The sequence below is a fragment of the Novosphingobium sp. genome (assembly GCF_020852455.1).
GTDB lineage: Bacteria > Pseudomonadota > Alphaproteobacteria > Sphingomonadales > Sphingomonadaceae > Novosphingobium.
The window spans coordinates 55,050-156,156 of record NZ_JADZAT010000024.1 but is presented as its reverse complement, the minus strand read 5'-3'; the positions used below and the strand labels follow the sequence as shown (position 1 = coordinate 156,156).

Here is a 101,107-nt window from a genome sequence, read left to right as displayed (position 1 = left end):
TGAACCCGACCGGTGAAGTGAACGAGGTCATCGCCCAGGCCAGTGCGCCATCGCCGCCCGAACCGGCAAGCGTGCCGGTGAGGTTGGCCGCATCGACATCATCGCCGGTGCCGCCGGGGTTGCCGCCGGCCTGGGCATCGTCGTCGAGCAGCACGGTGGCGTTCTGCCCGGTGATCGGGCCTGCGTCTTCGATGGTGATGGTCAGCGTTGCCACGGCGGTATCGCCGTCGCCGTCGGTGACGGTGTAGGTAAAGGTCTCGACCGCGTTCAGCGGTGCGCCGTTGTTGCGGGTATAGCTGTAGCTGCCATCGGCATTGATGGTCAGTGTGCCATACTGGCCCGCGACGGTGAGGTTACCAGAACCGTCGGCGGTGTCGTCGAAGTTGGCGGGCACATTGACGCTGTCTATCCGGGTCACGCTGCCGCCATCAGCGCCCAGGCTGTCGGCACCGGTGTCGCTGTCGCCAGCATCGCCGGGAGCGGCGTCGGTCAGGACGTTGCCAGTTGCCGGACCGGTGGCACCGGCCAGCAGCGAATCCGTGTCGTCGGCGACAACCGGGGTATCGTCGTCGATGGTGATCGAGAGCGAGCCATTGGCGATATCGCCGTCCTGGTCAGTGACGCGGTAACCCAGCGAGAAATTGGCGTTGTTTTCATCGCCCAGCGCCGAATGGTCGATCGGTGCGTTCTGGGTGACGGTGTAGGCCCCGGTCGCGGTGTCGAGAGTGATGGTCATCACCAGGGTCGAGTCCTGGCGAATTTCCAGCAGGCCCTGGTTTACCAAGGTGACATTGAACCCGATCGGCGAGGTGAACGAAGTCATCTGCCAGGTCAGCGGTCCGTCGCCGCCCGAGCCGGTCAGAGTGCCGGCAACATTGACTGCATCCGGACCGTCACCGATCCCACCGGGGTTGCCGCCAGCCTGGGCATCGTCGTCAAGCTGGACCTGGGCGTTCTGGCCGGTCAGCGGCAGCGCATCGGCGATCGCGATCGTCAGCGTGGCGGTCGCGGTGTCGCCATCGGCATCGGTAACGGTGTAGCTGAACACGTCGTTGACGCCGCCGGGCGTCCCGGCATTGCGGGTATAGCTGTACGAACCATCGGCATTCAGCGTCAGCACGCCGTAAGTGCCATTGGTGGTGCCGCCGATCGTGCCGGCAGCCGCGCCGGTCACCGCAGTGACATGGAGCCCGCCGTCAGCGCCGGGGCTGTCCGCGCCGGCGGCGTTGCCGTCGCTGCCCACGCCGGTGATGACGTTGCCGGCAACCGGGCCATAGGTGCCCGAAGCGACCGCGTCAGTGTCATCCGAGGCGATCGGGGTATCGTCGTCAACATTGATCGACAACGTGCCGTTGGCAGTGTCACCGTCCTGGTCGCGAACCGAAAAGCTGACCGAGAAGGTCTGGTTGTTTTCGTCGCTGCCTTCGGCATGCAGGATCGGCGCAACCTGGGTGACGGTGTAGGCGCCGGTCGCGGTGTTGAGCGTGATCTGCATCACCAGGGTGGTGCCCTGAAACACGTTGAGCCCGGTGCCATTGGCAACATAGCTGAAGCCAGCCGGAGCGCCAGTGGTTGCCAGCGACCAGGCCAGCGGGCCATCGCCGCCCGAAGCGGCCAGCGTGCCGCTGGTGTTGGCGGCATCGGTATCATCGCCGGTACCACCCGCATTGCCACCCGCCAGCGCATCGTCGTCAAGGCGAACGGTTGCATTTTCGCCGGTCAGCGGCTGCGCATCAGCAATGTTGATGGTCAGCGTCGCGGTGGTGGAATCGCCGTCGCGGTCGGTGATGGTATAGGTGAAGGTATCGGCCACGCCGCCGGGGGTCCCGGCATTGCGGACATAGCTGTAGGTGCCGTCCGCGTTGAGCGTGAGCGTGCCGTACTGGCCGGCGGTCGTCCCGCCGATTGAACCGGCAGCGGTGCCGGTAACGGCGGTCACCGCACCGCCGACGGCCGCGCCGTCAGCGCCGACCCGGTCGGCGCCGGCAGCGCCGCTGGTGGTTCCGGCGCCGGTCAGGACATTGCCGGTTTCGGGGCCGTAAGTGCCAGCAGCGACAGAATCGGTATCGTTCGCCGCAACCGGGCTGTCGTCGTCCACGTCGATGTTGATGGTGCCAGGCGCAACATCGCCATCGATGTCGGTGACGGTGTAGTTCAGCGTGAACACCGCATTGTTTTCATTGCTGCCGGCCGCATGCTGGATCGGCGCAACCTGGGTTACCGTATAGGCCCCAGTGGCGGTGTTGAGGGTAACCTGAAGCACCAGCGTGGCGCCCTGGAACACGTTGAGCCCGGTGCCGTTGGCGACGTAGCTGAAGCCGGCCGGAGCGCCGGCGGTCGAAAGTGCCCAGGTCAACGCACCATCACCATTGGTGCCCGACAGGGTGCCCGTAACTTGGATCGAATCCGGATCGTCACCGGTACCGCCGGCATTGCCGCCAGCCAGCGCGTCGTCGTCAAGCCTCACATCGGGGTTGGGCGTGGTGATCGGCTTGCGATCGATGATCGGGAAAAGCTGGCGCTGGTTCGGTTCGGGGAAGGCCAGTTCGGTGTACGGCAGCAGATCGCCCAGATTGTAGGCATTCTGGAGCGGATCGACCGGAACTTCGAAATTGCCGCCAGAGCTGCGGACCGGACCTGCCGCAGGCTCCGGCTCGTTGCCGATCAGCAGCGCGGCAAGGTTGAGCGGCGGAACCACGACACCCTGCGAGACAATCTGGGGAACGAACACCGCACCATCAGGGATGATCAGCGTGCGACCGTCGTCGAGCGTGACCACCAGATCGCGCCCGCGCACGGTGATATCGTCAAGCGTGACGCCCTCTGGCAGGACTACCGTATTGTTGGCGTCAGGGATGAGCGTGCTGCCGGAAATGCCGGAGCCGGCCTGCGCCATTCCCATGAGGTCACCAGCCGGCCGGTCGAGGGCAGCTTCGCCCTGCGCGTGGTCGGTTGCGGTCTCAATCTTGCCTTCGTAGTCCATGTCCCGTCACTTTCAACGTCTAGCCATCCATGCGGACGGCACAGCGCCAAGAAGGGTCGCAGGCACACGTGTCTCAGCCCCGCCAATCGACGGAATTGATACAAAATGTGTTCTGCGGCCCTGATTGAAAGGTCGGCTTCTTGCTTCCTGCCAGTCTTCAGCGACTCGCTCGAAAGTTTCCAACCATCGCGGTCACTAGATCACGCACGTAAGCAAGCTGCAAGCTTGTTAACTCAATCCGACAACCATCAAATGCCGGTTGGGGAACGATTCTCAGCGACATTTGCCTAGCCTGAGACCCCGGAATTGCCAGCATTTGACCCCGATTTCCGCGACTAGAGCCGCCAGTTTGGCAATTTCCTGCACAATGCCAGATGCTTGGCCTATTAACCATACTGCGGCTGCCATGTTAACCAAACGAGGCAACCGGCGATGGTGCAGGCGTCTCAAATTTGGTCAGATTGGACACGGCCTGACGAAAGCGGATTTCGGCAGAGCTGCTGGAAACGCAAATAAGCATAAAAAATCAGAATCTTGATCTGGCAGGGCGGAATTGCCTCTGGTCCGGCCAGAGCGGCGATCGCCCGCTTCAGAGCGCGGAGCGACCGAACAGGCCAATCGCAAGGTCAGGTGCACGCGTAATCCGGCCCGCCCCAAACCGGGGAAAGCCATTGCCTGCCTGCGCTGGGCAGATTAGGCGCGGCGCGTAACCTGAAAGCGCTGCTGCCACCATGATCCGAACCCTGTGTACCGCGATTCCCTGCCTGGCTCTGGCGGCCCCCTGCCTGGCGCAGGAGTCTGCCGGTGGCGGATCGACAGACATTGTTGTCACCGGCACGGCCCTGGCCCCGCCACCTGCTGCGCCGGCCTATGACACGACCACGCTCGATGCCGCGCGGCTGTCGGCCAGTGCTTCGGGACGGATCGAGGACGCATTGGCCGGCGTGGCGGGGTTCCAGCAGTTCCGCCGCAGCGACAGCCGCAGCGCCAATCCTTCGGCACAGGGGGTCACCCTGCGCGCGCTGGGCGGCAATGCCACCAGCCGCAGCCTGGTGCTGCTCGATGGCGTGCCGATGGCCGATCCGTTCTTTGGCTACATTCCCCTTTCCGCGATCGCGCCCGAACGGCTCGCCCAGGCGCGGGTGACGCGCGGCGGCGGGTCGGGTGCGTTCGGCAGCGGCGCGGTAGCGGGTACGATCGAGCTGGAAAGCGCCGGGCCCGATCGGCTCGACCTGCTTTCAGCCGAGGCGCTGATCGACGACCGCGGTGAGAGCAGCCTTTCGGGCACGCTAGCGCCGCGGCTGGGCGCGGGCTTTGCAGTGGCCAGCGCACGCTGGGATCGCGGGCAGGGGTTCTGGACCACACCTGCCAGCCAGCGCGTACCGGCCAGCGCCCGCGCGGCCTATGACGGGTGGTCGGTATCGCTGCGCGGGGTTGCCCCGCTTGCGCCCGATGTTGAACTGCAGGCGCGCGGATTGCTGTTCGGTGATGCCCGCACCTTGCGCTTCAAGGGCGCGGATTCGACCAGCAGCGGTCAGGATGCCAGTCTGCGGCTGGTCGGCAAGGGGCGCTGGCAGTTCGATCTCTTGGCCTATCTGCAAGCGCGCAATTTCTCGAACAAGGTGATCAGTTCGACCAGCTTCCGCAAGACGCTGGACCAGCGCGCCACCCCCTCGACCGGCTGGGGCGGCAAGGCCGAACTGCGCCCGCCGCTGGGCGAAGACCATGTCCAGCGGATCGGGTTTGACTGGCGGATCGCCGAAGGGACGATGTACGAAGACGCCTATTCGGGTGTCACCGGCCTGGTCACCGCGCGGAGGCGCGCCGGCGGGCGCAATGCCGATCTGGGGGTCTATGCCGAACATGACTGGACCCTGGGTGCCCTGACGCTGACCGGCGGGGCGCGGGCGGATCGCTGGTCGATTGCGGGTGGCTATTTCCACGAGGCCAATGCTGCCGGCACCACCACGATCGACAACCGGTTTGCGAAGCGTTCGGGCTGGGCCTGGTCGGGCCGGGGCGGGGCGGTGCTGAAGGCGGCCAGCACGCTGACGCTGCGCGGCTCAATTTACACCGGTCTGCGCCAGCCGACGCTAAACGAGCTCTATCGGCCTTTCACGGTCTTCCCGATCACCACCCGCGCCAATGCCGCTCTGGTCAACGAACGCCTGTTCGGCTTCGAAGCCGGGCTGGACTGGACGCCGGTCGAAGCGCTGCGGCTATCGCTGACCGGGTTCGACAACAAGGTCCGCCATGCGGTGGCCAACGTCACCATCGGTACCAACCTGCGCGAGCGGCGCAATGTCGATGCGATCCATGCGCGCGGGATCGAGGCCGGGCTGGAAGCACGGCTGGGCGCGGTCAGCCTCGATGGTTCGCTGGCCTGGACGGATGCGCGAGTAGAGGCGAGCGGCACCTCCCTGGCGCTCAATCACCTGCGCCCGGCGCAGACGCCGCGCCTGTCGGCCAGCGCCACGATTGCCTGGCAACCGCGGCCGGGCTGGCGACTGGCGCTGACCGCGCGCCACACCGGGGCGCAGTACGAAGACGATCTGCAGACTGACCTGCTGCCCGCCGCAACCACCTTCGATATGTTTGCCCTGATCCCGCTGGGCCAGCGCTTCAGCCTGGTGCTGCGGGGCGAGAACCTGACCGACGAGGCGGTTGTCACCCGCAATGTGGCCGGATCGATCGACCTTGGCACGCCGCGGACGCTGTGGGCCGGATTGCGGATTTCCATCGGCCGCTAACTCGCATAAGACGAGTGGCGAAACGAAACCGGAGAGAGTGATGGCCACCCAGATGAGCGCGCACAGCCGCAATGTCGATTGCAGCGAAGAGGAATGGCAGGCCCGTCTGGAACTGGCCGCGTGCTATCGCATCTTCGATCACCTGGGCTGGTCGGAATCGGTTTACAACCATATCTCGGTCAAGGTTCCGGGTGAGGAAGGGGCGTTCCTGATCAACCCCTATGGCCTGCTGTACAACGAGGTCTGCGCGTCGAACCTGGTCAAGATCGATATCGACGGCAACACGCTGGATGGCAGCCCCTATCCGGTCAACAAGGCCGGGTTCACCCAGCACGGCCTGTTCCATCGCCACCTGCCCTGGGCGCACGCGATCTGCCATTCGCACACCACCGCGACCATGGCGGTTTGCAGCCTTGAAGGCGGGCTTCAGCCGGTCAACTTCTATGCCTGCAATTTCGCCGGGCGGCTGGCCTATCACGATTTCGAAGGGATCACCGTGCGCGCCGAGGAAGGCCAGCGCCTGATCGAGAACCTGGGTGACAAGCGGATCCTGATGCTCAAGAATCACGGGCCGGTGATCCTGGGCCGTTCGATCCCCGAAATCTTCATCATGCACTGGTCCCTGCAGCGCGCCTGCGAAGTGATGCTGGCGACGCTGGCAGCAGGCAAGCCGATCGTGGTGCCGGATGAAGTGGTGGCGGTCCATCACCGCGACCTGCACGAGGCTTCGATCCCCGGCACCATGCCCGGCGCCACCGATTTCGAGGCGTGGACCCGCCAGATCGACCGGATCGATCGCAGCTGGCGCGACTGATCGCTGGATGTCCCGCCTGACCGTCAACGGCCGCGCCGTCGAATTCAAGCTTGATCCGCAGACCCCCTTGCTGTGGGCGCTGCGCGATGCAGCCAACCTGACCGGCACCAAATATGGCTGCGGATCGGGTGATTGCGGGGCCTGCATGGTGCTGGTCGATGGCGAGGCGCTGCGCGCATGCCTGGTGACCCTGGCCGAGGTCGAAGGGCGGCAGGTGACCACGATCGAGGGGCTGTCGAACGATCGCTCGCACCCGGTGCAGCAGGCACTGGTGGCCGAACAGGCGATCCAGTGCGGGTTCTGCACGCCGGGCATCGCGATTGCCGCAGCAGCATTGCTGGCGCGCAATTCGGATCCGACGCCCGAAGACATCGCTGCCGCCGTGCCGAACCTGTGCCGCTGCGGGGTCTATCCGCGGCTGACCCGCGCGATCATGCGGGCGGGCCGGGTGATGCGGCGGCTTGAAACGATCAGCGCGGCACCCGCTCCCGGGATCACGCCGCAGGACGCGGCCCGTGCGGTGCCGGCGATGGAGGGGGACAACAAATGATCGAGAGCGAACTGACGCTGCCGTGCGGTGCGCGGCTGTCCAACCGGCTGGCCAAGGCGGCGATGACCGAGGGGCTGGCCGATCCGCTGGGCAATCCCACGCCCGAGCTTGACCGGCTGTACGACATCTGGGGCAAGGGCGGCTGCGGCTTGCTGCTTTCGGGCAATGTCCACATCGATGCCGATCATCTCGAACGGCCCGGCAACGTGATCGTCGATCGCCCGAACGATGGCGCGCTGCTGGATGGCATGCGCCGCTGGACCGCGGCGGCCAAGGCCGGCGGGGCGCAGTTCTGGGCGCAGGTCAGCCATGCCGGGCGCCAGACGATGAAACCGGTCAACCCGCACCCCAAGGCGCCATCGGCGGTCAAGCTGGGCCTGCCGGGCGGCCAGTTCGGTGAACCCGAGGCGCTGACCGGCGCGGAAATCGAAGATCTGGTTGCCCGGTTCGCGCAAGGTGCCGCGATCTGCCAGGAAGGCGGCTTTGATGGCGTGCAGGTCCATGCCGCACATGGCTATCTGATCTCGCAGTTCCTCTCGCCGCGTTCGAACCAGCGCACCGACCAGTGGGGCGGCAGCCTGGAAAACCGCGCGCGGTTCCTGCTCGAAGTGGTGCGCGCCACCCGCAAGGCGGTGAAGCCCGGCTTTGCCGTGGCGGTGAAGCTCAACAGCGCCGATTTCCAGCGCGGCGGCTTTGCCTTTGAAGACAGCCTGCAGGTTGCCCAGTGGCTTGAAGCCGAGGGAGTTGACCTGATCGAGATCTCGGGCGGCACTTACGAGCAGCCCAAGCTGCTGGGGATCGAGGGGATGGAGCCATCCGAAGCCCCCAACGTGGCGGCTTCGACCCTGGCCCGCGAGGCCTATTTCGTCGATTTCGCCAAGGCGATGAAGGATGCGGTCAAGGTGCCGCTGATGATCACCGGCGGCTTTCGCAGCTGCACGGCGATGGAAGAGGCGCTGCGCCAGGGCGCGGGCGAAGTGATCGGCCTGGGCCGCCCATTGTGTGCCCAGCCCGATGGTGCCGCGCGCCTGCTGGCCGGGGCGGATCGGCTACCCGATCCGGAAAAGGCGCTGGCGCTGATCCCCGGCTGGCTGGGCTTCCTGCGCCAGATCAAGGCGCTGCGCGCGGCAGACAGCTTTGCCGTGCAATACTGGTTCTATTGCCAGATCTATGCCCTGGGCCGGACCGGCCAGACTGAACTCGACAAGTCGGTCTTTGCTTCATTGCTGGAGGTCGAAAAGACCCACAAGGCCTGGCTCAAGGCACGGCGCGGCTAATAGGTCCTGACCCTAGAACTTCACCTTTGCAGTCAGCTTCACGTTCAGCGGGTCGCCCGGCTGGATGTTGTTATCGGTATGGGCGCTGGCGTAATAGCGGCTGTCGGCCAGGTTCTCGACATTGAGCTGCAGGCTGAAGCGGTCTGAAACGTCGTAATAGGCCGCCGCATCGATCCGGGTGAAGCCGGGCAGCCACACCGCATTGCTGATCGTGGCATACTGGCCCGACTGGTGCACCACGCCCAGCCCCAGTCCGAACTTGTCGGTGAAGTCATAACGGGTCCAGGCCGAGGCCTGGTGGCGGGGCAGCTTGTCGAGCTGGCGCCCGGCCGGGGCCGCCGAAGTGGCCGAGCGGATCTCACCTTCCTGCCAGGTATAGCCAAGGCTGACCTGCCAATCGGGAGTGATCCGCCCGGCCAGTGCCGCTTCCAGCCCATGCACACGGCTTTTGCCGGTGAGCACCCAGAACCCCGGGTTCGCCGGGTCAGCCACCCGGGAGTTTGAGCGATCGAGCTGGAAGGCGGCGAGGGTCAGGCTGAGGCGCGGCGAAATATCCCACTTGGCGCCCAGCTCAAGATTGCGGAACTGTTCGGGTTCAAGCGATTGCAGCGCCGGGTCGAGCGTCGAAAACTGGTCGCCGGTCTGCGGCAGGAAGCTTTTGGCATAGCTGGCATAGAGCGAAACGCTCTCGCGCGGCTTGAGCACCAGCCCGAACCGCGGCGACCATTTGGCATCGCTGCGCCCGGTCAGGGCATTGTTGATCAGGTTGGTCGCATCGATCGAAAAGCGATCGTGGCGCACCCCGGCGATCACCTGCAGCCATGGCGCCAGCTCGACCTGGTCCTGCAGGTAGAATGACAGGCTGTCGACCTGGCTGCGGCTGGCGCTCGCCGGGGCCGACCAGCTCAGCGCCGGCAGGGCCAACTGCGGCGCCAGCGAGACCGTGGTGGTGGTCGAAGTACCTGCGCCATTGGCGAACAGGACGTTGCGGCGCTGTGCGGTGCTAGACTGGGTGCCAGCCTCGACGCCGGCCAGCAGGGTGTGGCCGATCGGGCCGGTCTGGCCCTTCCAGACCAGGTTTGCCTGCCCGATCCAGTTGCGGCGGGTGTTGGCAGTGTCATAGCCGCTCAGTGTGACCGTGTTGGCCCCGGCCGAGGCGGGCAGGACATTGGCGTAGTATTTGTCATAGCTGGCAAACTGCCCGGCCGCGTCCAGCGTCAGACCATCAGCCAGTTCATGTTCGATCCGGATCCGTCCGAAATGGGCATCGACCGTGCCGTGGTTCAGCGTGGGGCTGCCGAACAGCGTCTGGTCGAACCCGGCGATCGGCCGCCCGCCGCGCGAAGGTAGGCCGCGATCGATCACACGGTCGTCGCGGCCATATTCATAGGCCAGCGATAGTTTGGTCGCGGCGCCCAATTCGAAACCCAGGGTCGGGGCCAGGCCGATGAAGTGCCCGCCAAAGAAATCGCGATCGTTGTCGAACTGCTCGTAAGTGGCGTTGAGCCGCAGCGCGGCGCCGGGCGCCAGCGCCAGGTTGGCGTCACCGGCCAGCGACCAGGCGCCCAGACTGTCAATCCCGCCGGCTGCTTCGCCGCGGGTCATGCCCAGTTCGGCCTGCTTCGACACCCGGTTGACCACCCCGCCGCCGCCGCCGCGGCCGAACAGCAGGGCATTGGCGCCCTTGAGCACCTCGATCCGCTGGGTGTTGAACAGCGGGCGATAGTATTGCGCATCGTCGCGCAGGCCATCGAGGAAGAAGTCCGCGGTGCTGGCCTGGCCGCGCATCACGATCTGGTCGCGGTGGCCTTCGCCCTGGCCCAGGGTGACCCCGGGGACATAGCGCAGCGCTTCGCCCAGCTGTTCGACCCCTTGGTCTTCGATCCGATCACGCTCCAGCGTGACCACGCTTTGCGGGGTATCGCGCAGCAGGGTCGGGGTCTTGGTGCCCGCAACTTCAAAGCCGTGGCTGCGTTGGCCCATCACTACTATCGCCAGGTTGGCTTCGTCGGCCATCGCGTCAGCTGCTTCGTCCGCGCGCGCCAGCGACGGCGCCAAGAGCCCGCTGGCGAGCGCGGCGAGGGCAATGCTGGAAGAACGCGCGAGGGGGAGCATGTAGAGCCTTATTGATAATAATTCGCAATAACGAGTCTGCCGCTAATGCGAATCGTTCGCATTGACAAGGGTCAAATTTGCCCGGCGCACGATTTCCCGCTAACCGCGCGCTTGCAACTCCAGCCAAAGGACCCGGCAATGAAAGCGACGATCTGGCACAACCCGGCTTGCGGCACATCGCGCAAGACACTGGCGATCCTGCAGGAAACGCCCGGCGTGGACGTGACGGTGATCGAATATCTGGTCGATGCGCCCAGCGCGGACAAGCTGGCGCAGCTTTATCGCGATGCCGGGATCACTCCGCAGCAGGGTCTGCGGCTGCGCGGCACCGATGCCGAGGAACGCGGCCTGCCCCAGGCCAGCGATGCCCAGGTGCTGGCGGCGATGGCGGCCGAACCGAAGCTGATCGAACGTCCGCTGGTTGAAACCGACAAGGGCGTGCGGCTGTGCCGTCCGCAGGACGTGGTGCTGGAGATTCTCTAGCTGCGCGCGTGCAGCAATTCGTCGTCGCGGGCCATGGCCTTGAGGCCCAGCACGATCACCGCCACGCACAGCAGTTCGATTACCGCGAAACCGATCCACGGGCTGTGACCATAGAGCCAGACCCCGATCGCCGGGGCAACGATATAGGCCGCGCCGTTGACCGAGGCGACGATCCCAGCTGACTGGCCCTGTTCGGCGCGGCTGACGCTGAGCGAGGCACCGGCGGTGAAACCGGGCCGGAACAGGCCGAACCCCAGCGAGATCAGCGCCACCGCGATGGTAATCGCGTGCAGGTTGGCGGCCACCGAAAGCAGGCCGGTCCCGCCAGCGGCAATCGCAATGCCCGACAGGCATGATGCGCGCGGACCAAGATGCAGCGTCGGGATGACCCCCCACTGGGCAAACAGCGTGGCGATCGCGCCGGCCATCAGCACGATTCCGGTTGGCCCCGCACCCGCACCGGGATCGGCCCGCAGGCCCAACCGGTCGAGCACCAGGAAGCCGACGATCCCCATCACCGCCGCCTGGGCATGCCCGCCCAGCAAGCCGGCCACCAGCCACGGCCGCATCCGCTGGTCGAACCAGGAAATCTTGGCGACCTCTCCGGGAGCTTCGGCCTCGTCGCCATCATGCGACCGGTTGCGCGGCCGCGAATCCGAATTGGCGCTGAACGGCGCAGCGACCACATCGCCGCGGGCGGCATAGGCCGGGGTATCGTCGGGCAGCCAGACCCGCAGCGCGCCCAGTACAACCACGGCGATCAGGGTAAACGCCGCAAAGGGCCCAACCAGTCCCAGCCCGGGCAGGATAAAATAGGGCGCCAGCGCCGGGCCGATCACCGTGCCCAGCCCGAAGCTGGACGAAATCAGCGACAGCGCCTGGGTGCGCTGTTCGCGGCTGGTGCGGCTGGCGACATAGGCCTGAACCGCCGGCGGCGCGGCCGATCCGAACCCGCCGTAGAGCGAGCGGCAGGCTGCGAACATCAGCAAGGTGGCAATGCTGCCCAGCCAGCCGTTGAGACCCAGCCACAGCGATAGCCCGCACAGCCCGAAGCTGAAGATGAAGCCCATCAGCCCGATCCCCATCATCGCCTTGCGCCCGCGCCGGTCGCTGCGCCGGGCCCACCAGGGCGCGCACAGCATCCACAGCAGCGCCGACCAAGTGTAGGCCAGACTGATCCAGAAATCCTGAACCTTCAGCGCCGTCCCGATCGAGGGCATCACCGATTGCATCGCGGTGTTGCCCGCCGCAGTCACCAGCATCACCGTGAACAGCAGTGCCACGCGCCAGCCGGGCAGGCTGGAGGTGGTGCCGGGTTCGGCCGGATTGGGTTGCAGATCGCTACGGGCCATCGCTTCACCGCTAGTCCCGTCGCTCTCCGCTTGCAATGGCCCAGCAAATTTGGGAAGGGCAGGCCCCTCATAGAAGAAGCAGGACTAATATCTCTCATGACCAGCACCGATCTTGCCCAACCGGGTTTGGGCCAGCGGATCAAGCGGAGGATCAGGCGGGCCATGGGGCCGTGGGGGGTATTCCTGCAGGGCTTTATCGAACATCCGGTAATGGTCGGATCGATCATCCCGTCATCGCGCTTCACGATTGCCAAGATGCTGGGGCCGGTCAAATGGGACGAATGCAAGCTGTTCGTCGAATATGGTCCGGGGGTCGGCACCTTCTGCCGCCCGGTGCTGGAACGGCTGCCGCGCGATGGCACGCTGATCGTGATCGATACCAACCCGCTCTATATCGACTATCTCAAGGCGACGATCGCTGACAGCCGGTTCGTGCCGGTGCTGGGTTCGGCTGCCGATGTCGAGGAGATCGTGCGTGCCCACGGGCACCAGCATGCCGATTATGTGCTGTCAGGCCTGCCGTTTTCGACCCTGCCCGATGGCGTTGGCCCGGCAATTGCCGCCGCCACGCACCGCGTGCTGCGGCCAGGCGGGGCCTTTCTGGTCTATCAGTTCAGCGCCAAGGCGCGCGATTTCATGGCCCGCCATTTCCGGCATATCGACGCCGGCTTCGAACTGCTGAACGTGCTGCCCTGCAAGCTGTTCTGGGGCTGGAAGGAATAGATCCCGCCAGCCCCGGAACGGGCCGCGAATCAGGAAAAGGTCTTGGTGGCGGTTTCGACCGACTTGTCAGACAGCTGACGGTGGATCGCTGCAACCAGCGTCTGCATGTAAAGGCCCACGGTCAGGCCAACCACGACCATGCCGATCACGAAACCGATAATGCCCGCCGGATTGGGCGCGCCGCCGCCCATGGCACCAACACCGATCGTCAGACCCGCCATCAGGAACATCAGGACAATGATCGCGACAATCGCGGCGCCATAGACCAGGGCGATCTTCAGGGCTGCGCCATCGGTCATCCGCCAGGACCGCGAAATCGCAGTGATCGGATTGCGCTCTTCATCGATCGCGACCACCGGGACCAGCATCGACATGCGTGCGAACAGATAGATCGCGCCAACCGCGAAGCCCAGTCCGACGATCAGGCTGATTGCCGACGAATTGGCCGTGGCGACGATGATACCAACGATCGCGCCCAGGATCAGGCCCACCACGAGCCCGACGATCCCGATGAGGATTGCCGCGCCAAACAGGGTCGGCACGCCGCGCACGCCTGCTCCGATCGCATCGCCGATCGAGGGGGCATGACGGTCAGAACACAGCCGCATCAGGGCCAGCGTCATGGCAAATTGCACGGCATAGAGCAGCACGTAGAACAGCAGCAGCGACAGGCCCATTCCGGCCATGGCCTGGCTGGGATCGCCGCCGCCGGCGCCCATCATCGCCACTTGCATCAGCGAGCCGCCGAACACGGCCATGACCGCAAACATCGCGACATAGAAGATCAACGCTGTGGCGATCAGAACGCCGAAGCGGCTTTTCAGTATCTCAAGCCCTTCGCTAAGAGCCCGGCTCCCACTGAAATTCATCGCATCCCCCTCTGGTTACTTTTCAGTGGCGGGAAGGTGCGCGCACTATTCGAACTTGTCCACTACAGATTGTGTCGAAGGGCCGGCCAGCTGCCGATGAGCGGCCGCCGAGATTGCGACGAAATAGACCGTCATCGCCGCCTGCATCAGGCTGGAAGCCAGCAGGCCCACGATATCGCCCGGGCGATCGCCGGCCAGCAAGGTAACCACCAGCCGGGTGGCACCTTCAGCCAGAACCACCACAACTCCAAAGGCGATCCCGACCAGCACATAAAAAGCCAGGAGACGCAGGGCATTGCCCTCGGTCAGCGACCACGAGCGCTTCATCGCCGCGATCGGATTGCCCAGCCGCTCGACCATCACCGCCGGCGAAATGAGCGATAGCCGGGTCCATGCCCAGATCCCCAGGCCCGCCGCGGCCAGCAGCGCCAACAGCGAAAAGCCCGGCGATTGGGCTGCGCCGCCCAGCGTGACCGGCAGCAGCACCATCGCCCCGATCCCCGCGCCCAGAATCAGCTGCGCGGCAATCACCGTCGGGGTGCGCTGAAAGCCTTGCCGGATCGCTTCCCCAACGGTCGGGCGGCGATCATCGGTGAACAGCGCCAACATGGCCAGCCCCCCGATCATGTGCAGCAGCGCCATGCCCACCAGCACCAGAATATTGCTGCGATAGTATTCGCCCATCGTCGCGAACATGGCTTCCATTGTCGCGCCGTCCTGCGGCTCTGGCGGGGGCAGCAGTGTGGCGATGGCGAACGCCGGAACCACCAGGAACACCCCGGCCAGGGCCGCCAGCACTTCGCGATTGGCGCTGACCATCGCGACGGCGTCGCTCCAGGCGCGGTTGCTGTCAAAGGGCGGACGGTTGGGGCTGGTGCTCATGCCCCCTTGATAACCACAGCATTTGTCGCCACGCAATCGTGCGATGGAATTGACCCTGCCTCAGAACATCGAACTGCGCCGCGATCTGGCGCAGGTGCCCTATCGCGTGGCGCTCGATGACATGACCGCGCGCAATGCGGCAATCGCTGAAGGGACCGCGCGCGAGCTGATCTGGCTGCTCGAACATCCGCCGGTCTATACCGCCGGAACCAGCGCGGCGGCCGACGAACTGCTCGATCCCAGGTTCGAGGTGGTCGAGGCCGGGCGCGGCGGGCGCTATACCTATCACGGGCCGGGTCAGCGGGTCGGTTATGTGCTGCTCGATCTCAAACGGCGGGCGCGCGACGTGCGCGGTTTCGTCCATGCAATGGAAGGCTGGGTGATCGCCACGCTGGCCGATTTCGGGGTCGAAAGCTGGCGCGCACCGGGCCGGGTCGGGATCTGGACCCGCGATAGTGACGGCCGCGAGGCCAAGATCGGCGCGATCGGCGTGCGGATCCGCCGCTGGGTGACCATGCACGGCTTCTCGGTCAACCTGGCGCCCGATCTGTCGCACTTCGGCGGGATCGTGCCCTGCGGGATCGAGGAATTCGGGGTAACCAGCCTTGCCCGGCTCGGCCACACCATTGATTTCGACCAGTGGGATAGGGCATTGCTGGCTCGTGCCGGCGATTTCCTTGCCGCGCTTGAGGTCCCTTGCGGAAAGGATGCCGCCTGATGAAAAGCCTGGCCCCGATCATGCTCGCGCTGCTGGCGCTGGCCGCCTGCAAGGGTGAACAGGCCAAGGAAACCGGCGGCAAGGCCCAGGGCGAAGTGCTGCCGGGATCGGTCAGCGATGCCATGCTGCCGCTCGATACCGTCAAGAGCCAGGCGCCGCTCGCGCCCAAGGCGGAAGGCGGTGACAAGGGCGATGCGAAGAAGTCCGATAAGAAGGCTGATAGTGCCGCCGAAGAATCAGCCCCGGTTGCGGCAGAAGCTCCGCCTGCTGCGGATGAGGCTGCGGGGGAATAATTCCTTGGGACGGAATGCCGGCCCCGCTTCCCCGTTCGTGCTGAGCTTGTCGAAGCACTGCCCCGGTTCTTCGTGCCTCTGCGGTTGCCGTCACAACAAAGAACGGTCCTTCGACAAGCTCAGGACGAACGGGTCTCCACTATGAGCTGACTTTGGTGGTCCATTCGAACCCTAGTTGCGCCCCTCCAGCAATCCGCGGGCAATCACCTGCGCCTGGATTTCCGCCGCGCCCTCGAAGATGTTGAGGATGCGGGCATCGCACAGCACGCGGCTGATCTCGAACTCCAAGGCATAGCCGTTGCCGCCGTGGACCTGCAGGCTGGCATCGGCGTTTGACCAGGCCGCGCGCGCGGCGAGCAGCTTGGCCATACCGGCTTCGATATCGCAGCGCTTGCCGGTATCCTTGGCGCGGGCGGCCAGATAGGTCAGCTCGCGCGCCATCACGAAGTCGGTCAGGCTGGCGGCCAGCTTGTCGGCCACGCGCGGGAACTGGATCAGCGCCTTGCCGAACTGCTTGCGCTGCAAGGCATAGTCGAGCCCCAGTTCCAGCGCGCGCTTCGCCACCCCCACCGCGCGCGCCGCAGTCTGGATCCGGGCGGCTTCGAAGGTGCGCATCAGTTGCTTGAAGCCCTGGCCTTGTTCGCCGCCCAGCAGTGCATCGCCGGGCGCGCGCAGGCCATCGAACTGCAGGGCATATTCGCGCATCCCGCGATAGCCCAGCACCTCGATCTCGCTGCCGGTCATGCCTTCGGCCGGGAACGGATCGCCCTCGGTTCCGCGCGGCTTGGGCACCAGCAGCATGGAAAGGCCGGCATAGCCCTTGGCATCGGGCAGCGTCCGGCACAGCAGCGTCATCAGATCGCTGCGGCTGGCGTGGGTGATCCAGGTCTTGGCACCGTCGATCACCCAGTTGCCGTCCTCAAGCCGGGCGCGGGTCTGGAGCGAGCCAAGGTCCGATCCGACGTCGGGTTCGGTAAACACCGCAGTCGGCAAAATTGCGCCGCTGGCAATCCGGGGCAGCCAGTGCGCCTGCTGCTCCGCCGTGCCGCCATGCGCGATCAGCTCGCCCGCGATCTCGCTGCGGGTACCCAGCGACCCCGCGCCGATCCAGCCGCGTGAAAGTTCCTCGGTGATCAGGCACATCACCAGCTTGCTGAGACCCAGCCCGCCAAACGCGCCGGGAATGGTCGCGCCGAAGGTGCCCAGCTCGGCCATCTTCGCAACGGTCGCATCGGGGATCAGCTGGTTGGCGAGGTGCCACTTGTGGGCGTGGGGCAGGATCTCGGCATCGGTGAAGCGGCGGAATTGCTCGCGGATCGTATCGAGTTCGCCGTCGTGCAGGCTTTCGCTGGGCCACTGACCTTCGGCCAGTGCCCTGGCAACTGCAGCACGCACCGGCGCAAGATCGGCTTCGACCAGCCCGGCGCAGGCCTGGGCCAGTTCGCGCGCGGTCTGGCCCAGACCCAGGTCGCCGGGGCGCAGCAGTTCGTTCTGGCCCATCGGCAGCCCGCCGGTCAGCTGGCCCAGCGTCTCGGCAAAGGCCAGCAGGGCTACCTGGCGGTCAAGCTCGGTCCCGCCGTGGTTCGATTCCAGCCAGCCGACCACCGCTTCAAGCGCGGCAACGCTGGTGGCGATCCAGGCAAAGCCGTGGTGTGCGCGCTGATGGGCCGGGTCAATCGCCCCCGCCGCAGCCCGGGCAAGGTCGCGATAGCCCTGCGCCGCGCCGAGCGCGTGGCCCAGGTCGATGTTCATGCCTTTTCGAACACCGCGGCGATCCCCTGGCCGCCGCCGATGCACATGGTCTCAAGCCCGTACTTCACGTCGCGGCGCTGCATCTCGCGGGTCAGGTTGGCAAGGATCCGGCCGCCGGTCGCCCCGATCGGATGGCCCAGCGAGATGCCCGAACCGTTGACGTTGAGCATGTCGTGGCGGCTGTCATCGTCAGACCAGCCCCAGCCCTTCAGGCAGGCCAGCACCTGCGGGGCGAAAGCCTCGTTCAGCTCGATCAGGCCGATGTCATTCCACGACAGGCCGTTCCTGGCGAACAGCCGCTCGCTCGCCGGGACCGGGCCATAGCCCATCCGGCTGGGATCGCAACCCGCCGCCGCCCACGAATGGAACCAGGCGATCGGTTCAAGGCCCAGCTCGTCGAGCTTGTCTTCGGCCACCACCAGGCAGGCTGCCGCCGCATCGTTCTGCTGGCTGGCATTGCCGGCGGTCACGACCCCGCCTTCAAGCGGACGCAGTTTGCCGAGCGTTTCCATCGAGGCATCGGCGCGATAGCCCTCGTCATGCGCGAACACGATCGGGTCACCCTTCTTCTGCGGGATTTCAACCGGAACCAGCTCGTCGGCGAACTTGCCCTCGGCCCAGGCTGCGGCGGCGCGCTGGTGGCTGCGCACGGCGTAGGCATCGCAGGCCTCACGGCTGATGTTCCAGTCCTTCGCCAGATTCTCGGCGGTTTCGATCATGCCGCTGATCACGCCATAGCGTTCGATCGGCTGGCTCATCACCCGGCCGCGGGTCAGCCGGTCGTGCAGCGTCAGGTTACCGGCGCGTACCCCTTTGCGTACGTCGGTGGTATAGTGCTCTACGTTCGACATGCTCTCGCAGCCACCCGCGACCACCACGTCGCTGTGCCCGGTCTGCACCATCATCGCCGCGTTGACGATTGCCTGCAGACCCGATCCGCAGCGCCGGTCGAGCTGGTAGCCGGGAACATGCTCGGGCAGGCCAGCCAGCAGCCACGACCAGTGCCCGATACACGGCGCCTCGCCATTGCCATAGCCCTGGCTGAAGACGACATCGTCGACCCGGTTCGGGTCGATTTTCGTGCGCTCCATCAACGCCTTGAGGATCGTTGCGCCCAGTTGTCCGGCGGTCAGCGGGGCCAGGCTGCCGCCGAACTTGCCGACAGCGGTGCGGATCGGGGCGACAATGGCAGCGCGGCGCAGTAGGGTCATTTCGTGTCCTTGTCTGAAGTGCCGACGATCCCGCGATCGATCAGGCTGGCAATCGTGCCCGAGGCCAGCCCCAGCCGTTCGGCCAGCACCTGCTCGCTGTGTTCGCCCAGATAGGGCGCGGGCCGGGGATCGCCGACGGTCTCACCGGGGATGTTCGCGAAAGAGCGGGTGGCGGGATAGCTGAACCCGCTGGGATTGGCGGGCGAGGGGCCGAACAGCGGGTTGCCCGAAACCAGCTCGGGGTCCTGCGCCATTTCGAACATGGTGCGATAGCGCTCGAAGGTCGCCCCGGCGCGGGTCAGCCGCGCGGCCAGTTCGGCATAGTCGAACTGCTCGGCCGCTTCCTGAAACAGCGCGAACAGGCGGTGGCGGTGGACGAAGCGGAAGTGATCGCTGGCGGTGAAGCTGACCCCCAGTTCGGCTTCAAGCGCGGCCACTTCGGCCAGCAGACCGAAGGCCTCGACCGTCGCCTTCCACTGCTTCGGCGTCAACGCAGCGACCATGAAGCGCTGGCCATCGCGGCTCAGGAAATCGCGCCCGAAGGCGCCCCAGATGGCATTGCCGATCCGCTCGCGATCGGCGCCGCGATAGAGCATTTCGGGCGCCGCGCCGGCGTTGAAAGCGGTGCCGATCGCGACATCGCCCAGCGGTACGCGCATTTCGGCGCCCTTGCCGGTCTGATCGCGGTGGCGAAGGCCAGCCAGCATGGCGAAGGCGCAATAGGCCCCGGTGATGAAGTCCCAGGCCGGCAGCACCTGGTTGACCGGCGGGGCTGTCGCCGGGTCCCACTCCTCGGGGCCGTTCATCAGCGGATAGCCGCTGGCGGCGTTGACCGTGAAATCCATCGCCTGGCGCCCGTCGTGCCAGCCCATGATCCGCACCGAAACCAGATCGGGCCGCCGTTCTGCCAGCTTGTCGTGCGCCAGGAAGCTGTTGACCGGCAGGTTGGTGATCATCTGTCCGGTCGCGCGGACCAGTTCGGCCAGCAGTTCGCGGCCTTCATCGCACTGCAGATCAAGCGCGACGCTCTTCTTGGCGCGGTTGAGGTTCTCCCACGATAGCGAACGGCCTTCGCGGGTCATCATGTAGCGGTCGTAATCGAGGCCCCCGGCCTTGTGATCGACCCGCACCACCTCGGCCCCCATCTGCGCGCAGTACAGCCCGGCGGTGGGCGAGGCGACGAACGAGGAGACCTCGATGATCTTCAGACCGGAGAGGAGGTCGTACATCAGTTCCTCCCCGGCACGGGGAGGGGGGCCGCCGCGTAGCGGTGGTGGAGGGGACTGGCCGCAAAGTGCAGCGCCTGGAGGAGAGTCCCCTCCGTCAGGCCTGCGGCCTGCCACCTCCCCGTTCCGGGGAGGATCACCAGACCGCCCCTTCGCGGGCGAATTCGCGCAGCAGGTGCTTGGCGATCTGCAACTGCATGATCTGGCTGGTGCCTTCGTAAATCCTCAGGATCCGGGCATCGCGGAAGAAGCGTTCGGCCGGATATTCGGCCAGATAGCCCGCCCCGCCATAGACCTGGACACAGCGATCGACCACGCGGCCGCAGGCTTCCGAGGCGAACAGTTTGGCCGCTGCCGCCTTGCGCAGGATATTCTCGCCGCGATCGGCCCGGGCGCAGGCATCGGCAACCATGCATTCGGCGGCGTAAAGCTCTGCCTCGCTGTCGGCCAGCATGGCCTGGATCAGCTGGAAATTGGCGATCGGTTCGCCAAAGGCCTTGCGTTCGCTGGCATAGCGGATCGCGGTGTCCAGCGCGCGGCGACCCATCCCAACGCTCATCCCGGCCACTGAAAGCCGCCCGTTGTCGAGGCTCTGCATCGCGATCTGGAACCCGCGCCCTTCCTCGCCGCCGACCAGTGCCGAGCCGGGAATGTGAACGTCTTCCATGATCACGTCGGCGATATGCGCGCCCGACTGGCCCATCTTCTTGTCAGGCTTGCCGATGGTGATCCCCGGCGTGGTCATATCGACGATGAAGGCTGAAACGTGCGCGTTCTTGGCCAGCGCTTCCTTCGATGTACGGGCCATGATCAGCCCGATCTTCGCATGCGGGCTGTTGGTGATGTAGCGCTTGGTGCCGTTTAGTTTGTAGCCGTTGCCATCGCGCACGGCAGAGGTCTGCATCGCCGCGCTGTCCGATCCGCTGCCCGGCTCGGTCAGCCCGAAACAGGCGATCTCGCCGCTGGCAATGCGCGGCAACCATTCGGCCTTCTGTTCGGGGGTGCCGAAATTCTTGATCGCCGATCCGGTCATCCCGATGTTGATCGAAATGGTCGATCGGTAGGCAGGCGAGGCATAGCTCAGCTGCTTCACCGTCTCGATGTACTGGCTGATGTTCATGCCAGCGCCGCCGAACTCTTCGGGGATGGTGATCCCGAACAGCCCCATGTCGCGCATTTCGGCCAGGATATCGTCGGGGATGCGGTCCTCGGCGATGACCTGCTCTTCCGCCGGGATCAACCGTTCACGCACGTAACGGCGCAGCTGGTCGATGAACTGTTCGAAGGTATCTGGATCCATTCCGGGGTTCATGGCGCTTTGCTCCTCAGATCGGATCATAGGGGAAGACGTGGGCCGAAACTTCGTCGCCGCGCGCCATGCTGGGTTTGAAACTGGGGATCAGCTCGGCAGCGATGGCTTCGGGCGTCCAGCCTTCGATCTTGGTCATCGAACGCACCGGGCGCGGCTTGTTGTAGAGCACGATCTCGTTCTTGCGGACCGAGAAGATCTGGTTCGTCACATCCTGCGAAGCATCGGAGGCAAGATAGACCACCAGCGGGGCGATCTTGTCGGCGCTCATCGTCTTGAGCCGTTCGACCCGTTCCTTCTGCTCGGGCGTTTCGGCCGGGATCGAGGCGGTCATCCGGCTCCAGGCGAAGGGCGCGATGCAGTTGGAGCGCACTCCGGCGCGGGCCATGTCGAGCGCGATCGATTGCGACAGGCCGACGATCCCCAGCTTGGCCGCGCTGTAGTTGGCCTGCCCGATGTTGCCGATCAGGCCCGAAGTGCTGGTGAAATGGATGAAGCTGCCCGATTGCTGTTCGCGGAAATAGGGCGTGGCGGCCTTCGAGACATAGAAGGCGCCGTTGAGGTGGACGTCGATCACCGCGCGCCAGTCCTCGAAGCTCAGCTTGTGCCAGATCGCATCGCGCAGGATCCCGGCGTTGTTGACCACCGCGTCGATCCGGCCAAAGCGCTGGACCGCGTCCTCGATGATCGAGGTTGCGCCAACCGGATCGGCGACCGAGGCCAGGTTGGCATGTGCCTTGCCCCCGGCGGTCACGATCTCGTTGACCACGTCCTGCGCCGGGCCGGCATCGCCGCCTTCGCCGCCGCCGCCCACGCCGGGATCGTTGACCACCACCGCCGCGCCGTGCTGCGCGCAGAGCAGCGCAATCTCGCGGCCTACCCCGCGGCCTGCCCCGGTAACCGCGACAACCTTGCCTTCCAGCATGCCCATGGCCTGACGAATCCTTCCGCTTAATCGTTCGCTTAAAACAGCCTTACGAAGCCGCGCGCGAAAATCAACCGGCGGGCTTGGTCGCGGCTGGCTGAGGGCTGGGCTGGGCAGAGGGGGCAACCGGCGGCGGGTTCTGCCCGTCGAGCATTTCCGCGGCCTGATCGAGCGCGTCAGCCTCGCCTTCGCTGACCCCGCCGGCGGTGCGATTGCCATCCGAGCAGGCCGCACAGGCCAGCAGCAACAGGGCAAGGGTGAGCGAGCGCATGGCCGACATGATAGCGCCTCCGTGCAAAAGGAAAAGGCGGGCGCGAGCCGGTGGCCGCACCCGCCTGTTCAGGCCCGAAGGCCGGCGATTACTGCTGGGCTGCGGGGCTGGCGGCCGGGCTGCTCGCCGCTTCGGCACCAGCCGCACCCGAAGCATCGGGGGCCGGGGTGGCATCGACATCCTGCACCGCTTCTTCGGCCGGCATCTCGACGTTGTCGGCCTGTGCCTCTTCCTTGGCGCTTTCCGAGCTGCCGCAAGCGGCCAGTGCCAGCGCGGCTGAGGTTGCAAAAGCCAAGGCGGCGAACTTCTTCATGGTCCAGGTCCCTTTCGATTCGGTGCGGCCCCGGCGGCCCGATTGCCGCCCATCAGCAGACAATAGACGCCCTGAAATCGGCTGCCAACCGCCCAAAATGTAACATTGCGGACATATCCACGATGCGCTGTTGATTGGATATAAAGATTTCTTTATATGATACCGCAATGCGGATCGAACCCACCCTGCGCGCACTGGCTGACCCCACCCGGCTGCGTATCATGCGCCTGCTGGCCGCGATGGAGCTGGCCGTGGGTGAATTGGCCCTGGTCCTTGGCCAAAGCCAGCCCCGCGTTTCGCGCCATGTCCGGATCCTGTGCGATGCGGGCCTGGCCGAACGCCGCAAGGAAGGCAGCTGGGTGTTCCTGCGCAGCGCGATCGGTGAACACCGCGCGCCGCCGCTGGGCGCCGCGGCCGCGCGGCTGCTGGCCCTGGCCGAAGAGGGCGATGCCCAGTTCGCGGCGCGCTGCGGCGAAGACCGCCGCCACCTGGCCGCGATCCGCGCCACCCGCGAAGCCAGTGCGGCAGCCTATTTCGCCCGCCACGCTGCCCAGTGGGATGAAATCCGCAGCCTGCACAGCGCCGACGGCCCGGTTGAGGCCGCGCTGCAGCAGGCGCTGGGCAGCGGCGGGCTGGGCGCACTGCTCGATGTCGGGACCGGCACCGGACGGATCGCCGAACTGCTCAGCCCGCGCGCGGCCAGCGTCACCGGGCTCGACAACAGCCCCGAAATGCTCCGCCTGGCGCGGGCCCGCCTGCAGAACCTGCCGGCGGAAAGCCTGGATCTGGTTCAGGGCGATTTCGCCGCCTTGCCCTTTGCCGAGGCGCGCTTCGATACGGTCGTGTTCCACCAGGTGCTGCACTATGCCCAGGCGCCCGAGCAGGTGCTGGCCGAAGCCGCGCGGGTAACGACGGCGGGCGGGACGATCGCGGTGGTCGATTTCGCTGCGCATGACCGGGAAGAGCTGCGCAGCCAGCACGCCCATGCCCGCCTGGGCTTTTCCGACGAGCAGATGCTGGCCCTGCTGGCCGGGGCAGGCTTTCGGGCCGCAGCCCCGATCGCGCTGCCGGGCAAGCCGTTGACGGTGAAGATCTGGACCGGCAGCCGCAGCGGCGCTTCGGTCCGGCACAGCGCCGCCATACAGGGAGCAGCATGATGGCCAGCGGTTACGACGCCCTTCGCGAAGCCCGCACCGCGCTCGACGGTCCGCTGTTCGCGGGGCTGCCCGGCGATATCGCGGTCTCGTTCGAATTCTTCCCGCCGCGCACCGATGCGCTGGCTGCGCAATTGTGGGAAGTGGTGCAGACGCTGGCTCCGCTTGATCCGGCCTTCGTTTCGGTTACCTATGGCGCGGGCGGATCGACCCGCGATCGCACCCACGATACCGTCGCGCGGATCATCGCGGAGGCCGGGCTGCCCGCCGCTGCGCACCTCACCTGCGTAGAGGCCAGCAAGGCCGAGATCCGCGAAGTGGCGGAAAGCTATTGGCAGGCCGGGGTGCGCCACATCGTTGCCCTGCGCGGCGATATGGGCGCACCGGGGGTGCCGTTCCGTCCGCATCCGCAGGGCTATGCCAATGCCGCCGAGCTGGTCGCGGGCCTTAAAGAGGTGGCTCCTTTCGAGATTTCGGTCGCGGCCTATCCCGAAGTCCACCCCGATGCCGCATCGGCCGAAGCCGATCTGGACAACCTCAAGCGCAAGCTTGATGCCGGGGCCAGCCGCGCGATCACCCAGTTCTTTTTCGAACCCGAAACCTTCTTCCGTTTTCGCGACCGGCTGGATGCGGCGGGCGTCACTGCGCCGGTGATCGCGGGCGTGCTGCCGGTTTCGAACTTTGCCCAGGCGCGCAAATTTGCCGCCGCCTGCGGGGCGAAGATTCCGGACTGGATGGCGGGGCTGTTCGCCGGGCTCGACACCCATCCCGCCGCGCGGCAACTCGTCGCCGCGACGGTCTGCGCCGAATTCTGCCGCCGGCTCTATGCGGGCGGCGTGCGTGATTTCCACTTCTACACCCTTAACCGGGCCGAGCTGAGCTATGCGATCTGCCACCTGCTTGGTCTGCGCCCCCAGGAGAGCGTCTGATGACCCCGCGTGAAAAATTCCTGGCCGAAGCGGCCAAGCGGATCCTGATCAATGACGGCGGCTTCGGTACCGAAATCCAGGCGCTGCGGCTGACCGAGGCGGACTATTCCGGATCGCTGGGCCTCAGCCATGACCAGAAGGGCAACAACGACATCCTGGCGCTGACCCGCCCGGACGTGCCGGCCGGGATCCACCGTGCCTATTTCGAGGCCGGGGCCGATATCGCCTCGGTCAACACCTTCTCGGCCAACCGGATCAGTCAGGCTGACTATGGCGCCGAGCATCTGGTGCGCGAGATCAACGTGGCCAGCGCGCGGCTGGCCCGCACGGTGGCCGATGAATTCGAGGCGCGCGACGGGCGCCCGCGGTTCGTCGCCGGATCGGTCGGGCCGACCAACAAGACCCTGTCGCTGTCGCCCGATGTCAACGATCCGGGTTACCGAGAGATCGACTGGGATTTCCTGGTCGATGTGTACCTCGAACAGTCGCGCGCGCTGGTCGAAGGCGGATCGGACTTCATCCTGGTCGAAACGGTGTTCGATACGCTCAACTGCAAGGCGGCGGTGATGGCGGTGCGGCTGCTGGAGCGCGAGCTGGGCCGCGAAGTGCCGGTGATGCTGTCGATGACGCTGACCGACCTGTCGGGCCGCAACCTTTCGGGCCACACGGTCGAGGCGTTCTGGTACGCGCTGCGCCACGCGAAACCACTGACGGTGGGGCTCAACTGCAGCTTTGGCGCCGCGCAGCTGCGCCCGCATGTCCGCACCCTGGCGCAGATCGCCGATTGCCCGATCATGGTCTATCCCAATGCCGGCCTGCCCAACGAGCTGGGCCAGTATGACGAACTGCCCGAACAGACCGCGGCAATGCTGCGCGAATGGGCCGAGCAGGGCCTGGTCAACGTGCTGGGCGGGTGCTGCGGATCGACCCCGGCGCATATCGCCGCGATTGCCAAGGCCGCACAGGGGCTGCCGCCGCGCGCGATTCCGACGCACCGCAGCGAAACCTGCCTTGCCGGCCTTGAACCCTTCGTGATGGCCGCCTGATGGGCATCCACGGGGCCTTGAACTGGACGATCCGCCCGACTGGCCCGGCCGATGCGGCGGCGCTGGCCATGGTGGCGCAAGCGACTTTCCTTGAAGCCTATGCTGGCCTCACCAGCGTCGAAGACATGCTGGCCCATGCCGAACGCTACAACAGCAAGGCCGGGTTCGAGGCCGCCTTCGCCCAAGGCGCGCAGGTCTGGATTGCCGAGGCCGATGGCACGCGCGCACCGCTGGGCTTTGCCATGCTGACCGTGCCTGATTTCGAAATCACCCAGCCCGGAGATATCGAATTGAAGCGGATCTACGTGCTCGACCGCTGTCAGGGCACGGGCCTTGCCCGGGCGCTGTTCGAAACGGTGCTGGCCGCCAGCAAGGGCCATGCCCGCATGCTGCTGGGCGTCAACCGCGACAACGAACGCGCGCAGGGCTTTTACCGCAAGAACGGCTTTGCCATTGCCGGCACGCGCACATTCACCGTCGGGGCGACCACCTACGACGATTTCATCTACGCCAAGGTGCTGGACCCCGCATGACTACGCAATCGACCGCCCGCTTCGTCAATGTCGGCGAACGCACCAATGTGACCGGCTCGGCCGCGTTCAAGAAGCTGATCTTGGCGGGCGACTATGCCAGGGCGGTCGAGGTCGCGCGCCAGCAGGTTGAGAACGGCGCGCAGGTTATCGACGTCAACATGGACGAAGGCCTGCTCGACGCGGTCCACGCCATGACCACCTTCTTGAAGCTGATCGCCGCCGAACCCGACATTGCCCGGGTGCCGGTAATGATCGACAGCTCGAAATGGGACGTGATCGAGGCTGGCCTCAAATGCGTGTCGGGCAAGCCGGTGGTCAACTCGATCTCGATGAAGGAAGGCGAGGAGCAGTTCCTCGAACACGCCCGCAAATGCATGGATTACGGTGCGGCGGTCGTGGTCATGGCCTTTGACGAAAAGGGCCAGGCCGATACCAGGGACCGCAAGGTCGAAATCTGCGAACGCGCCTACAAGCTGCTGACCGGGATCGGCTTTCCGCCAGAGGACATCATCTTCGATCCGAACATCTTCGCGGTGGCGACCGGGATCGAGGAGCATGACCGTTACGGCCTCGATTTCATCGAGGCGGTGGCCGAGATCAAGGCGCGCTGCCCGCATGTCCATTGCTCGGGCGGGCTGTCGAACCTGTCGTTCAGCTTCCGCGGTAACGAGCCGGTGCGCCGGGCGATGCATTCGGTGTTCCTCTACCACGCGATCCAGGCCGGGCTTGACATGGCGATCGTCAATGCCGGGCAGATCGACATCTACGATACGATCGACCCGGTGCTGCGCGATGCCTGCGAGGATGTGATCCTGTGCCGGGATCCCGGCGCGACCGAACGGCTGATCGCGATCGCCGAAAGCTTCAAGGGCACCGATGCCAAGGCCGAAAAGGAAGCCGAGGAATGGCGCGGCTGGGACGTTGTCCGGCGGCTGGAACACGCGCTGGTCAAGGGGATCGACGCGCATATCGTCGATGATACCGAAGAAGCGCGGCTGCAGCACGCCCGCCCGATCGAGGTGATCGAAGGCCCGCTGATGGCCGGGATGAACACCGTGGGTGACCTGTTCGGCGCGGGCAAGATGTTCCTGCCGCAAGTGGTCAAGAGCGCGCGGGTGATGAAGAAGGCGGTGGCGCACCTGATCCCCTTCATCGAGGCCCAGAAGGAAGCCGGCGCGAAGGCCAAGGGCAAGATCGTGATGGCCACGGTCAAGGGCGACGTTCACGATATCGGCAAGAACATCGTCGGCGTCGTGCTGCAGTGCAACGGCTACGAAGTGATTGACCTTGGGGTGATGGTCCCCTGGTCGAAGATCCTTGAGGTGGCGAAGGCCGAAGAGGCGGACATCATCGGCCTGTCCGGCCTGATCACCCCCAGCCTGGATGAGATGGTGACCGTCGCCGAGGAAATGCAGCGCGCCGGCTTTACCATCCCGCTGCTGATCGGCGGGGCAACCACCAGCAAGGTCCACACCGCGCTCAGGATCGATCCGGCCTATGACGGGCCGGTGATCCACGTGCTTGATGCCAGCCGCGCGGTTGGCGTGGCCAGCCAGCTGCTCTCGGACACCCAGGCACAGCCGTTCATTGCCGCCACGGCCAGCGAATACCAGCACATCCGCGATGTCCGCGCCGGCAAGGATCCCTCGATCCTGCTGAGCCTGGAAGACGCCCGCGCGAACATGTTCAGAGCCGATATGAGCGACAAGGCGCCCCCGCCCGAACAGCCGGGGCTGCATGTCTTTGCCGACTGGGACCTGGCCGACCTGGTCGAGACCTTCGACTGGACCCCGTTCTTCCGCGCCTGGGAACTGGCCGGCACCTATCCCGCGGTCCTGTCGGACCCGGTGGTTGGCGAAAGCGCCAGCGCGCTGCACGCCGATGCCCTGGCGATGCTCGACAGGATCGTCGGCGAGAAGTGGCTGACCGCGCGCGGTGTCGCGGGCTTCTGGCCCTGCGCCCGCGATGGCGACGATGTCGAGATCTACCTGGCCGAGGAAGAACGCCACCAGCGCATCCCGTTCCTGCGCCAGCAGATCCGCAAGAGCCGCGACCGGGCGAACTATTGCCTGGCCGATTTCATCGATCCCGATGGTGACTGGATCGGCGGTTTTGCGGTCGGGATCCACGGGATCGAACCGCACCTCGAACGCTTCCGCAGCCAGCACGATGACTATTCGGATATCCTGCTCAAGGCGCTGGCTGACCGCTTTGCCGAAGCCTTCGCCGAACGCCTGCACCAGCATGTACGGACCACGCTGTGGGGCTATGCCCCAGGCGAACAGCTGACCAACGCGGCGCTGATCAAGGAAGAGTACCGCGGCATCCGCCCCGCGCCGGGCTATCCGGCCTGCCCCGACCACAGCCTCAAGCCGATCCTGTTCGACCTGCTGAAGGCGGGCGAGAATGCAGGAATCACGCTGACCGAAAGCCAGGCCATGCTGCCCACCGCGGCAGTCTCAGGCTTCTACTTCGCTCACCCCGAAAGCGCGTACTTCGGCGTCGCCCGGATCGGCCGCGATCAGCTGGAAGACTATGCAGCGCGGTGCGCGGTGGATGTGGCGACGGCGGAACGCTGGCTGCGGCCAAACCTCGATTGATCAGTCGGTCGAACGGGGCCAGGTGACGATCAGCACGTTCAGATCGCCCTTGGGTTCGAAATTGGTCTTGCGCACTTCGAACTGGGTGGGGGAGATCTTCTTCACCCCGTCCATGCAGAAGCTGACCATGTTGTCGGGCTTGCCCTTGTCCACCACCAGGCGGAACTGCTTGATCGGCCCGCGCCAGTTGCGCCCCGATGAGAGGACATAGCCGATCCAGGTTTCGCTGTAGGCCATCACCGCGTCCGGATCGTTCTGGCGGGCTGCCCACTTGCGGTCGAATGCGGCCAGGAAGCTCTTGTCGACGCAGTATTCTTTGACATGCCCCGGATATTGGGCGCGCAGCGAGGGTTCGAGCCCGCCCGCCACCGATCCGCCGATCAAGGGGGCATAGCGGTGCGTCACTTCCACCGTCTTGCCAGCCGGGAAGACTTGCTTGCGGGTGACGTGGGTGACCACGTCCCAGGTCGGGAACCAGTCGCCATTCGCGGTCTTGCGCAGCAGCCCTTCGGCCAGGCGGGCCTGGCGTTCGGCCATGGGGAGCTTCCTGACGAAGGCCGGAGTTTCACCGGTGCCGGTGATCCATTCGAGCGGCCAGCCGAGTTGGGCCAGGCGCTGGGTGACGTCCTTGCCCTTCAGTTCGGCGCGCTTCAGCACCTGGAACTTGACCGGCTTGCCATCAACCGCGGTATGGAATTCCAGCGTGCTGAAATCGCGCACGGATTCGTCGCCATAGACCGCCTCGTCATCGGCCTTCAGCGCGGGCAGCGGGAACGAGACGGTCAGCTCAAGGTCTTTGGCCGAATGATTGGTATAGCGATAGCGGACCCGCACCTCGTCCTTGGAGATGTAGAGGTCTTCCGAATCCATGCTGATCGCGCTGTTGGCGACCAGTTCGATCCCGCCCAGACTGACCGCGGCCTCGCTGTCGTTGCCCAGCGCCGGGGCGGCGAGCGTGAGGGACAGGGCGGCGAGCAGGGCGGTCTTGCGCATGGCTCGACAAGTATCAGCAGGCGCGGCACTGTGCTTGCATGAAATCGACTTTCATCGCCCTCGCCGCGCTTGGCGCCAGCGCCGCGCAGGCCGCGCCGCCGGCTACGGTCGCGGTTGCCTTTGACCGGCACCAGATCCGCCCGATGCTGGCCGAGGGTGAGGCGGACCGGGCCACGCACCGCCTTGTAACCGCCGACGATCCGGTGCGGATCGCCTCGATCAGCAAGCTGGTCACCGCCATGGGGGTGATGCGGCTGCTGGATCAGGGCAAGCTCAGTCTCGATCGCGACGTTTCGGACTATCTGGGCTGGCCCCTGCGCAATCCGGCCTTCCCGGACCGGGTGATCACGCTGCGGCTGCTGATGTCGCACCAGTCGAGCCTGATCGACGGCGATGACCTCTACCTGATCCCGCTGGGTACAAGCCTGCAGCAGCGGCTGGCCGATCCGCGCGTGTGGGACGCGGCGCATGCCCCCGGTTCGGGCTGGTTCCATTACACCAATCTCAACTTCCCGGTGGTGGCCAGCGTAATCGAGCGGGTCACCGGCGAACGCTTCGATGTGGCGATGAGCCGCCTGGTGCTGAAACCGCTGAAGCTGGACGCCTGTTTCAACTGGGGTGCAGGCTGTTCGGCCGGGGCCTATCGCCGCGCGGTGGTGCTTTACCGGGCCAGCGGCGAAGTGGCGCGCGATGACCTGCATGGCAGCCCGCCCGCCTGCATGGTGCTGACCCAGCCCGGCCAAGGCTGCGAGCTTGGTTCCTATCGCCCGGGTGACAACGGCGCGCTGTTCAGTCCGCAGGGCGGCCTCAGGATCTCGATGCGCGACCTGGCCCGGATCGGGCAGCTGCTGGCGCGCGAGGGGCGGGGGTTCATCTCGACCCGTGCCTATGCCGAACTGACCCATGCGCGCTGGCGCTTCGATGGCCGCAACGGCGTGGGCGAGGACGGCGCGGCCAGCGGGTTCTTCTGCGCCTATGGCCTGGCCGTGCAGCGGATCGGCAGCCTGGGCGAGCATTGCCGCGACGACCTGTTCGGCGATGGCTTTGCCCGGATCGGCCACGCGGGCGATGCCTATGGCCTCAAGGCCGGGCTGTGGTGGGATCCGGTGACCGGCAAGGGGCTGGCCTATTTCACCACTGCGGTGGCGGCCGATGCGCCAACTGGGAGAAGCGCCTTCACCCGGGCCGAAGAAAGCCTGGTCGAAAGGGTCAAAACGGCGCGATAGCATTTCCTACTCCGGCAGCTTCTGCCATAGCTGACGCAACGCGGAAGTCTGACCGCCTTTTCTTGTTTTTGGACCCTGTCAACTTTGTCAAGTTCCGCGCCCGAACTGCTTCATACCCTGCACGCCACTTTCGGCTTTTCCGCCTTTCGCGGGGTGCAGGACCGTGTGGTCGATCGGGTGCTGGCGGGGCAGGGCACGCTGGCGGTGATGCCGACCGGCGCGGGCAAGAGCCTGACCTATCAGTTGCCGGCGGTGATGCTGCCCGGCACCTGCGTGGTGATCAGCCCGCTGATCGCGCTGATGCACGATCAGTTGCGCGGGGCCACGGCCAACGGGATCCGCGCCGCCAGCCTGACCAGCGCCGATGGTGAGGAAGCCCGCGAGGCGGCGATCGATGCCTTCCGCGCGGGCGAGCTTGACCTGCTCTATGTCGCACCCGAACGTGCCAGCCAGCCGCATTTCCGCGAGCTGCTGTCAAAAGCGCCGGTCAGCCTATTCGCGATCGACGAGGCCCATTGTGTTTCCGAATGGGGCCACGATTTCCGCCCGGACTATCGCCTGCTGCGGCCCTTGATGGACAGCTTCCCGGCGGTGCCCCGGCTGGCGCTGACCGCCACTGCCGATGCGCACACCCGTGCCGATATCCTGACCCAGCTGGGCATTGCCGAGGACGGGCTGATCGTTGCCGGGTTTGACCGGCCCAACATCCGCTATCAGGTCCGCCACCGCGACAATCCGGTGCGCCAGCTAACCACCCTGATGGCCGAACAGCCCGGGCCGGGGATCGTCTATGCCCCCACCCGCAAGAAGGTGGAGGATCTGGCCGAAAAGCTGGCGGCGGCGACCGGGCGGCGGGTGCTGCCCTATCACGCCGGGCTCGATCCACAGGTGCGGCAGGCTAACCAGGCCGCCTTCGTGGCCAGCGAAGACATGGTGATGGTTGCCACCGTCGCCTTCGGCATGGGGATCGACAAGCCCGACGTGCGCTTCGTTGCCCATGCCGGAGTGCCCAAGTCGATCGAGGCCTATTATCAGGAAACCGGCCGCGCCGGGCGCGATGGCGATGCTTCGGTGGCGCTGATGCTGTGGGCGGCGGACGATTTCGCCCGCGCCCGGCACCGGCTGACCGAGGTTGAGGAAGGGCGCCGCGAGGGTGAACGCAAGCGGCTCGATGCGCTGGCCATGCTGGTCGAAACCGCCGGGTGCCGCCGCGCACTGCTGCTGCGGCACTTCGGTGAGGACCCACCGCAGACTTGCGGCAATTGCGACAACTGCCTTGATGCCCCCGGCGTGGTCGATGCCAGCACCCTGGCGCAAAAGCTGCTTTCGGCGGTCTATCGCACCGGGCAGAGCTATGGCTTTGGCCATATCGAAAAGGTGCTGATCGGCGCGGCGGACGAACGGGTGCGGCAGCGCGGGCACGATCAGCTGTCGGTCTTCGGGATCGTGGCCGGCGAGGAAGCGCACCTGCTGCGCCCGCTGGTCCGCGCTCTGCAGGCGCGCGGCAGCCTGGTGCCGACCGAGCACGGCGGGCTGGCGCTGGGGCACGATGCCAAGGACATCCTGCGGGGCGAGGCGGCGGTGCTTATCGCACTCGCCCCGCGCAAGGAGCCGCGCCGCAAGCGCGACCGGGCGGGCGGCACCAACCCCCTGGGCGATCCCTTGTTCGAGGCGCTGCGTGAACTGCGCCGCGAGATCGCCAGCGAGGCCGGAGTGCCGCCCTATGTGGTGTTCCACGATTCAACCCTGCGCGAAATGGCCCAGCTGCGCCCGCAAAGCCTGTCCGCGCTGGGGGAGATCACCGGGGTCGGAGCCCGCAAGCTCGAAGCTCACGGGCAGGCCTTCCTCAATGTGATCCGCCAGCACTGACCGCGCCGTCCCGGGTCTTCCACAGCGAATAGCCGACCCCGGCCGCGATCAGTGCGAAGGTCACCCCCAGGCTTGCCACCGGCGGGAACTTGGCCCCGCCCAGCAGGAAGTCGGCGATGAAGATCTTCGAACCGATGAACACCAGCACCGCCGCCAGCGCGTACTTGAGGTAGTGGAACCGATGGATCATCGCCGAAAGCGCGAAGTACAATGCGCGCAGGCCCAGGATCGCCATGATGTTGCTGGTATAGACGATGAAGGTATCGGTGGTGATCGCGAAGATCGCCGGCACGCTGTCCACCGCAAAGACCAGGTCGGCCAGATTGATCACCACCAGCGCCAGCAGCAGCGGGGTGGCTGCGGTCAACAGCTTGCCGGTCTTCTCGTCGGGGACCTTCACCCAGAAGCGCTGGCCGTGCAGTTCCTTGGTCACGCGCATGTGGCTGGAGATCCATTTGACCACCGGGTTCTTGGAAATGTCGGGATCATGGTCGCTGGCCCAGAGCATCCGCACCCCGGTGTAGATCAGGAAGGCGGCGAAGATGTAGAGCACCCAATAGGCCTGCTCGACCAGCGCGGCACCCGCCGCGATCATCGCCCCGCGCAGCACGATCACCGCCAGGATACCCCAGACCAGCGCACGATACTGGAATCTGGGCGGGATCGCGAAGAAGGTGAAGATCAGGCTGATCACGAAGACATTGTCGATCGACAGCGCCTTTTCGATGAAGAAGCCGGTGTAGTATTTCATGCCCAGGTCGGCGCCCTTGGCCACCCAGACCCAGGCCCCGAAGGCCATGGCGATCGCGATGTAGAAGGCGGTCAGCCGCAGCGATTCGCCGATCCCCATTTCGCGCGCTTCCTTGTTGAGCACGCCAAGATCGAAGGCGGTAAGCACCAGCACCAGCCCCGCGAACGAGAGCCAGAACCAGACCGGAGTGCCGAGCCAGTCAGCAAGCAGAAATTCCATCGAATGTTCCCTGTTCTGAAAATGCGGTCACCGGCGCCCCCGCAAAGGAGGCGCCGGCTCGCTGTTCACGCCTGGTCAGGCGTGGAACTTGCGCGGCATGGCCGCCAGCCGCGCGAGGCGGTCCTTGGCGGCGAGCTTGAGCTTCTTGAGGCGGGCGATCTCGAACGGATCGGGCCAGCGCAGCGCCTGCAGCAGGCGCAGGCGGGCGTCGAGCTTCTGGTGGCGTTCGAGAAGGCGATAGGCCTGGTCGGACATGGTCGGTACATCCCTTGCAACGTGGTTGGCGTTGATCGGATGTGCCGAGCCGGGGGGGGCTTCGCTTGGGAGGGGGTAAAGCGTCGGCCCTCCGGCATCGGCAACATCCGATGCGGTCCGACATCACGAGGCGTACTGCCAAATTGGCCAGTGCGCCGCGCCAGAGGGGCCCGGTCCCGCCTGACCTTAATAAGACTGATTCGCTCCGATTTCAAGCACTATTGACGCTGCAATCGAAATTGATATTAAAGTGATATCACATTTAGAGGGGATACCCATGACCGATTCGCATCCCGCCATGAACGCCAGCGCCGAAAGAAGGGCCTGGAGCACCAGCGGATACCTGATCTTCGTCGCCTTCCTGGCGCTGCTTTCGCTGACCATCTGGCGGATCATCGCCTTTGCCGGGTCCAACCCCGAAGACAGCGCGGTGTTTGGCTTCGTCGTCTCGACCGGGTTCAGCATGGTTGCGCTGATCGTGCTGGCCAGCGGCTTTTACATGATCCAGCCCAACCAGGCCGCAGCGATCACGCTGTTCGGTTCGTATCGCGGCACCGATCGCAACACCGGGCTGCGCTGGGTCTGGCCGTGGATGGGCAAGACCAAGATCTCGGTCCGCGCCAACAACCTGGTCTCGGAAAAGCTCAAGATCAACGACCTGCGCGGCAATCCGATCGAAATTGCGACCAATGTGGTGTGGCGCGTGGCCGACACTGCCCAGGCGCTCTATGACGTCGATGACTATAAGGCTTTCGTCGAAGTCCAGATCGAAGCCGCGGTGCGCTCGATCGGTTCGCGCTATCCCTACGATGACATCGAACATCACGAAGTAACACTGCGTTCGAACCACGGCGAAGTGAATGACGATCTGCGCGCTGAGCTTAACACCCGGCTCAGCCTGGCGGGCCTGACCGTGGACGAATGCGGGCTGACCCATCTGGCCTATGCTCCCGAAATCGCCGGCGCCATGCTGCGCCGCCAGCAGGCCGAAGCCGTGATCGCGGCCCGCACCAAGCTGGTCGAAGGCGCGGTGACCATGGTCGAAATGGCGCTGAAGCAGCTGGGCGAGAAGGACGTTGTCCACCTTGACGATGAACGCAAGGCGGCGATGGTTTCGAACCTCATGGTGGTGCTGTGCGGCGAGCGTGACACCCAGCCGGTGGTCAACACGGGCACGCTGTACCAATAGGCTGAACCATGGCGTCGCCCGGCAAGAAGTCGTTCGCTCTCCGTCTCGATCCGGCGCTCTATCAGGCGCTGGAGCGAGCGGCGGCGAGCGACTTCCGCTCGGTCAACGCCCAGGTCGAAGTGCTGCTGCGCGAAGCCCTGGCCAAGCGCGGGGTAAAGGTCGAAGCAAGCGAGCCGGCCCGGCGCGGGCGGCCCGTGAAGGAGAGTGACAATGGCTGACAGCGACAAGCCCTACATCTGCTACAAGAGCGGGCTCAGTATGAAGATCACCCCGCGCAATGCGGCCGGCTGGCGGGGCCTGATCGCCTGGCTGGCAGGGCTGACCATCCCGACCGGGCTGTTCGTCTGGCTGATGGCCAGCAACCCCACCGCCGGGCAGGCGACTGCGGCGACCACCGGCTATGTCCTGGCCACGCTGGGCTGGGCTGCCGCCATGGCGCGCTGGATGTATGTTCGCAGCGAAGTGGTGGACATGAACGAACTGCTGCGGCTGCGCGAAGAGTTGCAGCGGGACAGGCGCGGGCGGCGCTGATCGCGGCCGGCCGGGCACATGATCCGGCCAGCCGCAACCGGGCGATCCGGCCTACTTCAGCGGCAGATACAGGTCCGTCACCGCTTCATGCTCGGCCACATCCGGGAAGAAGCTGATCCGCTGGGCGAACGGCGGGGCATCGCGGGCTTCCTCGCCGCTTTGGGGCCACCATTCGCCGTAGAGAAAGGCAAAGCCGGCGCGCAGGTCGTCGCCCGAGCCGATCTGGCGCAGCACGGCACAGCGACCGGCCGGGATCTCACCGGCCAGCATGCCCGGGCCCGGTTCGCGTGTGGTCGCCACGGCCAGATCCAGCCGGTAGGCTTCGGGCAGAACCTCTTCAGGATCGTCGTGGAAGATGTTGAAAGTGGCTGCGCGTGATGGCGGCAAGTGTTCGGCACGGCGCCATTCGATCAGCTTGCGGATCGATTCGCCCAGCCGGGCCGGACTGCCGCGATGCGGCTGGATCACCACCGGCGTGGCGGGAAATTCGACAATCCGAACGTCGTCCAATGAAAAGGTCTTGGTCATGTGGGCTCTCCTGATTTGAACCAGCGGCACGATTGCCGCCTGCCAGGATTCCCAGTCGGGTCTGCGTCTTAGTTCGCTGGGACTTTGCGCCAGCCATTTGCGCAAGGCGCGGGCGAAGGCCTCGTTGCCTTCGTAACCGGCATCAAGCGCGATCGCGGTTACCGTTTCGTCGCGACGAAAGGCCAACTGTGATCCGGCACGCTTCAGGCGCAGCAGCCGGATGTAGTTGCCGACGCTGAGGCCAAAGAGGGCTGAGAACTGGCGCTGGAAATGGAACGGCGAGAAAGCCGAAACCGCAGCCAGGCCTGCTACATCAAGCGGCTGGTCCAGGTGTCGGTCGATATGATCGAGCACCCTTTGCATGCGCTGGAGATAGGCTTCTTTGCGGTTCGGCTTCATCAGTTCCTCCTGACGAGCGCCATCTAGGCTGGCCCAAACTGGTCCGCCTGACCGCAAATGCGCATCTGCGCAGCACCGGGATTACTCCTCGATCCCCAGTACCCGCAGCGCCAGCTTGTAATGCGGCATGTCGATCATTCGCCGGTCAATCTGCAGCGTGCCCGAACCGGGGTTGGCCTTGAACGCCTCGACGATCGCGCGCGCCTCGGCCACTTCCTCGTCGCTGGGGGTGAAGGCCTGGTTGATCACCTCGATCTGCGCCGGATGGATTGCCAGCATGCCCGAGAAACCGTCCGCGCGCGCTTCTTCGGCGGCGCGTTTCAGGCCCTTCATGTCGGCGAAATCGGCGTGGAGCGTGTCGATCGCCATCGCGCCGCGCGCGTGTGCGGCCAGCAGCGTCTGGGTGCGGGCAAAGCGGAAGGTGTCGGTCCAGCGGCCCTGGACATCGCGCTTGCGGGTGGCGCCGATCGCGGCGGACAGGTCTTCCGCGCCCCAGGTTAGTCCGGCCAGACGCGGCATCGATGCGGTGGCATAGGCCGAAATCGTGATCGCGGCGGCGGCCGTCTCGCTGACCAGCGGCATGATCTTGACCGAGTTCGGCCCCAGCCCGCTGCGGCTTTCCAGCTCATAGATCTCCGCCGAAAGCTGCTGGACCGATTCCGGCCCCGCGCTTTTGGGCAGCATGATTCCGTCCGGCGCACCGGGCATCACCGCCATCAGATCTTCGCGCCACATCCGGCTGTCGAGCGCGTTGATCCGCACCCAGCGGCCCGGGCGCTTGCCGCCCGCCACCTGCTGGCGGTGCGCGGCCAGCCATTCGCCGGTCATTTGCCGGGCGCGGGCCTTGTTTTCGTGCGCCACCGAATCCTCAAGATCGAGGATCAGCACATCGGCTCCGGTGCCCATGGCTTTCGACAGCTTCTTTTCGCTGTCGCCCGGCACGAACAGCCACGAACGAACTGACATGGCGACCCTTTTCCTTTCCTGCTCAGGCCGGCTGCAGCGCCGGATAGTCGATGTATCCTTCCGGTCCTGGCAGATACCAGCTTTTCGGGACGTTAACATTGGGCGCCCATTCGGCCCCCAGCCTGATCCGTTCGGCCAGATCGGGGTTCGAAATGTAGGGGCGGCCAAAGCTGATCGCCTCGCAGCGGCCCGAGGCGACATCGGCTGCGGCCTCAACGGCGGTATAGTCCGAATTGAGCACCAGCGGGCCCTGGTAGATCGCGCGGATCAGCCCGTCCTGCTTGGGCACTTCGGTCGCACCAAAGGTCCCGTTCGGCCCCGGCTGGCGCAGTTCGAGCCATGACACCTTGAGCTCCTGCAGCACCTGCGCGGCTGCGCCAAAGATGCTGGCCGGATCGGTATCGTCGCAGCCCTGCGAATCGCCGTTGGGCGAGAGGCGGATGCCGACATGATCGGCGCCCCACACGGCGATGATCGCTTCCAGCACTTCGCGCATGAAGCGGGTGCGGTTTTGCGGGGATCCGCCATATTCGTCGGTGCGCAGGTTGGTGCTGGTACGCAGGAACTGGTCAACCAGGTAACCGTTGGCGCCGTGCAGCTGCACCCCGTCGAACCCGGCCAGTTTGGCGTTCTGCGCGGCGCGGGCATAGTCCTCGACGATCCGCACAATATCAGCCTTGGTTGCGGCGCGGGCCTGTTCGTGCGGCTTCCGTCCGGTGGGGGTGTGGGCATGATCGGGCGCGGTGGTGGCGCTGGCCGAAACGCCGGGTTCGCCGCCCAGGAAATCGGGATGGACGATCCGGCCCATGTGCCACAGCTGCATCACGATCTTGCCGCCCTCGGCATGGACAGCGCTGGTCACGCTCTTCCAGCCTTCGGTCTGCGCTTCGTTCCAGGCGCCCGGCGCGGCGGGCCAGCCCAGCCCTTCGACGCTGATCCCGGTCGCTTCGCTGATGATCAGCCCGGCCCCGCTGCGCTGGCGATAGTATTCGGTGATCATCGCATTGGGGACCGAGCCCGGATCGGAGCGCCCGCGCGTCAGCGGGGCCATCAGGATCCGGTTCCTGATTTCGATCGCGCCAAGGTTCAGCGGCTGGAACAGGACATCGTGCAAGGCGCTCTCCATCGATTTCGTTTTGCAATTGGTTTTGGTTCGCTAAGGCAAGGCCATGACGAATGCAACGGGGGGAGCAAGTCAGACTGTGCGGCGCTTCAGCGCGCTGCATTTCGCCGCGCTGATGGGCGGCAACGTGGCGCTGGCGGTGGGGCCGTGGTTCGTGCGCCATGCCGATAGCGGTCCGGTCAGCGCCGGGTTCTGGCGGCTGTTCCTGGCGATCCCGCTGCTGTTCGCGCTGGCGCAGTTGGGCCGCGAAAAGGTGACCGGGTTCAACCGCGCAACCTGGTGGGCGATGGCCGGAGCCGGGGTGTTCTTCGGGCTCGATATCGCCAGCTGGCACATCGGCATCGGCATGACCCGGATGGCCAATGCCACGCTGTTCGGCAATTCCGGCAGTCTGGTGGTGATCGCGGTCGGGCTCTATGCGCTGCACCGCGCCCCGCGCAGCGGTGAATGGCTGGCTTTCGCATTGGCCATCGCCGGATCGGCGATCCTGCTGGGCCGCAGCCTGGAAATCGGCCGCAGCACGCTGATCGGCGATCTGTTCTGCATCGCTGCGGGACTGCTCTATGCCGGTTACATCCTGCTGCTGCAAAAGCCGCGCGCCAGTCTGGGCAGCTGGGGCCTGGTCGCCTGGTCAAGCGTGGCCAGCGCGCCGGTGCTGCTGGCCACAGCCCTATTGCTGGGTGAGCCGGTCTGGCCCGGGGTTTGGTGGCCGCTGCTCTCGCTCGCCTTGCTGGGGCAGGTCGGCGGGCAGGGCCTGCTGATCTATGCGATGCGCCATTTTACCCCGCTGGTGTTTGGCCTGGCGCTGCTGACCCAGCCGGCGATTTCGGTCGCGCTGGGTTGGCTGGCCTTTGGCGAAGCGCTGGTGCCGGTCGATTTCCTGGGCATGGCGATGGTCGCGGCTGGACTGGCGCTTGCCCGCTCGACGCAGGACTGAGCCTGGGCTAGCCTGCCGGGTAAGCACTCGCTCCCCGGGAGGACCGCCATGTACCGCAAAGCCCTGATTGCCGCTGCGCTGCCGCTCGCCGCACTGGCGCTGCTGCCGGCCGCCGCCGCGCCGCCCGAACCCCGGGCTCCAGCCGCCTCGGCCAAGGCACCGACCGCCGATCTGAAGTTCCAGGCGATTGCCCGGCACTTTCTCAGCGAAGCGATGCGGCTCTCCCCGGTCGAGGCGACCGCGATGGGCGAGCACAAGTACGACGCGCTGCTGCCCGATATGAGCGCAGCCGGCCGGGCCGAGCGGCGGCGCACCTGGCAAGGACTGCTGGCCCGGCTTGGCGCGATCGATCCGGCCCGGCTGAGCCGCGCCAACCAGGTCGATCTGGCGCTGCTCAGGAATGAGCTTCGCTATCGTATCTGGCAGGATCAGACACTGCAGGACTGGGCCTGGAACGCGCAGATCTATAACGATATTGCCGCCGGATCGCTTTACACGCTGGCCGCGCGCGACTTTGCCCCGTGGCCGGTGCGGCTGCGCAGTGCGACTGCGCGGATGGAGGCGCTTCCGGCCTTCCTCAAGGCCAGCCGGACCCAGCTGGTCGCCGTGCGCGTGCCGCGGATTTTTGCCGAGACCGTGGCCAGGCAGAATGCCGGGATTGTCGAGATCGCCGAAGGCATGCTTGCCCCCAATGCCGGCACGCTGACCGGGGCCGAACGTGCCCGGTTCGACAAGGCGCTGGCGGGGCTGAAGGCGGCGGTGGCCGATCAGCAGAAGTGGCTCGATACGATACTGGTCCCGCAGGCCAAGGGGGACTTCCGGCTGGGCCCGGCGCTCTACGATCAGAAGATGAAGTTCGCGCTGATGAGCGACCTGACCCGGCCTGAGCTTAAGGCACGGGCGCTGGCTTCGAAAACCGCGATCCGGGCCGAGATGTATGAACTTTCGCGCCAGGTTCTCAAGGACCGGGCAGATCCATCCTTGCTGCCCGACAATCCGACACCTGGCCAGCAACAGGCGGTGATCGAATCCGCCCTCGCGTTGTCCTACGCCAAGCACCCGCCGCGCCAGCTGATCGAGCAGCGCGCCCGCGAAACGCTGGCCGAGGCAACCGCCTTTGTCCGCAAGCAGGGTTTCATCCGCATGCCCGACGGGCCGGTGAAGGTGATCACCATGCCCAAGTTCCAGCAGGGCAACGCGGTGGCCTACAACGATCCGCCGGGGGTGTTCGAAAAGAATGGCGAGAATTTCTATGCGGTCAGCCCGATCCCCGATGACTGGAGCGAGGACCAGGCCAAGTCGTACCTCAGCGAATACAACGACTACATGATCCACGACCTGTCGATCCACGAGGCGATGCCCGGGCATTACCTCCAGCTCGACCATTCGAACCGCACCGACGATGTGCTGCGCGCCTATCTGGGCTCGGGGCCCTTCGTCGAAGGTTGGGCAGTCTATGCCGAAGGGGTGATGAAGGACGAAGGGTACCTGAACGGCGATCCGCTGTTCAAGCTGACCGTGCTCAAGATGCGGCTGCGTTCGGTCACAAATACCCTGCTGGACATCGGCATCCAGACCGAAGGCTTGACCCGCGATCAGGCGATGGAGCTGATGCAGAAGGGCGCCTTCCAGGCCGAGCGCGAGGCGGCTGGCAAATGGGTGCGGGCCAGCCTCTCCTCGGTCCAGCTGCTCAGCTATTTCACCGGTTATGAAGAACACCGCATGCTGCGCGCCGAAGCCGAACAGCGCTGGGGCAAGCAATTCACCCTGCGCCGCTATCACGATACGGTGCTGAGCTATGGCTCACCGCCGGTCAAATATGTGCGGGCGCTGATGTTCGGATTGCCGGTGGGGTAGGTCAGGCTGCCTTGCGCCGACGATGCGTGGCATCCCATCCCTTGCAGGCCAGCAGGATCGCCTTGGGCACTGGGCGGGTACCGTTCGAATAGTAGGCTACAGTCCGGCGTGACAGGCCAAGCTCTTCCGCTGCACGGGTCAGCGACAGTCCGTTGGCAAGCCGCCATTCCATAAACTGGCGCGCGTCGTCCCGTCCGATCGCGGTAAGCGTGGCCAGCCACAGGGAATCGGCACCCAGTTCGGTGCCATCAGGCCAGACCAGAGAATGCCCCCAATCGCCGAGTTCGGGAGCGCCCTCAGCCTTGACTGGCACAGCCAGCTCGGTCGCAGTGCCGTCAGACCACAGCAGGAACAATGCCCCGCTCTGGCGCGGCTCAACCGATTTGATCGTGCGCGTCCAGTCAGCATTCATGGATTCAACTCCCGCCATTTCCCGAGCAGATCGGCCTGATTGGACAATGCCCAGTCAAGCGCAGCAACCAGCACCTGACGCGGTACCCGCCCGACGATCACCTCCAATGTTGCAATCGCCACCGAGGCGCGAAAGCCCGGGCCCTCAATGTGAAAATGCGGAATGCCGTGCTCGGCGGCATAGACCGCGATCTTCCAGTTAGGTCCGCGGTGGAGGGTGACCATGGCTTGAGATATAGTGCAAATGGTGCACTAAGTCAAAGCCTCCGTTTCCTGTTGGATGCCTTCTCGTACAGCGACTTCCATTGCTGGAATCGAGCTGGCACTTCTTCTTTCAATGCTTGTAGCTCTGCAATGAGCCTATCGATTTCTGCTATCAGCTCAGAAGGACAATCTGTGTCCAAGTTTAGGCAAATCTCATTGCCGCCCGGCCGGTCCGGCCAACTATGGTGCCAATCAACTGCGACGTGACCGCTTGGCCATCCACTCCCCATATTCACGCAAACCAGCTTAAAGGTCCGGTCCATCACCGTGCCCCCAGATCGCCCTTGCCGACCGTGCCGCCAGCCATCTCCAGCATCCGGTCGAGACTCTTCTTCGCCTGCAACCGCAGCCCCTCTTCAATCTGGATCTGCGGCTTCAAATCCCGCAGCGCGAGGTACAGCTTTTCCAGCGTGTTGAGCGCCATGTAGGGGCAGATGTTGCAGGCGCACTGGCCGTCGGCGCCGGGGGCACCGATGAAGGTCTTGTCGGGGATCGCCAGCTGCATCTGGTGGATGATGTGCGGTTCGGTCGCGACGATCAGCGTGTCGCCGGAGAATTCCTTGGCGTATTTGAGGATGCCGCTGGTGCTGCCCACATAGTCGGCATGGTCGACGATGTGCGGCGGGCATTCGGGATGCGCGGCAACCGGGGCGCCGGGGTGCTGGGCCTTGAGCTTGAGCAGTTCGGTCTCGCTGAACGCCTCGTGGACGATGCAGACCCCCGGCCAGAGCAGCATCTCGCGCCCGAACTTGCGGCTGAGGTAGCCGCCCAGGTGGCGGTCGGGGCCGAAGATGATCTTCTGCTCGGGCGGGATCTGGGCCAGAATCGTCTCGGCGCTGGAAGAGGTGACGATCACGTCGCTCAGCGCCTTCACCTCGGTTGAGCAGTTGATGTAGGTCAGCGCGATGTGATCGGGATGTGCGCTGCGGAACTGCGCGAACTTCTCGGGCGGGCAGCTATCTTCCAGACTGCACCCGGCATCGAGATCGGGCAGGATCACGGTCTTTTCCGGCGCCAGGATCTTGGCCGTTTCGGCCATGAACTTGACCCCGCAGAACGCGATCACCTCGGCATCGGTGGCGGCCGCCTTCTTCGACAGCTCCAGACTGTCGCCGATATAGTCGGCCAGGTCCTGGATTTCCGGCTTCTGGTAATAGTGCGCCAGGATCACCGCGTTACGCTCTTTGCGCAGGCGTTCGATTTCGGCGCGGATGTCGATCCCGGCGAGGTTTTCGGTCTGGATGGTCATGCCGCCCAAATTGGCGGGTCAGCCTCCGCTGCGCAAGGGTGTTCCGGGCGGAAGCGGAAATTCCATGCCTGGGATCGTCTCGCCGGGGCTGCCTGCAACCACCGTCCGGTACAGCGCATCACCCAGCGGCGAATGGGCGATTGCCTGGGCCCCCACCAGATTAACCGCCAACGCGGCAAGCCCGTACCACCATGCTGGGTGGATCGCCCCCAGACGGCGCCGGTCGCGAAGCATGCCTGCGATCATGAACAGGCTGCAGCCCAGCCCGGCTGCTTCGAAGGCATAAGGAGTAAGCAAAGGCATGGGCAGCAGCCGGCCGATTGCCGGGCCGGTCAACAGGGCCATTGCACTGATATGCAGGCGGGCATGCCAATCGGTTTGCCGACGCCGCGCGATCGCCATTGCCGTCAGGGCAACGAAGCCAAGCAGAGTCAACGGATCAGCGAGGATAAAATGCTGCGGCTGAAAGAAGAACGGCACCGTGCCATTGCGGGCCATGGCGACGATCACGGTCATCGCTGCAATCACCATCAGCACAACCCAGCCCAGTGCCAGCCAGCCAAGCCGGCGATGCAGCGCCAGCGACCCACGCGTGGCCAGCTGGCTTTGCGCGACGAAAATCGCCACCCAGCCCATGAACAGCACCGCGTGAACATGAACCCTTAGCGGCGCGGCAAAGGTGGACCGGCTCATCAGCACTTGCAGCGAAAAGCCCGCCACCACGGTAAGCGCCATCACAATCGCCAGCCTGGCGAAGAACCCTTCACTGTGGCCGGGGCCATTGTCGCGGGACTGTCCAGGCACGTCTGATGCAAGCGAAGCCATCGCAAATTCTCCCCAATCTGCGCGACCCGTGTTGTCTGACTAATACACGCAGCCTTCTTGGGCCATCAATGCCACTGGTCAGGGCGGAGTCTGCTCTCCGTCGAATTTCACTTCTACCTGCACATTGCCATAGCCGGCAACCTCCAGCGGGATCGCCAGGTTCTGGCGCATCGCCCCGCGCGCGGCTTCGCGGGCCAGGCCCAGCAGTGCCGGATTTCGGGCCTGTTCGCCGGCCATCCGCTCGGCGGTCAGCGTGTTGTCGCGGGTCAGCTGGGCCTGGGCATCGCCAGTGATCCACACCCCTTCGCGCAGGTACTGGGCGTGCGCCTCGTCCAGGTTGGGGCGCGACAGCTGCAGCGGGGGCAGGGTGACGGTCAGCCGTTGGCCCTTCGCGTCCCAGGCCATCCGGGCCTTGTCCATCTTTTGCAGATCGATGGTGTAATCGACCCGCGCCGGGATCACCGCGACCTGGCGGCTCTTGAGCATCCCGAAAATCCGCGAATCGTCGGCGCTGACCACCGGAGCCAGCTGTGCGGTGAACACCGTCAGCCGGTCCTGTTTTTCGAAGGCGAGCAGGCTGGCGGCAACCGGATCACCATGATCGGGCGAAAGCGATTTGAGCGCGTACCATCCGCCCAGCACGGCCAATGCCAGCCCGGCCACGGCAGGCAGGGTGATCAGGGCGCGGCCAGTAAGCCGATCGGTCGTCAGGCGATTGTCCATGTGTCACCCTGGCTGGAAACGCGGCCCTGGTTCCTGAGGTCAAGCAGGTGAGCCAGCACTGAACGCCCGGCCGCCCCGGTCAGCCGCGGATCGAGCCCCTTGTACATGACCTTGACCATCGCCGGAATTTCGTGCGGGCCGTGGCCCAGCAGGCGCAGGATCTGTGCCTCGCGCTGGCGGCGGTGGCCCAGCATGCCGCGAACCAGCTGGCGCGGCTTGGTCACTGCGGGCCCGTGCGCGGGGTAATAGACCCGGTCTTCGCGGGCATAGAGCTTGTCCAGGCTGGCCATATAGGCGCTCATATCGCCATCGGGCGGGCTGACCACGCTGGTTGACCAGGCCATGACGTGATCACCGGTGAACAGCGCGCCGCTTTGGGTCAGTGCGTAGCACAGGTGGTTGCTGGTGTGGCCGGGGGTTGCGACCGCCTCGATCGTCCAGCCCTGGCCGGAAATCTGCTCGCCATCGGCCAGCACCCGGTCGGGGGCATAGTCGGGATCGAAGGCGGCATCGGCACGCGGGCCATCATCGTCCATCGCCAGCGCGGCGCAGCCTATGATCGGCGCCCCGGTCAGTGCCTTGAGCTCGGCTGCGGCGGGCGAATGGTCGCGGTGGGTATGGGTGCACAGGATTGCGGTGATCCTGGCCGATCCGACCGCCGCCAAGATCGCGCCGACATGGCCTTCGCCGCGGGTGTCGGCGTGGCCTTCAACCCCGGTGCCGGCCGGGCCGGGATCGATCACGGCCAGTTCGTCCTGATCGCCGACCAGATAGGTCTGCGTGCCGGTGTAGGTATAGTGCGAGGCGTTGGGTGCCAGCACGCGCCGCACCAGCGGTTCGCACTGTTCAGCAAGGCCAGTCGGCCAGGGTTTGGGCGGAGCATCCATACCCACGATATGGGGTTCGGTGATCCTGGTGTCGAGTAGGGATTGCCAGCAGGGCGGCTGGTGGGTCACAATCGCTGGGCATGAAGACTTTGGCTCTTGCTCCTTTCCTTTTTGCGCTGACCCTTGTTGGCTGCGTTTCGCCGCCAGTCTTTCCGCCTTCACCCGGACCCGAGCCTGTGCCCCAGGCGGTGATCCGTGTGAGCGCGCAGGGCGGTAACCCCACAGCGTTGCGCCAGGGCTTTCTCCACGGGCTTTCCAACGGGCGGATTTCGGCCCGGACAACAAGCCACCTCAACGCGTTGCGGCCTGGGGTCTGGCGAGTCAGTAATCTCTTCGGGACTCACGATTTCGTAGTTGAGCAGAACCTGCGCGCCCGCTTCGGAACCAAGGTAACCTTTAACCTGCAGGACTTGTTTTCATCCCGCTTCGGAAATCCGGTGGTGGTGGGCCCTGATTGCCTGGACAACCAACCGCAGCATTGCTTCGCCGACTATCGCTCACTGCGCCAGGAATGGAGCAGTTTTGTCGATCGCTTCATGCTGGCTGCGGCCGAGCGCAACGGGGCCGGGATAGACTATTTCGACATTTTCAGCGAACCTGGATCGACGCTCAAGGGACTGAACCTCGAGCAGATCTTCGATCTTCTTAAAGTGGCGCATGACACAATTCGGCGACACAAACCGGACGCCCTGATCGTTGCCCCGAGCATCGAACGCTTTGATGGACCGGGCCTTGACGCGTTGTTTGCGTTCCAACTGGCCAATGGTGTGCGGATTGATGCGTTGTCATGGCATGAACTGGAAGGCAGCCCACAGGATGTTCCCGCCCATATCGCTACTGCGCGTCAGTTGATCGCGCGGCGATTTATCGACCGCCCTGATCTTGCTCCACGAGAAATTCACGTCAACGAATACGGAGCGCCGCAGAATCACTTGATTCCGGGCTGGACGGTTGGCTGGCTGGCGGCATTTGAAGCTGGCGGGATCGATGCGGCCAATCGGGCCTGCTGGCCGGTTTCGGGTGGTTGGACCGACTGTGCCAACGGGCTGGACGGCCTGCTGCTGGAAGATAACGATACACCCCAACCGCTGCTTCACCTTCACCGCGCCTGGGCCGAATTACCGCGCATGCGGTTGGTGGTACAACAAGCACAGCCCGGACTGGCTGTGATTGCCGGACGCGATCAGAATCATGTCGCGCTGCTGGTGGGGCGCTATGGTTGCGGACAGAATGGGAAATGGTGCATCGGCGCGCCGCAGCCGGTCCAGGACACGCCAGCAGCGCCGATCGACCTGCGGATCGAAGTGACCGATCTGGATCGTGCCGCCAATGCCAGGGTGGCGATCGAGTGTTATCCCAATCTAGCCCTGGCGGGTGGTCTGGCTCAGCCGCAAACAAGGCCCGAAATTATCGTGCCGGTAGTGGCGGGGCGACTGAACTTGATGCTTGCATCGCTGGCGGATGGCGCAGCCTGCCTGGTCAGGATTGGCTAGCTCGAAAGGCGCGGACCCAGCCGTTCGCGCAGCGCGGCGATCGCGCTGGCCTGAGCCGGATCGCGTTCGCGCCAGCCGTTGTCGATCCGCTTGAGCCGGGCGTGGAACCGCTCGGTGGTCTGGATCAGGGCGCGGGTTTCCCCGTCGAGCAGCGCCATCCGTGCCGGGTCGCTCTCGGGAAAATCGGCCAGCTTGCCATAGCGGCGCAGCTGGAACTCGCTGAGTTCGCCGGCAAAATAGGCCCGGTGGTTGAGCAGCCAGGCCACCGAATGCATCATCCGGGTGGTGGTGCGCAGCGCCTCGCACGACAGCGCGACGCGCGCCTCGTCAGCCTCGCCTGCTGCATCCATCCGCCCCGACAGCGCAAAGGCCGCGCGCACATCGTCCGACAGGACGAGCGCTTCACAGTACAGACCTTCGATGATCCGCGGGTTGATGCTTGCCGGTTTGGCCATGGACACTGCGATAGGCAGGGAAAGGGCTGCCTGCCAACCGGGGGGCAGCGGCTTTATGCACACCAAATCGGGACTGTCCCGATTGGGGGCGTTTTTTCCGCCTCGCGGCGGTGTGGACAGGGCTTCCGCCCTGTCCTGCCATGCCACCCGCGCCCCCGGCCCGACCACCCGCAACTAGGGTACCCTATGGGTGGTCGGGCCGGGGGCGCGGGTGGCATGGCAAGCCAATCGCGGAGGCGATTGGCGCACTCAGCGGGCTACGCAATAATATCCGGGATGAGGTAATCCTCGATCATCGCGATCTGGTCCTTGAGCCTGAGCTTGCGCTTTTTCAGGCGGGCGATCTGCAGCTGGTCGGTCGATCCGGCGGCGGTCAGCGCATCGATTGCGGCGTCCAGATCGCGGTGCTCGATCCTGAGCACTTCCAGCCGCTTGCGCATTTCCTCTTCGTTCACGCCATCACCCCGTCTCGCCTGCTCGGCGCGGCGACAAATCGTCTTGTCGCAAAGCCGTACTCAGGTGCTTCGCAAGATAAACTTAATGTGCTTCCATGACAATCGCAGTGACCCGCCGGTAACCGAGTCGGGAACCGGTTGGGGAAGTGCAGCCCGAAGGGGGCTAACACAAGGAGAATCCCCTATGGAACAGTCGCATGTCAGCGCATTGCAGCTCAAACACGCCGGTCTGGAACGTCAGATCGCTCAGGAAATGAGCCGCCCGATGCCTGATCTCGCGGCCATCCAGCTGCTCAAAAAGCGAAAGCTCAGAATCAAGGAAGAGCTTGAGCATATCTAGGCCTGTTACCTGGCCAGAGCTGGAAGCGCGCAGCCCCGCCTGACCGGGCGGGGCGAAAGCGCCACAAATTCGAATGCAAGGCGCGGGCTTGCGCTTGCCGGTTTCCCGGCAGTGCCCTAGGTTTTCACCATGACCGTCACCAGCGCCGTCTCCGCCGCCCGCCAGATCCTCACCCGGCTCCACGATGTGATGGCCTCGCGCAGCAATGCCCAGGCCAAGCTAAACACCGTGGTCGATGTGATCGGCGAAGGGCTGGATAGCGAAGTCTGCTCGATCTACCTGCTGCGCGAAGGCCAGCTGGAACTGTTCGCCACCCGGGGCCTTGCCCAGGAAGCGGTTCACGTCACCCGGCTGGGGGTGGGCGAAGGGCTGGTCGGCACAATTGCCGAAAATATCGAGACGCTGAACCTGGCCGAGGCCACCGCGCACCCGGACTTTTCCTATCGGCCTGAAACCGGCGAAGACAAGTTCCACTCGTTTGCCGGGGTTCCAATCGTCCGGCGCGAGCGCGCGGTGGGCGTGCTCTGCGTCCAGCATGTCGATCCGCGCCGCTATGAAGAGGTGGAGATCGAGGCGCTGCAGACCGTGGCGATGGTGCTGTCCGAACTGATCCACAATGCCGACCTGATCGACGAGGAAGAGGCTGCGCTGGGCCCGGCCCAGACCGGGCCGGTGCGGCTGGTCGGGCTGTCGCTGGTCAAGGGGCTGGCCGCAGGCAACGCCGTGTTCCACCAACCGCGGATCACGATCGAACATGTCATGGCCGAGGATCGCGATGCCGAACTGCAGCGCGTCTACCTGGCCTTCGACAAGATGCGCGAACAGATCGACCGGATGGCCAGCCAGGCCGAATTCGGCGTGGGGGGTGAGCACGAGGAGGTGCTCGAGACCTACAAGATGTTCGCCTATGACGAAGGCTGGAGCCGCCGGATCATCGAGGCGATCGACAGCGGGCTGACCGCCGAGGCCGCGATCGAGCGGGTCCAGCAGCGCACCCGGATGCGAATGCGCCAGATCGACGATCCGCTGCTGGCTGACCGGATGCACGATCTGGAAGATCTGTCGAACCGGTTGCTGCGGATCGTTTCGGGCCAGATGGGCACTGCGGCCAGCCAGGGGCTGCGCAGCGATTCGATCCTGATCGCGCGCAACCTGGGCCCTGCCGAACTGCTTGAATATGACAAGCGCCGGTTGAAGGGCGTGGTGCTGGAGGAAGGCTCGCTTACCGCGCACGTCGTGATCGTTGCACGGGCCATGGGCATTCCGGTGCTGGGGCGGGTGCGCGGCCTCAAAGGTGCATTGCGTGATGGCGATCCGCTGCTGCTCGATGCCGATGCGGGGACCGTCAGCCTGCGGCCCAACCCGCAGATGGTCGAGGCTTTCGACGCCCGCTTCGCCAGGAACAAGGAACGCCAGGCGGCCTACGCCAAGCTGCGCGATGTTGAACCCTTCACCCGCGATGGCACCCGGATCACGGTAATGATCAATGCCGGGCTGCGCGATGACATGCCAGGATTGTCGCTGACCGGGGCCGACGGGGTGGGGCTGTTCCGCACCGAATTCCAGTTCCTGGTTTCGGCCACGCTGCCCGCGCGCGAACGCCAGACGCGGCTCTACCGTGACGTGCTGGATGCCGCGGGCGATCGGCCGGTGGTGTTCCGCACGGTCGATATCGGCGGTGACAAGGTGCTGCCCTACCTGCGTCACAACGATGGCGAGCAGGAAGAGAACCCGGCGATGGGCTGGCGCGCGCTGCGCGTGGCGCTGGAGCGTGATGGCCTGCTCAAGGTCCAGGCCCGCTCCTTGCTTGAGGCAGCGGCCGGGCGCACGCTCAACGTGATGTTCCCGATGGTCTCCGAACCGTGGGAATTCGATGCCGCGCGCGAGGTGTTCGAGAGCCAGCGCAAGTACCTCAAGTCGCTGAAGAAGAAGCTGCCCGAAGCGATCCGCTATGGCGCGATGCTCGAAGTGCCGGCGCTGGCCGAAACGCTTGATCTGCTGGCGCCGCGGCTGTCGTTCCTGTCGATCGGCACCAATGACCTGACCCAGTTCCTGTTCGCTGCCGACCGGTCGAACCCCAAGCTGGCCGAGCGCTATGACTGGCTTTCGCCCGCGATCATGCGGTTCCTGCGCCGGGTGCTGCTGGGGGTGGCCGGACACAATGTCGATGTCACGGTCTGCGGCGAAATGGGCGGGCGCCGGCTTGAAGCGCTGGCCCTGCTGGGGATCGGTATCCGCCGCCTGTCGATTACGCCCGCCAGCGTCGGCCCGACCAAGGAACTGGTCCGCAAGGTCGATCTGAACGAGATCAGTGCGGCGATGAACCAGTGGCTGTCCAGCCCGCCGCCTAGCCTGCGTGAGGCGCTGGCAAGCTGGGCTCAGGAGCGTGGAATCGATACCGATTAAGTGCCCTTCGACCAGACTTTCGCAATTCTGACACGCAAACAGGGCATCCTGCCGCACAAGCCGCGCAAGTCGCGGATTTGCGTTGACTTTGCCGGGCAAACCGGGATGTTCCGGCGCCAACCGGCAAGGTTGCAAGAATAACGCGGTTTCGGGGTCGGCATGGTTGAACAGGAAGAAGCGGCGGCAGAGGCTGAACTGCCGCTGGAAAGCGTAGGATCACGGTTGCGCCGCGCGCGCGAGGAGGCTGGGCTGAGCCTGCCCCAGCTTGCTGCAGAAACCCGGATCAGCGTCCGCCAGCTCACTGCGCTTGAAACGGGCGACTATTCCGCGCTGTCCGGTCGCACCTATGCGATCGGCTTTTCGCGAACCTATGCCAAGGCGGTTGGCCTCAACGATGCCGAGATCGCCGCCGCCGTCCGCGCCGAACTGGCCGAGCAGGCACCGGCCGAACCGCGCCGCACGATCCAGACGTTCGAACCCGGCGATCCGGGCCGGGTGCCCAGCGTTCGGCTGGCCTGGATTGCAGCCGCGCTGCTGCTTGCGGCGGTGGTAGCCGGAATCACCTTCCTGCCGGGGGTATTCGCCCCAGGCGGCAGTCTGCCTTCGATCCTGCCGGCTGATGAACCCAGCCCCACAATGAGCGCTGCCCCGGCGGCCCAGCCAGCTCCGGTGCCGTCTGGCCCGGTGGTTTTCACCGCGCTTGAACCGGCGGTCTGGGTCAAGTTCACCGATGCCGCGGGCAACCAGCTGTTCCAGAAGGAACTGGCGCAGAACGAAAGCTTCACCGTGCCGACCGACAAGGGCGAAGTATTCCTGCGCACCGCCAAGCCCAATGCCCTGGGGATCACCATCGGCGGCCAGGCCGTGACCAAGATTGCTGAAGAACAGAAGACCGTGGCCAGTGTCCCGGTCAGCGCGGCAGCACTGCTGGCACGGGGCACGGCGCAGGCTTTGCCGACACCGCAGCCCAGCGCCAGCGCGGCCGCTGCTCCGGCAGCCCGCCAGCCCGAACGTCGCCGCACCCAGCGTTCCTCGGCTCCCCAGGCGGAAACTGTGCCCAGCGCCGCGGCCAGCAGCGCTCCGTCTGTCCCGGCGCCCGCACCAGCAGCGCCGGTTCCGGCCCCCAGCGCGACCTAGCGCGCAACCTAGCCTGCGGATAGCTGCGGCTGCCTGCTCGACAGGTCGAACTGGCAGAGGATAGATAGCCGCTCTGGTTAATGGCCGGTTCGGACCGCCCCGGGCATGATCCGGCCACCATCTGGATGGACAAAGAAGACGATGAACAAGCTTACCTGGAACAAGCGCTCACTGGCCCTGGTGCTGGCTGTGGCTATTGCCTCGCCGGCCCTGGCGCAAAGCGGCGGCGATGCCGACGGCCGGCTGCGCAAGCTTGAGGCTGAAGTATCGGCGCTGCAGCGGGTGGTCTTCCCCGGCGGTGACGGACGCTTTTTCCCGCAGATGCAGCCCGGCCAAGGCGGGACTGTCGCCCCCGGCAGCCCGGCCAGCGCGCCAACCGCCGATTTGCTCGCCCGGATGGACGCGCTTGAAGGCCAGGTCGCCCGGCTGACCGCGCAGATCGAGGAAGGCCAGCACCGGATCGAAAAGCTTGAGACGCGGCTTGCGGCGCTTGAAGGCGCCAAGATCGAAGGCAAGGCCGATGGCGTCGATGCGCTGCCGGGCACTACCACTGCCAACACGGCGGCGATGACCGGCACGGCCGCCCCCGCACCCAAGCCGGCCCCGGCTCCGGTCGCGACCAAGCCCACGCCAACCAAGCCGGCGGTCGCAGCCGATCCCAGCGCCAAGCGGCTGGCGGCAGTCCGCGCAATCGAAAAGCCCAAGACCGACGATCCGGGCGATGATGAATATTCGTATGGTTTCCGTCTGTGGGAAGCGAAGTTCTATCCCGAAGCCCAGCAGCAGCTGAAGCTGTTCCTGCAAAAGTATCCCAAGCATGCGCGCACCAGCTATGCCCGCAACCTGCTGGGCCGGTCCTATCTGGATGACAAGAACGCGCATGAGGCGGCGGGCTGGTTCCTGCAGAACTACAAGACCGAACCCAAGGGTGATCGCGCGCCTGACAGCCTGCTGTATCTGGCCGAAGCGATGCGCCAGCTTGATGATACCAAGCGCGGCTGTGTGGCGCTGAAGCAGTTTGCCGGTGATTTCTCCAAGGAAGCCGCCGGGCGACTCAAGACCCAGTACGATCTCACCCGCAGTGGATTGAAGTGCAATTGATAGGTTGCCCGATCCTGAACTGACTGCGCGCTTCGCCGCCGAGCTGGCCCGGCTGTGGCCGGGCGAGGGGCGGATCGGCCTGGCGGTATCGGGCGGGCCGGACAGTCTGGCCCTGCTGCTGTTGGCGCAGGTCGCTTTCCCCGGACGGATCGCCGCCGCTACGGTCGATCACGGGCTGCGACCCGAAGCTGCCGCCGAGGCAGCCATGGTCGCCCGGCTATGCCGTCAGCTTGGCGTGCCGCATGCGACACTCAAGGTCAAAGTCGGTGCAGGTAACCTGCAATCGCGGGCGCGCGCGGCCCGTTACGCCGCGCTGGCCGACTGGATGGAGCGCGATAGGATCGCCGCGCTGCTGACCGCACACCATGCCGACGACCAGGCCGAAACGCTGCTGCTGCGGCTGGGCCGGGCCAGCGGAGTGGCGGGACTGGCCGGGGTGCGCGCGCGCGGGCTGGTGGCGGGAACCCGGCTGCCCCTGCTGCGCCCGCTGCTCGGCTGGCGGCGGTCCGAATTGGCTGGCGTTGTTGCTGCGGCCGGGATTGAACCGGTTCAGGACCCGTCCAACATCGATGATCGCTTTGATCGGGCGCGGATTCGCAAGGCGATTGCTGGAGCGGAATGGCTCGACGTACCCGCGTTGGCCGCTAGCGCCGCCAACCTGGCCGATGCCGATGTGGCGCTCGATTGGGCAGCAGCCCGCGAATGGCAGGAATGTGTCAGCCAAGCGCCGATGGGGCTGATCTATCGCCCGCAGGCCCCGCGCGCCGTGGCCTTGCGGGTGATCGCCCGGATTGTCCGCGAACTCGACGGGGAAGAGCCGCGCGGCGGCGCGGCGGCGCGGCTGTTCGACAGCCTGCTGGCCCGCCAGCCCGCCTCGATCGGTAAGCTGGCGGCCCGCGCCGGGCCCGACGGGTGGACCTTCACGAAAGCACCCCAGCGGCGCGGTTAGCGCGCCCCCATCCCCTTTTGCTGCATCCGCCAGACCAGCTGGTCATAGCGGTCCTGGCCAAAGAACGGCTCGCCGTCATAGACCATCAGCGGCACGCCATAGTGCCCCCCGGCGCGTTGGTCGGCCTCGTTCTGCTGGATCGCGGCGTTAAGCCGGTCGGCCTCTGCCTGCTGCACTGCATCCATTTCCGCCAGGTCGAGCCCGATCGCGTCAAGCGCCCTGGCTAGGTGATCACCTTCGTGCCAGCCTTCGACCTCGCCCGACCAAATCAGGTGGCTGACCGCGCGCAGCAGCGCCAGCCCGTGCCCGCGTCCGGCGGCGAGCTGGCCCAGCCGGGTCAGCCGGTGGATGTAGGGCTGCTCCTTGGGATAGGTCCGCGTCGCAAAATCCATCACCACCGGATCGGGCCGCGGCCAGCGCAGCGTCAGCCCGGCGAATTCGGCGCTGCGCGCGCAGTCGCGCATCAGGTAGCTGAACCACAGGGGGTCCGAATTGGCGAAGAATTCGGGCTGGCGTACCGCGATCGGCAGCACCGGCTTGACGTTCACTTTCGCGTCCCAGTCGCGCTCCAGCTCAAGCAGCTTGGGCGTGACGATGTACGAATAGGGACTGCGGAACGACCAATAGAGATCGACGGTGTGGGTCATAGAGTCTCCATGTCGATGACGAAGCGATAGCGCACGTCAGCCTGTTCCATCCGCTCGAAAGCGTGGTTGATCTGGTCCATCGGGATTACCTCGATCTCGGCGCCGATCCCCTTGGCGGCGCAGAGATCGAGCATCTCCTGGGTCTGGGCAATCCCGCCCACGCCCGATCCCGAAACCGCCTTTTGCCCTTGCAGCAGCAGGCCCGAATGGAACGGCTCCATCAGCTCGATCATGCCGACGATGCACAGGGTGCCCTTGCGGTCGAGCAGGAACAGATAGGGCGTGACATCGTGCTTCACCGGCACGGTATCGAGCAGGAAATCGAAGCTGCGCGATGCCGCGCGCATCGCTGCCTTGTCGGTGGAAACCAGCACATGATCGGCCCCCAGCCGCACCGCACCGGCGCCCTTTTCAGGCGAAGTGGTGATCATGGTCACTTCCGCGCCCAGCGCCTTGGCGAACTTGACCCCCATGTGACCCAGCCCGCCCAGCCCGATCACACCGACCCTGGTGCCGGGTCCGACGTTCCAGTTCTTCAAGGGGCTGTAAGTGGTGATCCCCGCACAAAGGAGCGGCGCTGCTGCGGCCATGTCCAGCCCGTCAGGCACGCGCAGCACGAAGGGTTCGGCCACCACGATCGCCTTGGAATAGCCGCCAAAGGTCGGGCTGCCGTCGATCCGGTCCTTGCCGTTGTAGGTGCCGGTCGATCCCTCGCGGCAATAGTTTTCCTCGCCATCCGCGCAGGCATCGCACTTGCGGCACGAATCGATCGTGGTGCCCACCGCCACCCGGTCGCCCACCTTGAAACGGGTAACGCCCGAACCGACCGCGCTCACCGTGCCGACAATTTCGTGCCCGGGCACGAAGGGGTAATTGGTACGCCCCCAATCGTTACGCGCCGCGTGAAGGTCCGAATGGCAGACGCCGCAGAAGGCAATGTCGATCGCGACGTCCTCACCGCGCAGTTCGCGGCGTTCGATGGTCAGCGGATTGACGCCTGAATCGGGCGCGGTTGCACCATAGGCTGGAGTGGCGGTCATCGTGATACTCCCGGCAATTGCGGCTTGCGGTGCCGCTTCGATCCAGCCATTAATCGCTCGATTAACAGGAGAGTCAAATGCGGATTGATTCATCGACAGCAGCGGTGGTGACCGGCGGCGCATCGGGACTGGGCCGGGCCACGGCCGAGGCCTTGGCAGCAGCCGGGATCAAGGTGGCGATCTTCGACATCCAGGAAGAAAAGGGCGAGGAAGTCGCCAGGGCGATCGGCGGGCTGTTCTGCAAGGTCGATATCACCAGCGAGGAATCGGTGCTGGCCGGCTTTGCCAAGGCCCGCGCCGCACACGGGCAGGAACGCGTCTGCGTCCACTGCGCGATGACCAGTCGGCGCGGCAAGACGCTGGCCTTTGACAAGGAAGCCGGCAAGCTGCGCCGCACCCCGACCGAGGACTATGAATACGGTGTGCAGGGCATCCTGGTCGCCAGCTACCGCATCGCCTCGATTGCGGCCGAGGGCATGGCCTCGCTCGAACCGCTGGAGGATGGCGAACGCGGCTGCATCACGCTGACCGCTTCGGTCGCCGCGCAGGACGGCCAGATCGGCCAGATCATCTATGGTTCGGCCAAGGCCGGGGTCAACGGACTGGTCTTGCCGATGGCGCGCGACCTGTCTGACATCGGCATCCGGGTCAATTCGATCATGCCGGGGATCTTCGCCACTCCGCTGATGCTGGGGGCCAAGCCGCAGGTGCTGGAAAGCCTGGCCGCTTCGGTGCCGTTCCCCAAGCGGCTGGGCAAGCCCGAGGAGTTTGGCAGCCTGGCGCTGGAACTGGTGCGCAACAGCTATTTCAACGGGCAGTGCATCCGCCTCGACGGTGCGATCCGGATGGCGCCGCGCTGAGTGGCCCGGGAAGGCCTTGCGGTCTTCCCGCACCCACCCGCAATCAGATCAGGCTATCGCCCTGCTTGGCGGTCTTGCCCTTGGTGATGATCACCTTGTCACCCGTCTTGGTCACCCCGAACAGCTTCTGGCCAAAGTCATTGGGCACCCCGATGCAGCCATGGCTGGCGTAACCCCTTTCCACCTTGGTGCCGTGAATCGCGACCCCGTCTGCGGTTAGGTTCTGGGTGAAAGGCATCGGCGCACCGTCATAGATCGACGAATAGTGATCGGCCTTCTTCCACTTGATCGGGAATTCGCCCAGCGGGGTGGGCTTTTCGCTGGTGCCCAGCAGGACTGCCGTGGCGCCGATTTCATAGCCGCCTTTGAACACTGACAGCACCCGCGCATCCAGATCCACCGTGATCACGATCGGGCCATCGGGCACATTCTTGTCGTCCCAGTGCCATTCGCCATACTTGATCGGGCCGGTAATCGGCAGGATCCGCTTGATCACGAATCGCTCGTCCTTGGGCGGAGCCGGGGTGGCGCTGGGCTGGGGTTGCGCCGCTTGCGGCTTGCCGGACAGTTCGGGATCGGGGCCCGGCAGCAACTGGCCCATACCGCCATCGGGTGCCTGCAGCAGCAGCGCGCCGGTGGCGACGACCGCCGCCACGAAAAGCCCGCCAACGGCATGGATCGGATTGAACTTCATCGACGTAACTCTCTGACGCGAATTGCAATTCATTCTGCCATGGCAGGTCGGCATGGCACTTGCCAGCCGTGCACACGGCGCGTTCCGGCTTGGGACTGCCTAGCGCAGAAAGGTTAATTCGGCGAGATCAGCCGTGCGCGCCGAACAGGTTGGCGATCGTCGTGGTGATCCTGAGCGAGAGCGCCTGCGCTGCCTCGATCGGGTCGATGAAATCGCGGTGGATTGCCTCATAACCGACCGCCGCTTCATCGGGATAATCGCTGGGCTCGCTGACGGTGAAATCGCCCAGCCCCGGGAAGCTGACCGGGAAGGCCCGGCGCAGCTGGGCCAGCGCTTCCTCGATCCGCAGGGTGAAGACCATCTCCAGCACGTCCTCGCGGGCGATGTCGTTGGCGCGGCTGAAGGCCGGGACCGAGACGGCTTTCAGGAACATGTGCTGGAACAGCGCCAGCCGCAGCGCCTGCAGCACGCCCAGCATGCGCCGGGTATGCTCGCGCCCTTCAAGCGGCGCCTCGTCGGGGATTAGGTCCAGCAGCCGGTGCAGCTTAAGCGCATCGACCCGCAGCCGCGAGGCCATCCGGCGGAATACCCCGGTGCGATCGTCGGTGGTGAGGTATTCGGCCAGCGCCAGGCAGGCATCGGACACCTGCTGCTCATCCCCGCGATAGGGACGGCTGGCCCAATAGGCCGAATTGAACAGCTCGCCAAAGGCGGCAACGGTCTTGATGCTGGCCAGCGCATTGGCGGCGCGAACCAGGCGGACCAGCTGGCGGCCCCGGTCGCTGTCGCGCAGCAGCTCGGCCAGCGCCTCGTAATTGCCTTCCGCCGCGGTGCCGAACCCGGCGATCACGTTCACCGGATAGCCCAGCTGCTGCAGCACCGCATTGTGCGGGATTGCGCGGATCTGGCGCAGGCTCATTTCGCGGTCGGCGGCGAGGTCGCTCTGGCGGCGGCTCTTGCGGCTGCCGGTGTCGTTGAGCAGGCCGAGCCCGAATGCGGTGACCGCACGCGGATAGGTCCGGCTGGTCAGCTGCGCGGCCTGAAAGCGGCGGATCGCGCGGTAGAAATCGAGGCTGAGGTCGGTGCGGCGATAGAATGGGTCGGTCGGCGCATTGGGATCGGCCTCGGCCGGGCGCGCCTCGGCAAAGCGGGTGAGGGTGGCGAGCGCCAGTTCAGGCGTACCGAAAAACAGGTAGCCATCACCGCCCTGAAAGCTGACCTCGGGTTCCAGTCGGATCCCCGCGCGCACGAACCGCCGCCGCGCCCATGGCGACAGCGGCCATTCGACCCGGTCGGCAAAGCTGGAGGGGTGCGCACCGCGCCCCATGCTTTCGCCGTGGGTGTTGAACACCAGCGCCGCAACATGGGTCAGGCCATTGGCGGCCATCGCCTCGCTCAGCCGTCCTTGCAGCCGCTCGATCGCCAGCGCCGCCGGGATCTGCCCGACGAAGCGCCCGGCATCGGAAAACCCGGTTTGCACCGAAACCCGCCCGCGCACCTTGGCATAGTCGCGATAGGCTTCCTCGGCGAGCAGCGCGTCGAGGAACCGCCCGCCGTGCTCCAGCGCGCTTTCGGTTTCAAACAGCGGCGAGACATCGACCTTGTCGGCAATCCCGAACAGCTTGGCGAAATAGAGCGCGGCCAGGACGGTGGTCGGCTGTTCGCATTCGGCCACCAGCATCCGGATCGGCGCATCGGCATCGACGTGGTGGAGGATCTGCGCCATGGCCAGGAACTGGCGCACCGCAGTCGAATTCTCGATCGCCAGCGCGGCGAAGTTGCTGCGCAGCGGCTTGGCCTCGGCCAGCAATTCGCGCATCCGTACCAGCGCAGCCTGGCTGGCGAGATCCAGTTTGCCAGCCGGATCGATCCGGCGGCGGATCGCATTCTGGAGCTGCGAGCTGTTCACCCGGAAATGGATCCAGCCCATGCCAAGGCCATCCGCGCGCATCGCTGCGGCGACGGTCAGCAAGGTTTCAGCTTCGGTATCGCCGGCCTGGGCGGCTTCGTGTTCCAGTTCGGAGATCACGGCCGAAAGGCTGGTCAGCTTGTCTGGATGGTCGGCAGTCAGCGCATTGGCGACTTCGGACAGCGCGGCGGGAGCTGAAAGATCCTGCCCGAACCGTGCCGACATGGCCGCGGCATAGGCCTGCGCGCGCTCCAGCCGGGCGGCCAGCTGCGGCGCAACCGCGCTCAGCAATGCGGCATAGGAGCTCAGCCGTTCGGCCTTCTCCGCCAGGCGGTAGCGCAGCGAGGTTGCCCACGAGATATCGGTGCGCCCGTCCATGTCGTACCCCACCCAACTGGCGAAGCGTAGCGGCATGGGGGCAAGCTGGCGCCACTGGTCGGGCCAGCGTGCGCGCGCCTGGCCCAGCAGCTGGCGGACCATCGCGTCGCGCGCGGTCTGAGCCCGGGCCAACGCCGCCATGGCATCGGCATGCTCGCTATCCAGCGTGATCGCATCGCGGTCATGCGGGGCAACGCAGGCGCTTTGTGCGTCGATCTTGCCGGCGCTGGCGGAGCGGGCAACAGCCTCGCTCTGGCGGTGGCTGAGCAGGAAGGTGGGATGCGCGGTGAACACCACATGGAGCAGCGGATGGCGCCAGCGCGCGGCAAAGGTCGCGAAATCCTCCGTCTCGTCTGGGGCGGCCAGTCGGGCAAGGTTCTGGGCCGGATCGAGCGGGGCGAGCAGCTGGTTGAGCTTTGCGGCGCGCGCCTGCAGCCCTTCGCATTCCAGTTCGGCCACCAGTTCAGCGACTTCGGCCAGCGGCAGCGCACCGCTTTCGATCCGCCGCGAAAGTTCCAGACTAAGCTGGAACACCGGGTTGAACAGCGGAGTTTCCACGGTGCGCGCGTGGAGCGCTTCAAGCCGGGCATCGAGTTCGGTCAGCAAGATCATGGCAGTTCCATCTCAAACCCCAATTCCGTTCGCCCTGAGCTTGTCGAAGGGCCGTACTTTCTTTGCCGCATTGCAGAAGAACAGGACGGTGCTTCGACAAGCTCAGCACGAACGGTGGAGGGGGGCGGCAATGCTATTTTGCCAGCATTGCCGCAGCGCGGGCGGCGGCTTCGATGGCTGCCAGATCGGGCACACCCTTGGGCACCAGCCACGATCCGCCGCAGCACAGCACCGGATCGAGCGCCAGCCAGTCTGGCGCACTGGTCTGGGTGATTCCGCCGGTCGGGCAGAACCGGGCCATGCCGAACGGCGCGGCGATTGCTTTCAGCGCCGGGATCCCGCCATTGGCTTCGGCCGGGAAGAACTTGAACCGGTCGATCCCCAGATCCAGCCCGCGCATCACGTCGGACGAGGTGGCGATGCCGGGAAGGTAGGGCGCCTTGGCCGACAGCGCGGCCTTTGCGAGACTCTCGGTCAGGCCCGGCGAGACGATGAATTCGCTGCCGGCCTCGAGCGCGTCTTCCAGCGCATGTTCGTTGAGCACCGTTCCCGCTCCGACAATCGCGCCGGGGACCTGCTTCATCTCGCGGATCACATCGAGCGCATCGGCGGTGCGCAGCGTCACTTCGAGCACCCTTAGCCCGCCCTTGACCAGGGCTTCGGCAATCGCCGCGGCATAGCGGACTTCATCGATCACCAAGACCGGGATCACCGGGGCCGTGCGCATGATCGTTTCGATAGGGCTCACGAAAGGTGCTCCTTGGCAAAGGCGGCCGCGGCGCCAAACAGGCCGGGCTGGGGATGGGTGATCAGCTTGACCGGCAGTGCGCCCATCAGTTCGGCAAAGCGGCCCTTGGCGGTGAACCGGGTGGCAAAGCCTGACCGCAGCAAAGTATCCTTGATCCGCAGGCCCAGTCCGCCGGCGATCACCACGCCCGACGCGCCCTGGGCCAGTGCGGCGTCACCCGCGAACGAGCCGAGCGAAAGGCAGAACCGGTCAACCGCAGCAGCGGCCAGGCTGTCTTCGCCCGAAGTGCCAAGCCCCCACAGCGTACGGTCATCGACCGGCTGGATCGCACGACCTTCCATCGCGGCCAGCGCTTCATGGATATCGACCAGCCCCGGGCCCGAAACCACGCGTTCGACCGAGACCCGGCGATAGCGCTGGCGCAGCCGTGCCAGGATCGCGTCCTCGATGCTGTCCACCGGGGCGAAATCGACATGGCCGCCTTCGGTCGCCTGGACGCGGTAGTCACCCAGTCCGCTGCGCCAGATATGCGCCACGCCCAGCCCGGTGCCCGGCCCGACGATCGAGATCGTCCCGCTGGCCGGCAGCGGCTGGTCGGGCCCGGCCAGGTGGATGAAATGGCTGTCATCGGCGCAAGCCACGGCATGCCCGACCGCACCGAAATCGTTGATTACGGAATAGCGGTCAGCGCCCAGCTTTTCCGGGATCAGCGCCGGGCGGATCACCCAGGGGTTGTTGGTGAAGCGGATCACTTCACCGCCCACCGGCCCGGCAATGGCAATCGCTACTGCGCCGGGCAGCTTGCCGCCCTGCATTCGTGCGAAGTCTTCCCAGGCGGTCTGGAAACTGGCGTGATCGCTGGTGTGCAGCGTTGCCGGTTCGTCCAGTTCGATGCTGCCATCGGCAGCGATCCGGGCCAGTGCAAAGCGGGCATGCGTGCCGCCGATATCGACAGTGACAATCTCGGTCATAGCGCTCCCTCTGCCAGCATTGCCGATCCGCCCTGTTCGGCGCTGTCGGCGTAGTGGCGCATCATCGCAAACAGCTCGCGGCCCATCCCCATCGGCGCGGTTGGCGCTGCGGCTGGCTCACGCCCGGCCAGGTCGGCCAGCACTTCAAGGCTGCCCGAATGGCCGCACAGCCGGATCACATCACCATCGCGCAGCAGCGCCAGCGGGCCGCCGCCCAGCGCTTCGGGGGTGACGTGGATCGCGGCCGGGACCTTGCCGCTCGCGCCGCTCATCCGCCCGTCGGTGACCAGCGCGACCTTGAAGCCCCGGTCCTGCAGCACGCCCAGCGGCGGGGTCAGCTTGTGCAGTTCGGGCATGCCGTTGGCGCGCGGACCCTGGAAGCGGACCACCACGATACAATCGCGATCAAGCTCACCCGCCTTGAAGGCGGCCTGCACCGCTTCCTGGCTGGAAAAGACCCGGCACGGCGCCTCGATCGTCCAGCGTTCGGCTTCGACCGCGCTGGTCTTGAACGTGCCGCGGCCCAGGTTGCCCTGCACCAGCCGCATCCCGCCATCGCCCTGGAACGGCGTGGCTACCGGGGCCAGGATCGCGGGATCGCCGCTTTCCAGCGGGACCGGCCGCCAGGCGAGCGTCTCACCATCAAGCACCGGTTCCTGCGCATAGGCGCGCATCCCGCCTGCGGCGACGGTCAGCAGGTCATCATGTGCCAGCCCGGCGTCGAGCAGTTCGCGCACCACGAAGCCCATCCCGCCAGCGGCGTGGAAGTGGTTCACATCGGCCGCGCCGTTGGGATAGACCCGCGCGATCAGCGGGACCACGGCTGACAGCTCGTCGATGTCCTGCCAGTCAAGCCGGATCCCCGCCGCCCGCGCCATGGCTGGCAGGTGGATTGCATGGTTGGTCGAACCGCCGGTGGCCAGCAGGCCGACCACCGCGTTGACCACTGCCTTTTCATCGACCAGGCGGCCCATCGGGCGAAAGTCCGCTCCTTCGCGGCCCAGTTCGGCCAGGCGGTGCACGGCCTGGCGGGTCAGGGCCGAGCGCAGCGGCGTGCCCGGCGGAACGAAGGCCGCCCCCGGCACGTGCAGCCCCATCATTTCCATCATCATCTGGTTGGAATTGGCGGTGCCATAGAAGGTGCAGGTGCCCGGGCTGTGATAGCTGGCGCTTTCGCTTTCCAGCAGGTCGGCGCGGCTGGCCTTGCCTTCGGCATAAAGCTGGCGGACCTTCTGCTTGTCCTTGTTGGCCAGGCCCGACGGCATCGGCCCGGACGGCACGAACACCGCCGGCAGGTGACCAAAGCGCAGCGCGCCGATCACCAGCCCGGGGACGATCTTGTCGCAGATCCCCAGCAAGGCCATGCCATCGAACATCGCATGGCTCATCGCAATCGCGGTGGACATGGCAATCACATCGCGGCTGAACAGCGACAGTTCCATGCCGTCCTGCCCCTGCGTCACCCCGTCGCACATCGCCGGAACCCCGCCCGCAACCTGCGCGGTGGCTCCCACTTCGCGGGCATAGAGCTTCATCGCTTCGGGATAGCGGCCATAGGGCTGATGCGCCGACAGCATGTCGTTGTAGGCGGTGACGATCGCCAGGTTGGGACCGCGACCGCTCTTGATCGCGGCCTTGTCATCCAGCGCGGCGGCAAACCCGTGGGCCAGGTTGCTGCAAGACAGTGCATTGCGATTAGGAAAGCGTTCGGCCTCGCGCTCGATCAGTTCCAGATAGCGACCGCGGCTGTCTTTCGACTTGTCGATGATCCGCTGGGTCACGCGCTCCAGAACGGGATGCAGCTTACTCATGCCAGGTCACCCCGTCGCGTTCGGCCAGGGCAATCGCGGCCGATGGCCCCCAGCTGCCAGCGGTATAAGTCCTGGGCGTGACGCCGTGCTGGGCCCAGCTGGCACGGATCGCGTCGATCCAGTCCCACTGCGCCTCCACCTCGTCGCGGCGGACGAACAGCGTCTGGTCGCCCTCGATCAGGTCGAGCAGCAGCCGTTCATAGGCGATCCGCTTTTTCGGACCGGCAAAGGCATCGGGCATGGTGATGTTGAGCGGGACCGAGCGCAGCCGGATCCCCTCGCGGTCAAGCCCGGGCACCTTGGCCATCAGTTGCAGCCGGACGTTTTCTTCGGGCTGGATCCCGATCACCAGCGCGTTGGGCTGGGTCAGCGCCCCGCGCGAGGCGAAGATCGAATGCGGCACGCGTTTGAAGTTGACCACGATCTCGGTCTTGCGTTCGGGCAGGCGCTTGCCGGTGCGCAGGTAGAACGGCACGCCTTTCCAGCGCCAGTTATCGAGGTGGGCCTTGATCGCGACGAAGGTTTCGGTGTCGCTGTCGCGGCCCAGCTCGTCATCATAGCCCGGTACCGGCTGGCCATCGATCGCACCCTTGCGGTACTGGCCAGTCACCGCCTCGCTGGTTTCGATCAGCCGCAGCGCGCGCAGCACCTTGACCTTTTCATCGCGGATCGCGGTGGCATCGTAATTGGCCGGCGGCTCCATCGCCACCAGCGCGAGCAGCTGCAACATGTGGTTCTGGACCATGTCGCGCAGCGCCCCGGCACCGTCATAATATCCCGCGCGGCTTTCCAGCCCGACAGTTTCGGCGATGGTGATCTGGACATGATCGATATGCGCCGCGTTCCACAGCGGTTCGAACATGATGTTGGCAAAGCGCAGTGCCAGCAGGTTCTGGACGGTTTCCTTGCCCAGATAGTGGTCGATCCGGAAGATCCGGTCTTCCGGAAAGGCGCTGGCCACCGCGTCGTTGATCTCGCGGCTCGATTCAAGGCAGGTGCCCAGCGGCTTTTCCAGGCCGATCCGGACCTTGTCCCCGGTCAGCCCGGCGTGGCGCAGGCCGGCAATGGTCGGTTCGAACAGGCTGGGTGCGGTTGACAGGAAGATCGCCATGCCGCGCTCGATCGTGCCGATCTCGTCCGACAGGCTGACGAAGTCTTCGGGCCGGGTGGCGTCGAGCACCTGATAGGACAGGCGCTGCAGAAAGCCGTCGATCGCCCCCTTGCGGAAATCGGGCAGGTATTTCTCCAGCGCCTCGCGGGCGAAGGTGCGATAGCTGTCATCGTCGTATTCGCTGCGCGCGGTGCCCACGATCCGCAGGTCGGGCGCGATCAGTTGATCGTCGTGCAAGGCGCACAGCGATGGCAGCAGCATCCGCTGGGCCAGGTCGCCCGTGGCGCCGAACAGCAACAGCCGGTCTGCGGTAAAGCTCATCCGCGCAATACTCCTACGCTTCGGATTTCCTCTCGATCCGGGCCAGGCAGGACTAGCAGCCGGGGGCAGGGGAGGCCAGACCAGCGCATTCCAATTCAAAGCGCCGGAAGCCGCCTGAATACGATTGTGCTGCGGGGCTGGCGGCGGCGCGGCCCAGCGGTTAGAGCCACGGCAAAGGAGATTCGTCGATGCGCCGCACCCCGCTTGCCCTTGCTGCTGTCCTTGCCCTGGCCCTGTCCGCTCCCCAACTGGTGGCCAGGCCCGCCAAGCCCAAGGGGAATCCGGCGGCCGAAGCCCATGCGCTGGACCTGGCCAAGCGGCTGATCGCGATCCGTTCGGTGCGCGGGCCCGGCAATCAGACCGACAAGGCGATGCGGGTGGTCAAGGGTGACCTGATGCAGGGCGGCTGGGCCGATGGTGACGTTGAAATCGTGCCGGTCGATGATACCGCCTACCTGATCGCGACCTGGCCGGGCAGCGACCCCGCGCTCAAGCCGCTGGTGATCTCGGGCCATGTCGACGTGGTCGAAGCCCGGCGCGAGGACTGGCAGCGCGATCCCTTCGTTCCGGTGGTCGAAAACGGCTATCTGTTCGGGCGCGGATCGCAGGACATGAAAGTCGATGTCGCGCTGGCCACGGCCAGCCTGATCGCCTTGCGCAAGAGCGGCTACAAGCCGCGCCGGACCATCGTGCTGCAGTTTTCGGGCGATGAGGAAACCACGATGAAGACCAGCCGGCTGATCGCCCAGCGGCTCAAGAATGCCGAACTGGTGGTCAATGTCGATGGTGGCGGCGGCACCTTGGACGAGGCGAACTCAAAGCCGCTCTACTGGACCTGGGAAGGCGCGGAAAAGACCTATGACGACTATCAGCTGGAAGTGACCAACCCGGGCGGGCACAGTTCCGCCCCGCGCCCCGAGAACGCGATCGTGCAGCTGGCCACCGCCGTCGGCAAGGTGGGTGCCTATCGCTTCAAGCCCGAGCAGAATGCGATCACCAAGGCCTATTTCGAACGCGCTGCCCAGTTCGAAGCCGATCCCAAGACCGCCGCGGCCATGCGCGCCTTTGCCGCAAACCCCCAGGACGCCGAGGCGGCTGCCGTGCTGCGGGCCAACCCGGCCTATGTCGGCAAGGTCAGCACGACCTGCGTTGCGACCATGGTCAATGGCGGCCATGCCCAGAACGCGCTGCCGCAGCGCGCCACTGCCAATATCAATTGCCGGGTCTTCCCCGGCCACAGCCGCGAGGAAATCCGACAGGAGCTGGAACAGGTGATCGGCATGCCGGTCGTCAAGGTTACCGCCACTTCGGGCGAGGATTCGATATCGTCCCCGGCCTCGCCAATGCGGCCGGACTTTGTCGCTGCGGCGGAAAAGGCGGTGCGGCTGTCCTATCCGGGCTTGCCGGTGATCCCCAGCCAGGCGTCGGGTGCATCGGATTCGATGTGGTACCGGGCGCTGGGCGTTCCGGCCTATAATGCGAGTCCGCTGTTCAGCAAGGATAGCGAGGGCTTCGCCCATGGGCTTGACGAGCGCGTCCCGCTGCTCAACTTCGGCCCGGCGGTGACCTATTACCTAAGCCTGATTACCGACCTTTCGAAATGACGGTATCAAGCGCGGCCTGGGCGATCTCGATCGCCTCTGCCGCGCTGAAGGCCTGGGGCGAGAGACACAGCTCAAGCCACAATCCGTCGATCAGCGCGGTCAACGTGATCGCCGCATAGCGCAGTTGCGCCTGGGGCACTCCGCAATCGCCGAGCAGCCCGGCCAGCCGCGCGCGGAAAAAGGCGTACTGCTCGTCATGCTGGCGGGCGATGTCGGGGCGCGAACGAACCAGGCTCCAGAACGCGATCCAGGTCGCCAGCAGCTCACCACTCGCCACCGGCGGGCGGAAGCTGGCGGTAACATAGGCGTCCAGCCGCGCGCGCGGATCAGGCCCGGCCAGGGCCAGAGCGGCATCGATTGCCGCGCTGACCTGCGCTTCAACATGGGCATAGGTTTCCGCGACCAGCGCATCGACCCCGGCAAAGTAATGCCCGACCAGCCCCGGTGAAACCCCGGCTTCCAGTGCAATCGCTCGCACGCTGACTCCGGCCACTCCGTCGCGCGCCAGCACGCGGGCGCAAGCCTCGATCAGACTGAGCCTGCGCGCATCCGGCTCGGCGCGGGTAAAGGCGGGTTTGGCACTCACTTGCGATGGTCTAGCACTTGTTGTACGAACGTCCAACAAGCAAGATCGGATTCGCCCCCCATGACCAAGCTCGACCACGCCCCATTGGCTTCTAAGCTGGCAATGATCGACAGCGCCGATGTCGATCCCGATGCGGACTATTCGCTGCCGGGCTGGATCTACACCGACGAGGAATTCCAGCGGCTTGAGGTTGAGCGGATCTTCCGCCCGTCATGGCAGATCGTTTGCCATGTCAGCGAGGTGCCCAATCCTGGCGATTACCAGACCCTGGACTATGTCGGCGAAAGTGTGGTGGTGATCCGCGGCGATGATGGAGAGCTGCGCGCCTTCACCAATGTCTGCCGCCACCGCGCGATGCGGCTGGTGCAGGGGCCGTCAGGCTGCGCCAAGAAGCTGGTCTGCCCCTACCACGCCTGGGTTTATGAAACCGACGGGCGACTGACCGGGGTGCCGATGAAGGGCGAATATCCCTCGCTCAAACTGGAAGAGAACGGACTGGCCCCGGTCGCGCTGGAAGTGTGGCACGGCTTCATCTTCGTGCGGCTGGAAGATGCCGGGTTCCCCAGCGTGGCCGAAATGATGGCGCCCTTCGATGCCGAGGTTGCGCAGTACCGGTTCGAGGACATGCGCAGCATGGGCCCGGTCCGGCACCGCCCGCGCGACGTCAACTGGAAGAACGTGGGTGACAACTATTCGGACAACCTCCACATCCCGGTGGCGCACGATGGCCTGTCGCGGCTGGTCGGCAAGACCTACCGGATCGAGGCGCATGGCTGGGCCGACCGGCTCTATGGCGACGTGGTGAAGAACGAAAAGCAGAACTACTGGGAAAAGTTCTATTCGGCGCACATGCCCCGGGTCGATCACCTGCCCGAAGAGGCGCATGGCCGCTGGCTCTATTACAAGCTGTGGCCGAACATGGCGTTCGACATCTACGCCGACCAGATCGACTTCATGCAGTGGCTGCCGATCAGCCCGACCACCTGCCTGCTGCGCGAAGTGGCCTATTGCCTGCCTGACGACCGGCGGGAGATGAAGCTGGTGCGCTATGCCAACTGGCGGATCAACCGCAACGTCAACGCCGAAGACACCTGGCTGATCAACAATGTGCAGATGGGCATGGCCAGCAAAAGCTATGGCACCGGTCCGATCGCCACCAGCGAGGTCTGCCTGCGCAGCTTCGCCCGCAAGATCCGCGCGCTGATCCCCGAAGCCCGGCAGCCGTTCGCGCCGCCGGCGGGGTGGAGCCGCAAGGTCTGACTTTCCTACACTACCGCAAGCTGCCACATTCGCCCCTGGCCGGAAAATCAGCTGTTTTTTCCGCTTTTGAACCCTGTGTAAGTTGTCAACTTCCGAAGGACCGCCATGACCAAGACTTATGACGCCATCATCATCGGCGGTGGCCACAATGGCCTGACCTGCGCCTTCTACCTGGCCAAGGCCGGGATGCGCGTGCGCGTGCTTGAACGGCGCCACATCGTTGGCGGCGCGGCGGTGACTGAGGAATTCCATCCCGGCTTCCGCAATTCGACCGCCAGCTACACCGTCAGCCTGCTGCGCCCCAAGGTGATCCAGGACATGCGGCTGCATGACTATGGCTACAAGGTCATCGAGCGGACGATCTCCAACTTCTTCCCGTTCGAGAACGACTATGTAAAGCTGGGCGGTGCCCCCGGCCGGACCGAAGCCGAATTCGCGCGCTTTTCGAAGAAGGACGCTGAAGCCTATCCGAAGTATGACGCCGCGCTGGAAAAGGTCGCCAACGTGCTGCGCGATCTGGCGCTGCAGATCCCGCCCAATGTCGGCGGCGGCCTGTCATCGCTGATGGCGGCGGCGAAACAGGGCTGGCCGATGGCCAACCTTGACCTGTCGGTGCAGCGCGACCTGCTCGATATCTTCACCAAGTCGACCCGCCAGTTCCTCGATGGCTGGTACGAACATGACTATGTCCAGTCGGCCTTCGCTTTCGATGCGGTGGTTGGCAACTATGCCGGGGTTTCAACGCCCGGATCGGCCTATGTCCTGCTGCACCACGTGTTCGGCGAAGTGAACGGCAAGCTGGGCGCCTGGGGCCACGCGGTCGGCGGCATGGGGGCGATCACCCAGGCCATGGCGCGGGCCTGCGAGGATGCCGGGGTCGAGATCAGCCTTGAGGCTCCGGTCGCCAAGGTGCTGGTCGATGGCGGAAAGGTGAAGGGCGTCCAGCTGGAAAGCGGCGAGGAACTGGCCGCCAGCGTGGTCGCTTCAAACGTCGGGCCGGCACTGCTCTATCGCCAGATGGTCGATTCAAGCGATCTGGATGATGACTTCAACCGCCGGATCAAGGGGTACAAGACCTGCTCGGGCACCTTCCGGATGAATGTCGCGCTGTCCGAACTGCCCGACTTCTCGGTGCTGCCTGGCAAGAGCCTGGCCGAACACCACACCGCCGGGATCATCATCGCGCCCGGCATGGATTACATGGACCAGGCGTTCATTGACGCCCAGCAGCACGGCTGGTCGAAGAAGCCGATCGTCGAGGTCAAGATTCCGTCAAGCGTTGACAACACCCTGGCGCCCGAAGGCTGCCATGTCGCCTCGCTGTTCTGCCAGCAGTTCGATCCGACCGTCGATTGGGATGCCAACCGCGACAAGGTGGCGGACCTGATCATCGACACCGTCAATGATCATGCTCCCAACTTCAAAAAGAGCGTGATCGCCACACAGATCCATTCGCCCTGGGACCTCGAGCGCAAGTTCGGCCTGGTCGGCGGTGACATCATGCACGGGACCATGGGGATCGACCAGCTGTGGGCGGCGCGCCCGGTGCTGGGCCACGGCGATTATCGCGGGCCGATCAAAGGCCTCTACATGTGCGGTGCGGGCACCCATCCGGGCGGCGGCGTGACCGGCGCGCCGGGCCACAATGCGGCCCATGCGATCCTGGCCGACCGGCCGCTGCTCAGGAAGATCCTGCGCTCCTGATCCGGATATTGAGCATGTGCAGCGGCAGGGCGGTCAGCAGCAGCAGGCCGCCCCAGGCCAGCACTTCCCAGCCGGCACCCACCAGTGTCCACAGCGAAAAGGCCAGCGCCAGCAGTGCGACCGGTCGCACCACCTTGAACCGCAGCGCCACGACGCAGACGCCCAGGTAAAGGATCAGGTTGGTCGAAGAGGTCAGCCGCATCATGAAATCGAACAGCCCGGCAGTGCCGCGCGACAGGTTCGACAACACCAGCACCGAGGCGCAGATGCTGGCTGCGATCACCGGGCGCGCGGCGATGCCGTGCGCGCTCAGCTTGCCGATCGGATCGGGGATCAGCCCGGTCCGGGCCATGCCCAACGGCACTTCGCCCGAAATCAGCACCCAGGCGTTGAGGCAGCCGATCGCCGAAATTGCGGCAAAGGCAGCCACAGCCTGTCCGGCCCAGGGACCCCAATAGCGCGAAACGAAATCGGCCACCGGTGCGCCCGAATTGGTCAGCTGCTCGGTGGGCATGGCAAAGGCGATGCCTGTGCTGATAACCAGGTACAGGGCGCCGATCAGCGCGGTTCCGGCGATTGTCGCCAGGGGCACGTTGCGTTCGGGCTGGCGCACGCGCTCAGCCGCCATCGCCGCGGTCTCGAAGCCAACCAGGGCATAGAACACCAGGTTGAGCACGCCGGGCAGCTGGCTGGTTGAAAAGGGTGCCTGACGGACCTGTGAAAAGGCCTCACCGCCGCCCAGCACCAGCCGCAGCAGGATCAGCACTACCGCGATCAGCGGCAACAGCTTGAGCAGGGTGGTCAGCACCTGAAACCGCCCGGCGGTGCGCGCGCCGGTCAGGTTCATCGCGGTGATCACCCAGATGATCGCCACCGCGCCCAGCGCCACGTTAAGCGGGCTTTGCCCCAGCCAGGGCACGAACACCGCCAGATAGCTCGCCCCGGTGGTCGCCAGCACTGCAACGCTGGCCCAGACCGAAACCCAGTAGGCCCAGCCCATCAGCACACTGACACCCGCGCCCAGCCCGTCGGAGCACAGCTCCATCAAGCCGCTGGCCTGAGGGCGGGCGCGCACCAGCGCACCGATCGTCAGGCCCAGCAGCATGGTTCCGGCAATCGCTATCAGCCAGCCCGCCACCGAGGTCTGGCCATAGGCGGCCAGCTGGCTGGGCAGCACGAAGATCCCGGCACCGATCGTGCCGCCCACCACCAGCGCGGTGGCGGTCCACAGGCCGAAGGGGCGCTCAAGTGTCTGATCCTGCTGTTGCGCCATGCCCGCTCCCGCTGTTTTGTTGTAGTCGGCGCAACCTATCGCTTGATTGGCGCGCGTCACCATGTTTCTTGGCGCGCCATGGCAAGTGTGACCACCCAAAGCTGGCTTTCGCGGCTCGGCAAGTACCATCCGCGCGTGGTCGATGCCGCGCTGGCCATGAATGAGAACGATATTCCCCGCGCTGAAATGCAGCTCAGGGCGCACCTGAAGGAAGATCCGTTCGATGTCCCCGCGATCCGGATGTTGGCAGAACTGGCCGGGCGGATCGGGCGCTATCGCGATTCCGAAACGCTGCTGCGCCGCGCGCTGGAACTGGCGCCGGGCTTTACCGCCGCGCGGGCCAATCTGGCGCTGGTGCTCTACCGCCAGAACCGCCCCGAAGAGGCGATCGCCCAGCTTGATCAGGTGATTGCCGAAGAGCCCGAGAACCCCGGCCACGCCAACCTGCAGGCTGCGGCCAAGGGGCGGATCGGCGATTTCGAAGAGGCCATCAAGCTCTACGAGCGGGTGCTGGCGGCGGCCGGCAACCAGCCGCGCGTCTGGATGAGCTTTGGCCACATGCTGAAGACCGTCGGGCGGCTCGATGAAGGCGTGGCCGCCTATCGCCGGGCGATCGAACTGATGCCGGCGCTGGGCGAGGTTTGGTGGAGCATGGCCAACCTCAAGACCGTGAAGTTCAACGACCAGGACATCGCCGCGATGGAAGCTGCGCTGGGATCGGCGGACCTGGCCGATGAAGACCGCTTCCACCTCGACTTCGCGCTGGGCAAGGCGCTTGAGGATCGCGGCCAGGCCGACCCGGCCTTTGCCCACTATGCCCGCGCCAATGCCCTGCGGCGGCAAAGCCTCGACTATTCGGCCGAGGAGAACAGCCGCTTCGTCGATCGCCTGATCGAGATCGCCACGCCCGAATTCTTTGCCGAACGAGCCGGGCAGGGCTGCGATGCGATCGACCCGATCTTCGTGCTGGGCATGCCGCGTGCCGGCTCGACACTGGTCGAGCAGATCCTCTCCAGCCACAGCCAGATCGAAGGCACCACCGAACTGCCCGACATTCCCGCGATGGCCCGGCGGGCGGCGAACTATCCGCTCAACCTGCCCGAGCTCAAAGGCGACAAGCTGGCCGAACTGGGCGAGGAGTTCCTGCGTCGCAGCCGCGTGCAGCGCAAGACCGAGCGGCCGCTGTTTATCGACAAGCTGCCCAACAACTGGCTGCACCTGGTCTATATCCTGGCGATCCTGCCCAATGCCCGGATCGTTGATGCCCGGCGCCATCCGCTCGGCTGCTGCTTCTCCAACTTCAAGCAGCATTTCGCGAAGGGGCAGGCTTTCAGCTACAGCCTGGATGATATGGGGCGCTACTATGCCGACTATGTTCGGCTGATGGCTCATCTCGACCGGGTTCTGCCCGGGCGGATTCACCGGGTGATCTATGAGCGCATGGTTGATGACACCGAAGTGGAGGTGCGGGCACTGTTGAGTTACATTGGTGTGCCCTTTGAGGATGCGTGTCTGGCCTTCTACAATACGAATCGCGCGGTGCGCACGCCCAGCTCGGAACAGGTTCGCCAGCCGATCTTCCGTGAAGGCACCGAGGCCTGGAAAGCGTTCGACGCGCACCTTGATCCCTTGCGCAAGGCCCTGGGGCCAGTGCTTGAATCTTACCCGGATGCGCCGGAGACGTGATAAAAGTGTCACGCCCGGCCGCAGATGCGCAAAATGTTAATGTCCGGCCTTGACCTAGGCCCGCGCAGGAATCAGGGTTTTGCTGACTACGCAAGAAAATGAGGGGAATTGCATGCGTACCTCCTACCGCCGCGCCACCTTTGCGGCACTGTTCGCTTCCACCGCGCTGATTTCGGCGCCGGCTTTCGCCCAGGAAGCTGCGGCCGACGATGAAAATGCTGACGAAATCGTCGTGACCGCCCAGAAGCGTTCGGAAAGCCTCCAGAACGTGCCGATTTCGATCCAGGCGCTGGGGACCCAGAAGCTCGAGCAGCTCAACATCTCGAATTTCAACAATTACGCCCAGCAGCTCCCCTCGGTCTCGTTCCAGGGTTCGGGTACCCCGGGCGTGAACGTGATCTACATGCGCGGCGTCGCTTCGGGCGGTGACGGTAACCACTCGGGCTCGTTGCCCTCGGTCGGCGTCTATCTTGACGAGCAGCCCGTGACCACGATCGGCGGCAACCTCGACGTGCACATCTATGACGTGGCGCGCATCGAAAGCCTGTCGGGCCCGCAGGGTACGCTTTACGGCGCCTCTTCGCAGGCCGGTACGATCCGCATCATCACCAACAAGCCCTCGACCAGCGGGTTCGAAGGCGGGATGGACGCGGAAATAAACTCGGTCGCCCATGGCAAGGTTGGCGGCAAGCTTGAAGGCTATGTCAATGCGCCGCTGGGTGGCAGTGCCGCGCTGCGCGTGTCGGGCTTCTACCAGCGCGACGCGGGCTATATCGACAATGTGGCTGGAACGCGCTGTTTCCTGGGCACGGGCTGCGTCAACAACAATGCTTTCGTGGAGCAGAACTACAACGACACCGAAAGCTATGGTGGCCGCGCCGCACTGGGCATCAACCTCGATGACAACTGGACGGTCACGCCGTCGGTGCTCTACCAGAACACCAAGTCGAACGGCATGTACGCCTTCGATCCCTCGGTGGGGGACCTGCAGGTCCAGCACTTCTTCCCCGAATTCCGCACCGACAAGTTCGTGCAGGCGGCGTTGACCATCGAAGGCAAGGTGGGCAATTGGGACCTGACCTATGCGGGCGCCTACCTTGATCGCAAGACCTTCAGCTCGAGCGACTATACCGACTATTCGGAAGCCTATGACCAGCTCTATTCGTATTACGGCGGGATCGCCGGATACCTTTATGTTTGGGACCAGTTCGGCAACGATATCGATCCGCGCCAAAAGGTGATCGGCAGCGATCACTTCAAGAAGTTCAGCCAGGAACTGCGGATTGCTTCGCCGTCGGACAAGCCGTTCCGGATCGTTGCCGGTGCGTTCTATCAGTATCAGTCGAACGATATCCATCAGGATTATCAGGTGGCTAACCTTGGCCCGCTGGTGTCGGTCAACGGACTGCCTGGCACGCTGTGGCTGACCCAGCAGCACCGTATCGACAAGGACTATGCACTGTTCGGCGAAGCGACCTTCGACGTGACCGAGCAGTTTACGCTGACCGCCGGGGTTCGCGGCTACAAGTACGACAACTCGCTGATCGGGTTCTTCGGCTTTGGCCGCAATCCGGGTAACTGGTTTAGCGACGGTCCGTACAACGCTGCGGGCTCCTCGCGTACCGGTGTGGCCGGCTGCTTCACCACCACGGGGTCGCGTCTGCGCCCCGTCGCGGGTACGCCAGGTGTCACGCTGGCACCGGCCGCTGTCGATGGTAGCCCTTGCACCAACCTGGGCGTCTGGAACGGCAGCGGCGTCGATCCGGTTCGCGCCAAGGGCGATGGTCTGACCTGGCGGTTCAACGCCACGTACAAGTTCAGCCCCAGTGTGATGGTCTACAGCACCATTTCGAAGGGCTTCCGTCCGGGCGGGATCAACCGCCGCGCGGATGTCGCGCCCTATGGCGTGGATACGCTGATCAACTATGAAACCGGTTGGAAGACCACGCTGGCTCCGGGGCTGCGCTTTAATGGTGCGATCTATCAGCAGGACTGGAAGAAGTTCCAGTTCTCTTACCTGGGCGCCAACAGCTTCACCGAAATCCACAACGGTCCGGACGCCCGGATTCGCGGGATTGACGTCGATCTGGCCTACAACCGCGGCGGATTCAGCCTCAACCTGGCGGCGGCCTATACCGACGCCAAGATGACCAAGAACCTGTGCGAAACCGACGATCCAACCTACCAGTGCAACGGCGGAACGGAAATCGTCTCCCCCGCCGGGACGCGTCTGCCGGTCACACCGAAGTTCAAGCTGTCGGGTACGGCGCGCTATTCGGCGAATGTGGGTGACAACACCAAGGCCTATGGTCAGGTCAACGTGGCCTATCAAAGCTCGGCGACCGGTGACGTGCGCTTGGCCGAGGCCACTGCGCTTGGCCGCCTGCCTGAATTTGCGACCGTCAACCTCGCTTTCGGGGTGGACCTCAGCAAGCTCAATCTCGAACTGTTCGTTTCGAACCTGTTCGACGAACGCGGCCAGATTTCGCGCTATGTCTCTTGCGGGCAGTGCTATCAGCGCCCCTACGTGGTGCCGATCCAGCCGCGCACGATCGGAATGCGAGTGGGCTACGATTTCTGATCGCAGCTGAATTGAACTGGGCGGCGCCCCGGGTCCTCACGGATCCGGGGCGTTTCCTTTTGAGGGATCGTCAGCGCAGCTTGGCTACAAGGTGACGGGCGCCCAGGCTGACTTCGTCCCAGGTTGCCAGAAAGCCTTCTTCATCCCCGTACCAGGGATCGGCTACCGCCTGTCCTTCGCGCCCGGGAACCAGGTCCAGCAGCAGCGACAGCTGCGCGGAATGTCCGGCCGGAGCAATCCGGCGCAGGTTTGCCAGGTTCGAATGATCGAGCGCGAAGATGTGGCTGAAGCGCGTGAAATCGGCAGAGATGGCCTGCCGACCGCGATAGCCCGAAATGTCGATCCCGAACCGAGCCGCCGTGCGGATTGCGCGCGGATCGGGTGCTTCGCCCACATGGTAGTCTGCCGTCCCGGCCGAATCCGCCAGCATGCTAAGCCCGGTCTGCTCGGCCGCAGCGCGAAATGCGGCCTCGGCCAGCGGCGAACGGCAGATGTTGCCCAGGCAAACGAACAGAACCGCCGGACTAGTCATCATCCGGTCCATACCGCTCAAGCCGGAAGGCGGCCTTGAGATAGTCTTCGGCTGCTGCCTTGAGCATCGGTTCCTTGGCAAAGGCATCTGCCGGCAGCGGCGCTACATCCAGCGCATCCATCAGGCACCACAGCGCAAACTTGCGGCCTGGCTCGCGCTCCACGCCAAAGCCGATCTTCAGTCGCTCCAGTGCCAGTTCGTACTCGGCTTCGGTCAGGCTGGCCGGATCGTCGGTGCCGAAAAAGTGGACCAGCAGCGCGTCGAGATCCATGGCTCAGAGCCAGCCCAGCGACTGCGCCGCCCAAACCGCACCGCCACCTGCAACCAGCGCGACGAGGTAGCCTGGCCAGCGCCGCTCCTTGCCCTTGCTGTCCCAGACCAGATCGACATCGGGCAGCGGCGGAGCATCGGGCGCGCCGCCCTTGGGCGGGAATTTCTCTTCGATCCGCCGCACCAGATCGGGCAGACGCAGTAGCGTTTGCGCATCACTGCGCAGCCGATCGGCCAGAGCGGCTTCGGGCCCAAGTTCGTCGCGGATCCAGTCGCGTACATAAGGCGAGGCGACATCCCACATGTTGATCTTGGGATCGAGCTGGGTCGCCAGACCTTCGACCATGACCATGGTCTTCTGCAGCAGCAGCAGGTGCGGCTGGGTCTGCATGTCGAATTCGCGGGTAATCGCGAACAGGCTGTCGAGCATCTGCCCGACCGAAAGCTCGCTCACCGGCCGTCCGCGGGTCGGTTCGCCCACCGCGCGCAGTGCCGTGGCGAATTCATCGACCGAATGGTAGCTCGGCACGTACTGCGCTTCGAAATGGATCTCGGCGACACGGCGATAATTGCCGGTGGTCAGCCCATAGAGGATTTCCGCCAGCCACAGCCGGGCGCGTCGGTCGATCCGGCCCATGATCCCGAAGTCGATCGCGGCGATGGTGCCGTCGGCCTGAACGAACAGGTTCCCCTGATGCATATCGGCATGGAAATAGCCGTTGCTGATCGCCTGGCGCAGGAAGGTCAGCACCAGTCGCTGGGCAAGGGCTTCAAGGTCATGCCCGGCAGTGCGCAGTGCTTCCGTTTCGCTGATCTTGATGCCGTCGATCCAGTCAATCGTCATCACCCGCCCGTTGGTGCGGTCCCAGTCGATCCCGGGTACGCGGTAGTGGTCCGTACCCTTCATCAACTCGGCCAGCTCGCTGGCCGAAGCCGCTTCGCGCCGCAGGTCAAGCTCACGCAGGGTCCAGCGCTTGAAATTGGCGATGACCAGCCGGGGGCGCAATCGCGCCGCTTCGCCGCCCAGCGCCTCAACATGCGCGGCGGCCCATTCGTAGGTCTGGATATCCGCGCCGAACTTTTCGCGGATTCCCGGGCGCAGAACCTTAACGGCGACAGTGCGCCCATCGATGGTAACCGCCTTGTGCACTTGCGCGATCGACGCGGCACCAACCGGCACCTCATCAATGCTGGCGAACAGGGTCTCGATCGGCTTGCCGAAGCTGGCCTCGATCTCGCGCCGGATCGCAGCAAAGGGCACCGGCGGCAGGCTGTCCTGCAACAGCAGCAGGTTGTTCGCCGCACTCTCGCCGACGATATCGGGCCGGGTTGCCAGGGTCTGGCCCAGCTTGATCGCAGCCGGGCCAATCGCCTGGAAAGCACCGGCATAGTCGGGCGTAGCGGGCTGGAAGGTGCCCAGCCGGGCCAGCCGGGTCATTCGGCGGACCTGGGGCGGAGTGTTTGGGTCACCTTCTATCCCGCGCAGCGCGCCATGCCTGGCAAGCGTGCGGCCCCAACGCAGCAGGCGCCAGATATGAGTGGCGGGACGGGTCAGATCTTCCACCCTGAGTGGATCGCCACCAGCCCGCCCAGGATCGGCTCGACCTTGGTGCGGGCAAAGCCCGCCTGGCGGATCATCGCCTCGAATTCGGGCATGGGCGGGAACCGGCGGATCGATTCGATCAGGTAGCGATAGCTATCGGCATCACCGGCGATCTTCTCGCCGATGACTGGCACCAGCTTGTGTGAATAGAGATCATAGACCTCCTTGAAGCCCGGCCATTCGGTGGTCGAGAATTCCAGGCAGAAGAACCGCCCGCCGTGCTTCAGCACCCGGTGTGCTTCGGCCAGCGCCTTGTCGATGTGCGTCACGTTGCGGATCCCGAAGGCGATCGTGTAGCCATCGAAGAAGCGGTCAGGAAAGGTCAGTTCCTCGGCGTTCTGGCGCGACCAGACCAGTTCGTCATAGCCACGCTCCATCGCGCGTTCGATGCCGACATCCAGCATGTCTTGGTTGATGTCGCTGACAGTGATGATCGCGCCCTCACGGGCCATGCGGAAGGCGATGTCGCCGGTGCCGCCCGCCATGTCGAGGATCTGCTCACCCGGGCGCGGTTTGACGCGGCGAACGAACTTGTCCTTCCACAGCCGGTGCATGCCGCCCGACATGGCATCGTTCATCACGTCGTACTTCTTCGCGACGCTGGAAAAGACCGCGCCGACGCGGGCGGCCTTGTCATCCGCGTCGATCGTTTCGTAGCCGAAAGATACCTGCTTGTTCATGGCCCGCGCCTTAGCGGCAAGCGCGGCGCGGTGCCAGTGAATAGAATGTGGTTTTCGTGCAATCAGGCCGGCGGCGGGAACATGTACTGGCCCAGGTGGCCCAGGAAGTCCTGCTTGCCCACATCGATGCCGTTGGCGCGCAGGATCGCGTAAGTCATCGATGCGTGGAAATAGAAGTTGGGCAGCGCGAACCCGGTCAGGAACGTCGCCCCGTCGAACCGCAACCCGGCGCCATTGGGGAAGGTGATCACCACTTCCTTGGCCAGCCCTGCATCATAAGCGGCAGGATCGACCGATTGCAGGAAGGCGATGGTCTTGTCGCAGCGGTCCTTGAGTTCGGCAAAGCTGGCCTCGGTATCGGGCATCACCGGGGCTTCGATCCCGGCCAGGCGGGCGCCGGCGCCTTTGGCAGCGTCGGCAGCGATCTGGATCTGGCGAGCCAGTGCAAACATGTCGGGCGCCAGCTTGGCTTCGATCAACTGGGCTTCGTCGCCTTGGGCCGCAGCCTTGTCGAGCCAGTTCTTGATGTTGTTCAGCATGGCGATGAAGGCCGGAACGGTGGCGCTATGCATTTTCTCATTCTCCCGGGGAAGGTTGTTGTGGAGCAAGTGCTAGCGCGGCAGTGGTTTAGTTGCAATACGAAACCAATTGCTCCGCCAGTTGGCTTTGCCTAGCCAAACTGCATGCCGGAACTCCCCGAAGTTGAAACCACTGTGCGCGGTCTGGCGCGATACCTGGACGGTGCGCGTCTTGCCCGCGTGGAAACCCGTCGGGCCGATCTGCGGCGGCCGTTCCCTGCTGATCTGGTTCAGGTGTTGACCGGGGCTACCGTGACCGGGCTGGGGCGCCGCGCCAAGTACGGTTTGATCCACACCGATCGCGGTCAGTCGATGGTATTTCACTTGGGGATGTCCGGTCGTTGGCGGATCGAGCCCGAGGAGCTGGGCAAGCACGATCATCTGGTGCTTGAAACCGAAGCGGGCCACCGCCTTTCGCTGTGCGATCCGCGGCGCTTTGGCTCAGTCGATTTGGTGGAAGAAGCCCGGCTGGGGAAATGGCCGGCCTTCGCCGCGCTAGGACCAGAGCCAATCGGCGCCGCTTTGACCGCCAGCCATCTCAAGGCGGCGCTGAAGGGACGCAGCGCGGCGATCAAACTGATGCTGCTTGATCAGCGGGTGGTAGCAGGGCTGGGCAATATTTATGTCTGCGAAGCTCTATTTCGCGCCGGGATCGATCCGCGCAAGGCTGCGGGCAATGTATCGGGGACGGCACTTGAACGCCTGGTTCCCCAGATCAAGGCGGTGATTGGCGAGGCGATCGAGGCGGGTGGATCGACCTTGCGGGACTATGCCCAGCCCGATGGTCAACTTGGCTACTTTTCAAAGCGCTTCGACGTCTACGACCGACATGGTCAACCCTGTGCCCGCTGCGGTGCGCCATTGCTGCGCTTTGCCCAGGGCGGGCGAAGTACCTGGCATTGCGGCAAGTGCCAGAAGTAATGCTCAGGCCTGGGTGCGGTTGTAATCGGCGATCAGCTTTTCCAGCACCACTGCGCGCTGGCGCGCATCGTCGAGATTGCTGGAAGGGTGGGTGCGAATCCGTTCAAGCAGTGCCTTGAGTTCGCTTTCCCAAGCCTGGATCGAAGCATCGGTCATGACATCCTCCATGTGCGTCCAGTTGATGCTACGCCGGTGCGGTGCCTTCAACACGTGCCAAATGCGCAATGGCCGTTGCGCCATCGGCGAGATCGCTTGACGATTCGCTGCCTCGCGGTTAAGGGCCGCGCTTCTTGCGGGTCCGATTCAAATTCAGGCCCGGTTTTGCACGAGATTCTTAAGGACGAACATGGCCAATACGCCGCAAGCCAAGAAGCGCATCCGCCGCAATGAAAAGCGCGCCGAAATCAACGGCAACCGCATGAGCCGCATCCGCACCTTCGTGAAGAAGGTCGAAGCCGCGCTGGACGGTGGTGACAAGGCTGCCGCTGCCGATGCGCTCAAGGCTGCTCAGCCTGAACTCGCTCGCGGGGTTGCGCGCGGTGTGCTCCACAAGAACACCGCCGCTCGCAAGATGTCGCGGCTGACCAAGCGGGTTGCCGCTCTCTGATTCGCGCGACGCTTGCCGATTCGCTCGCTGGGTGAGCGAATGGGCGGGACGAAAACGGAACGAAATCTCGATTGGGCCGGCGCCTTGGCAGCCGGCCCTTTTCGTTGTCCGATGCAACTGAAATGGTGCGCCGCACTAAGGCTATGGATTCCCGCGATTCGCCTTTTTGGGGTGACCTAAATTACTGAAAAAACGCTTATTTACACTCGAGTAAGGAATTCCGCGGGTCCCACAGAGTCAAGGGCATTTATTTCAGTTTTTTTACCATGTGGTGCTTGCCCTTGCCCGTGAAGCGTCCATAACTCGGCGCAGGCCCAAGAGGCAGTTCGCCTCGTCGGGTTTCACAACACAGAACGTAGTTTAGAGGCCGGGGATTCGGGCATCCGGCTGGGTTGTGCGCGATATTGCGCATGGGTGCTGATTTTTGGATTCGGGGGCGAATCGGGTGACGGATATGGGTTTGGGCGGATCGCAGGGGAAGCCTTCTGCCAATGGGGCAAAGTCGGAAGAGGATCGTATGCGCGAAGAACAGGAAGCGCTCGATCTTGCTGCCGACTGGTCTGACATCAGCCAGGGGCTGCGCAAGGACCTTGGCCAGCAGTTGCACCAGCAGTGGATCAAGCCGATCCAGGTTGGCACGCTGTGCAAAGACAGCGGCACGCTGGACCTGTTCCTGCCGACCGAATTTTCGGCCAACTGGGTTTCGGACCGCTTTGCCGACCGGCTTTCGCTGGCCTGGAAGATCGCGCGCCCCGATATCCGCAATGTCCGCATTTCGGTCCTGCCAGGCCGCCGCGCACCGCAGGGGCTGCGTTTCGGGGCGGGTGAAGGAACGCGCCGGGCTGCCAACGATGGCGCGCCGCTGGCCTTGCCCGGCGATGCGCTGGGCATGGCCGCAGCGGAACTGGGCGCGCTGGGTCCCAACGGGCTCGGCATGGCCTCGATCGGGCTCGACCCTTCGCTGACCTTCACCACTTTCGTGACCGGCGCGGCCAACGTGCTGGCCAGTAATGCCGCGCAGCGCATGTCAGCCACCGAGACCCCTCAGTTTGCGCCGCTTTATCTCAAGGCGGCAACCGGGCAGGGCAAGACCCACCTGCTGCATGCGATCGGTCACGCCTACCTTTCGGCGCACCCGCGGGCGCGGATATTCTACTGCTCGGCCGAGCGCTTCATGGTCGAATTCGTCCAGGCGCTGCGGCAGAACCAGACGATCGAATTCAAGGCGCGGCTGCGCGGGTTCGACCTGCTGCTGGTCGATGACATCCAGTTCATCATCGGCAAGGCATCGGCCCAGGAAGAGCTGCTCTACACGATCGACGCGCTGCTGGCCGAAGGCAAGCGGCTGGTCTTCGCCGCTGACCGTGCGCCGCAGGCGCTCGACGGGGTGGAGCAGCGCCTGCTCAGCCGCCTGTCGATGGGGCTGGTCGCTGATATCCAGCCCGCCGATATCGAGCTGCGCCGCTCGATCCTCGAGCACCGCCTGCAGCGCTTCAGCCCGACCCATGTCCCCGCCGACGTGGTCGAATTCCTGGCCCGCACGATCAACCGCAACGTGCGCGAGCTGGTTGGCGGGCTCAACAAGCTGATCGCCTATGCCCAGCTGACCGGCCAGGCGGTTTCACTGCAGCTGGCCGAGGAACAGCTGACCGATATCCTTTCGGCCAACCGCCGGCGGATCACCATCGACGAGATTCAGCGCACCGTCTGCCAGTTCTACCGAGTCGACCGGACCGAAATGGCCAGCAAGCGCCGAGCCCGTGCCGTGGTCCGTCCGCGCCAGGTGGCGATGTATCTTGCCAAGGTGCTGACCCCGCGCAGCTACCCCGAGATCGGCCGCAAGTTCGGCGGGCGCGATCACTCCACCGTGATCCACGCGGTGCGCCTGATCGAAGACCTGCGCGCCCGCGATGCCGATATGGACGGCGACGTCAGGAGCCTGCTGCGCCAGCTGGAAAGCTGAAGGCCAGTCCCCAATTTCCGAACCGTCAGTGCACAGCCTTGTGAACAGGGCTGTGCACTGCCGCGTCAGGCCGACAGACCGCCATCGACCACCAGTTCGCTGCCGGTGGTAAAGGCCGCGCGGTCGCTGGCCAGGAACACCACCGCATCGGCCACGTTCTGCGGCTCGCCCAGGTGGCCCAGCGGGTGCATGGCCGAAACATTGGCCAGAACCTCGTTGTCGCCCACACCCTGCGCCACGGCGAAATCGTCGATCAGCGCGCGGCCCATGTCGGTGTCGATCACCCCGGGATGGACCGAATTGACCCGGATCCGCGCCGCCGCGAGTTCCTTGGCGCAGCCCTTGGTGAACAGCCGCACCGCGCCCTTGGTGGAGTTGTAGCAGGTTGCTCCCGCCGCGCCCTCGATCCCGGCGACCGACGAAAGATTGACCACCGCAGTCCCGCCGCGCCACTTGTGCGCGCGCTCGGCCAGCAGGGGCACCGCCGCGCGGGTGCCCAGGAACACCCCTTCGACATTCACCGCGTGCAGTCGCCGCCAATCGTCGAGCGTGGTTTCGGTGATCGGCTTGAACAGCCACAGCCCGGCATTGTTGACCAGGATGTCGAGCCCGCCCGCCTCGGCGCGCAACCAGTCCATCGTCGCAGCCCAATCGGCCTCGCTGGTCACATCCTGTGCCCGGGCCAGTCCGCCGATCTCGGCGGCAAGATCCTCCGGCGCGGTGAGGTCGGTCACCGCCACTTTGGCCCCGGCTGCGGCAAGAGCCCGCGCTGCCGCTGCGCCCAGACCGCGCGAGGCGCCGGTTACCAGTGCTATCCGCCCGTCAAGATCGCCCATCTGCCAGTCCTTTCAAACCCCGAGTCGCGGGGGTTTAGTTGATGAAACTCATCCCTGCAGCGCCGCTTGGGGCCATAGGATCGCCGTGCACCCGCCCAAACCGCCCGAACGCGGTTCAGAGGGAACCGATGCGAACCTAGCAGCCGCGCGGCCTGTAGGAAAATCGCGCGCGCATTACCCCGCCACCTCGGCGCTCAGCCGGTCACGCAGTTCGCGCCGCAGGAACTTGCCGCTGGCATTGCGCGGCAGCGGTTCGGACAGGAACCAGACATAGCGCGGCACCTTGTGCTTGCTCATGTGATCAAGGCAGTGCTTCTTGAGGTCGGTCTCGTCGAGCTCGTGCCCGGCGTTGAGATGCACGGCCACGCCGATTTCCTCACCCAGCCGCGCGTCCTTCACGCCGAACACGCTGCATTCCAGCACCGCCGGATGGCGATAGATGCAGGCTTCGACTTCGGTGCAGCTGATGTTCTCGCCGCCGCGGATCACCAGATCCTTCTTGCGATCGACGATGTAGACGAACCCGTCTTCGTCGATCCGGGCAATATCGCCGGTGTGGAGCCAGCCGTCGGTGATCGTTTCGGCGGTGGCATCGGGGCGGTTGAGATAGCCCTTGATCACCGGCGCGCCCTTGACCCACAGTTCACCCACTTCGCCGGTCGGCAGGGCCTGGCCGGCATCGTCAACCACCTTGGCATCGAAGCTGGGCATATAGGGGCCGGCGCTGTCGGGCCGGTCGATGAAATAGGGCCCGGCAACCGAAGTGATGATCCCGCAGGTCTCGGTCATGCCATAGCCGGTGGTCGGCGCTGCAGCCGGGATCTTGCGCGCGATCTCGCCCACCTGATCGGGTGGAACCTGCGCCCCGCCGCCCGACAGGCCGGTCAGGCTGGAGGTATCGGTTTTACCGAAATCGGGATGGTTGATGATCTCGCGCGCCATCACCGGCACCCCGCTGACCCCGGTGATCCGGTACTGTTCGATCAGCTTGAGCGCGGCGCCCGCATCCCATTTGTACATCAGCACGATCGCTCCGCCCGCCGCGCTTGACAGATAGGCGCCGCAATTGTTGGCGGTGACGTGAAAAAGCGGGGTGGTCAGCAGCGAAACCGGCGTCGGCGGATCGGCCGGCGGTGCCACGCCGGTGGCGCGCTCGGTCGCCAGGGCCTGCGACACGGTCGAATAGAGCATGTTCATCAGGTTGGCCACGCAGCCGCGATGGGTCAGCTGCGCGCCCTTGGGAAAGCCGGTGGTGCCGCTGGTGTAGAAGATGCAGGCATCGGCATCGGGATCGACGCTGACCTGCGGCATCGCGCCGCCGGCGGCAATGATATCGCTCCACGCGGTGACATCGGCGGGATAGTCAGGCAGGCGCACGCCCACCAGCTTCATCGCGCGCGCCGGCAGCTCGCGATAGCGGGCCAGACGTTCGGCATCGGCGATCAGCACCTTGGGCTGCGAATCGCTCAGCGCGTAGTCCATTTCCTCGCCGGTCCACCAGGCGTTCATCCCCACCGCGGCCACCCCGATCGACAGGCAGGCCCAATAGGCCAGCAGCCATTCGGGATAGTTGCGCATGGCAATCGCCACGCGGTCACCGCTTTTCACGCCCTGCGCGTCAAGCCAGGCGGCAAAGGCATTCACCGCCGCGTGCGCCTGGGCATAGGACAGCACTTCGCCTTCATAGATCAGATAGGGCTTGTCGCCCCAGGCCACGGTCGAAAGCCAGAATTCGCGAACCGAAGGCGGCGCGGCCTTGAAGCATTTGATCCGGTGCCCCAGCACCTCCTGCTCGACAATCTCAAACTGCCCGCCCGGTCCGGTCAGTTCTTCGCGCGCGCGGCGCAATTCGGCATAGTGCATCGCTCATCCCATGTTTTGTTAATTGACCGGTTAAGTGCCGCATCGGCGGGGAGTCGGCAAGGGGTGAATGGGTTCACGCAGAGGCGCAGAGAAGAAAGGGGAGGCGCGGAGGTGCCGTGCCTGGGGGGAAGCCGTTTTCATATGCTGGGCCGCGTTGGCTTGATCCGCCGGCATTATTGGCGGCAGCATTGCGGGCCAATGAGCCAAAAGCTGCCGGACCGGACGCAGCAACATTGCGGACGTTGTGCCGCCAAGTGCCGCTGCCCACATTTTGCCCTTATTCAGATTCCCGTTCTGGCGGTGACTGGCGCTTATTCAGGCCAGATGCTGTTGTACGCTGGTTTAAAGGCGGGGTCGGCTCGTTCGGCGAGGATTCTCATAACCTCCTGAACTCTGCCAATGTAGTCCTCGTCCTTGTTGTAATCTGAGATGGTCGACCTCACTCGCGACCACCGTTCTTCGCCCGAGTATTTCTCCCACGACGCAAGTAGAATATCCAAGCCCCTGTCCACGCTCTCGCGATCAGTTAGCGCATCAACTGCAGCCACTTGCATGATGCCAGTCGTTCTCCTCTCTTTCCACCACGCCAAACGTTCAAAGGTCCGAATTGCGGGTGGCCGACAGTAGTCCTCATAAACCAGCACAGCGTAGGCTACGAGCTTAAGTAGATCGTCTGTGACCTTCGCGTCGATAACTCCACCAAACAGACGGTGGGCTGTGGTGTAATGGACATTGACAAAGGCGTTCCTCCTGCGCGCTCCGGGGCCGCCCGAAAGGGGAATCTTGTTCGCGACGGCGTACAGGAAGGCCAGCAATGCAAGCCACAACTCGTTCCCTGCTGTTTCCAAGTCGGGGATGAGTGAGCGATTAGGAACAATAAGGTATTTATAAGCTAGTGACGCCATCGCAATGCCAAATAAGGCATGGCCAATATACCTTGGCCAGCTGATGAGTCGGTGCCGATTGAATAGAAATATAACGCCAGCGCGTATCATGTAGTAATACGGCACTACCATCATTATCCCTAAGCGAAGATCAGGTCGGTCAAGGGCTACTGCAAACGATGAAACAAGAATGATAAAAACTGCTGGAGAAAGTGCACGAATGAAAAAATTTAGTGCAACGCTCTCATTCGGTTCCTCGAACAAAGACGTGCTGACGTAGCCGAAGTCTACTGCATGCTTTCCAATCCAGTTGACTAGGAAAAACAATATGACGGCCAGAGCCAGATGCATTGCTAATAGAGGCCAAAAGACGTCACTCATCAGCACCCCCTCGATGGGAATCTTCGCGCAGATCACCCGACTGCTGAGTAGCGAGCACAGGGCGTGTTTAACTCATACAGAACGAGACTTCGATTTCCAATTGGGACAAGCAATCCTCGTCTCATGAATTCGGTGAGCGGCAACTGTGGCCACCATGATCCCTGATGCAGGTCTATCCGCTTCCCCCAACCTTACCGCCGTTCAGCACTATCCTGCGCTTCCCTAAAGGCCGACACCAATTCGGCACCGGCGCACGGGCTGGCACTTGCGAACCGCCCGTTGCGCAACAATATCGTCTGGATGTCGACCCCTTCGGAAAATCAGGATGCCGGCCTGCCTGGTTCCAGGGTTGAGCTGATCGACGCGCAGCTTCGCGTGGGTGCGTTTTCGCCGCACCGCCATGATACCTATACGATCGCGGTGACCACCGACGGGGTGCAGTCGTTCAATTACCGCGGCAATCACTGGCGCTCGCTGCCCGGCCAGGTGATGATCCTGCATCCCGACGAGCTGCACGATGGCTATTGCTGCGACCAGAGCGGTTTTTCCTATCGCGCGGCCTATCTGCCGCCGGCCCATGTCCAGACCGTGATCGGCGGGGCCGCGCTGCCGTTTCTGAGTGAGGGGGTGTCAAGCGACCCCGATCTGGCCCAATCGGCGCTGCGCCTGATTGCGGTCTGCGCCGACGGGAACGATCTGTTCGGCTATCAGGACGCGCTGCACCAGCTCGTCTCGGCGATGCAGCGGCGCGCAGGCCGCCCGCCGGCCCGGCGGTCGGTCAACCGCGAGGCGGTGATGCGGGTGCGCGAATTTCTGGACAGCGTTCCGGAACCGGGCACGAACCTCGATCAGCTCGAGGAAATCGCCGGCTATGACCGCTGGCAGCTTTCGCGTGACTTCCGCGCGCTGTTGGGGACCAGTCCCTATCGCTATCTGCAGTGCCGCAGGCTTGAGCGAGCCGGACAGCTGCTGCATGGCGGGCTTGGTCTGGCCGCCGCTGCCCACGAGGCCGGATTTGCGGATCAGAGCCACTTTGGCCGGGTCTTCAAGCGCACCTTCGGAACCACGCCGCTGGCCTGGCACAAGCCCGGGCGGCCGCGCACAATCATTCTATAGCCCGGACCAGCGCACGGCTAACCAGCCGGAATGAATGAAACGATCTTCTCGTCCGAACCGCATCGGGGCTGGCTGCCCTGGGCCTTGTTTTCACCAGTGGTCTGCATCTTGCTGGTCGCATTTTCCAGCGTTCCGGTCGATCTGGGCCTCGAACGGTTCGGCCTGGTCAGTGCGGACGGACAGCCCCAGTCCCCGTTCGATTTCTGTGTGTTCCTGGTGCTGCCATTTGCGGCGATGGGCGCCGCGGTCTGGGCCTGGACGCGGTTCGTCGAACGCCGGGGATTGGCGACCATGGGTTTGGCCGGCGCAGGGCGGCTGTCCAAGTACCTGACCGGAATGGCGATCGGCATTGGCATGGTGGCCCTGGCGGTCTTTTCGATCTGGCTTGCCGGGGGTTATGTCAGCGGGGATATCCTTCCTGCCTTTTCCTCTCCTGCTGCGCTGTTCTGGATGGCGCTCCTGCTGACCGGGTTTGCCTTTCAATCGGGCGTGGAAGAGTTCATTTTTCGCGGCTGGCTGCTTTCGGCCGCGACGCGCCGCTGGAACCTGACGGCGGGGTTCATTGCCAGTTCGGTCGCCTTCACATTTCTCCACTTCTCACCGCACCAGCCCCTTCCCGAAATCATCATGTCGTTCACCTTCGGACTGTTCACCTGTGCCTGGGCCTGGCGTGCTGACAGCATCTGGGGGGTGATGGGCTGGCATGCCGGCTGGAACTGGTTCACCGGCATCGGCTTTGCCGTGCCGATCACCGGGCTGGATCTGAAACTGCCGGCCTTGCTGGTGCACCTGACGCCGGTTGGTTCGGACGCGCTGACCGGCGGACCGGCTGGACCGGAAAGCAGTGTGCTGACGATCGGCCTGCTGGCTGCGGGCACGCTGTGCCTGTTGCTGTGGCCCCGGGGCGCCTTTGACCCCGTGGAGCGGACCCCAGCGCAGGGCCGCGAAACGGCCGTCTGAAGCCTCCATCGGAAAGCCTGTCGCCGTAACCCCGGCCCTTGGCGCGGCGCCAGCCTTGGCATAAGGCTGGCGCCCATGGACCTGCCGCCCGACCGCCTCGATCGCTTTGCCCGCCATATCGTGCTGCCCGAACTGGGCGGGGCGGGGCAGGTGGCGCTGGCGGGGGCGCATGTCGCGCTGGTCGGCTGCGGGGGGATCGGTTCGCCCGCGCTGCAATACCTCGCGGCGGCCGGGGTCGGCACCTTGACCCTGATCGACCGCGACAGGGTCGAAGCATCGAACCTGCAACGCCAGACCATCTTTGCCGAAGCCGATCTGGGCCGCCCCAAGGCCGAGGCGGCGGCGGACTGGGTGGGGCGGTTCGATGGCGCCCTCAAGGTCCGCGCCCACGTTGGGACGGTGGGGGGGGGGAACGCCGCGCAGCTCCTTGAGGGCGCTGACCTTGTGCTTGACGGGTGTGACAATTTCGCGACCCGGCTGGCCGTGTCGGATACCTGCGTGCGGCTCGGCATCCCGTTAACCAGCGCTGCGATCGGGCGGTTCCAGGGGCAGGTCGCCTCGTTTGCCGGGCACCTGCCGGGCGAGAGCTGCTATCGCTGCTTCGTGGGCGATGCCTTCGATGCCGAGGACTGCGATACCTGCGCCGCCGATGGCGTGCTGGGGGCGATGGTCGGCATGGTCGGCGCCTTTGCGGCGATGCAGGCGATCCGGGTGCTGGTGATGGGCAGGGCCACGCTGGGCGATCCGCAATGGGGCAAGCTGCACCTGCTCGAAGGCCTGGCACCCAGCCTGCGGACCATGCGGATCGCGAAGGATCCGGAATGCCGGGGCTGCTCAGGCGCCTAGAATTTCCTCAACCCACGCGGTCACAACCTCGCTGGCCGGGCCAAGCCGGCTTTCGTGGAACATGTGGCTGCCCTGGCTGGCCTCGAGGTTGAGCTCCAGCGTTTGCGCACCCAGTTCGACCGCGTTCTGGACGAAGCCGGCTGCCGGATAGACCGCGCCCGAAGTGCCGATCGAAACGAACAGGTCAACTTCGCGCAGCGCGGCATAGATCTCGCCCATGCGGTAGGGCATCTCGCCGAACCAGACCACGTCCGGGCGCAGCGCGTGGGCGCCGCAGCTGGGGCAGGGCGGGTTGCCGGCCAGCGGCCCGCGCCAGGGGTGGCGGATATCGCACAGCGTGCACCAGGCCTTGAGGTGTTCGCCGTGCATGTGCAGCAGTCGCCGCGAACCGGCGCGTTCGTGCAGGTCATCGACGTTCTGGGTCACCACCAGCAGTCCGCCCTTCCATTCCGCATCAAGCCGGGCGAGCGCGAAGTGTGCGGGGTTGGGCAGCTTCTCCTGGATCGCCGCGCGGCGCATGTCGTAGAAGCGCTGGACCAGGTGCGGATCGCGCGCAAAGGCTTCAGGCGTGGCGACGTCCTCGACCCGGTGGTTTTCCCACAGCCCGCCCGCGCTGCGGAAGGTATCGATCCCCGATTCCGCGCTGATCCCCGCGCCGGTCAGGATCACGATGTTGCGAATCCCGGTCATTCCCACTCCCCGATCGTCACCCCGAACTTGTTTCAGGGTCCATTTCTCCGCATAGACCACCATCTGTGGGGCACGATGGCTGCTGAAACAAGTTCAGCATGACGTGCCGGGGTTGGAGATCGGCGTGGCACGGATCGGCATCATCGGCAGCGCGGGGCGCATGGGGGCGGCGCTGGCGGCGGCGATCGCGGCAGCGGGCGAAGATCTGGCCGGCGGGGTGGACAAGGGCGATGACCTGACCGCGCTGGCGGCCCGCAGTGACGTGCTGGTCGATTTCTCGGCTCCCGCCGCGCTCGAGGGCAATCTTGATGCGGCGATCGCGGCCGGCGTGCCGGTGGTGGTGGGCACCACGGGGCTTGAGGAACGCCACCACTGGCTGTGCGATGCCGCCGCCGCGACGATCCCCGTGCTGCAGACCGGCAACACTTCGCTGGGGGTCACGCTGCTGGCCCACCTGGTGCGCGAAGCGTCGAGCCGGCTGGGCGAGGGCTGGGACATCGAGATTGTCGAGAGCCACCACCGGATGAAGGTCGATGCCCCATCGGGCACCGCGCTGCTGCTGGGCGAGGCGGCCGCCAGCGGGCGCGGGATTGCGCTGGCCGGACATAGCGATCGCGGCCGCGACGGGATTACCGGGGCGCGAAAGCGCGGCGACATCGGCTTTGCCAGCCTGCGCGGCGGCACCGTGGCGGGGGATCATGCGGTGCTGTTCCTGGGCGAGGCTGAGCGGATCACGCTTTCGCATCTCGCCGAAGACCGCTCGATCTTCGCGAAGGGGGCAGTCAGGGCGGCGCAATGGCTGGTGGGCAAGGAGCCCGGGCGCTATGCGATGGGTGAGGTGCTGGGGCTTTGAAGAGCGCCCAGATCTTCGAATTCTTCCGCCGCCTGGCCGAGGACAATCCCGCGCCTGAAACCGAACTGGAATTCGGCAACACCTACCAGCTGCTGGTCGCCGTGGTGCTTTCCGCCCAGGCGACCGATGTGGGGGTGAACAAGGCGACCCGGGCGCTGTTTCGCGAGGTGAAGACCCCCGCGCAGATGCTGGCGCTGGGCGAGGAGGGGCTGAAACAGCACATCAAGACCATCGGGCTGTTCAATGGCAAGGCCAGGAACGTCATCGCGCTGTCCGAAATCCTGGTCCGCGACCATGGCGGCGAGGTTCCGGCGGACCGCGATGCGCTGGTCGAGCTGCCCGGCGTTGGCCGCAAGACCGCCAATGTGGTGATGAACTGCGCGTTCGGGGCCGAAACCTTCGCGGTCGATACCCATATCTTCCGGGTCGGCAACCGCACCGGGCTGGCCAAGGGCAAGACCCCGCTGGCGGTCGAGAAGCAGCTCGAAAAGAAGGTGCCGCAGCCGTTTCGGGTCGGCGCGCACCACTGGCTGATCCTGCATGGCCGTTACATCTGCAAGGCGCGCACGCCTGAATGCTGGCGCTGCCCGGTGGCCGATCTGTGCGGTTTCAAGCCGAAGAGCGCAGCGCCCAGGGGCAGAAGCAGACCAGCCTAATCAGGACAGGCTCTAGCCGCGATCATCCTCGAAGTTCGAAGGATCGAGTTCCAGCCCGGCGCGGCCGTGGGCGACAGTATGGGCCGGGGCGTGCGGGTGCTCGACGAATTCGGGCTCTTCCACTTCAAGCATGCCTTCCCACTTGGTGATGACCGAAGTGGCCACGGCATTCCCGACCACATTGGTGGCAGTGCGGCCCATGTCGAGGAACTGGTCGATCGCCAGGATAATCGCCACGCCTTCGACCGGCAGGCCGAACATGGCGAGCGTGCCGGTGATGACCACCAGGCTGGCACGCGGCACGGCGGCGATCCCCTTGGAAGAGATCATCAGCGTCAGCAGGATCATGATCTGCGTGCCGATCGACAGGTCGATGCCATAGGCCTGGGCGATGAAGATCGTCGCGAAGCTCATGTACATCATCGAACCGTCGAGGTTGAAGCTGTAGCCCAGCGGCAGGATGAAGCCCGAAATCCGGCGCGGCACGCCAAACCGGTCAAGCTGTTCGAACATCTTGGGCAACGCGGCTTCGCTGCTGGCGGTTGAAAAGGCGATCATCAATGGCTGGCGGATATAGCGGATCAGGGTCCAGATCCGCTGGCGCAGGAACAGCGCCCCGACACTGAGCAGGATTACCCAGAGCAGCACCAGCGACAGGTAGAATTCGATCAGAAGTTCGACATAGGTGCCCAGAATTGCCAGTCCGCTGACCGCCACCACCTTGGCGATCGCGGCGAACACCGCAATCGGCGCATAGCGCATGACATAGCCGGTCACCTGCAGCATCATTTCGGCAAGCGCATCGGCCCCGCGGACCAGCGCCGCACCCCGTTCACCGATCGCCGAAAGCGCTACGCCGGCGAACAGCGAGAAGACCAGAATTTGCAGGATATTGTTGGTCGCCAGCGCCTCGATCGCGTTCTTTGGAAAGATCGAGAGGATGAATTCGGTGGCCTTCAGTTCCTTGACCTCGCCCACGGCCTTGGCGGCGCTGGCGGCATCGGGGATCGGGGCGCCGACCCCGGGCTGGAACAGATTGACCATCACCAGCCCCAGCCCGATCGAAATCATGCTGGCGATGATGAACCAGGCAATCGCGCGGAACCCGATCCGCCCCAATGCGCTCGAATCCCCCATATGGGCAATTCCAACCACGATCGTTGAAAGCACCAGCGGGGCAACCAGCATCTTGATCAGATTGAGGAAGATATCGCTCAGCAGCTTGAGCCACGGAGCTACCTGGTCCTTGACCACTGCGGGATCGACCATGGTGTAGAACACCTGGCCCACCGCCACGCCCAGCACCATGCCGATCAGGATGTATAGTGTCAGGCGCCGGTCCATTTGTGCTCCCCCAAGGTATTGGCTTGTTGCCCGCCAGCCTAACAGGGTGAGGTTAGTGGGGCAACGTCGGCGATGGATTGGTTCACGCAGAGGCGCAGAGGAAGAAGGGGAGGCGCTGAGGGGTAGCGCTTGCGGCAAAGCCGCTCGGCAAAACGCAACACTGGGAATGGCGCAGAGGCCCAATTGCAGAGCCGCTTCGCGGATAGCGCAACCTCTCTGCGCCTCTGCGTGAACTATTCCGCCAGTGCGGCCCGCGCCACTCTTTCGTAAATCCGCGCCAAGGCATCCAGATCGGCAATCGCCACCGCCTCGTCGCGCTTGTGCATCGTGGCGTTGCACAGGCCGAATTCGATCACCGGGCACAGGTCCTTGAGGAACCGCGCGTCGCTGGTGCCGCCGGTGGTGCTGGCTTCGGGACGGATCCCCATTTCGGCTTCAACTGCATCGGCGATCAGCTGGCTGAAGGCACCCGGCGGGGTCAGGAAAGCCTCGCCATAGACCACCGGGCGCGCGGTGCCTCCGTGCTTTTCGGCAATCGCCGTCACCCGCTCGCCCAGCGCCTTGCCGGTGTGCCTGTCGTTGAAGCGGATCGACAGGCGGGCATGGGCGCGCGCCGGGATCACGTTGGTGGCCGGATTGCCCACCGAAACATCGGTAATTTCCAGGTTTGATGGCTGGAACCAGTCGGTCCCCTCATCAAGCGGCATGGCCTTCAATTCGGCCAGCATGTGCACCAGCCGGGTGATCGGGTTGTCGGCCAGGTGCGGATAGGCGACGTGGCCTTCCTTGCCTTCGACTTCCAGCCAGATGTTGGTCGAACCGCGCCGGCCCACTTTCATCATGTCGCCCAGCCGGTTCACGCTGGTTGGTTCGCCCACCAGGATCAGGTCGGGGATCGCATCGACGCTGCGCATGTGTTCGATCAGCGATTTGGTGCCGAACTGGGCCGGGCCTTCCTCGTCCCCGGTGATGATCAGGCTGATCGTGCCCAGCTCTTGCGGCAGCTCGGCCACGGCGGCAACCATCGCCGCGATCGCGCCCTTCATGTCCACCGCGCCGCGGCCATACAGCAGCTCGCCGCGCACCTCCGGCGCAAACGGCGCAGAGGCCCAGCCTTCGCCCGGGGGAACCACATCGACATGGCCGGCAAAGCCGAAATGGCGGCTGCCCGCTGGCCCCTTGCGGATCGCGAACAGGTTCTCGACCGGCCCGTCGGGCGCTTCACCGGCATGGAAGCGGTGCACATCGAAACCCAGCGGCTGCAATTGCCCTTCCAGGCAATCGAACACCAGCCCGGCGGCAGGCGTTACGCTGGGGCAGGCGATCAGGGCTTCGGCCAATTGAAGCACGGTGGGCGGCAGGACTTTGCTGGTCATCTGCGCGGTGGTTAGCAGACGTACGCGAACGCGCAACCTGACCCAGACCCGTCACCCTGAACTTGTTTCAGGGTCCATTTCGTCCAATGCTTAGGTTGCGCATGGTAAAGCCTAGGCACGGGCGCCCTATCCTCTCGCGCTCCATCCCAGGGGCACGATGGACCCTGAAACAAGTTCAGGGTGACGGGGAGTGTGTGGCCGGGTACTATCGCCGCCATGCCCAAATTGGACCTTGAAGCCATTCCGCAAACCAACGCGACCGGATACCCGCCGCAATACGCCGATGTGGTGCAGGGGCGGTGGTATCGCCGGCTCGCCCCGGCCAGCGGGATCAGCGATTTCGGCGCCAGCCACGTGGAGCTTGCACCCGGCGCCTGGTCCAGCCAGCGCCACTGGCACGAGGGCGAGGACGAGCTGGTGGTGATGCTGGCGGGCGAGGCGGTGCTGGTCGATGACAGCGGCGAAACCGTGCTGCGCGCCGGCGATGTCGCGGCCTTTCCCAAGAACGATGGCAACGGCCATGTGCTGCAAAACCGTTCCGACGCGCCATGCACCTTTGTCGCGATCGGCCGCCCGGCGGCCACTGCCTGCCACTACCCCGATATCGACATGCACCTGTTCGCCGGGGCGGACCGGCAAAAGCGCAAGGACGGCAGTGACTTTTGATCGGATCCTCCTCCTCCTTGATGGGGGAGGAATACGGAGGCTTGGGAGCGAAGCGGATTAGCCGCAGTTGGGTGGGGGTGAAGGTGCGTGCGATGTCACCCCCATCAAGGGGGAAGGCCGGGAAGCAAGTTACTTGCCCTTCGCCCCGTCAGTCTCGAACTGTTCGATCACCCAGTCCTCAGCCTCGGCGGCGTGGACCCAGGCCTGTAGCCATTCGTGTTCCCACATCGCTTCCATATAGGCCAGGGCAAAGCCCGGAACGCCAATGCCATAGGAGATGAACCGGCTGACAACGGGGGCATAGAAGATGTCGGCCGCGCTGAAGGTGCCGAACAGGTACGGGCCGCCCCGGCCAAAGCGGGCGCGGGCTTCGGCCCACAGCGTCAGGATGCGGACAATGTCGGCCTTGGCTGCCTCGTCGATCTTCGCGCCTTCCACGCGGGTGCGGACATTCATCGGGCACTGCGTGCGCAGCGCCTGGAACGAGCTGTGCATTTCCGCAACCATCGATCGGGCCATCGCCCGGGCAGCGTCTTCCTTGGGCCAGAACCGGTCGCGCCCGACCTTGTCGGCCAGGTATTCGAGCAGCGCCAGGCTATCCCAGACCACGGCATCGCCGTCCCACAGCACCGGGACCTTGCCCGATGATGGCGCGATCTCGTCGTGCTGCTTCTTGCGGGCGTCCCAGTCATCGCCATAGAGCGGGACCTGGATCTCCTCGAACATCAGTCCCGATTGCTTGGCCGCCAGCCAGCCGCGCAGCGACCAGCTGGAATAGTTCTTGTTGCCCAGGATCAGCTTCATGGGGTGAGCGCTAATGGTTCAGCTTGATGCTGTCGAGTCTGAACGGGCGCGGGCCGATTGATACAATTGCGACAATTGGGGTCGGCGCGCGGCGGATTTTCGATACAACTGGCGACTAGGATCAATGCAATAGTTGCGGCACGGACCCTCTCCGGAGCCGCTGCGAAAGGGTCATGGTCGGGACATGTCGGCAACCGGAAACTTGCTCTCGATGACTGTGCAGGGTCTCAATGCGGCGCTGGTTCCGATTGTCTTCCTGTACTTGTTGTGGAAGCGGGAGTGGACCTGGACAGGGCTTTTTGTCGCGCTGTGCAGTGCCGGGGCTGGTTGGGCGCAGCTCAATACCCTGGCCGATGCGGTTGGTTCAGCGGACATCGATCAGCGCGCGCTGGCTTTCGGCGCGGCGATGCGCGCAGCACTGTTTTTGGGAGCCGCGGTCGGCGCGTTGCGCAGACCTTCGACAGCCTCGACCTTCTTGATTGTCGGAGCCTGCCTGTTCCTGGGCTACACCGGCGCGAACGCAATCTACCGCGACTTGTTCGGACTCGATCCCGCCGGCTCCTACGCCATAGGCGGCAGAATGGTGCCGGACTGGCTGGGACTTCCGGTAATGGTGCTGTTCGGACTGGGCGCATGCCTGGTCGGCCTGCCATGGTGTCTGGCCCGGCAATCGAACTTGCGCGCGAGCCTGGTGAGCGCTGCGCATGAGCGCTACGCGATCGTCTTCGGACTGGGGATTGCCGCTTTCGTGATTGTCAGTTGTGGCATGCTGGCCTGGGCCTATGTCGGTCACGGTCCCTTTTCAGGCGAGCGCCTGCAGCCCGCGCTGGCAATGGAAACCAACGGCCTGGGTGCGGCCAACCTGGCGGTCTGGGTAATCATGGGCGCGGGAATGTTCGTGTTCTGGGCGTTCCCCCGGCACTTCATCGAGCAGGCCGCCAAACTGATCGAAGCAAGCGAACGCCCCGATGTCGACAAGCTGGCAGATATTACCCCGCCAATGTGGCGCTCGCTGGCAGAGAGCCTTGACTTGCGCCGGGATGAGGCTCGCCGCAGCAATCGCGCGGCCGAGGAAGCCCGCGCCCAGCTTGCCGCCTTTTTCGACCATGCTCCCGTGGCCATGACGCTGGGTGATACCAAGGGCCGGATCATCCGCGCCAATGCTGCGGTGGCTCAGGCCTATGGACGTTCCGTTGAGACCTTGCCCGCAATGCCGGTGAGCGAGATCGCCGGTTATTGGCCTGAGATCGGCGATCTTCTCGCCGCACATCAGGCAGCACTGACCACCGGTAAGGCCCAGCGCCTGGCCGCGCCGTTCAAGCCCGCGGGGGACCGAGAGCCGCTGGTTTATGACGTCGCGGTCTTTCCGATCTTTGGGTCCGATGGAACCGTGATCCAGATCGGATCGTTGGGGGTCGATGTAACCGAGCAGGAACGCAGCCGGCAGGAACTGGCCCGCTCGCGCGGGACGATCCAGGCGTTCTTCGAGAATATCCCGGCGATGACATTCATCATCGGGCCTGACCGGAATTACGTCTCGGCCAACTCCTATGCGATCGACAACTATGGCTTCGAATTCCTCAGCCCCAAAAGCCTGCTCGGCAAATCGGACCTGACCGGCACGCCCGATCATTGGCACCCGATAATCGCCGAAGCGCACCGGACCGTGATGGAAGATGGCAAGCCGCACGAGGTCGAGACCAGCATCGATATGCCGGGCGGCACTCTGTCGCTTTACGTCAGCCGCTTCCCGATCCGGAATGCGGAAGGCGAGGTCACCCACGTTGGCGGGCTGATTTTCGATCGCACTGCGGAACGGCGCGCCTCGGACCAGGTCGCAGCAACGCGCGAGGCCTTGCACCAGTCGGAAAAACTGGCCGCGCTGGGGCAACTGCTGGCAGGCGTCGCGCATGAGCTCAACAATCCGCTGACCGTGGTCGTCGGGCGCTCGGCGATCCTTGAGGAAAAGCTGAAAGCGACGCCGCACGGCAAGGCGATCGCCGATCTGCGCGAAGCGGCGGATCGCTGCAACCGGATCGTGCGGACGTTTCTCGCCATGGCCCGTCAGTCAGCCCCGCGCCGGGCGGCGGTGCAAGTGGGCGATGCGATCGAGGCGGCGCTTGACATGACCGCCTATGGTTTGCGCTCCTCGGGAATCGAACTGGTCCGCAAGTTCGACGAGAATCTGCCCGAGGTCGATGGCGATGAAGACCAGCTGGTCCAGGTCTTTACCAACCTGTTGATCAATGCCCGCCACGCGCTGGAAGAGCATCGCCCCGAAGGCGGCAAAGTGACGATTGCCACGCGGGTCAAAGGTGACAAGCTGCTGGTCGAGATTGCCGACAATGGGCCCGGCGTTTCCGCCGAACTGGTCAGCCGGATCTTCGAACCGTTCTTCACCACCAAGGCGGTGGGCGATGGCACCGGAATGGGCCTCGCGATGTCGCGCGGGATGATCGAGGAGCATGGCGGGAGGCTGCTTTACAGCGATGCCAAAGGCGGCGGGGCGGTGTTTACGGTCGAGCTGCCAATCACCGCCGCGCTCGCCAACGCCAAGCCCGAAGGCGATAGCGAGCAACCTCACGAAATGGGCCGCGGGCGCGTGCTGGTGATCGACGATGAACCCAGCATCCGCGGCCTGCTGGTCGAGATTCTCGAGGGGATCGAACTCGATTGCAGCGAATGCGGCGACGGCGCGGCGGCGCTTGAGCTGCTGGGCCGGCAGGACTTCGACCTGGTGTTCTGCGACGTGCGGATGCCGGTGATGGACGGGATCCGCTTTCGTCAGCACCTGGCCGATACGCACCCGGCACTGCTCGACCGGCTGGTGTTCATCTCGGGCGACGTGCTCCAGAGTGGTAGCGCCCGCCGGGCTGAAATTGCCGGCCATGCCTTTGTCGAAAAACCCTTCAATCCCGCCGAAGTCCGCGCACTGGCGCTGAGCCTACTTGACGGCCAAGGAGACACACCATGACTGCCAATGCCCGCATCATCATTTGCGATGACGACGACCTGGTCCGCGCAATGCTGGTCGATTTCCTGGCGGACGAGGGCTATGAGGTGAGCGGCGCGGCCAACGGCGCCGAACTGCGCGCGGTGCTGCCCAGGTTGCGCCCGGATCTGGTGATCTGCGATCTCAAGATGCCCGGCGAAGACGGCCTTTCGCTGACCCGCTGGATGCACGGCGAAGGGCACTGCGCGGTGCTGATGCTGACCGCGATGGGCACCACCACAGACCGCGTGGTCGGGCTGGAAATGGGCGCCGACGATTACCTGACCAAACCGTTCGAACTGCCCGAACTGCGCGCCCGGGTGAAAGCGATCCTGCGCCGCTCGATGACTGCCCCGGAAGGCCCGGCGGCCAAGGCTCCGGCGCGGGTCCAGATCGGCCGCTGTGTGCTCGATACCGAGATGAAAGCGCTGTTCGACCAGGCCGGTGAGCGGGTCGCGCTGACCGCGATGGAATACGATCTGCTGCGCACCTTCATCACCCACCCGCGCCGCCCGCTCAACCGCGACCAGCTGCTCGAACTGGCGCACCACAAGAAGTGGGACCCCTATGACCGCTCGGTCGACAACCGGATCGCCAGACTGCGCAAGAAGGTAGAGCGCGATCCGGCCAAGCCCGCGACGATCAAGACCGTTCACGGCGAAGGCTATATGTTCGTGCCCGAATGAGCGGTTACAACTGTTACCCAAAGGCGTCCCGCGCGACATAATTCCCGTACAGGCGCGGGCCAGAGCGGCTCCATCGGCGCCAGCCGGCGCCATTCGAATTATGGAGTTTGCGATCATGGATCGCATGGCCCAGGCCATTGCCGCTGCACTGCGCGTGCTCAATCCGGCCCGCGCGGAACCCTTGGCGCCTGGTGAGAGAGACCGGACCGGCAGCTGCGACAATTGCGACAGGCGCGCTGACAACTGCGACAAGATTCCGCCGCGCGCGACATAACTTGCCGACAACCAGTCCCCAAAGGCTCTCCATCGGCAGTGCTGCCGGACCTATCAAATGGAGAGCAGACCATGACCCCCAAGACCTCCGCCCGCCGCCTGCTGAGCGGTGCCGCTTCGATTTCCGCGCTGGCCCTCAGCCTGGCGCTGCCGGGAACCGCCCATGCCCAGGATAGCTGGACCGGTGGCACGTCGAGCGACTGGAGCACCGGCAGCAACTGGCAGGACGGCACCGCACCGACGGCTGGCGACGATGCGGTGATCGATACGATCACGCCCAATCCGGCCCGGGTCGATGGCACCAGCGCCGCAGCG

Annotated in this window: 94 protein-coding genes (1 of these 94 running past the window's edge); 45 read left to right on the top strand and 49 right to left on the bottom strand. The window is 65.0% G+C overall.

Annotation, left to right across the window (positions count from 1 at the left end):
* On the bottom strand, positions 1 to 2,983 hold a 2,983-nt coding region (locus IT549_RS11135), incomplete at its 3' end, for a VCBS domain-containing protein (protein ID WP_292973130.1).
* A 731-nt stretch (positions 2,984 to 3,714) separates the two neighbouring features.
* Between IT549_RS11135 and IT549_RS11130 the strand changes: the two genes are divergently transcribed.
* The 4 genes from IT549_RS11130 to IT549_RS11115 are packed head-to-tail and all read left to right on the top strand — an operon-like array spanning position 3,715 to position 8,374.
* Positions 3,715 to 5,733 (top strand): TonB-dependent receptor, encoded by a 2,019-nt coding sequence (locus tag IT549_RS11130; protein WP_292973128.1) that lies wholly within the window; start codon positions 3,715 to 3,717, stop codon positions 5,731 to 5,733.
* 40 nt (positions 5,734 to 5,773) lie between these two features.
* The gene (locus IT549_RS11125; RefSeq protein ID WP_292973126.1) at positions 5,774 to 6,547 is read left to right on the top strand and encodes a class II aldolase/adducin family protein; all 774 of its coding nucleotides are present in this window, start codon (positions 5,774 to 5,776) and stop codon (positions 6,545 to 6,547) included.
* 7 nt (positions 6,548 to 6,554) lie between these two features.
* On the top strand, positions 6,555 to 7,097 hold the full coding sequence (locus tag IT549_RS11120) for a (2Fe-2S)-binding protein (protein WP_292973124.1): 543 nt from the start codon (positions 6,555 to 6,557) through the stop codon (positions 7,095 to 7,097).
* Positions 7,094 to 8,374 (top strand): NADH:flavin oxidoreductase/NADH oxidase family protein, encoded by a 1,281-nt coding sequence (locus IT549_RS11115; protein ID WP_292973122.1) that lies wholly within the window; start codon positions 7,094 to 7,096, stop codon positions 8,372 to 8,374. Before IT549_RS11120 ends, IT549_RS11115 begins: the two co-directional genes overlap by 4 nt.
* Before the next feature lie 12 nt (positions 8,375 to 8,386).
* Here the strand turns inward: IT549_RS11115 and IT549_RS11110 are convergent, their stop codons facing one another.
* Positions 8,387 to 10,489, bottom strand: coding sequence for a TonB-dependent siderophore receptor (locus IT549_RS11110; protein WP_292973120.1), 2,103 nt, complete (start codon positions 10,487 to 10,489; stop codon positions 8,387 to 8,389).
* A gap of 138 nt (positions 10,490 to 10,627) precedes the next feature.
* On the opposite strand from IT549_RS11110, the gene IT549_RS11105 reads away from it, so the two are divergent.
* Complete coding sequence (locus tag IT549_RS11105) at positions 10,628 to 10,972, top strand: arsenate reductase family protein (RefSeq protein ID WP_292973118.1); 345 nt, start codon at positions 10,628 to 10,630, stop codon at positions 10,970 to 10,972.
* On the opposite strand, the gene IT549_RS11100 is transcribed toward IT549_RS11105, so the two are convergent.
* Positions 10,969 to 12,324, bottom strand: coding sequence for an MFS transporter (locus IT549_RS11100; RefSeq protein ID WP_292973116.1), 1,356 nt, complete (start codon positions 12,322 to 12,324; stop codon positions 10,969 to 10,971). The genes IT549_RS11105 and IT549_RS11100 overlap by 4 nt on opposite strands.
* A gap of 96 nt (positions 12,325 to 12,420) precedes the next feature.
* Between IT549_RS11100 and IT549_RS11095 the strand changes: the two genes are divergently transcribed.
* Positions 12,421 to 13,047: a methyltransferase domain-containing protein gene (locus tag IT549_RS11095; protein WP_292973114.1), complete on the top strand. Its 627-nt coding sequence runs from the start codon at positions 12,421 to 12,423 to the stop codon at positions 13,045 to 13,047.
* A gap of 29 nt (positions 13,048 to 13,076) precedes the next feature.
* On the opposite strand, the gene IT549_RS11090 is transcribed toward IT549_RS11095, so the two are convergent.
* Together IT549_RS11090 and IT549_RS11085 are read right to left on the bottom strand one after the other, a co-directional pair.
* A complete protein-coding gene (locus tag IT549_RS11090) occupies positions 13,077 to 13,916 on the bottom strand; it encodes a hypothetical protein (protein WP_292973112.1) in 840 nt (279 codons plus the stop codon).
* Between the two features lie 45 nt (positions 13,917 to 13,961).
* Positions 13,962 to 14,798, bottom strand: coding sequence for a hypothetical protein (locus IT549_RS11085; RefSeq protein WP_292973111.1), 837 nt, complete (start codon positions 14,796 to 14,798; stop codon positions 13,962 to 13,964).
* 43 nt (positions 14,799 to 14,841) lie between these two features.
* Between IT549_RS11085 and lipB the strand changes: the two genes are divergently transcribed.
* Both lipB and IT549_RS11075 read left to right on the top strand, forming a co-directional pair.
* A complete protein-coding gene (gene lipB / locus IT549_RS11080) occupies positions 14,842 to 15,516 on the top strand; it encodes a lipoyl(octanoyl) transferase LipB (protein ID WP_292973109.1) in 675 nt (224 codons plus the stop codon).
* Positions 15,516 to 15,809 (top strand): hypothetical protein, encoded by a 294-nt coding sequence (locus IT549_RS11075; protein ID WP_292973107.1) that lies wholly within the window; start codon positions 15,516 to 15,518, stop codon positions 15,807 to 15,809. The genes lipB and IT549_RS11075 overlap by 1 nt, the downstream gene beginning before the upstream one ends.
* A 171-nt stretch (positions 15,810 to 15,980) precedes the next feature.
* Here the strand turns inward: IT549_RS11075 and IT549_RS11070 are convergent, their stop codons facing one another.
* From IT549_RS11070 to IT549_RS11040, 7 genes are all read right to left on the bottom strand, one after another.
* Positions 15,981 to 17,561: an acyl-CoA dehydrogenase family protein gene (locus tag IT549_RS11070; protein ID WP_292973105.1), complete on the bottom strand. Its 1,581-nt coding sequence runs from the start codon at positions 17,559 to 17,561 to the stop codon at positions 15,981 to 15,983.
* Positions 17,558 to 18,772: an acetyl-CoA C-acetyltransferase gene (locus IT549_RS11065; RefSeq protein ID WP_292973103.1), complete on the bottom strand. Its 1,215-nt coding sequence runs from the start codon at positions 18,770 to 18,772 to the stop codon at positions 17,558 to 17,560. Before IT549_RS11065 ends, IT549_RS11070 begins: the two co-directional genes overlap by 4 nt.
* Positions 18,769 to 20,001, bottom strand: a complete 1,233-nt coding sequence (locus IT549_RS11060; RefSeq protein WP_292973101.1) for a CoA transferase — start codon at positions 19,999 to 20,001, stop codon at positions 18,769 to 18,771. Before IT549_RS11060 ends, IT549_RS11065 begins: the two co-directional genes overlap by 4 nt.
* 133 nt (positions 20,002 to 20,134) lie before the next feature.
* Positions 20,135 to 21,310 carry an acyl-CoA dehydrogenase family protein gene (locus IT549_RS11055; protein WP_292973099.1) on the bottom strand — a complete coding sequence of 392 codons (1,176 nt, stop codon included), beginning with the start codon at positions 21,308 to 21,310 and terminating at the stop codon, positions 20,135 to 20,137.
* Positions 21,311 to 21,323: 13 nt separating this feature from the next.
* On the bottom strand, positions 21,324 to 22,232 hold the full coding sequence (locus tag IT549_RS11050) for an SDR family NAD(P)-dependent oxidoreductase (protein ID WP_292973142.1): 909 nt from the start codon (positions 22,230 to 22,232) through the stop codon (positions 21,324 to 21,326).
* A 70-nt stretch (positions 22,233 to 22,302) separates the two neighbouring features.
* Positions 22,303 to 22,512 (bottom strand): hypothetical protein, encoded by a 210-nt coding sequence (locus IT549_RS11045; RefSeq protein ID WP_292973097.1) that lies wholly within the window; start codon positions 22,510 to 22,512, stop codon positions 22,303 to 22,305.
* 79 nt (positions 22,513 to 22,591) lie between these two features.
* A complete protein-coding gene (locus IT549_RS11040; RefSeq protein ID WP_292973095.1) occupies positions 22,592 to 22,816 on the bottom strand; it encodes a hypothetical protein in 225 nt (74 codons plus the stop codon).
* A gap of 167 nt (positions 22,817 to 22,983) precedes the next feature.
* On the opposite strand from IT549_RS11040, the gene IT549_RS11035 reads away from it, so the two are divergent.
* Genes IT549_RS11035 through metH form a run of 5 tightly spaced genes read left to right on the top strand, consistent with a single transcriptional unit; the run spans position 22,984 to position 29,078 of the window.
* A complete protein-coding gene (locus IT549_RS11035; protein WP_292973093.1) occupies positions 22,984 to 23,973 on the top strand; it encodes a metalloregulator ArsR/SmtB family transcription factor in 990 nt (329 codons plus the stop codon).
* Positions 23,973 to 24,899, top strand: coding sequence for a methylenetetrahydrofolate reductase [NAD(P)H] (gene metF, locus IT549_RS11030; RefSeq protein ID WP_292973091.1), 927 nt, complete (start codon positions 23,973 to 23,975; stop codon positions 24,897 to 24,899). The genes IT549_RS11035 and metF overlap by 1 nt, the downstream gene beginning before the upstream one ends.
* A complete protein-coding gene (locus IT549_RS11025) occupies positions 24,899 to 25,945 on the top strand; it encodes a homocysteine S-methyltransferase family protein (RefSeq protein ID WP_292973089.1) in 1,047 nt (348 codons plus the stop codon). Before metF ends, IT549_RS11025 begins: the two co-directional genes overlap by 1 nt.
* A complete protein-coding gene (locus IT549_RS11020) occupies positions 25,945 to 26,478 on the top strand; it encodes a GNAT family N-acetyltransferase (RefSeq protein WP_292973087.1) in 534 nt (177 codons plus the stop codon). Before IT549_RS11025 ends, IT549_RS11020 begins: the two co-directional genes overlap by 1 nt.
* A complete protein-coding gene (gene metH, locus IT549_RS11015; protein WP_292973085.1) occupies positions 26,475 to 29,078 on the top strand; it encodes a methionine synthase in 2,604 nt (867 codons plus the stop codon). The genes IT549_RS11020 and metH overlap by 4 nt, the downstream gene beginning before the upstream one ends.
* Here the strand turns inward: metH and IT549_RS11010 are convergent, their stop codons facing one another.
* Entirely contained in the window at positions 29,079 to 30,071 is a 993-nt protein-coding gene (locus tag IT549_RS11010; protein WP_292973083.1) for a DUF4424 family protein, read from the bottom strand.
* A 38-nt stretch (positions 30,072 to 30,109) separates the two neighbouring features.
* Here IT549_RS11010 and IT549_RS11005 point away from each other — a divergent pair, with 38 nt between their 5' ends.
* Positions 30,110 to 31,297: a serine hydrolase domain-containing protein gene (locus IT549_RS11005; protein WP_292973081.1), complete on the top strand. Its 1,188-nt coding sequence runs from the start codon at positions 30,110 to 30,112 to the stop codon at positions 31,295 to 31,297.
* 84 nt (positions 31,298 to 31,381) lie between these two features.
* Positions 31,382 to 33,166 carry a DNA helicase RecQ gene (recQ, locus tag IT549_RS11000; protein WP_292973079.1) on the top strand — a complete coding sequence of 595 codons (1,785 nt, stop codon included), beginning with the start codon at positions 31,382 to 31,384 and terminating at the stop codon, positions 33,164 to 33,166.
* Here the strand turns inward: recQ and IT549_RS10995 are convergent.
* Together IT549_RS10995 and IT549_RS10990 are read right to left on the bottom strand one after the other, a co-directional pair.
* A complete protein-coding gene (locus IT549_RS10995) occupies positions 33,144 to 34,136 on the bottom strand; it encodes a TerC family protein (RefSeq protein ID WP_292973077.1) in 993 nt (330 codons plus the stop codon). The two genes, recQ and IT549_RS10995, sit on opposite strands and share 23 nt — an antisense overlap.
* Before the next feature lie 75 nt (positions 34,137 to 34,211).
* Positions 34,212 to 34,391 (bottom strand): YdcH family protein, encoded by a 180-nt coding sequence (locus IT549_RS10990; protein ID WP_292973075.1) that lies wholly within the window; start codon positions 34,389 to 34,391, stop codon positions 34,212 to 34,214.
* 277 nt (positions 34,392 to 34,668) lie between these two features.
* Between IT549_RS10990 and IT549_RS10985 the strand changes: the two genes are divergently transcribed.
* From IT549_RS10985 to IT549_RS10975, 3 genes are read left to right on the top strand one after another with little or no spacing between them, the layout of a single operon-like run.
* Positions 34,669 to 35,580: an SPFH domain-containing protein gene (locus IT549_RS10985; RefSeq protein WP_292973073.1), complete on the top strand. Its 912-nt coding sequence runs from the start codon at positions 34,669 to 34,671 to the stop codon at positions 35,578 to 35,580.
* A gap of 8 nt (positions 35,581 to 35,588) precedes the next feature.
* Entirely contained in the window at positions 35,589 to 35,798 is a 210-nt protein-coding gene (locus tag IT549_RS10980) for a toxin-antitoxin system HicB family antitoxin (RefSeq protein WP_292973071.1), read from the top strand.
* Positions 35,791 to 36,111: a hypothetical protein gene (locus IT549_RS10975; protein ID WP_292973069.1), complete on the top strand. Its 321-nt coding sequence runs from the start codon at positions 35,791 to 35,793 to the stop codon at positions 36,109 to 36,111. Before IT549_RS10980 ends, IT549_RS10975 begins: the two co-directional genes overlap by 8 nt.
* A gap of 51 nt (positions 36,112 to 36,162) precedes the next feature.
* Here the strand turns inward: IT549_RS10975 and IT549_RS10970 are convergent, their stop codons facing one another.
* The 3 genes from IT549_RS10970 to IT549_RS10960 form a co-directional block, all read right to left on the bottom strand.
* The gene (locus tag IT549_RS10970) at positions 36,163 to 37,038 is read right to left on the bottom strand and encodes an AraC family transcriptional regulator (RefSeq protein ID WP_292973067.1); all 876 of its coding nucleotides are present in this window, start codon (positions 37,036 to 37,038) and stop codon (positions 36,163 to 36,165) included.
* Between the two features lie 81 nt (positions 37,039 to 37,119).
* Positions 37,120 to 38,004 carry a CoA ester lyase gene (locus IT549_RS10965; protein ID WP_292973065.1) on the bottom strand — a complete coding sequence of 295 codons (885 nt, stop codon included), beginning with the start codon at positions 38,002 to 38,004 and terminating at the stop codon, positions 37,120 to 37,122.
* Positions 38,005 to 38,026: 22 nt separating this feature from the next.
* A complete protein-coding gene (locus IT549_RS10960) occupies positions 38,027 to 39,118 on the bottom strand; it encodes an alkene reductase (RefSeq protein ID WP_292973140.1) in 1,092 nt (363 codons plus the stop codon).
* A 55-nt stretch (positions 39,119 to 39,173) separates the two neighbouring features.
* Between IT549_RS10960 and IT549_RS10955 the strand changes: the two genes are divergently transcribed.
* On the top strand, positions 39,174 to 40,064 hold the full coding sequence (locus tag IT549_RS10955; protein WP_292973063.1) for a DMT family transporter: 891 nt from the start codon (positions 39,174 to 39,176) through the stop codon (positions 40,062 to 40,064).
* 48 nt (positions 40,065 to 40,112) lie between these two features.
* Positions 40,113 to 41,921, top strand: coding sequence for a DUF885 domain-containing protein (locus IT549_RS10950; protein WP_292973061.1), 1,809 nt, complete (start codon positions 40,113 to 40,115; stop codon positions 41,919 to 41,921).
* Position 41,922: 1 nt separating this feature from the next.
* Here the strand turns inward: IT549_RS10950 and IT549_RS10945 are convergent, their stop codons facing one another.
* The 6 genes from IT549_RS10945 to IT549_RS10920 all read right to left on the bottom strand — a co-directional run bounded on the left by IT549_RS10945 (position 41,923) and on the right by IT549_RS10920 (position 46,280).
* A complete protein-coding gene (locus tag IT549_RS10945; RefSeq protein ID WP_292973059.1) occupies positions 41,923 to 42,333 on the bottom strand; it encodes a helix-turn-helix transcriptional regulator in 411 nt (136 codons plus the stop codon).
* Positions 42,330 to 42,557: a DUF4160 domain-containing protein gene (locus IT549_RS10940; protein ID WP_292973057.1), complete on the bottom strand. Its 228-nt coding sequence runs from the start codon at positions 42,555 to 42,557 to the stop codon at positions 42,330 to 42,332. The genes IT549_RS10945 and IT549_RS10940 overlap by 4 nt, the downstream gene beginning before the upstream one ends.
* A gap of 301 nt (positions 42,558 to 42,858) precedes the next feature.
* Positions 42,859 to 43,845, bottom strand: a complete 987-nt coding sequence (nadA, locus tag IT549_RS10935; RefSeq protein WP_292973055.1) for a quinolinate synthase NadA — start codon at positions 43,843 to 43,845, stop codon at positions 42,859 to 42,861.
* 18 nt (positions 43,846 to 43,863) lie between these two features.
* On the bottom strand, positions 43,864 to 44,670 hold the full coding sequence (locus tag IT549_RS10930; RefSeq protein WP_292973053.1) for a hypothetical protein: 807 nt from the start codon (positions 44,668 to 44,670) through the stop codon (positions 43,864 to 43,866).
* Between the two features lie 78 nt (positions 44,671 to 44,748).
* Positions 44,749 to 45,393 (bottom strand): DUF4230 domain-containing protein, encoded by a 645-nt coding sequence (locus tag IT549_RS10925; RefSeq protein ID WP_292973051.1) that lies wholly within the window; start codon positions 45,391 to 45,393, stop codon positions 44,749 to 44,751.
* Entirely contained in the window at positions 45,378 to 46,280 is a 903-nt protein-coding gene (locus IT549_RS10920) for an MBL fold metallo-hydrolase (RefSeq protein WP_292973138.1), read from the bottom strand. The genes IT549_RS10925 and IT549_RS10920 overlap by 16 nt, the downstream gene beginning before the upstream one ends.
* An 80-nt stretch (positions 46,281 to 46,360) precedes the next feature.
* Here IT549_RS10920 and IT549_RS10915 point away from each other — a divergent pair, with 80 nt between their 5' ends.
* Positions 46,361 to 47,773 (top strand): hypothetical protein, encoded by a 1,413-nt coding sequence (locus IT549_RS10915; protein ID WP_292973049.1) that lies wholly within the window; start codon positions 46,361 to 46,363, stop codon positions 47,771 to 47,773.
* On the opposite strand, the gene IT549_RS10910 is transcribed toward IT549_RS10915, so the two are convergent.
* A complete protein-coding gene (locus IT549_RS10910) occupies positions 47,770 to 48,228 on the bottom strand; it encodes a DUF1465 family protein (protein ID WP_292973047.1) in 459 nt (152 codons plus the stop codon). The two genes, IT549_RS10915 and IT549_RS10910, sit on opposite strands and share 4 nt — an antisense overlap.
* A 257-nt stretch (positions 48,229 to 48,485) precedes the next feature.
* A complete protein-coding gene (locus IT549_RS10905) occupies positions 48,486 to 48,683 on the bottom strand; it encodes a DUF465 domain-containing protein (protein ID WP_292973045.1) in 198 nt (65 codons plus the stop codon).
* Positions 48,684 to 48,867: 184 nt separating this feature from the next.
* Between IT549_RS10905 and IT549_RS10900 the strand changes: the two genes are divergently transcribed.
* From IT549_RS10900 to tilS, 5 genes are all read left to right on the top strand, one after another.
* Positions 48,868 to 49,023 (top strand): DUF465 domain-containing protein, encoded by a 156-nt coding sequence (locus IT549_RS10900; RefSeq protein ID WP_292973043.1) that lies wholly within the window; start codon positions 48,868 to 48,870, stop codon positions 49,021 to 49,023.
* A gap of 129 nt (positions 49,024 to 49,152) precedes the next feature.
* Complete coding sequence (ptsP, locus tag IT549_RS10895) at positions 49,153 to 51,429, top strand: phosphoenolpyruvate--protein phosphotransferase (RefSeq protein ID WP_292973041.1); 2,277 nt, start codon at positions 49,153 to 49,155, stop codon at positions 51,427 to 51,429.
* Between the two features lie 159 nt (positions 51,430 to 51,588).
* Positions 51,589 to 52,566 carry a helix-turn-helix domain-containing protein gene (locus IT549_RS10890; protein WP_292973039.1) on the top strand — a complete coding sequence of 326 codons (978 nt, stop codon included), beginning with the start codon at positions 51,589 to 51,591 and terminating at the stop codon, positions 52,564 to 52,566.
* A gap of 141 nt (positions 52,567 to 52,707) precedes the next feature.
* Positions 52,708 to 53,667, top strand: coding sequence for a hypothetical protein (locus IT549_RS10885; RefSeq protein ID WP_292973037.1), 960 nt, complete (start codon positions 52,708 to 52,710; stop codon positions 53,665 to 53,667).
* Positions 53,668 to 53,671: 4 nt separating this feature from the next.
* Positions 53,672 to 54,616: a tRNA lysidine(34) synthetase TilS gene (tilS, locus tag IT549_RS10880; protein ID WP_292973035.1), complete on the top strand. Its 945-nt coding sequence runs from the start codon at positions 53,672 to 53,674 to the stop codon at positions 54,614 to 54,616.
* Here the strand turns inward: tilS and IT549_RS10875 are convergent.
* Both IT549_RS10875 and IT549_RS10870 read right to left on the bottom strand, forming a co-directional pair.
* Positions 54,613 to 55,263: a DsbA family protein gene (locus tag IT549_RS10875; protein ID WP_292973033.1), complete on the bottom strand. Its 651-nt coding sequence runs from the start codon at positions 55,261 to 55,263 to the stop codon at positions 54,613 to 54,615. The genes tilS and IT549_RS10875 overlap by 4 nt on opposite strands.
* Positions 55,260 to 56,303 carry an NAD(P)-dependent alcohol dehydrogenase gene (locus IT549_RS10870; protein ID WP_292973031.1) on the bottom strand — a complete coding sequence of 348 codons (1,044 nt, stop codon included), beginning with the start codon at positions 56,301 to 56,303 and terminating at the stop codon, positions 55,260 to 55,262. Before IT549_RS10870 ends, IT549_RS10875 begins: the two co-directional genes overlap by 4 nt.
* Before the next feature lie 77 nt (positions 56,304 to 56,380).
* Here IT549_RS10870 and IT549_RS10865 point away from each other — a divergent pair, with 77 nt between their 5' ends.
* Positions 56,381 to 57,163 (top strand): SDR family oxidoreductase, encoded by a 783-nt coding sequence (locus IT549_RS10865; RefSeq protein WP_292973029.1) that lies wholly within the window; start codon positions 56,381 to 56,383, stop codon positions 57,161 to 57,163.
* A 43-nt stretch (positions 57,164 to 57,206) separates the two neighbouring features.
* Here the strand turns inward: IT549_RS10865 and IT549_RS10860 are convergent, their stop codons facing one another.
* The 6 genes from IT549_RS10860 to zwf form a co-directional block, all read right to left on the bottom strand.
* Positions 57,207 to 57,857 carry a L,D-transpeptidase family protein gene (locus IT549_RS10860; RefSeq protein WP_292973027.1) on the bottom strand — a complete coding sequence of 217 codons (651 nt, stop codon included), beginning with the start codon at positions 57,855 to 57,857 and terminating at the stop codon, positions 57,207 to 57,209.
* 127 nt (positions 57,858 to 57,984) lie between these two features.
* Positions 57,985 to 60,756 (bottom strand): phosphoenolpyruvate carboxylase, encoded by a 2,772-nt coding sequence (locus IT549_RS10855; RefSeq protein WP_292973025.1) that lies wholly within the window; start codon positions 60,754 to 60,756, stop codon positions 57,985 to 57,987.
* Positions 60,757 to 60,889: 133 nt separating this feature from the next.
* A complete protein-coding gene (eda, locus tag IT549_RS10850; RefSeq protein ID WP_292973023.1) occupies positions 60,890 to 61,504 on the bottom strand; it encodes a bifunctional 4-hydroxy-2-oxoglutarate aldolase/2-dehydro-3-deoxy-phosphogluconate aldolase in 615 nt (204 codons plus the stop codon).
* Entirely contained in the window at positions 61,501 to 62,475 is a 975-nt protein-coding gene (locus IT549_RS10845) for a glucokinase (protein ID WP_292973021.1), read from the bottom strand. The genes eda and IT549_RS10845 overlap by 4 nt, the downstream gene beginning before the upstream one ends.
* Positions 62,472 to 64,286: a phosphogluconate dehydratase gene (gene edd / locus IT549_RS10840; protein ID WP_292973019.1), complete on the bottom strand. Its 1,815-nt coding sequence runs from the start codon at positions 64,284 to 64,286 to the stop codon at positions 62,472 to 62,474. Before edd ends, IT549_RS10845 begins: the two co-directional genes overlap by 4 nt.
* Positions 64,279 to 65,718 (bottom strand): glucose-6-phosphate dehydrogenase, encoded by a 1,440-nt coding sequence (gene zwf / locus IT549_RS10835; protein ID WP_292973017.1) that lies wholly within the window; start codon positions 65,716 to 65,718, stop codon positions 64,279 to 64,281. The genes edd and zwf overlap by 8 nt, the downstream gene beginning before the upstream one ends.
* 188 nt (positions 65,719 to 65,906) lie before the next feature.
* On the opposite strand from zwf, the gene IT549_RS10830 reads away from it, so the two are divergent.
* A complete protein-coding gene (locus IT549_RS10830) occupies positions 65,907 to 67,322 on the top strand; it encodes a M20/M25/M40 family metallo-hydrolase (RefSeq protein ID WP_292973015.1) in 1,416 nt (471 codons plus the stop codon).
* Here IT549_RS10830 and IT549_RS10825 read toward each other — a convergent pair.
* Entirely contained in the window at positions 67,303 to 67,908 is a 606-nt protein-coding gene (locus IT549_RS10825; RefSeq protein ID WP_292973013.1) for a TetR family transcriptional regulator C-terminal domain-containing protein, read from the bottom strand. The genes IT549_RS10830 and IT549_RS10825 overlap by 20 nt on opposite strands.
* Before the next feature lie 102 nt (positions 67,909 to 68,010).
* Here IT549_RS10825 and IT549_RS10820 point away from each other — a divergent pair, with 102 nt between their 5' ends.
* Positions 68,011 to 69,168: an aromatic ring-hydroxylating dioxygenase subunit alpha gene (locus IT549_RS10820; protein WP_292973136.1), complete on the top strand. Its 1,158-nt coding sequence runs from the start codon at positions 68,011 to 68,013 to the stop codon at positions 69,166 to 69,168.
* 105 nt (positions 69,169 to 69,273) lie between these two features.
* Positions 69,274 to 70,872, top strand: coding sequence for an NAD(P)/FAD-dependent oxidoreductase (locus tag IT549_RS10815; protein WP_292973011.1), 1,599 nt, complete (start codon positions 69,274 to 69,276; stop codon positions 70,870 to 70,872).
* Here the strand turns inward: IT549_RS10815 and IT549_RS10810 are convergent.
* Positions 70,850 to 72,145 (bottom strand): amino acid permease, encoded by a 1,296-nt coding sequence (locus IT549_RS10810; protein WP_292973009.1) that lies wholly within the window; start codon positions 72,143 to 72,145, stop codon positions 70,850 to 70,852. The two genes, IT549_RS10815 and IT549_RS10810, sit on opposite strands and share 23 nt — an antisense overlap.
* A gap of 78 nt (positions 72,146 to 72,223) precedes the next feature.
* Here IT549_RS10810 and IT549_RS10805 point away from each other — a divergent pair, with 78 nt between their 5' ends.
* A complete protein-coding gene (locus IT549_RS10805; protein ID WP_292973007.1) occupies positions 72,224 to 73,831 on the top strand; it encodes a tetratricopeptide repeat-containing sulfotransferase family protein in 1,608 nt (535 codons plus the stop codon).
* A 112-nt stretch (positions 73,832 to 73,943) separates the two neighbouring features.
* Positions 73,944 to 76,412: a TonB-dependent receptor gene (locus IT549_RS10800; RefSeq protein WP_292973005.1), complete on the top strand. Its 2,469-nt coding sequence runs from the start codon at positions 73,944 to 73,946 to the stop codon at positions 76,410 to 76,412.
* 70 nt (positions 76,413 to 76,482) lie between these two features.
* Here the strand turns inward: IT549_RS10800 and IT549_RS10795 are convergent, their stop codons facing one another.
* The 5 genes from IT549_RS10795 to IT549_RS10775 form a co-directional block, all read right to left on the bottom strand.
* Positions 76,483 to 76,944, bottom strand: a complete 462-nt coding sequence (locus IT549_RS10795) for a low molecular weight protein-tyrosine-phosphatase (protein ID WP_292973003.1) — start codon at positions 76,942 to 76,944, stop codon at positions 76,483 to 76,485.
* The gene (locus tag IT549_RS10790; protein WP_292973001.1) at positions 76,937 to 77,215 is read right to left on the bottom strand and encodes a hypothetical protein; all 279 of its coding nucleotides are present in this window, start codon (positions 77,213 to 77,215) and stop codon (positions 76,937 to 76,939) included. The genes IT549_RS10795 and IT549_RS10790 overlap by 8 nt, the downstream gene beginning before the upstream one ends.
* A 3-nt stretch (positions 77,216 to 77,218) precedes the next feature.
* Positions 77,219 to 78,769, bottom strand: coding sequence for a 2-polyprenylphenol 6-hydroxylase (gene ubiB, locus IT549_RS10785; protein ID WP_292973134.1), 1,551 nt, complete (start codon positions 78,767 to 78,769; stop codon positions 77,219 to 77,221).
* Complete coding sequence (locus IT549_RS10780) at positions 78,766 to 79,497, bottom strand: class I SAM-dependent methyltransferase (RefSeq protein ID WP_292972999.1); 732 nt, start codon at positions 79,495 to 79,497, stop codon at positions 78,766 to 78,768. Before IT549_RS10780 ends, ubiB begins: the two co-directional genes overlap by 4 nt.
* 62 nt (positions 79,498 to 79,559) lie before the next feature.
* The gene (locus IT549_RS10775; protein WP_292972997.1) at positions 79,560 to 80,069 is read right to left on the bottom strand and encodes a DUF1993 domain-containing protein; all 510 of its coding nucleotides are present in this window, start codon (positions 80,067 to 80,069) and stop codon (positions 79,560 to 79,562) included.
* Positions 80,070 to 80,180: 111 nt separating this feature from the next.
* Between IT549_RS10775 and mutM the strand changes: the two genes are divergently transcribed.
* Positions 80,181 to 80,996, top strand: a complete 816-nt coding sequence (gene mutM, locus IT549_RS10770) for a bifunctional DNA-formamidopyrimidine glycosylase/DNA-(apurinic or apyrimidinic site) lyase (protein ID WP_292972995.1) — start codon at positions 80,181 to 80,183, stop codon at positions 80,994 to 80,996.
* A 3-nt stretch (positions 80,997 to 80,999) separates the two neighbouring features.
* On the opposite strand, the gene IT549_RS10765 is transcribed toward mutM, so the two are convergent.
* Positions 81,000 to 81,152 (bottom strand): hypothetical protein, encoded by a 153-nt coding sequence (locus IT549_RS10765; RefSeq protein ID WP_292972993.1) that lies wholly within the window; start codon positions 81,150 to 81,152, stop codon positions 81,000 to 81,002.
* 190 nt (positions 81,153 to 81,342) lie between these two features.
* Between IT549_RS10765 and rpsT the strand changes: the two genes are divergently transcribed.
* Together rpsT and dnaA are read left to right on the top strand one after the other, a co-directional pair.
* On the top strand, positions 81,343 to 81,603 hold the full coding sequence (gene rpsT, locus IT549_RS10760) for a 30S ribosomal protein S20 (protein ID WP_292972991.1): 261 nt from the start codon (positions 81,343 to 81,345) through the stop codon (positions 81,601 to 81,603).
* Between the two features lie 517 nt (positions 81,604 to 82,120).
* Positions 82,121 to 83,566, top strand: coding sequence for a chromosomal replication initiator protein DnaA (gene dnaA, locus IT549_RS10755; RefSeq protein WP_292972989.1), 1,446 nt, complete (start codon positions 82,121 to 82,123; stop codon positions 83,564 to 83,566).
* Between the two features lie 65 nt (positions 83,567 to 83,631).
* Here the strand turns inward: dnaA and IT549_RS10750 are convergent, their stop codons facing one another.
* The 3 genes from IT549_RS10750 to IT549_RS10740 all read right to left on the bottom strand — a co-directional run bounded on the left by IT549_RS10750 (position 83,632) and on the right by IT549_RS10740 (position 87,530).
* Positions 83,632 to 84,402 carry a glucose 1-dehydrogenase gene (locus tag IT549_RS10750; protein WP_292972987.1) on the bottom strand — a complete coding sequence of 257 codons (771 nt, stop codon included), beginning with the start codon at positions 84,400 to 84,402 and terminating at the stop codon, positions 83,632 to 83,634.
* Between the two features lie 174 nt (positions 84,403 to 84,576).
* A complete protein-coding gene (locus IT549_RS10745) occupies positions 84,577 to 86,265 on the bottom strand; it encodes a class I adenylate-forming enzyme family protein (RefSeq protein WP_292972985.1) in 1,689 nt (562 codons plus the stop codon).
* Between the two features lie 311 nt (positions 86,266 to 86,576).
* Positions 86,577 to 87,530, bottom strand: a complete 954-nt coding sequence (locus tag IT549_RS10740) for a hypothetical protein (RefSeq protein ID WP_292972983.1) — start codon at positions 87,528 to 87,530, stop codon at positions 86,577 to 86,579.
* Between the two features lie 300 nt (positions 87,531 to 87,830).
* Here IT549_RS10740 and IT549_RS10735 point away from each other — a divergent pair, with 300 nt between their 5' ends.
* From IT549_RS10735 to IT549_RS10725, 3 genes are all read left to right on the top strand, one after another.
* Complete coding sequence (locus tag IT549_RS10735) at positions 87,831 to 88,646, top strand: AraC family transcriptional regulator (protein WP_292972981.1); 816 nt, start codon at positions 87,831 to 87,833, stop codon at positions 88,644 to 88,646.
* Between the two features lie 30 nt (positions 88,647 to 88,676).
* Positions 88,677 to 89,606 (top strand): CPBP family intramembrane glutamic endopeptidase, encoded by a 930-nt coding sequence (locus IT549_RS10730; RefSeq protein WP_292972979.1) that lies wholly within the window; start codon positions 88,677 to 88,679, stop codon positions 89,604 to 89,606.
* Positions 89,607 to 89,681: 75 nt separating this feature from the next.
* Entirely contained in the window at positions 89,682 to 90,452 is a 771-nt protein-coding gene (locus IT549_RS10725) for a HesA/MoeB/ThiF family protein (protein ID WP_292972977.1), read from the top strand.
* Here IT549_RS10725 and IT549_RS10720 read toward each other — a convergent pair.
* The gene (locus tag IT549_RS10720) at positions 90,441 to 91,142 is read right to left on the bottom strand and encodes an NAD-dependent deacylase (protein WP_292972975.1); all 702 of its coding nucleotides are present in this window, start codon (positions 91,140 to 91,142) and stop codon (positions 90,441 to 90,443) included. The genes IT549_RS10725 and IT549_RS10720 overlap by 12 nt on opposite strands.
* A 124-nt stretch (positions 91,143 to 91,266) precedes the next feature.
* Here IT549_RS10720 and dapB point away from each other — a divergent pair, with 124 nt between their 5' ends.
* The gene (gene dapB / locus IT549_RS10715; RefSeq protein WP_292972973.1) at positions 91,267 to 91,995 is read left to right on the top strand and encodes a 4-hydroxy-tetrahydrodipicolinate reductase; all 729 of its coding nucleotides are present in this window, start codon (positions 91,267 to 91,269) and stop codon (positions 91,993 to 91,995) included.
* Entirely contained in the window at positions 91,992 to 92,651 is a 660-nt protein-coding gene (nth, locus tag IT549_RS10710; RefSeq protein WP_292972971.1) for an endonuclease III, read from the top strand. Before dapB ends, nth begins: the two co-directional genes overlap by 4 nt.
* Positions 92,652 to 92,663: 12 nt before the next feature.
* On the opposite strand, the gene IT549_RS10705 is transcribed toward nth, so the two are convergent.
* Entirely contained in the window at positions 92,664 to 93,995 is a 1,332-nt protein-coding gene (locus IT549_RS10705; protein WP_292972969.1) for a dicarboxylate/amino acid:cation symporter, read from the bottom strand.
* Positions 93,996 to 94,228: 233 nt separating this feature from the next.
* Positions 94,229 to 95,371, bottom strand: coding sequence for a succinyl-diaminopimelate desuccinylase (dapE, locus tag IT549_RS10700; protein WP_292972967.1), 1,143 nt, complete (start codon positions 95,369 to 95,371; stop codon positions 94,229 to 94,231).
* Positions 95,372 to 95,587: 216 nt separating this feature from the next.
* On the opposite strand from dapE, the gene IT549_RS10695 reads away from it, so the two are divergent.
* Positions 95,588 to 96,037 (top strand): cupin domain-containing protein, encoded by a 450-nt coding sequence (locus IT549_RS10695; protein ID WP_292972965.1) that lies wholly within the window; start codon positions 95,588 to 95,590, stop codon positions 96,035 to 96,037.
* Between the two features lie 129 nt (positions 96,038 to 96,166).
* On the opposite strand, the gene IT549_RS10690 is transcribed toward IT549_RS10695, so the two are convergent.
* Positions 96,167 to 96,841, bottom strand: a complete 675-nt coding sequence (locus IT549_RS10690) for a glutathione S-transferase family protein (RefSeq protein WP_292972963.1) — start codon at positions 96,839 to 96,841, stop codon at positions 96,167 to 96,169.
* Positions 96,842 to 97,052: 211 nt separating this feature from the next.
* Between IT549_RS10690 and IT549_RS10685 the strand changes: the two genes are divergently transcribed.
* From IT549_RS10685 to IT549_RS10670, 4 genes are all read left to right on the top strand, one after another.
* Positions 97,053 to 99,815, top strand: a complete 2,763-nt coding sequence (locus IT549_RS10685; RefSeq protein ID WP_292972961.1) for an ATP-binding protein — start codon at positions 97,053 to 97,055, stop codon at positions 99,813 to 99,815.
* Entirely contained in the window at positions 99,812 to 100,519 is a 708-nt protein-coding gene (locus IT549_RS10680; protein ID WP_292972959.1) for a response regulator, read from the top strand. Before IT549_RS10685 ends, IT549_RS10680 begins: the two co-directional genes overlap by 4 nt.
* A 115-nt stretch (positions 100,520 to 100,634) precedes the next feature.
* Positions 100,635 to 100,793, top strand: a complete 159-nt coding sequence (locus IT549_RS10675) for a hypothetical protein (RefSeq protein WP_292972957.1) — start codon at positions 100,635 to 100,637, stop codon at positions 100,791 to 100,793.
* 71 nt (positions 100,794 to 100,864) lie between these two features.
* Positions 100,865 to 101,107 carry the beginning of an autotransporter domain-containing protein gene (locus IT549_RS10670; RefSeq protein ID WP_292972955.1) on the top strand. Its footprint extends 4,200 nt past the window's final position, so 243 of the gene's 4,443 nt are visible here — the first part of the coding sequence; it begins with the start codon at positions 100,865 to 100,867; its stop codon lies off the right edge, out of view.

What these genes read in the sequence shown, in the direction of transcription:
- IT549_RS11130 (WP_292973128.1), top strand. Translation starts at nt 3,715, where the DNA reads ATGATCCGAACCCTGTGTACCGCGATTCCCTGCCTGGCTCTGGCGGCC.
- IT549_RS11125 (WP_292973126.1), top strand. Translation starts at nt 5,774, where the DNA reads ATGGCCACCCAGATGAGCGCGCACAGCCGCAATGTCGATTGCAGCGAA.
- IT549_RS11120 (WP_292973124.1), top strand. Translation starts at nt 6,555, where the DNA reads ATGTCCCGCCTGACCGTCAACGGCCGCGCCGTCGAATTCAAGCTTGAT.
- IT549_RS11115 (WP_292973122.1), top strand. Translation starts at nt 7,094, where the DNA reads ATGATCGAGAGCGAACTGACGCTGCCGTGCGGTGCGCGGCTGTCCAAC.
- IT549_RS11110 (WP_292973120.1), bottom strand. Translation starts at nt 10,489, where the DNA reads ATGCTCCCCCTCGCGCGTTCTTCCAGCATTGCCCTCGCCGCGCTCGCC.
- IT549_RS11105 (WP_292973118.1), top strand. Translation starts at nt 10,628, where the DNA reads ATGAAAGCGACGATCTGGCACAACCCGGCTTGCGGCACATCGCGCAAG.
- IT549_RS11100 (WP_292973116.1), bottom strand. Translation starts at nt 12,324, where the DNA reads ATGGCCCGTAGCGATCTGCAACCCAATCCGGCCGAACCCGGCACCACC.
- IT549_RS11095 (WP_292973114.1), top strand. Translation starts at nt 12,421, where the DNA reads ATGACCAGCACCGATCTTGCCCAACCGGGTTTGGGCCAGCGGATCAAG.
- IT549_RS11090 (WP_292973112.1), bottom strand. Translation starts at nt 13,916, where the DNA reads ATGAATTTCAGTGGGAGCCGGGCTCTTAGCGAAGGGCTTGAGATACTG.
- IT549_RS11085 (WP_292973111.1), bottom strand. Translation starts at nt 14,798, where the DNA reads ATGAGCACCAGCCCCAACCGTCCGCCCTTTGACAGCAACCGCGCCTGG.
- lipB (WP_292973109.1), top strand. Translation starts at nt 14,842, where the DNA reads ATGGAATTGACCCTGCCTCAGAACATCGAACTGCGCCGCGATCTGGCG.
- IT549_RS11075 (WP_292973107.1), top strand. Translation starts at nt 15,516, where the DNA reads ATGAAAAGCCTGGCCCCGATCATGCTCGCGCTGCTGGCGCTGGCCGCC.
- IT549_RS11070 (WP_292973105.1), bottom strand. Translation starts at nt 17,561, where the DNA reads ATGAACATCGACCTGGGCCACGCGCTCGGCGCGGCGCAGGGCTATCGC.
- IT549_RS11065 (WP_292973103.1), bottom strand. Translation starts at nt 18,772, where the DNA reads ATGACCCTACTGCGCCGCGCTGCCATTGTCGCCCCGATCCGCACCGCT.
- IT549_RS11060 (WP_292973101.1), bottom strand. Translation starts at nt 20,001, where the DNA reads ATGTACGACCTCCTCTCCGGTCTGAAGATCATCGAGGTCTCCTCGTTC.
- IT549_RS11055 (WP_292973099.1), bottom strand. Translation starts at nt 21,310, where the DNA reads ATGAACCCCGGAATGGATCCAGATACCTTCGAACAGTTCATCGACCAG.
- IT549_RS11050 (WP_292973142.1), bottom strand. Translation starts at nt 22,232, where the DNA reads ATGCTGGAAGGCAAGGTTGTCGCGGTTACCGGGGCAGGCCGCGGGGTA.
- IT549_RS11045 (WP_292973097.1), bottom strand. Translation starts at nt 22,512, where the DNA reads ATGTCGGCCATGCGCTCGCTCACCCTTGCCCTGTTGCTGCTGGCCTGT.
- IT549_RS11040 (WP_292973095.1), bottom strand. Translation starts at nt 22,816, where the DNA reads ATGAAGAAGTTCGCCGCCTTGGCTTTTGCAACCTCAGCCGCGCTGGCA.
- IT549_RS11035 (WP_292973093.1), top strand. Translation starts at nt 22,984, where the DNA reads ATGCGGATCGAACCCACCCTGCGCGCACTGGCTGACCCCACCCGGCTG.
- metF (WP_292973091.1), top strand. Translation starts at nt 23,973, where the DNA reads ATGGCCAGCGGTTACGACGCCCTTCGCGAAGCCCGCACCGCGCTCGAC.
- IT549_RS11025 (WP_292973089.1), top strand. Translation starts at nt 24,899, where the DNA reads ATGACCCCGCGTGAAAAATTCCTGGCCGAAGCGGCCAAGCGGATCCTG.
- IT549_RS11020 (WP_292973087.1), top strand. Translation starts at nt 25,945, where the DNA reads ATGGGCATCCACGGGGCCTTGAACTGGACGATCCGCCCGACTGGCCCG.
- metH (WP_292973085.1), top strand. Translation starts at nt 26,475, where the DNA reads ATGACTACGCAATCGACCGCCCGCTTCGTCAATGTCGGCGAACGCACC.
- IT549_RS11010 (WP_292973083.1), bottom strand. Translation starts at nt 30,071, where the DNA reads ATGCGCAAGACCGCCCTGCTCGCCGCCCTGTCCCTCACGCTCGCCGCC.
- IT549_RS11005 (WP_292973081.1), top strand. Translation starts at nt 30,110, where the DNA reads ATGAAATCGACTTTCATCGCCCTCGCCGCGCTTGGCGCCAGCGCCGCG.
- IT549_RS10995 (WP_292973077.1), bottom strand. Translation starts at nt 34,136, where the DNA reads ATGGAATTTCTGCTTGCTGACTGGCTCGGCACTCCGGTCTGGTTCTGG.
- IT549_RS10990 (WP_292973075.1), bottom strand. Translation starts at nt 34,391, where the DNA reads ATGTCCGACCAGGCCTATCGCCTTCTCGAACGCCACCAGAAGCTCGAC.
- IT549_RS10985 (WP_292973073.1), top strand. Translation starts at nt 34,669, where the DNA reads ATGACCGATTCGCATCCCGCCATGAACGCCAGCGCCGAAAGAAGGGCC.
- IT549_RS10980 (WP_292973071.1), top strand. Translation starts at nt 35,589, where the DNA reads ATGGCGTCGCCCGGCAAGAAGTCGTTCGCTCTCCGTCTCGATCCGGCG.
- IT549_RS10975 (WP_292973069.1), top strand. Translation starts at nt 35,791, where the DNA reads ATGGCTGACAGCGACAAGCCCTACATCTGCTACAAGAGCGGGCTCAGT.
- IT549_RS10970 (WP_292973067.1), bottom strand. Translation starts at nt 37,038, where the DNA reads ATGAAGCCGAACCGCAAAGAAGCCTATCTCCAGCGCATGCAAAGGGTG.
- IT549_RS10965 (WP_292973065.1), bottom strand. Translation starts at nt 38,004, where the DNA reads ATGTCAGTTCGTTCGTGGCTGTTCGTGCCGGGCGACAGCGAAAAGAAG.
- IT549_RS10955 (WP_292973063.1), top strand. Translation starts at nt 39,174, where the DNA reads ATGACGAATGCAACGGGGGGAGCAAGTCAGACTGTGCGGCGCTTCAGC.
- IT549_RS10950 (WP_292973061.1), top strand. Translation starts at nt 40,113, where the DNA reads ATGTACCGCAAAGCCCTGATTGCCGCTGCGCTGCCGCTCGCCGCACTG.
- IT549_RS10945 (WP_292973059.1), bottom strand. Translation starts at nt 42,333, where the DNA reads ATGAATGCTGACTGGACGCGCACGATCAAATCGGTTGAGCCGCGCCAG.
- IT549_RS10940 (WP_292973057.1), bottom strand. Translation starts at nt 42,557, where the DNA reads ATGGTCACCCTCCACCGCGGACCTAACTGGAAGATCGCGGTCTATGCC.
- nadA (WP_292973055.1), bottom strand. Translation starts at nt 43,845, where the DNA reads ATGACCATCCAGACCGAAAACCTCGCCGGGATCGACATCCGCGCCGAA.
- IT549_RS10930 (WP_292973053.1), bottom strand. Translation starts at nt 44,670, where the DNA reads ATGGCTTCGCTTGCATCAGACGTGCCTGGACAGTCCCGCGACAATGGC.
- IT549_RS10925 (WP_292973051.1), bottom strand. Translation starts at nt 45,393, where the DNA reads ATGGACAATCGCCTGACGACCGATCGGCTTACTGGCCGCGCCCTGATC.
- IT549_RS10920 (WP_292973138.1), bottom strand. Translation starts at nt 46,280, where the DNA reads ATGGATGCTCCGCCCAAACCCTGGCCGACTGGCCTTGCTGAACAGTGC.
- IT549_RS10915 (WP_292973049.1), top strand. Translation starts at nt 46,361, where the DNA reads ATGAAGACTTTGGCTCTTGCTCCTTTCCTTTTTGCGCTGACCCTTGTT.
- IT549_RS10910 (WP_292973047.1), bottom strand. Translation starts at nt 48,228, where the DNA reads ATGGCCAAACCGGCAAGCATCAACCCGCGGATCATCGAAGGTCTGTAC.
- IT549_RS10900 (WP_292973043.1), top strand. Translation starts at nt 48,868, where the DNA reads ATGGAACAGTCGCATGTCAGCGCATTGCAGCTCAAACACGCCGGTCTG.
- ptsP (WP_292973041.1), top strand. Translation starts at nt 49,153, where the DNA reads ATGACCGTCACCAGCGCCGTCTCCGCCGCCCGCCAGATCCTCACCCGG.
- IT549_RS10890 (WP_292973039.1), top strand. Translation starts at nt 51,589, where the DNA reads ATGGTTGAACAGGAAGAAGCGGCGGCAGAGGCTGAACTGCCGCTGGAA.
- IT549_RS10885 (WP_292973037.1), top strand. Translation starts at nt 52,708, where the DNA reads ATGAACAAGCTTACCTGGAACAAGCGCTCACTGGCCCTGGTGCTGGCT.
- IT549_RS10875 (WP_292973033.1), bottom strand. Translation starts at nt 55,263, where the DNA reads ATGACCCACACCGTCGATCTCTATTGGTCGTTCCGCAGTCCCTATTCG.
- IT549_RS10870 (WP_292973031.1), bottom strand. Translation starts at nt 56,303, where the DNA reads ATGACCGCCACTCCAGCCTATGGTGCAACCGCGCCCGATTCAGGCGTC.
- IT549_RS10865 (WP_292973029.1), top strand. Translation starts at nt 56,381, where the DNA reads ATGCGGATTGATTCATCGACAGCAGCGGTGGTGACCGGCGGCGCATCG.
- IT549_RS10860 (WP_292973027.1), bottom strand. Translation starts at nt 57,857, where the DNA reads ATGAAGTTCAATCCGATCCATGCCGTTGGCGGGCTTTTCGTGGCGGCG.
- IT549_RS10855 (WP_292973025.1), bottom strand. Translation starts at nt 60,756, where the DNA reads ATGATCTTGCTGACCGAACTCGATGCCCGGCTTGAAGCGCTCCACGCG.
- IT549_RS10845 (WP_292973021.1), bottom strand. Translation starts at nt 62,475, where the DNA reads ATGACCGAGATTGTCACTGTCGATATCGGCGGCACGCATGCCCGCTTT.
- edd (WP_292973019.1), bottom strand. Translation starts at nt 64,286, where the DNA reads ATGAGTAAGCTGCATCCCGTTCTGGAGCGCGTGACCCAGCGGATCATC.
- zwf (WP_292973017.1), bottom strand. Translation starts at nt 65,718, where the DNA reads ATGAGCTTTACCGCAGACCGGCTGTTGCTGTTCGGCGCCACGGGCGAC.
- IT549_RS10830 (WP_292973015.1), top strand. Translation starts at nt 65,907, where the DNA reads ATGCGCCGCACCCCGCTTGCCCTTGCTGCTGTCCTTGCCCTGGCCCTG.
- IT549_RS10820 (WP_292973136.1), top strand. Translation starts at nt 68,011, where the DNA reads ATGATCGACAGCGCCGATGTCGATCCCGATGCGGACTATTCGCTGCCG.
- IT549_RS10815 (WP_292973011.1), top strand. Translation starts at nt 69,274, where the DNA reads ATGACCAAGACTTATGACGCCATCATCATCGGCGGTGGCCACAATGGC.
- IT549_RS10810 (WP_292973009.1), bottom strand. Translation starts at nt 72,145, where the DNA reads ATGGCGCAACAGCAGGATCAGACACTTGAGCGCCCCTTCGGCCTGTGG.
- IT549_RS10805 (WP_292973007.1), top strand. Translation starts at nt 72,224, where the DNA reads ATGGCAAGTGTGACCACCCAAAGCTGGCTTTCGCGGCTCGGCAAGTAC.
- IT549_RS10800 (WP_292973005.1), top strand. Translation starts at nt 73,944, where the DNA reads ATGCGTACCTCCTACCGCCGCGCCACCTTTGCGGCACTGTTCGCTTCC.
- IT549_RS10795 (WP_292973003.1), bottom strand. Translation starts at nt 76,944, where the DNA reads ATGACTAGTCCGGCGGTTCTGTTCGTTTGCCTGGGCAACATCTGCCGT.
- IT549_RS10790 (WP_292973001.1), bottom strand. Translation starts at nt 77,215, where the DNA reads ATGGATCTCGACGCGCTGCTGGTCCACTTTTTCGGCACCGACGATCCG.
- IT549_RS10780 (WP_292972999.1), bottom strand. Translation starts at nt 79,497, where the DNA reads ATGAACAAGCAGGTATCTTTCGGCTACGAAACGATCGACGCGGATGAC.
- IT549_RS10775 (WP_292972997.1), bottom strand. Translation starts at nt 80,069, where the DNA reads ATGCATAGCGCCACCGTTCCGGCCTTCATCGCCATGCTGAACAACATC.
- mutM (WP_292972995.1), top strand. Translation starts at nt 80,181, where the DNA reads ATGCCGGAACTCCCCGAAGTTGAAACCACTGTGCGCGGTCTGGCGCGA.
- IT549_RS10765 (WP_292972993.1), bottom strand. Translation starts at nt 81,152, where the DNA reads ATGACCGATGCTTCGATCCAGGCTTGGGAAAGCGAACTCAAGGCACTG.
- rpsT (WP_292972991.1), top strand. Translation starts at nt 81,343, where the DNA reads ATGGCCAATACGCCGCAAGCCAAGAAGCGCATCCGCCGCAATGAAAAG.
- dnaA (WP_292972989.1), top strand. Translation starts at nt 82,121, where the DNA reads ATGCGCGAAGAACAGGAAGCGCTCGATCTTGCTGCCGACTGGTCTGAC.
- IT549_RS10750 (WP_292972987.1), bottom strand. Translation starts at nt 84,402, where the DNA reads ATGGGCGATCTTGACGGGCGGATAGCACTGGTAACCGGCGCCTCGCGC.
- IT549_RS10745 (WP_292972985.1), bottom strand. Translation starts at nt 86,265, where the DNA reads ATGCACTATGCCGAATTGCGCCGCGCGCGCGAAGAACTGACCGGACCG.
- IT549_RS10740 (WP_292972983.1), bottom strand. Translation starts at nt 87,530, where the DNA reads ATGAGTGACGTCTTTTGGCCTCTATTAGCAATGCATCTGGCTCTGGCC.
- IT549_RS10735 (WP_292972981.1), top strand. Translation starts at nt 87,831, where the DNA reads ATGTCGACCCCTTCGGAAAATCAGGATGCCGGCCTGCCTGGTTCCAGG.
- IT549_RS10730 (WP_292972979.1), top strand. Translation starts at nt 88,677, where the DNA reads ATGAATGAAACGATCTTCTCGTCCGAACCGCATCGGGGCTGGCTGCCC.
- IT549_RS10725 (WP_292972977.1), top strand. Translation starts at nt 89,682, where the DNA reads ATGGACCTGCCGCCCGACCGCCTCGATCGCTTTGCCCGCCATATCGTG.
- IT549_RS10720 (WP_292972975.1), bottom strand. Translation starts at nt 91,142, where the DNA reads ATGACCGGGATTCGCAACATCGTGATCCTGACCGGCGCGGGGATCAGC.
- IT549_RS10705 (WP_292972969.1), bottom strand. Translation starts at nt 93,995, where the DNA reads ATGGACCGGCGCCTGACACTATACATCCTGATCGGCATGGTGCTGGGC.
- dapE (WP_292972967.1), bottom strand. Translation starts at nt 95,371, where the DNA reads ATGACCAGCAAAGTCCTGCCGCCCACCGTGCTTCAATTGGCCGAAGCC.
- IT549_RS10695 (WP_292972965.1), top strand. Translation starts at nt 95,588, where the DNA reads ATGCCCAAATTGGACCTTGAAGCCATTCCGCAAACCAACGCGACCGGA.
- IT549_RS10690 (WP_292972963.1), bottom strand. Translation starts at nt 96,841, where the DNA reads ATGAAGCTGATCCTGGGCAACAAGAACTATTCCAGCTGGTCGCTGCGC.
- IT549_RS10685 (WP_292972961.1), top strand. Translation starts at nt 97,053, where the DNA reads ATGACTGTGCAGGGTCTCAATGCGGCGCTGGTTCCGATTGTCTTCCTG.
- IT549_RS10680 (WP_292972959.1), top strand. Translation starts at nt 99,812, where the DNA reads ATGACTGCCAATGCCCGCATCATCATTTGCGATGACGACGACCTGGTC.
- IT549_RS10675 (WP_292972957.1), top strand. Translation starts at nt 100,635, where the DNA reads ATGGATCGCATGGCCCAGGCCATTGCCGCTGCACTGCGCGTGCTCAAT.